Here is a 115,343-nt window from a genome sequence, read left to right as displayed (position 1 = left end):
ATTTATAAAAATTTACGCACTAAACAACGCAGATATACAATAAGCTCATCGTTAAACCATGGGTTTTTCTGTAACCAAGAAGTATTTCGCCATGACGGATGAGGCAACGGCATAACATTATAGCCTCGAGGTTGAGGAATGGAAAGAATATTTCTCCAATCACCAACAGTTGCAGAAACGGTTTTATGTTTTAATTCTGTAATGTGCCACTTTTGCGCATAACTGCCAATAGCAAGAACAAGCTTTATTTGAGGCATTGCCTGAAATATCTTTTCATGCCATATTTCTCGACATTCACGTCTTGGTGGTAAATCAGCTTTATTTTTGTCATAACCTGGAAAACAAAATCCCATAGGAACAATAGCAAAGAGAGATTTATTATAAAATTCTTCTTTCGTGACACCCAGCCAATTACGCAATTTTTCACCAGAGCGATCATTAAAAGGGATAGACGTTTCATGGACACGCAACCCTGGTGCTTGGCCTGCAATTGCAATCGAAGCAGTATCGGATAAATAAACGACAGGGTTTGGTTCATGAGGAAGAGGAGGAAAATAATGGGGTTGTTGGACGCAAACACGACAGGAATAGATCTCTTTTTCAAGTTTGATAATTGGGCTACATTGTTTCATTAGTAAATAAAATTAAAAAATATTTTTTTATTCTGTGCGAGGATTTGCTTTGCGCCATTCTTTTGGTCGTTGAAAACTTGATGCCCATATTCCTTTCTTTTTCTTTCTAGCTTCTTGCTCTTCTTTGGGGTATTCATAATAATTTACAGCCCAACCATTATGTACAAGTGTTGCGTTGATATTGCTAACTTGTTTTGTTTTACATGTTGCAAGAATACGGCGATATTTATCTGTTTTTTTCCAGTGACATGTAACAGTTTGATTTTTTAATAGTTTTTCTAAATATTTCTTTGCTTCAAGCCCACAAGGGTAGCGTGCTTCTTTTTTTCCACAAAATTGGTGGAGTTCAGGAGCATCAATTCCAGCTAGTCGAATCTTAATTGAAGAAATCATAATGGTATCGCCATCAATGATTAATGCATTTCCTTCAACAGTGTTTTGAGAAGAAAATTTTTCTTTTTGAGGCAACAGCTGAGTTTTCTTAAAATAAGTTGACATAATGATAAGAATGCTAGCAGCGACAAAAATACTGAAACCGATTACTTTTAGATTAAAGCTTCTTAGATTAAAATGAGAAAAAGATTTTTTCATGAAATAAAGAAACTGCTAACATTATTATAACTCTATTTTAGTATTGTTTATAATTCACCCGAGAAACTTTATTCATATGACGAAACAATGTCTCGTTTTAATGACAAAATTTTCGTTAGATATCACAATAATCAAATACTCATGCAGAATATATGTAAGCAACTTAAATAATAATTCAACTTATCCAAATCCGTACAAAAACAAATTTTAAAGTAAACTTTTTAAACTTAAGGAAATAAAAAATAGCCCTCAAAAAATAACTTTGAAGAGCAATACTCCCACATTTCTTTTGGAGTATAAAATCTATCAATTCAATGATAATTTTATTTATTTAATTTTTGTTTCTTTAAATTCAACGTGCTTTTTTACAACTGGATCATATTTACGCTTGCTCATTTTATCTGTCATTGTACGGCTGTTTTTCTTTGTTACATAGAAAAAACCAGTATCTGCAGTTGATAAAAGCTTGATCTTAATGGTTGCTGCTTTAGCCATAATGTAAGTACCCTATTTATACTGAAAAAATATTATTGCTGTCAAAACTTATTTCCGACATCATCAGATTTTCCCGCAACACTACGGATGTTCTCAAAAAAGTCAAGAGCGGATTAATTTTCTCATAAGTTGGACAAACACCAAAATGACATATAAACCGAAAAAAACAGCCATGGCTATTGAAAAACCAAAGGGTTTAAAGATATCCATGGATTTTCCGATAAAGGTCGGTCCGATGAGCATACCAATTCCATAACAAAAAATAAAAGCAGAATTAGCAGCAGCAAGCTCTTGCCCCTTGAGACGGGCTCCTAAATGTGCAAGACTAATTGTATAAAGGCTCGCTGATACACCACCCAGAAAAAACAAATCAAGCATCAGAATCCATGGATATTGAAGAATCCATGGTACTATAAAAGTTCCTATAAAACCTAAAATAGCGCAACTCATCAGCGGGTAGCGTCGATCTTTGGCGTAGTCGCTTATAATGCTGATAGGAATTAAGAGGAAAATATTCCCAAGTGCAAGGGTTGCCATAAAATGTGCTGCTTCATTCTCATTATAACCAATGGATAAACTAAAGGGTATTATAAGAGTTAATACGCCCATTTGAATGGCTCCGTAAACAAGGACCGCCATCATTGCACTTGGAACGTGAAAAAGATAACGAAAAAATGGCATATATTGATTTTTTTGAAATTCTGGACTTAATTTCCAAGCGGTAAGAATTGGTATAGTAGCAAGTATAATAAGGCTATATCCAACAGCAAAAGGAATAAATCCTTGTGTTCCCACTTTTGCTAGCAGCGTTAGACCTATTATAAACCCTAATCCTAAGACAATAGCATAAATAGAAAGGATCAAACCGCGTTTTTTTGGGGGAGCATAACTGTTGATCCAAAACTCTGACAGGATAAACATAACTGTCATGCTGAAATGTAATATAAACTTTAAAATAAACCAAACCCATATGGGATCAAAAAAATAGAATCCTAAAAAACTTAAAGATCCTATCGCCATCATAAGCAATATTGTTTGAGCGATTCCTAAGTATAAGGCAATTCGAGACGTAAAAATAGCTGCAATAATTGTGGCGATTCCACCAACTGTTCCACTATAGCCGATTGTACTGTTGGAAAGTCCTTTCTCTGCCATAAGAAGAGAGACAAGTTGTGTTCCCATTGCCAATGCTGTTCCAACAGTGCCAATGGTTGCAATAGCGGCAATAATTGCACGCAAAGAATTATTTTGAGAGTCAAAAGGTTTTTTTTTCATGAGAATGGCTTAAGGTACTCTTGTTTATTTAAACAATGAAAAGATGAGCTGAAATGAAAGGGAGCCAAAACTATCCTTTGCAGTTTCTCTCATTTTCTAAGTATAAAAAACTGCAAGATTTTTATATGGTTATTATAGACTTAACAATAAAATTTATCCTCTTGTATACTAAAGAAATAAGATTGTATATATAAATATTATATAATATAAGTCATTTCTTAAATTGAATTTATTATTCATATATATTCAATGGAGGGCAAGAAGATTAATTTTTTCTTTTCCCATAAAAAGTATACTTTTGTTTTTTTAATTTGTTTTTATGGTAGGATGTCGGTGAAAATTTTATTGGACGAGGTTTTGTTAACAGTTCAAAGCATAAAGCGCCAGCAAAAGGTTGTACCGTTATAAGTTTTACTTCTACAACATCACTGAGCTGATAGCCTTTATGGCTACGCTGTCCTACAAGAACATGTTGTGCTTCATCAAAATGATAATAATCATTTTTAAGTGTAGAAATATGGACAAAACCATCTGTATTGAGTTTATCAAGTGAGATAAAAAGACCTGCTTTTGTAACTCCGGAAATGCGGCCTGTAAAAATACGACCGATTTTATTCGTTAAATAGTGAGCAACAAGCCGATCAATCGTTTCTCTTTCAGCCATCATTGCACGGCGTTCGTATAAAGAAACTTGCGTAGCAATTTCTGCAAGATTTTGTTCTTGTGTATCTGTTAATTGATCATTTCCTAATTTGAGAGCTTTAATGAGTGCTCGATGAATAATGAGATCAGCATAACGACGGATTGGTGATGTAAAATGTGTATAGTTCTGCAAATTTAAACCAAAATGGCCACTATTTTTAGGGTTGTACTCTGCTTGTGATTGTGAACGCAAAATAACTTGATTGACTAGTTCTTGTTGTTGAGTATGAGCGACCTTTTCTAAAATTCTATTAAGGCGCGCTGAGGTAAGTTCGCTTCCGCGGGAGAGTGGTATCCCCAAACTTTGAAGAAAGCTCCGAAGTATTTCTTGCTTAGCAAGAGAAGGTTTTTCATGAATACGATAAATGAGCGGCTGGTGATGTTGTTTTAATGTTTCAGAAGCTGCAATATTAGCTTGTATCATAAACTCTTCAATTAAACGATGCGCTTCTAGTTGTGGTTCACTCACAACATCTTTTATGCATCCATTTTGATCAAGAATAATCTTTTTTTCTGCAATTTCTAATTCTAGTGGTTGGCGACGATTTCGCGCAGCTTTAAGGCATGCATAGGCTTCCCATAAGGGGTGCAAAATGCTCTCAAAAAGAGGGGTTATTTTTTCATTTATATTACCTTCAATTGCCAATTGTACTTCTTGATAAGAAAGTTTGGCTCTTACACGAATCATAGTACGATGAAAACTATGTTTTCGTTTATTACCGTTTGCATCAAAAATCATACGAACGGCTAAAGCTGGTCTTTCTTTTCCTTCACGCAGAGAACATAAATCATGAGAAAGGCGTTCAGGTAACATTGGCACAACGGTATCGGGAAAATAAACAGAATTTCCACGTTTCAATGCTTCTTTATCTAAAGCACTTCCTGTTTTGATATAATAAGAAACATCTGCAATGGCTACAATAATAATCCAACCATCATTATTTGCTGGATCCTTATCCTTGGTTGCATAAACTGCATCATCATGGTCTTTTGCATCTGGTGGATCAATTGTAATAAAGGGTAATTGTCGCCAATCTTCACGATTATCCATATTGGCAGCTTTGATATGTTTGGCTTGCTCAAGAACACTTTCAGGAAAAATATAAGGAATTCCTTTCGAAAGAAGCGCTATCATTGAGAGTGTTTTCTCACTCTTAATGTGCCCTAAAACATTCTTTATTTTTGCGCTCTTTAATCCGTAACCAGTATTTTTTTTTATTTCGACTTCAACGAGATCACCAATTTGAATCTTCATTTCTGGAGACATTTCAACAATGAGTTCATTGGTTTTGCGGTCTATAGGATCAAGGCGCCATTGATTATTTTCCAATTTTCGTACAATAGCAAATGCGCTTTTGGGAGATACATCAATTTTACGAATAATTCGTCCCGTATAAGGATGGCTTGAGCTTTCAGAATTTTTATTTCGAAAAACTTTTACAAGAATATGATCTCCAACACCAATATTACTTCCTGTTATGTGATGAAAAGAGTGTATTTCAATATTGGGCTTTGGAGAATCTCCCCATTCAAGAGGTTGTGCAATAAAACCTCCATCTTTATCACGTCCGCTAATTTTTACTAAAGAAACAGGGGGTAATTTTCCTTTGTTTATTGCTCTTTTGTGGTGTTTAGATATGAGATTTTGATCCTTTAACTCACGTAACATATCTCTAAGCCAGATACGAGAATCGCCTTTTAAGTTAAAAGCTTTAGCGATTTCTCGTTTACTTGAGTGGTTAGGATTCTCAATTATAAAGGAAAGGATTGCTTCCTTATTGGGAAAAGTTTTCCCCTTGAATGAAGAGAGATATTTGATGTTTTTTTCACCTTTAGCCAAAATTTATGTCTCTTTTATTTTTGCTTTTGTTTTAGAAGAAGCTCTTTTTGAAGTTGTTTTTTTACTCGATGCTTTAGCCGATATAAGTTCTAGTGCCTCTGGAAGTGTTACACTAATGGGATCTTTATCTTTTGGCAATGTTGCATTAATTTTACCCCAATTGACATAAGGACCATAACGCCCGTTGCGCACGGTAATGGTTCCTCCTTCGGGATGCTCTCCTAATGTTGCCAATGCTTCAGGTGTTGTTCTGCTTTGCCTGGTTTTGTTTTCTTGTTGTTCTGCTAATACTGTAACAGCACGATTGATACCAATATCAAAAACTTCATCTGTATGAAGAAGGCGCGCAGATTTTCCATTATGGCTAAGATAGGGACCATATCGTCCAATCGTAGCCGTGATTGTTTTTCCGGTTTCAGGATGAATGCCAATTTCACGGGGAAGGGATAGTAAAGCCAAGGCTTTATCAAGGGTTACATTTTCTGCCTGCCATTCTTTTGGTAATCCTGCACGCTTAACTTCTTTGCTTTCACCAAGTTGAATATAGGGACCAAACCGGCCATTACGAAGAGAGATCTCTTTTCCTGTTTCAGGGTCAATACCAAGTATAACAGGTTCATCATTGCGTACAGCTTCATTCTCTTCTCCAGTATCTGTACCAAGTTGGTGTGTGTATTTACATTCGGGATAATTGGAACAGCCAACAAAAGCACCATAACGCCCAAGTTTTAATGATAATTGACCATTTTTACAAAGAGGACAGGAACGCACATCACTTCCATCTTCGCGTTCAGGAAAGGCGAGAGGTGCTAATGTTACATTTAAAGCATCAAGAACATTGGTTATACGGAGTTCTTGGATATTGCTAATAGATGCATTAAATCCATCCCAAAAATCTCGCAATACGTCTTTCCAAGAAAGTTTGCCGTCAGAGATAAGATCCAGCTTTTCTTCAAGATCTGCTGTGAAACCATATTCTACATAGCGATTAAAAAAATTTTCAAGAAAGGCCGTAACAATACGTCCCTTGGCATCGGGAATAAGCTTTCGTTTATCAATGACAATATATCCACGGTCACACAATGTCGCCAATGTGGATGCATAAGTTGAAGGACGACCAATTCCTAACTCCTCAAGCTTTTTAATTAATGAAGCTTCAGAATAACGAGAAGGGGGTTCTGTGGTATGTTGTACAGATTCAACTTTTTCTTTTGTAAGTGCTTCACCAGTGTTTATTTGTGGTAAACGTGTTGTTTCATTTTCTTCATTATTTTCTTCGTCTCGTTGATCCGTGTAGACGGAAATAAAGCCATCAAAGCGAATAACAGATCCTGTTGCCCGTAGATTTGCACAGTTTTCTCCTGTCTGTGCTTCAATTTCAACAGTTGTACGTTCAATTTCAGCAGAGCGCATTTGGCTGGCAATGGCACGCTTCCATATCAGATCATAGAGCTTTGCTTGATCGCTATCGAGAAAATTACGGACTTGACTAGGATTGCGTTGAAAATCTGTTGGGCGGATCGCTTCATGTGCTTCCTGTGCATTTTTTGCCTTTGTTGAATAAAAACGTGGCTTTTCAGGAATATAGTCTTTTCCGAAAGTTTCATGAATAACTTTTCGTGCTGAATCAATAGCCTCTGGTGCTATCTGCACACCATCGGTACGCATATAAGTAATAAGCCCTGCCGTTTCACCATTAATTTCAATGCCTTCATAAAGCTTTTGGGCAATTTGCATAGTGCGAGAAGCTGAAAAACCTAGTTTTGAAGAAGCTGCTTGTTGTAGTGTAGAGGTTGTAAATGGAGGAAAAGGATTTCTCTTTGTAGGTTTTGCTTCAACACTGAGTGTATGATATTGAGCTTTCTCCAGCATAAAGCGAATTTGGTCTGCTTGTTCTTGAGATTGAATATCAAGCTTGCCTATTTTTCTTTGATTAAACATTGTCAATCTTGCTTGGAAACTATCATTTCGGATGGTTTTTAACTGTGTTGTAATGGACCAATAATCTTCTTTGATAAAATGTTCTATTTCTGATTCACGATCACAAATAATACGCAAAGCAACCGATTGAACCCGTCCTGCTGAACGCGCACCAGGGAGTTTACGCCATAAAACAGGTGAAAGTGTAAAACCAACGAGATAATCAAGAGCGCGACGTGCAAGATAAGCATCTACAAGTGATGTATCAATATCACGTGGATTGTTCATAGCATCAAGCACAGACTTTTTGGTGATGGCATTGAAGACAACTCTTTTAATAGGTTTATCTTTTAAAACTTTTTTTTGACGGAGAACATCCAGAATATGCCATGAAATAGCTTCCCCTTCACGATCAGGGTCTGTTGCTAATATAAGGCTATCGGCTTCTTTAACGGCTTTTGCTATTTCATTTAAACGTTTAGCGGCAGCAGAATCTATATCCCATTTCATAGAAAAATCTTGATCCGGTAAAACAGAACCATCTTTTGCAGGCAAATCACGAACATGTCCAAATGATGCGACAACTTTGTATTGAGACCCAAGATATTTATTAATTGTTTTTGCTTTTGCTGGAGATTCAACGATAACGATATTCATAATTTTACCCAAATATTGAAATAAAAATTTTTTTATAAACGCCTTTTACGCGAATAGCTAATGCCAATTGCTTAAGAGCACATAAAAAAATATTAGCCATATAAAAAACATGAATATTGTACAACTTATGATTGTCATTATTAGAGTACACCCTATATAGAATTACACGATTTATTTTCCACTGTTATTACAAAAACATACGGCGAAATACTAAGATAACGTCTATTGAGAGGTAGGAGGGGAAATGCTCAAGGATAGAGGATTATGTTTATAAATCATTTAAAAGTTATCCAATATATTACAGACATGTCAAAGCAAATGAATCAGATGGCACGTCAGGCGCACAGTCCGCTTTTAGCATTGCTTTTGGATATGGTTGCCAAAGAAGGGCAAAGCATTATTAATAGTGCTGAAGCTCTTGGGGAAGATCAAGATTCGACAATGACACACAACCACCAGAGTGTCGAATAAGCTTTCCAGCAAGGTCGAGTTCTACCAACAAGAGGTAGAGAGCTGGGAGTGAAACACCTGAGTGGATACTGAGTGTGTCTAAATCGATTGGCGTTGTTGAAAGAGCGGAGAGAACTGCTGCACGTGCTGCATCATCATCTGCTAAAGAGAGATCGCTGTTTTTTTCATCTGCTAAATTAAAATTCTCCTTTTCAAGTTGTAAGGAGGATGGTTCCTCAAAAAAATTGAGTTGCGAATTTGGAAGCGGTGAAATTAATGGCGTAAGTGTTTCTATAATATCAGAAGGATGTGTGGTGAGTAGAGCACCGTCTTTGATAAGATTGTTTGTACCAACAGATCTTGGATCAAGTGGAGAACCGGGAATGGCAAAAATTAGCCGTCCCATTTCAGCTGCTTGACGTGCGGTAATTAAGGACCCTGAGCGCAGGGCTGCCTCTACAACCAAGAGACCAAGTGATAGAGCTGCAATAATACGGTTTCTTCTTGGAAAATCGATAGCACGCGGCTTCCAAGAAATGGGCATTTCGCTGATGATGGCTCCACCGTTGGCAATAATATCTTCATGCAACTTTTTATTTTCAGGAGGATAGATATGATCAATTCCTCCCGCCATGACTGCAACAGTTCCTGTTTTTAAACTTGCTTGATGCGCAACGCTATCAATTCCACGAGCGAGCCCAGAAATTGTTACAAAGTCTGCTTCTCCGAGAAAACGCGCAAATTGAGCTGTAAGCTTTTTTCCCGCAGCTGAAGCATTTCGAGAACCTATAATTCCAATAGAAGTTTTTTGAAAAATTGAAACATTACCTTTGATAGCAATAAGCGGCGGAGGGGCTTCTGTAACCTTAAGAAATGCTGGATAATCTGGTTCTCCCATACCGATAAACCGGACACCTAATCTTTCAGCTTCTTGCATTTCTTTTTCTGCATCTTCTAAGCTTGCTATTTTAATAGATACAGAACCACCACCTTTTCTACTAAGCTCTGGCAGTGCTGCCAGAGCATTTTCTGCTGTTTTATAATGATCAATGAGATTGCGAAAACTAACAGCTCCAATATTTTCACTGCGCAATAACCGTAACCAGCTTAGACGTTGATGATCAGTAAGCAGGATTCCTTTATTTATCTCCGTGTTGCGTACCAATCTTACTTTCTTCCCCAATTAATAATCTACCGATATTTGCAGAATGTTTTATAAACACAAATACGCTCATCACAATCAGCATACAATAGAAATAAGAAGCGGAAAAATAAAAAACAAATATCGGTGTGATCGTAACAGCAATAAGCGCAGATAATGAAGAATAACGCATGAGGAGAAAAATCGCACTCCATACAATAATAAAAATAATTGCTGCAGGCCAATAGATTCCTAAGCAGACTCCTAGATAGGTAGCAACACCTTTGCCACCTTTAAATTTAAGCCATACGGGGAAAAGATGTCCTAAGAAAACAAAAAAGCCTGCTAGAGAAACAAGGATACTATTGTCTAGCGGATCACTAAAAAACTTTATAACGAAAACAACGATAGTTCCTTTCAACATATCACAAAGAAGTGTTAGAGCAGCAAGCTTTTTATTTCCTGTTCGTAAAACATTTGTTGCTCCAATATTGCCTGAACCGATTGTTCTTATATCACCAATTTTGAACAATTTCGTAAAAAGAAGCCCAAATGGAATCGAGCCAATGAGATAAGATATGAGGAAAATAAACCATGGAGTGGATTGAAAAAATATTTCTGCTTCATTCATTAAGAATCTCATTAAATTTGTTGATCAAGTTTAAAAACGTTTTTCCCTTTCACAAAGGTCTGGAGCACGCGTCCTTGAAAACGTGCATTCTCAAAAGGGGTATTTTTTGAACGTGAATAGAGCTTCTCTTTCGAAACAACCCATGGTTCTTCAAGATCAACCACAATAAGGTCTGCATGAGCCCCTTTTTTGAGTGTTCCTGCATTGAGTCCAAAGAGCTTTGCAGGCGCCGTTGACAAAAGTTCCGTTATCCGTAGAAGGGATAGGCTCTCATTATGATAAAGACGTAAGGCTGCGCTCAATAAGGTCTCCATACCAATAGCGCCAATTGCTGCGTCATTAAATGGTAAATGTTTTGTGTCGATACTCTGAGGATCATGAGAAGAGACAATAACATCTATAATCCCATCCTTTATTGCTTCAATCATTGCTACACGGTCTTCTTCTGTACGCAATGGGGGCATTAAGCGAAAAGAAGTGCGATATTGTCCAATGTCATTTTCATTGAAAGATAAATGATTAATAGATACACCCGCTGAAATTTTCTCACTGCGTTTTTTACCTAAACGAAGTGCATCAGCAGAGAGTGCTGTCGATATTTGAGCGGCATGATAGCGTGTTTGCGTTAATGCTGCTAAACGTAGATCTCTTTCAAGTGGGATAACTTCTGCTTCGCGAGGGATGCCAGAAAGACCAAGCCAACTGGCAAGCAGTCCTTCATTCATCACACCTTGCCCTGTAAGATCTTTATCTTGCGTTTCATGCATCAATGGAACATCAAAATCACGTGCATAAGTCATTGCACGCCGTATAACAGATGAATTTTGAAGTGTTTTTTTTCCTTCACTAAAGGCAACGGCTCCAGCATCTTTGAGCAAACCAAATTCGGTTATTTCTTGTCCGTTGAAACCTTGTGTGATTGAAGCAACGGGATAAATATTGACCAATGACATTTCCTGTGCTGTATGCGTAATAAATTTAACGAGTGCTACATTATCAATAACTGGATGCGTGTTTGGCATCATAAGAAAGGAAGTAATACCACCTGCTGCGGCCGCGTAACTTGCTGATGTAATTGTTTCACAATGTTCATTCCCTAATTCTCCAACAAAAACGCGCGCATCAACAAGTCCAGGGAGAATTGCTTTGTTTTGTGCGTTAATAACTTCTGCTTCTTCAGGAAACCCCTGATTCAGAGCTTCTTTTCCAGCGGCTATAATTCGTCCATTTTCAACAATAACTGTACCAATTTCATCGATTGCGCGCGAAGGATCAATAATACGAGCATTTTGAAAAACAATTGGTTTTATCATTTTTTTTCTCCACTGATCTTTGCGCGTGAATCTAATAAAGCCTCCATGACAGCCATACGCACTGCAATTCCCATTTCTACTTGTGTATGAATCATACTTTGTGGTCCATCTGCTATGTCGGATGCAATCTCTACACCACGGTTTAATGGGCCAGGATGCAGAATAATAGAATCATTTTTGGCATAGGCTAAATTTTCTTTATGTAAGCCAAAATAATGGAAATATTCACGCGTAGAAGGAATAAAAGAGCCTGTCATCCGTTCATGCTGTAAGCGCAACATCATGATAACGTCAGCATTTTTAAGACCTTCTTTCATCGTGTTAAAAACCTCAACACTCATATGAGCGATTTCTGCGGGTAAGAGTGTTGAGGGAGCAACAGCACGAACACGAGCACCCAAAGCATTGAGACACAGGATATTGGAACGGGCAACACGTGAGTGTAAGATATCTCCGCAAATCGCAACAGTTAATCCTTCAATACGACCTTTTGCCCTTTTAATGGTTAGAGCATCTAATAAAGCTTGGGTTGGATGTTCATGAGCACCATCACCTGCATTAATAACACAACAATCAACTTTTTGCGCTAATAAAGCTGCCGCTCCTGCACTGTTATGGCGAAAAACCAGTATATCTGGCTTCATCGCATTGAGAGTTGTAGCAGTATCAAGTAATGTTTCTCCCTTTTTTACAGATGAGTTGCCGATCGCAAGACTCATCACGAGTGCACCTAGCCTTTTACCCGCTAATTCAAAAGAAGATTGTGTTCGCGTAGAGGCTTCAAAAAAGAGATTAATTTGAGTCCGTCCATGCAAAGTAGATTTTATTTTATCAATTTTGTTAGAAAGGATAATATTTGCTTCTGCACGATCAAGCAATGTATTAAGATCTTGTACACTCAGATCTTTAATAGCTAAAAGATGTTGATGAGGGAAAAGTGGGAAAAAATTATCTTGCATCATAGCATTCTTCTTTATCTCTCTCTAAACAGGTTAAACAAGCATTTGTTTGAATATGATAAATGTTTCTTAACTCTAAAAAGACAAATAGTCTATGATATGAATGATTTGAATGTAGGAATATACCTATGAGTGCTGTATCTGCGCAAAATACTCGTCGAAAAAATACATTTCTTAGCGATACGCTTATGTTTCGTATTGCTTCTACTTTGCCTAAGTTTTTGTTAGCAAGTTTTGAAGAAATAGGGGATTTTGCCGCGAGTCGAGAAGCATGGAAACTTTCTTGCTTAGCGAATCATTATAAGCCTTTATTATGCTATAATGATGAATGGGGGCAACCAACGGAAAAATTAGAGATCCATTCTTCCTATCAAGCTCTTCAACAATATTCTAGACAAGCAGGTTTGGTTACCTCACTTTGGGAAAATGCGAGCTCAGAAAATGGAGTACGCTATCAAGCGCGTGCGATTCGTTTAGCTTTATCTGCTGGTTTAGAAACAGGACATTTGAATGAAGTTATCATAACGAGTGCAGCTATTGCTGTTTTAATTAGTGATATTGAGCTCTTCAAAAGATGGCAAAATGTACTTTTATCACGCCAATATGATTCCTCATCAAAGCCTATTCATCATAAAAAGGCTGCTTCTCTAACTTGTGCATTTGACGATATTGAAAAATACGCTTTCAATTTTCCAAGTGTTAAGAAAATTTCTTTCGATGAAAGTATGGAACGTGATCTATATCGTTTAAATGTTGTAAAAACCAACGTTATTAATCCTACCGCTGACGGATATCTTGTTAGTGCAGATTTAGATGGTCATTTAAGTTGTTTTTTTATTCCACGCATACAAGAAAATGGCGCATTAAATGGATCTATATCGATTCGTCATTTAATTCAGCGATCTGGAGAACTTTTAACACCAGAGGGGGTTGTCGACTTCCAAGGCAGTTATGGCTGGCTTTTGGGAAATGCTGGAGAAGGGCTTAAAGTTATTAAAGATATCGAGACGATGATGCGTTTCGATCAATCTGTCATATCGGCAGGTGTTTTACGAGCGGCTCTTCAATTTGGTATGGATTTTTTCCGGAAAAAAATGCCCAATCAGCCGTTACCTCCACTGACAGAACGTATTTTTGCAGATATTGCATTAGATATAGCTGCCTCACAAGCATTGGTTTTGCGTTTAGCGAGAGCATTTGACAATGCAGCAAATGACCGTTCTGAAGCGGCTTTTGCCCGCATTATGACACCTATTATTGCTTATCATGTAAGTCAATTGGTTGTGCCTATTGTTGGTGAAATTATTGCACAACTTGGTATTGAAAGTTTTATAGAGAATAATCCATTATCACAAATGTTGCATAATGGGCCTGCGCGAATTGTGAGAAATAGTTCTGCTAATCAATTGGTAAAGGATGCCATTCTTATTGCTGAAAAAGCACCGGGATTGTTTCAGAAATTGTTGGAAAAAATTGCTCTTGATATTGGACCAGCGGGACCCCGAGCAATTGAAATTATTAAGTCAGCAGGTGATATGGCATCAGCAAATGAAGGTGCAGGAAGATTTTTTGTTGAACAAGTAGCTTATGCAGCAGCAGCAGCAGCATTACGTTCTACAGACATAGAACATGTTGCGAATGCCTATATGGAAAGCCGCCTTGGGGGACAATGGAGATCTTCTTACGGGATGCTCATTGCACGATATAATGCAGGGCATTTGCTCAATGTTCTCTATCCTTCCATATGATGAAAGTTTTGAATTCTATTGAGAGCACCTTGCAATATAAAAGCGGCGGCTGCCGAATCAATACGGCTTGCTCTTTTAGCGCGCGATACATTCATTTCTAAAAGAGACCGTTCCGCAGCAATTGTTGATAAACGTTCGTCCCAAAAAACAAATGGAATTTTTGTATAAGCTTTCATATTGCTCACAAAAGCTCTGGTTGCTTGAACACGAGAGCCACTGCTTCCATTCATGTTAAGAGGTAAGCCAATGATAATAACGCCTACATTTTCACGGTCAAAAATTTTAATAAGTGTGTAAGCATCTTCTGTAAATTTTTTTCGCTGTAGTACAGGACGCGGATTTGAGACAGTCAGCCCCATATCAGAAATCGCAATTCCGATAGTTTTTGTCCCTAAATCTAAGCCTGCTATTGTTTGTCTAGGCAAAAGATGTTTTATAACTTCATCTATATTAATAACAGTCATAAAGGTATAATACGTTTTTTAATGTTTCAGATCTATAGTTATATTCTTTATTCATGTTATCTAATATTCTTGCACTTACAAGTGCAGCCTTGTATAGCCAGAATAAAGATCAAATAAATAAACAAAAAAGCAGAAAGGCGTAAAGAGTATGTCTGTTGATCAAGAGACAGTCAAGCGGATAGCACATTTAGCAAGGATTGCCCTCCACGATGATGAGATAGAACCTGTGACAAAAAAATTCAATGCTATTTTAGGTTTTGTAGAGCAATTGAATGAAGTTGATGTCAGTGGAGTTGAGCCATTAACATCTGTGATGCCGATGACTCTACGAATGCGTGAAGATAGTGTTACAGATGGCGATAAAGCAGCAGATATTGTAGCCAATGCCCCTGTTACAGAAGAAAATTTTTTTCTTGTCTCAAAAATTGTTGAGTAACTTTTTATATTTTTGAAATTTGAGAACCAATATGACTGATTTAACAACTCTCACAATTGCGCAAGCTCGTGATGCTCTAACAAAGAAAAATCTCAAAGCAACAGAATTAACGGAAGCTTATTTACAAGCAATAGAGTTGGCGAATCCAACTTTGAATGCTTATGTAACAATAACAGCAGAACAGGCAATGAAAATGGCTGCTGAATCAGACAGTCGCTTAGCGAAAGGGCAGGGAGGGCTTTTGGAAGGAATTCCCTTGGGGATTAAAGATCTTTTTGCAACCTATGGTGTTCATACTCAAGCCTGTTCAAATATCCTTGATGGTTTTAAACCGCACTATGAATCAACTGTCACGGCTAATTTATGGCAAGATGGTGCTGTGATGTTAGGAAAACTTAATATGGATGAGTTTGCTATGGGCTCATCCAACGAAACATCATATTATGGTCCCGTTATTAGTCCATGGAGAAAAAAAGGCTCAAATGAAAAACTCGTACCCGGTGGTTCTTCGGGGGGATCCGCAGCCGCTGTTGCTGCACAAATTTGTGCTGGTGCAACTGCAACCGATACAGGTGGCTCAATACGTCAACCAGCAGCTTTTACTGGAACTGTGGGAATAAAGCCAACTTATGGACGTTGTTCGCGATGGGGCGTTGTCGCGTTTGCTTCATCTCTTGATCAAGCTGGACCTGTTGCTAGAGATGTTCGTGATTGTGCTATCTTACTCAGATCAATGGCCTCTTTTGATGAAAAAGATTCTACTTCCGTCAATTTACCAGTTCCTGATTATGAAAGTTATCTTGGTCAATCAATCAAAGGAATGAAAATCGGTATTCCAAAAGAATATCATGTGGATGGAATGTCTCCAGAAATTATTGAGCTTTGGCAAAAAGGAATAAATTGGTTAAAAGAAGCAGGTGCTGAGATTAAAGATATTTCTTTGCCCCATACAAAATATGCTCTACCTTCTTATTACATTATAGCTCCTGCAGAAGCCTCTTCTAATTTAGCGCGTTATGATGGTGTGCGTTTTGGTTTGCGCATGCCTGGGAAAGACATCATTGAGATGTATGAAAATACGCGTTCTGTTGGTTTTGGTGATGAAGTCAAACGGCGCATTTTGGTTGGGACTTATGTTCTTTCATCAGGTTATTATGATGCCTGTTATTTAAGAGCTCAAAAAGTAAGAACACTCGTAAAACGTGATTTTGATCAATGTTTTGCTTCAGGCATTGATGCTATTTTGACACCAGCAACACCAACATCTGCTTTTGGTATTGCTGATGAAAAAATAAAAAATGATGCTGTAGCAATGTATCTTAATGATATTTTTACTGTACCAGTTAATATGGCTGGATTACCAGGAATTTCTGTTCCTGCTGGTCTGTCATCAAATGGTTTACCTCTAGGATTGCAATTGATTGGTAAACCTTTTTCTGAAGAAGTCATTTTTCAGATAGCGCACATTATTGAACAAGAAGCAGGAATATTCAGTGCAGAAAAATGGTGGATGTAATAGTCAAAATTCACAAAGGAGCATTTCTCATCCTTAATGAGAAATGCTCTTTTAAATGGTGGAGGGATGAGCTCTATTTCCTTAATTCGTAGTCTTACCCACCAAGATAGGCTTCTTTAACACGCGAATCAGAGAGCATAGTTTTTCCTTCACCGTGAAATAAAATATGTCCTACCTCTAAAATATAAGCATAGTCAGCTATGGAAAGTGCAGCAAATGCATTTTGTTCAATAAGAAGAACAGTTTTCCCCATATCATTAATTTTTCGAATAATCGAAAAAATTTCTCGAACGAGAAGTGGTGCTAACCCCAACGAGGGTTCATCTAATATGACCATATCAGGATTGCTCATGAGTGCACGGCCCACAGCAACCATCTGTTGTTCACCACCTGACATTGTTCCTCCCAACTGTTTTGCTCTTTCACGTAGGCGTGGAAAAAGGTCAAATATCCATTCAATATCACGGGAAATTCCCTGCTTATCGTGACGAATATAAGCGCCTAGATGAAGATTCTCTAAAACAGTGAGATGGGGCATGATACGTCGTCCTTCAGGGCTTAGAGCAATCCCTAATCGCAAAATCTCTTCTGGTGATTTTTTAATAATAGATTTGCCATTATAGGTAATTTCTCCATAAACAGAGCGATTAAGCCCTGTAATAGAACGTACAATACTGCTTTTTCCTGCACCATTGGCTCCAATTAAAGTGACAATACTGCCCCGCTTTATGGACATAGAAAGATTTTGGACAGCTTTAATGGCGCCATAATGAACGTAAAGATTTTTTATTTTAAGAATATCCATAAACATCTCCGCCAAGATAAGCTTCAATAACTTTAGGGTTATTACGAATTTCATCTGGTGTACCACTGGCAATGCAACAGCCATATTCCATAACCAAAATATGTTGGCAAAGCCCCATAACCACTTTCATATCGTGCTCAATAAGAAGAATTGTAAGATCAAAGTCTTTTTGCACTTTTGCTATGAATTTTCTAAGATCTTCACTTTCTTGTGGATTCATGCCAGCAACAGGTTCATCAAGAAGAAGCAATTTGGGCTTTGTGGCTAACGCACGTGCAATTTCTAGACGTCGTTGCACACCATAAGGTAAAGCTGTTGCCGATTGATTGGCAAGATGATCAAGTTGTAGCTGTTCAAGGAGCTCCAAGGAATTTTTATAAACTTCCTTCTTTTCTTTTATTGCTTTTGAAAAAAAGAGAGCTGAAGAAAACCAAGGATATTTTTGTCGAACATGCGCTCCTACCATAACATTCTGCAAAACCGTTAACCCTGAGAAAAGACGAATATTTTGAAATGTTCTGGCAATATGGCTTCTACAGATAATATAAGGAGACGCTCCAGAAATTTTTTTCTCATCAAAAAGAATGATGCCGCTTGTAGGAGCATAAAATCCAGAAATCATATTGAAAACTGTTGTTTTTCCAGCACCATTTGGACCAATTAATCCAGTAATACTTCCTCGTTTAATTGCCATATTAACATTATTTACAGCAACTAATCCGCCAAAACGCATTACAATATTATTGAGTGAAAGGATATTGTCGCTCATAGCTTTCCCTCAGTATTAGAAAGCTTTTTGCGTGTCAAAAAGCTATAAATTCCATTCCATGAAAATTCTCGTTGTCCCATTAACCCTTTTCTCCAAAACAAGATAATTACCAGCAATAAAAGAGAAAAAACAACCATACGAAGCCCTGGGGTTTCTGGAATATGTATAAAACCTAAGTCAAATGGACTTTCAATAATACGAAGCCATTCAAGCATGACTGTAATAATAATGCTGCCAATAATGCTCCCTGTAATTGAACCGAGACCACCAGCAACAACAATCATTAAAATATTAAAAGTCAGAAGAAAATTAAACATTTTTGGATCAATGGTTGAAATAAGAGCCGCCATTAATGCGCCACCTATACCTGCAAAAAATGCTCCAACAGTAAAGGAAAAACTACGGTAGAAAAAAGCATTAATTCCCATAGTTTTCGCAGCTATTTCATCATCACGGATAGCACGTAATACGTTACCAGTATTGCTTTGCAGTAAGAGGACAATAAAGAGAACTGTAAATGCTAGCCAACCATAGTTCCACCATAATGTTGCATTTTGAGGTATTCCTTTGATTCCCAAAGAGCCATTTGTGAGCGATGTTGCGTTCGTAATGACAATGCGAATAATTTCCGCAAAACCTAATGTTGCAATTCCAAGATAATCGCCACCAAGACGCAATATTGGTAAAGCAATTAATAAACCTACAACAGCAGCACACAAACCACTTACGACAACAGCGATAAAAAAAGGTAACTGCAAATGATATAATGGTTCAGCAATAGGCTCAAGAATCCACATCATTTCTTTTTGTTCAGGGGAAAGAAGTAAAATTGCGCAAACATAAGCACCAATAGCCATAAATCCAGCATGTCCAAGAGAAAACATACCTGTGAAACCGTAAATCAAATTAAGCGAAATTGCCAATATCGCATTAATAGCAATCAGATTGATGATACGAAGCGTATAGTCATTAAAATGGCTATCAGCATAAAATAAAAAACCTATGAGAACTAAAACACTTATACACGATAAAACAGTTGTCGCTGACTTTGCCATTAGATTTTCTCCTGATTTCTTTTACCCATTAATCCTGTGGGCAATATCAATAGAATCAGAATCAATAAAATGAAAGCGAAGGCATCTCGATATCCAGATAGCGCGGGGAAAAATGCGATAATCATAATTTCAATAAACCCTAATAATAATCCTCCCAACATTGCACCTGGTATCGAACCAATACCTCCGATAACAGCAGCGATAAATGCTTTGAGACCAGGAAGAACACCCATATAAGGCTGAATTTGAGGATAACGTAAAGACCACATAATGCCAGCTATGGCGGCAAGAGCTGAGCCTATTCCAAATGTAAACGCAATAACTTTATTGACAGACACACCCATCAAACGTGTTGTTTCAATATCATGGGAGATTGCGCGCATAGCAAGACCCGGTTTTGTTTTATGGATAATCCATAACAGTAATAAAATAAGAATTAATGACACAAAGGGAACGATCAGAGACATGGGAGCAATTCTGATGATACCATCTGCTCCTGATCCTAGATGCCATAAAAATGGTGTTACAAGAAAGTCTGGCTGTTGTACACCTTTCGGAACACCACTAAAGAGTACAGTAGCAAGATTTTCAATAAAAAAAGAAACACCAATTGCACCGATAAGTGCCGAAATACGCGGAGCATGGCGTAGAGGTTTATAAGCAAATTGATCAACAGCAACACCCACAGCACTTGTAATAAAAATGGAAAAACAAAGAGCTAAAACCCAAATCGGTGTAAAGTCTTGCGGGGAAATTTTAAAATAATAAACAAATCCTAGCGCAAGAATTAAAAAAGCAGCAATCCAATAAATTGGAGGACGCCTTTTAAAGCCTATAAAGACCGAATAATAAACAAGAGCAGCAAGGAACAAAAGAAGAAAAGCTGCCCAAGCAGGCATAAAGCCAATTGTGGAAAAGAAAACAAAATATGCTCCCAGCATAAAGATATCACCGTGAGCAAAATTAATGAGTCTCAGTATACCGTAGACCATGGTGTAGCCAATAGCAATAAGCCCATAAAGAGATCCCAATGCCAGTGCATTAAAAAAGTACTGGATGAACATTTCAGTGCTCATCTCTCATCCTTCCACATTTGTTAATTTACATAGGACAATAAGAAATTTCTAAATTTGGTTGAGAAAAAAATCCTCAACCAATTCTTGCATTTTAGTAAGTAAAACTTTTTAATTAAAAAGCAGGTTTAACTTCTTCTAAATAAACACGTTTTCCATCCTGTATTTTAATGATACCAATAGGAATTTTAGGGTTATGATTTTCATCCATTGACATATCCCCAAAGGGGGTAGGAAAATCTTTTAATTGGCTAAGTGCGATAGTAATTTTTTCACGATCAGTGCTACCAGCATTTTCAATAGCCTTCATGAACATCATATAACTCGTGTATCCCAAAACAGAATTGATATTTGGCTCTTTGTCTGGGTAAGCTTTTTTCCATTCTTTTGTGAATTCTTGCGCAGCTACTGACATATTTGGCATATCCTCACTATAGGGAAGTGTCGTATGTAAGAAACCTTCTGCAGCTTTTCCTGCAATCGTAATGGTTTCTGGATTATCCATAGCATCTCCACCCATAATTTGAAACTTAGCCCCTAATTCTCGTGCTTGTTTCATGATGATAGCACCTTCAGAAAAGTAAGATGGAATGAATAAGATATCAGGTTTCTGGGCGATAATTTGCGTGAGAACAGCTGAAAAGTCCTGATCTCCAGAATTATAATTTAAATTTGAGATAACTTCACCACCTAATTTTTTGAAAGCACGCGTAAAATAACTTGCAAGACCAATAGCATAATCGCTTGAAATATCTTTAAGGATAGCAGCCTTTTTTGCGTGTAAAGTTTGGCTTACATAAGTTGCGATTCCTACTCCTTGATAGGAATCAATAAAGCAAGCACGAAAGTAATATTTTTTACCCTGTGTAACAAGGGGACTTGTTGAGGACGTTGCAATGGTTGGAGTCTTTGCCTTTTCAGATATTTCACCACCTGCTAACGAGAGCGAAGAACCATAGCTACCAATGATTCCACTCACTTTTTCACTTGCTGTTAAACGCATAACAGCATTAGCCGCTTCTACTTTATCAGACTTATTATCAATAATAACAAGTTCTACTTTACGTCCTAAAATTTCTGGAACTTTTTTATGGGCTAATTCTATACCTCTAATTTCAAGCTGACCTCCAAATGCATTTTGACCACTTAATGGAAGATAAACACCAATCTTAATAGGTTCACTCGCATAAACATTTGCTGTAAATGCCATAAATGCTGCGATTATCGTAAGGATTTTCTTCAATTGCATTGCGCATTTTCCTTAATTGAATTGTCGTTTTTTCACCTTATATTGAACTTCTTCATCATGCAAGTTACACATTAATCAAAATATCATTATGTAAAAAAACTTTTATATGATCTCTTTTGTAGGGCACTTCTTGTAAGGTATGTAAAGTGTACAATCAAATAGTTTTATAAATATTCACGTTGATATTCTCTGACATTAACATAGAAGATACGACAATGTGGGGAAATCTTATCTTGGGGCTTGCGTGTTGATACAAGAGCAATGTTTACTTAAACCTAGAGAATCAATATCGTACAATTTATAAGCTACAGGATCACGTTATTATGACGAGTAAGGATGCATTAAAGGATTGTTCCCCATCTGAGGATAGTATAGGTGCTTGTGGGGAGATTATCGAAATCAGTGGTGTCATTAAGTGGTTTGATGGTAGTAAGGGGTATGGATTTATTGTACCTGATTTACCTCATTTTCCAGATATATTATTGCATGTTACGGTAATGCGAAGGGATGGTTTTCAAACAGCTTTGGAGGGAGCTAAAGTCATTTGTGCTGTGGAAAAAACTGAACGAGGATTAAAGTGCGTTCAGGTGAAATCCATAGATTGTTCTTCAGCAATCCATCCATCAGAAGTTCCAGCCCGTACCCATGTTGTTGTTACTCCAGAAAGTGGACTAGAACGAGCAATTGTTAAATGGTTTAATCGTGACAAAGGATACGGTTTTCTTAGCCGTGGGCAAGGAACGGAAGATATTTTTATTCATATGGAAACATTGCGCCGTTTTGGTTTAGCAGAGCTTCGTTCGGGTCAAGTTGTTCTTGTACGTTTTGGTAAAGGAGAAAAAGGTTTAATGACAGCAGAGATTTATCCGGATATAGGCATTCCTTTAGCTACGCATTAAATTTCACGAGTGAAATCAGTGTGTTTTCTATATTTTTAAAGGTGATTGTTTCATAAATTGCTATAGAAGTAGATTTTTAAAGAAAATATAGCTCTCGTGAATCCATAAACCAAATGAAGAAAATTGTGCATATTACGTTGAAAGAAACTAGAAAATAACAAGGAAGTAATTCTCTTGTTTTTTGACTTTTAAACTCTGGTACTTTTTATTTTATAAACAAAATTTAAAATTTTTCTCTGGTGGAGACAAGAATGTTAAAGCCTTTTAAAAAGGGGTATATTGTTTTATTGGTGATGCTTTTGATGTTAGATATGCGTGTTGTTGTAGCAAAGGAGCCCATAGAGATTCCTGTGCATCCGATTCCTTTAGAAATACATACAAAGCAAGGTCCGGTTTTTTATAAGGTAGAGATTGCTTTTACGCCATCTCAAGCAGCAGCTGGTTTAATGTATCGAACTGATTTTCCACGCGATCGTGCAATGCTCTTTAAGCAGCAAAAAAGTTATCCATCGAGAGATGAGCAGAAAATTTTTATGTGGATGGCAAATACGCCTTTACCTTTAGATATGATTTTCTTAAACTCTGAGGGAATTATTGTATCGATTATTGAAAATACTTCTCCATTTTCAACAAATACCATTTCATCAGAAGTTCCTGCAGCTTTTGCACTTGAAATTAATGCTGGTGAAGTTTCTGAAAAACAGATACAAAAAGGACAACGTGTTATTCATCCTGTACTTTGTGGAAAGTGCAATAAAAAATGACCGCTGAAGATATTCGTTTTTTTGAATATAATGGTTTGCGATTTGCTTATCGAGAAGAAGGGCAGGGCGCGCCTATTTTGTTGATCCATGGTTTTGGATCTTCTGCACGGGTGAATTGGTATGCAACGGGTTGGTTTCGTATTCTCACTGAAGCAGGATATCGTGTTATTGCTCTTGATAATCGCGGTCACGGAGATTCAGTTAAAAGTTATGATCCTATCTTTTATACACCTCAAGCTATGGCTGGCGACGCAGTAAAGTTACTGCAGCATTTAGAGTTATCTAAAGCCCATGTTATGGGATATTCTATGGGGGCTCGTATTAGTGCTTTCATGGCTCTTTTGCATCCAACATATGTACACAGTATTATTTTTGGTGGTTTAGGTATTGGTATGGTGACGGGAGCAGGAAATTGGGAGCCCGTTGCTGAGGCCCTTTTAGCAGAAGATATTTCCACTATTACCAATACGCGCGGTTTAATGTTCCGTAAATTTGCAGATCAAACGAAAAGCGATAGGCGTGCTCTTGCTGCTTGTATCATTACATCAAAACAGGAGTTAACGGCGTCTGAAGTTTACAAAATCAAACAACCAGCACTTGTTGCCGTTGGTTCATTAGATGAAATTGGCGGTGATGCAGAGCCATTGGCAGCCTTGTTGCCTTGTGGTGAAGCTTTATCAATTCCTGATCGAGATCATATGCTTGCTGTAGGCGATAAAGTTTATAAAAAAGGCGTTATCGATTTTCTTTCTCGTTATCCTATAAAATAAGAACTCTTCATAGCTTTTAGAATTTACAGAAATACCCAATATTTTTATTTCGTATAAATTGAAAAAAGCTTATTAAAAAATCTTTCTGTTATGACGTAAGTTTTTATAAAAAATGAAAAGAAAAATAAACTCTTATTAGCTTATTTTGTATATTTTCCAGAGAGGTAATTATTCTAAGATTAGATAATTATACTTTAAAGGTTATTAAAAAGAATTATTTTCGAATGATGTAATAAATATTTTTTGCTAAAAAATGTAGTTTTAAATAAAAAAATATTTTTATTTGTATTTTTTATAAAATAAACAAAATTATAAATTATTGATCAATTTATTCTTACGAATATGCATTTTAAATACAGATGCTAAAATTGGAGATAAAGTAAAATTATTAAAAATATACAGTTTTTTTTGCCATTTTTTAATCTATACGGGTATATTTAATAATGATAGACTCCTTTTGTAAACGTTCTTTATGAATGTATAAAGAACGTTGTGAATATATGTAATATTAAGTAAATATTCAGATTATGCTTTTTTACTGACTTTACAGAATCATAAGAGTGTCTTATTTGCACGACACGCAATTATTTTAATCGTTTCAAAAAAACAGGAGAGCATAGTGAATGCTGATGAAATAAAAAAACTTGATAATTATTTTAAAAATATATTCCAAAACTCAGCATTGCAAGTCAGAGCACGGCCTAAAAAGAGTGATTCTTGTGAGGTTTATATAGGAGATGAGTTTTTAGGCATTATCTATCGAGATGAAGATGAAGATGAGCTCTCCTATAATTTCTCAATGGCTATATTAGATATTGATTTAGAAAATTGATTCGTTATTCATAGTTGAATGAAGTCTTTTTTATCCCATAAGATTTATATAAGTTTTAACGCTTTAAAACTCGTATGGTTATTTCGTGCAATAATAAGATGGTCATGGATAATAATGCCTAATGCATTTGCTGCATCTTTTAATCTATATGTCATTGTTATATCTGCATTAGAGGGGGTGGAATCGCCAGAAGGGTGATTGTGGACTAAGATAAGTCCTGATGCGGATAACTCTAAAGCTCGAGAAATAACTTCACGAGGATAAACAGGGGTATGATCAATGGTTCCAGTTTGTTGCACCTCATCAGCAAGTAAGCCGTTTTTCTTATCAAGAAACAAAATACGAAACTGTTCACGTGTTTCGTGAGCCATAACAGCTTTACAATACGCTAACACTTTATCCCATGATGAAAAAATATCGCGCTTAAACAATTGCGCACGAGCAAGACGTCCAGCAACATCTGAAATAATTTTTAAATCAACTGCAGTGGCGGGACCACATCCTGGAATTTCTTGAAGTCGGTGAATATCCGCTCCCAACACATCAGCTAATGAACCAAAACGCGCTATCAAATTTTTAGCTATGGGTTTTGTGTTTGCACGGGGTATTGTGCGAAAAAGCAATAATTCAAGATATTCATAATCTTCAATTGCATTTCCTTTTGACTTTAAATAGCGCTTCCGAAGACGTTCACGATGGCCTTGATAATGTTTATGAAGCTGTGCGTTTTTTTGAGGCTCTTCACTTTTTCTTTCTGATACTGGGGTGAGTGGAGAACTCGATGTTAATGCAAAGTGATTACTTTGAGTATCTTCCTTTTGATTTAATTTTTTAGCCATAACATCTCTACATTGCGTTAGGTATGGGAATTTGGAATATAAAAAATATTTTTAGGAGATTGTGTAAATATTTCATACCCTTCATTTGTAACACCAATTGTATGTTCATATTGTGCTGTCAGAGAGCGGTCACGGGTAACAGCAGTCCAACCGTCAGATAAAATCTTAACTTGTGGTTTACCAAGGTTAATCATAGGCTCAATTGTAAACATCATACCTTGTTTTAATTCAACTCCTTCTCCAGGATTTCCATAATGGAGAATATTGGGAGCATCATGAAAAAGCTGGCCGATACCATGTCCGCAAAAATCTCTCACAATTGAACAGCGTTCAGATTCTGCATACTGTTGAATGGCTGCCCCAATATCACCTGTCGTTGCTCCAGGCTTAACGACAGCGATTCCTTGCATAAGACTTTTATAGGTTATTTTTAGCAAGCGTTCTGCGGCACGCCTAATTTTTCCAACAGGATACATTCGGCTTGAATCCCCATGCCAACCATCAAGGATAAAGGTTACATCAACATTTACAATATCACCTTCTTGCAAAGGTCTTTTATTGGGAATGCCATGGCAGACAACGTGATTGATAGATGTACAGCATGAATGGCTGTATCCATGATAATTTAGATCAGCAGGAAGTGCTCCTCGCTTAGCTCCAAAAATAAATACAAAATCATCTATTTCTTGCGTAGTAACGCCCGGCTTAATAATATCTGTAAGCGCATCAAGGCATTCTGCAGCAATACGACCAACTTCACGCATTTTAGCAAAAGCATAATCATCGAAAATGCGGATTTTTCCATTAAATTTTAAAGGGATTTTATTATATTCGATATACTCAGTCATTGTTTCTTCTATTTTCTATTTTTACTCTCTGAATCGGAAAAATGCTTTCTACACTTACATGACACTTTACAGCATAACATTCTACTCCTGATTTTAATGCTAAATCAAACTTACGTCCATAGAGTGGATCAAGATCATGACAAATTGTAAAAGCTGAGCAATCTTCTCGTTGAATAATATAAAGCATAGCAGCTCGTTTTCCTTGTTGTACAACTCCTATGAGCTCATCAAGGTGACGTGCACCACGTTTTGTTTCGCTATCAGGAAATTCTGCTAATCCTTTCTGACGAATAAAATGAACATTTTTGACTTCTAGGTAACAATCAGGAAGAATGTCATCACGTAAAAGAAAGTCAATTCGTGATTGTGTCCCATAGCGTTGTTCTTTTAAAATTGTTTTATATCCATTTAATTCTGGTAGTAATCCGTTTTGAATTGCTTCTAACGCAAGTTTATTGGGTAAAGAAGTATTAATACCAACCAAAGTATTATCGGCTTCAATAATTTCTAATTGATAGGCATATTTTCGTTTGATGTTGTTATGATAAGAAAGCCAAATATTGGTGTTGAAAGCTGTTAATCCAAGCATTGATCCTGTATTAGGTACAGACACGGTGAGGACATGCTGATCATCTTGTTGAACATCCGCAAGGAAACGTTTATAACGACGGATAAGCTTTGCAGGAAAAAGTTTGGGAATAAAGTGCATATCCCTTTTTTAGGATTTATGATTTCATAATTCAACTGAGATTATGATTTATAGGGGCTGTTCCCTATTAAAAAAGATAAAATTGATGTAAAAAACGCTACGATATCTTATATAAATTGTTATAAATTCCATCGTTCACTTTAATGGCTTTTAAAATTTATTATTAGGTTTAGAAACTATTATCTTTGAATGAAAAGATAGATTATCTATAAGTTATTATTAAACAGCATTAGAGTATTGTGAAAAAGGTTTCGTAAAAATAGTGGAGAGGGAGATAGTTTAAGTGAAACTAGGTAAAATTGATGGCAGGAACGAATAGGAATCGTGAAAATTTAACAAATGGTCCCATTATTATTTTAGTTGAACCGCAGCTTCCTGAAAACATTGGTATGGTCGCAAGGGCAATGGCAAATTTTGGGCTTTCTAAGCTTCGATTAGTCAATCCTCGAGAGATGTTTCCAAATGAAAAAGCTAGAGCTGCTGCGAGTAAAGCTGATCATGTCATTAACAATGCTGTGATTTTTAACACATTGCGTGATTCAATTGCAGATTTACACTATGTTTTTGCCACAACAGCACGTGAAAGATGTGGATTTAAAACTGTAAAAAGTGCTGTCGAAGCAGCAAGCGTATTACGTCAGCGTGAAAGTATCGGACATAAGACTGGGATTGTCTTTGGAAGAGAGAGATGGGGACTAGAAAATGATGAAATCAGCCTTGTTGATGAAATTATTACTTTTCCAGTTAATCCTGCTTTTGCGTCACTTAATATTGCGCAAGCGGTTCTTTTAATGTCTTACGAATGGATGAAAGCTGGTTTAGAGAATGTCAGCGATACGGCATTTCGTGCAGCAGAGATGGAACCTGCAAATAAAACAATATTCCATGGTTTTTTATCTCAGTTAGAAGAGGCTTTGAATATCCGTGGGTATTTTAGACCACCAGAACGTAAAGAAGTAATGCTTGCAAATTTGCGCTCTGTTTTTACGCGCGCTAACTTTAGTGAACCTGAGGTTCGTTTATTGCGAGGCATTATATCTTCTTTGGATCATTTTTCGCCACAATATCCACGGGGGAGTAGAGCACCGGAAGAGCGTGATCGTAAAAAAATTAAAAATAAGTGTGAAAATTAATGGATGAACGACCTGTTCTTTTTTTTGATAGCGGTATTGGTGGTTTAACAGTGTTCAGGGAAGCGCGTATTCTTATCCCTGACATGCAATTTATCTATGTTGCTGATGATGCAGGATTTCCTTATGGAAATTGGAAAGAAAATATTTTGAAAGAGCGTATTTTGAAGATTTTTACAAATCTTTTAACACGTTACAATCCAGCTTTATGTGTGATTGCTTGCAACACTGTTTCTACACTGATGATAGCAGATTTACGACAGAATTTTCCTCATGTCCCTTTTGTAGGAACGGTTCCTGCAATTAAATCAGCTGCTGAACAAACAAAATCTGGTTTTATTTCCGTATTAGCGACTCCTGGAACAGTTAAACGTGCTTATACAAATGAATTAATTAACTCTTTTGCTGGACAGTGTCATGTTCAGCTTGTGGGAAGTAAAAAGCTGGCTGGACTTGCTGAAGATTATTTACGGGGAAAATCTATCGATTCAGAAGAGTTAAGAAAAGAAATCCTGCCATGTTTTGTGGAAAAAAATGGACAATATACGGATGTTATTGTTTTAGCCTGCACACATTATCCTTTTTTGATTAATTTCTTTCGTGAACATGCTTTATGGTCCGTTGAGTGGATTGATCCGGCGAAAGCGATCGCCAAACATATCAGATCTTTATTACCATTGTCGGGAAAGATACACCATCAATATATAAAGAAATATCAAGATTTTGCGTTGTTGACATCGAAAAATATCACTTCTTTAACGGAGAATTTGTTTAAAGGATTTGGCTTAAAACTCATGAAAGGAGTTGACTTTGGGTTACGAGACCAATAATGGTGATCTAGCTATTTTTTCAAGAAAATAGCATTAATTGACGTGTCCCGTGGATAACTTTGCATATTGATATGTTAAGGTGTTCTGTCAGTCTTTAGTATTTAAAGGCAGAGGAGGGCGCGTTTCCTTGGGGTCTTAAGATCTCGTGTTTTATTTTATAAGGAAATGCGATGAGTAAACGCGAAACAACAAAGTATAAAATTGACCGTCGTATGGGAGAAAATATTTGGGGGCGTCCAAAATCTCCTGTCAATCGTCGTGATTATGGTCCAGGTCAGCATGGACAGCGTCGTAAAGGAAAACTTTCTGACTATGGGGTTCAGTTGCGCGCTAAACAGAAATTGAAAGGGTTTTATGGAGATATTTCAGAAAAACAATTTCATAAAACCTATGAAGAAGCAGCTCGTCGACGGGGCGATACTGGTGAAAATCTTATCGGTCTGTTAGAATCACGTTTGGATGCTGTTGTTTATCGTGCAAAATTCGTACCTACGATTTTTGCTTCTCGCCAATTTATCAATCACGGTCATGTTAATGTCAATGGGCGGCGCACAAACATTCAATCTTATCGTTGTAAACCAGGTGATGTTATTGAGGTTCGGGAAAAATCGAAACAACTTGTTTTAGTGTTAGAATCAGTGCAATTGGCAGAACGTGATGTCCCTGATTATATTGAAGCAGATCATAAACAGATGAAAGCAACCTTTACACGTATTCCTGCTTTTGCAGATGTTCCTTATGCTGTGCAAATGGAACCTAATCTGGTTGTTGAATTTTATTCTCGATAATTTTTCTGTAAGAGAAATTGTTTCTCTCTTCTATTATGATAACTTCAAAATATTGTGTTATTCTTACAGTATTTGAAGTTAATAAGTTCTTTTTGTAAATGGTTCTATATTAAGTTTATTGCTATGTTTTATAGTCATAAATTTGTATAGTTCCATTTCTTTTTTGTGTATCTAATTTATAAATTCAAAAAACATAAATGTAAGCTTGCTTTAATATTTGTTTTTATCTTTGCAAAACGAGCCGTTTATTGTGCAGGATATGGTATTATGAATGATGTTTCAGTTGAATATCAGGCAATAGAAGAAAACAAAGGGAGAGATGATCCTTTAATAAGCGAAGCAGATAATTGTCATCCAATGTTTCGTGTTGCTCCTTCAAGCGTAGAATTTAATAAATTGCGCAAACGACTTTTACGTCATATGCGACAAGCTTTGGATGATTTTTCTATGCTCTCTACAGGGAAAAAATGGCTTGTTGCTTTATCGGGTGGAAAAGACTCTTATGGTTTATTAGCGCTTCTTTTAGACTTAAAGTGGCGAGGTCTTTTATCCGTTGAAATTCTAGCCTGTAATCTTGATCAAGGGCAACCAGGATTTCCTAAGCATATTCTTCCAGACTTTTTAAGTTCTTATAAAATTCCATATCGTATTGAATATCAGGATACTTATTCCATTGTTACAGATAAATTGGCAGAGTCGCAGACATATTGTTCACTTTGTTCTCGATTACGACGTGGTAATCTCTATCGTATTGCACGTGAAGAGGGATGTTCTGCATTAGTTTTAGGTCATCATCGTGATGATGTTTTAGAAACATTTTTTATGAATTTGTTTCACGGTGGCCGATTAGCTGCCATGCCTGGAAAACTTAAAAATGATGAAGGAGATCTTTTTGTGTTACGTCCTCTTGTTTATGCTGCTGAGGAAGATATGGAAAAATTTTCTCAAGAAATGCAATTTCCAATTATTCCTTGTAATCTTTGCGGTAGTCAAGATGGATTACAACGTAATGCAATGAAAGAAATGCTGAAAAATATAGAAAGACAAATGCCAGGACGTAAAGATACGATGATTCGCGCTTTAACAAATGTACGCCCAAGTCATTTGCTTGATAAGAAATTCTTTGATTTTAAAACGTGTTAATAAAAATTAGATATTTTAAAAATAAGTTTAAAGAGTTTAAGATAAGATACTTATTTATAATGATAATTTATTTTTTTTCATTTAAATATCGTCAGATTGTTTTGTTTCAAATTCTCTTATATTGCAACCATAAAAAACATCCGTTTGCATATCACAAAGGAAATTCTTGTGTGCATAAAACACTCTTGAAAAAAGTTTCCTTTCACTAACCAATGACTGTCGTAATATGAAAAATGGGAAAATAGTACGGTTGTCGATTTGCTCTTTTGTTAATTAAAAATGGTGAGCCTTGTGTGGATTTTATTCTTTTTCGCCGCCGTCACCGCCATTTAAAGCTCATTTAAGGCATTAAATTAAGAGAATATATAACTGCTTGGTATTTTGGGAGTGTATAGCAAACATTCAGAGTAAGGATTGCTCGTAAATTCTCATGAAGTAAGTCACATGATCGGTTCTTGTTATGAAAAGTCGCTTTTTTATAAACCAATGCTGATAGAAATCTTCATCATTGAGGACAGGGAAGGAGTTAAATTTTTAAACTGCTATACCATAAAGGTCATAGGCATCCGATTGTTCGATTTTAACGGTGACAAATTCACCAACACGCAGTGGGCGTCGTGATGATATATGGACAACACCATCTATTTCTGGAGCATCGTACTGACTACGTCCTTTGGCAACTTTTCCTTGACTTTCATCGATAAGCACTCGGAGTCTTTTTCCAATTTTTTTCTTTAAAAGATGTGTAGAAATTTGTTGTTGTTTTGCCATAAAACGATGCCAGCGGTTTTCTTTCACCTCTTCAGGAATATTTTCTAATCCCAAATCATTTGCGGCAGCTCCTTTTACTTCTTCATATTTAAAGCACCCCGCGCGTTCAATTTTTGCTTCTTCTAGCCATTCTAGAAGTATATTAAAATCTTCATTCGTTTCACCAGGAAAACCAACGATAAATGTTGATCGCAAAGTAAGATCTGGACATATTTTCCGCCATTTTTCAATTCTACGGTTTGTTTTTTCCATAAGTGCGGGACGCTTCATGTGACGCAAAACAGTTGGTGATGCATGCTGAAAAGGTATATCCAGATAAGGAAGAATTTTTTTTGCAGCCATAAGTTCGATAACTTCATCAACATGGGGATAAGGATAAACGTAATGCATACGTACCCAAATACCCATATCGCCTAGTTCGCGACAAAGATCAAAGAATTTAGTTTTGATTGTACGATCTTTCCAAGAATTTTCGAGATATTTAAGATCAACACCATAAGCACTCGTATCCTGTGAAATAACCAAAAGTTCTTTTACACCCGCTTGCACGAGTTTTTCAGCTTCACGAAGAACATCGCTGATGGGACGTGAAGTGAGATCACCACGCAAAGTAGGGATGATACAAAAACTACACCGATTAGAGCATCCTTCAGAAATCTTTAAGTAGGCGTAATGGCGAGGTGTTAAACGAATACCTTGGGGAGGAACTAAATCAAGAAAAGGATCATGAACAGGAGGAATTGCTGTATGAACAGCTTCTATAACGCTTTCATAAGCTTGCGGTTTTGTAATAGCCAATACATTAGGATATGTTTGGCGAATAGCATCAGGATCAGCACCAAGACACCCTGTTACAATAACTTTTCCATTTTTTTTAAGAGCTTCATCAATATTGGCTAATGATTCTCTCCTTGCCGAGTCAAGAAAACCACAGGTATTCACAATAACGACATCAGCTCCTTGATGTTGACGTGAAATCTCATACCCTTCAGAGCGAAGGCGTGTAATAATTCGCTCAGAATCTACGAGTGCTTTTGGGCATCCGAGGGAGACAAAACTAATACGAGGTGCTACCATGATGATCCTACAATTACTATGAATGATTGAGTTACGCTTTTATTAATTTAAAAATAATGTTCTTTATTTTTATACCTATGCAATACAATCTGTTACAAAGTTATTTGATTTTTTTCTACAAAATTTTATGTGTTTGTATGCATGCATATAATTTTGTCTTATTATATCGTAAAATTCCGTTATTGAGGATGATGATATAAGACAGCTTCCTTCAAAGCATTTAAGTTCTTTTCAAAGTACGTGGTGAATATTTTAAAACTTACTTGTCAAGCCTTGCATTAAGTGAAGAACATGGAGGGAAAGGAAAGTGAAACCCGCTCGATAAGGATCTGGATTGTTTATAAACCGAATTGGGGGCATCCTTTGGCTGTGGAGAAGAAGTCAATTGCGTGTGGCACAATAAAAAAATACTCAATAGCTTCTTATTGCGATATATATCGCGTACTATAAGGTTTATTTTTTAATATTTGCGAATAAGTCCGGTAAGTTTGCCTTGTATTTCTACACGCTCAGATTCGTATGTCCGTACTTCATAATGAGGATTTGCAGCTTCTAATGCAATAGAAGCTCCTTTGCGTCGATAACGTTTTAATGTGGCTTCTTTTTTATCAATAAACGCAACAATAATTTCACCTGTTATTGCTGTATTTTGACGTTTCACAATGATCGTATCTTTATCAAGGATACCAGCCTCCATCATAGAATCATCTTTAACTTCTAATGCGTAGTGCTCACCTGTATTAACCATATCGAGTGGAAGAGAAAGGCTGTTTATTTGTTGCAGTATAGCAGAGGCGGGTACGCTCGCAGAAATACGTCCCATAATAGGAATGGTGATATTTTTTTTTTCTTCTTCATCAAAGGGACTCAAGCTTTTTGATATTTCCCTTTTCTTTCTTTCTATCATACTGGGAGAAATTTTACGTGCTAAAGAAAGGTTAAATGTTATTTTCTCAGGAAGTCGAATCACCTCCACAGCACGAGCACGATTGGGCAAGCGACGTATAAAACCTCGTTGTTCTAAGGCTATAATGAGCTTATGAATACCAGACTTTGAAGAAAGTTCTAATGCATTTTTCATTTCTTCAAAAGAAGGAGGAACACCAGTTTCTTTTATATGGTTATGAATAAACAAGAGTAGCTCATACTGTTTACATGTTAGCATTCAACATTCCAATCAAAATAATAAAAATTAGTAAAGTAAAAATACATGTATATATAACACTTTTACAATTTTTTATCGCCAAATCAAAATTATTTTCTTTGTTTTGATCTTATCGTTTAATAAATCAATATGTTTATTTATAGATATATTTAAATTATTATTTATATACTGTATATCTACATTAATATTAAATAATGTATAAATATACTTTATAGTTCTGACTGAATTATCCAACACTAAATTTTGTGACTAGTATTATCCTTTTCTTCTAAAAATATATCTACGTATTTTGTAATTTTTGATATAAAAAAGTTAATTAGAAGGCATTCTATATATTCAAAACACTTAAAATAATTTTGCATACTGCATATTATTTCTGCTTTTTTATTCTTAGTAAAATTATCTACAGCTCTAATAGTGAGCATAATTTATAGTCATTCGGGATATTTTCAATGAGACTAAATTTTTTCTTCATATCTACTTGATTCTATAGGATAAATTGGCTTTCATTATATATTCATTATACATGAATAAAAATCATACTCTCAAAGCCATTGTTGCTCATTGTTCCATTTTCAAGTCTAACGTGTCAACCGCTATATACTATTTTCATGAACCCTAATGTTGCGATAATTTTTGGTTATTGAAAGGAGGCATAAAAGGTATTTTCATTTCTTTTTTATAGTTTTATTCTCTCGCTTATATCGGTCAAGAAAATGCTTTTTATTGTTTCAATATAAAAAAGATTTGAAATGAGAAAAACTTACAGTATTTGAGAATTTTCACTCAAGTAAAAAAATAATAAATTATTATAAATCAATATATTATCTTATAAAGCTGTATTCATATTTGAAAATTGAACACTAAAATATAAAGATATAAAAATAATATTATAATAAAAGGTATTTTTTCTTCTCTACCCATTATGCTCAACAACCCATGTGAGGGGAAGGAGGTATTTCTCATAATTTTAACGCTTCGAATCTATGCAATATTTTGCAGTGAAATTTTTCCTTTATTGAAACTTCAAAAAGAAGATTAAAGAGTACTTATACAATGATGAAGTAAAGGGGCGAAAACGGAAAATTATTGATAACTGAAGAAAATAATAATATTTTTTTCCAAAAGGTGTTGACCAAATGGAAAGTCAACCGTATGTTCCCTTCACTTTCTGCAAACTAGATAGTATGCAAACTAGATAGCTTGTGTGAGAGCGCGTAGCTCAGCTGGTAGAGCAACTGACTTTTAATCAGTAGGTCCAGGGTTCGAATCCCTGCGCGCTCACCAAATTTAAGTAATATCAATAGGCTATAAAAAATTTAAGAATCTTTTTTGTTTTGATTCTTTTTGAAGTTTTTATCGATTCTATAGTCTGTCATTTTCTATCAGCTGTTTTTGGAATAGAGCGGTGCTATGCTGTCTCCATTTTCAACAAACTTACGGATAGGGTTGTACCTGCGTTGGCAGCACATGCGGTTTCTAATTTTCTCAATCCATAGGTGGTTTTTAATACCCACTGCATTACATGATTCGCAAAACAGTTGCTAAAATCACCACTTATTCACACTTATATTATGAAATGAATTTTCTATAAGATGTTGATTTGTTTAAATTTTAATCTTTTTAACATCTACTATAGTACATTTATTTTGTATGAAAACCATAAAAAGGTTAACAATACGTTAATTTCTTGATAGAAGGGGCCAATTCAAGAGTGGTATATGCGCGAGGGGAATCATTTAAAAACGTAAATTCTTCCGTTGCGTACAAAAAGCGTGACGTGGTTTTTACAAGTAGTACTTAACAGAAATAAGTGGACTGAATAGATGCCTTCAAATAGAAAAAAGAAAATTACTTTTATGATTAAACCAACACTTCAATTGTTTTCTATGATCGTCATTTCTCAGTCACTGGTATCTTGTTGCGCAAGCCAAACTATGAATTTTTCAATAAAAGATTCCTATCATAATAAACCAATTAACGTAAACACTTCTGTACTACCTCAACAAGTATCCAATAAGAAGAATCAATCGGAAGAAAAAAAGCGTGGACGAGCGATTGTTGGTAAACCTTATCAAATAAAAGGAAAGTGGTATTATCCTCAAAGTGATCCAACTTATAAACGTGTTGGCGAAGCATCATGGTATGGTTCAGATTTTCATGGACGTTTAACTGCCAACGGTGAAATTTATGACATGAATCTTTTGACTGCTGCTCATCCTACAATGCCTTTACCTAGCTATGCTCGTGTTACTAATTTGAAAAATGGGTCTTCAATCGTTGTTAGAGTGAATGATCGCGGACCTTTTATGAAAGACAGAATCATTGATTTATCAAGGCAAGCTGCGGCAATATTGGGGTATGTAGATAGGGGGGTCGCAGATGTTAAAGTAGAATATATTGCTGAAGCACCTGTTGGCTATTATGATGCTGCATATTTAATGTCCTCTTATACTCTTGGAAATGCTGCCCCATATTCATTAGCGTCGGAAAATGTTGCGAAAAAAAGAGAAACTGTTTTGTTAAAAGAGCAGCGCAATACAAGGAACAAAAAAGAATTAGCTAAAGCAGCTGCTGTTGAACAAGAACAACGTAATAAAACTGTTGCAGTTAAATTGCCAGAAATTGGTCCTATCATGGTTGATAAGCCGATACCATTCGATCAAGTTGCTTCTATAAATAAGCTAAACAAAAAAACAAAGGTTAATTGGCTACAACTGTTTTAAGAAAAAATGCATTGATTTTTTATCTATATAATTTTCTAGTAAAAAAGGTAAGAAATTACGGATTTAGTGTAGGATTTTTATCTTAAAGCGCTTTGTCCTTTTCAAAAAGCGTGGTTGGGTTCTATTATTATAAATTCAGTACGGCCTTTCCACTCCATTGCTGGTCTATTCGTCGTTATTATGATATTGCTTGCTTAATAAAGCGTGTACTTTTCTTGCTGTAATAGCTTTTGCTAGACGAAGGTAAATTATTGTGTCAGTCTGTTTGTGTAATCTCTAAAACAACTTGTACAATCGATTTGAGAGGAATAAAAAGCTTAACAAGTAAAAAAATATTTTCTTTTGATTCGGCCTTGCATCTTTCTAAAGTATCTACGGTAATATCTTATGAAAAGATTATGCATTATCTCATGCTTTTGTTTATCATGTTCTTTAATGGAGTAAGTTCCCTCACGAAAAACAGAGCGTCTCAAACAAAATACACTTACATTGCCAATTCATGGACTTATTTAAAAGAGACATACTTTAACATGCTACAAGCCTATTTTGCGACAGCGCCTGTGAATGGTATAACTGTTAACGCCTTTAGACATCAGCATCTTTACACTTATGAAGATATAAATCGACACCATCATACACTTTGCAAATCCCCAATGTTTTATGCGATAATTCTTAACACTTGAGAGGTTTATAAGAAGTATTTTTACTCTCTTTTTTAATAACTTTATCCATATACGAACCCTACTTATGACGCGTAAGTAAGCGATTGTATTGAATTAAATATGAGAGGAAATATAACGAAAAAATCTTACAGTATTTTTAATCAGATCCACGTTAAAATATTATAATTTATCATAAAAAATCAATGTACTATCAATATAAAACAATAAATAAAAAAATCTTTTTGTCTCTCACACTTTAAAAGATTAAAATGAATCTACGTGGAAGATAAAAAGTGCAGCATATTACTTTTGTTAACGCTGAATAAAAATAAAATCTTTTCTTGAGTTGTCAATAATTCCTTAATTTGCGGAAATAAAAAAGTTTTTTCCTATATAAGATTCTTTATGTTGATCTTTGGGATGGGAGGAGCAGCTATGTATACAGCATTAAGGATCTTATTGATATTATGGGGAGTATTGGCATTTGATACGTGGGGGAGAGCACAAGATTTTCAAACTCCCGCATCACAACTGTTATTACTCGATGATGATACAGAGACAATACTTTATGAAAAACAAAGTGATATTCCTTTTTTTCCTGCTTCATTAGTAAAATTGATGACAGCAGAAGTTGTATTTCATCAATTAAAAAAAGGATTATTAAAAAGTACGCAGAAATTCAAGGTCAGTGAAAATGCTTGGCGCAAAGGTGGAGCACCTTCCGGTACAACCACTATGTTTGCAAAGATAAAGACAGAAATCAGTGTTTCTGATCTTTTACGTGGTTTAATTATTGTGAATGGAAATGATGCTGCTATTATTCTTGCTGAAGGAATATCAGGACATGAAGATCATTTTGTAAAACTGATGAATCAGCGCGCAAAAATAATCGGATTATCTCAGAGTCATTTTGTTAATGCTACAGGGCTACCCGAAGAGGGACAATTTGTAACTGTGCGTGATATGATTATATTAGCACGTCATATTGTTCAGGAATATCCGGATTATTATGCACTTTATTGTGAGCCTCATTTTACATGGAATAATATTTTTCAACGTAATAAAAATCCTCTTATTTCTAAGGAAATTGGTGTAGAAGGATTTGGTTTTGGCTACAGTGAAAAAGAAGGTTTTTCAATGGTTGCCACCATTTCTAAAAATCATCGACGGCTTTTTTTAGCAATCAATGGTTTGCAAGATGGTAAAAAATATACAAAAGAAATAGAACGCATTCTTCAATGGGGGATGACGGCATTTGATCTCAAAACAATTTTCACAAAAGAAGAAACGGTTGGTCGTGCTTCTGTTTACGGTGGTAAGAAAAATTTTGTTCCACTCATTGTTAAAACACCAATAAGTTTTATGCTTTCGAATGAAAAAAAAGTAAATGTTAAAGCAAAAATTAAATATCATGGTCCATTGAAAGCCCCCATCGTTTCTGGGCAATCAGTTGGTGTTATTCAAATTTTAGAAGATAAAAAGGTTCTTCTGGAAAAACTAGTTTTTGCCGGAATGAATATTCAGGAAGGAAGTTTCTTTGCAAAAGTAAAAAATGCATTCTATGAAATAACAATTGGATGGTTACGGAAATATTTGTAGTTACGCGCTAATAAGGTTAAGGTCATACGTGTCAGGTTATTTTATTACATTCGAAGGAGGGGAGGGGGTAGGAAAAACGGTGCAGATTTCTTTACTTGCTGAGTCTCTCTCTCACCAAGGTTATGATGTTGTTACAACACGAGAACCAGGAGGAACGCCAGGAGCAGAAGCAATCCGGCATATTTTGTTGTCGGGGCAGGCGCAACAGTATGGACCGTTGATTGAAGCTGTTTTGTTTACAGCTGCACGCGCTGACCATTTTCATGAAGTTATTGCACCTTCTTTGCAAAAAGGTAAAATCGTTTTATGTGACCGCTTTATTGATTCTACACGCGTTTATCAAGGACTCAATAATAGAGTCAGTTCTTCTCTTCTTTCTGTTTTAGAGTGTATTGCGCTCAATGGTATTTTGCCTCATTTAACATTTTTATTAGATATGCCAGCAATGTGTGGTATGAAGCGTGCAAATTTACGAAGAAAAAAAACAGAAGAAATTGATTATTTTGAAAAAGATCAGTTGGAAATTCAAGAACAAAGACGTCAGGCTTTTCTTCAATTGGCCAAACAAGAACCCCATAGATTTCGAGTCATTGATGCCACTGGCTCAGTGGAAGCTATTGCTCATCAAATAAAAAATATTTGTCATCAGGTATTGTTGGATCAGCTTTCATGAGTAATTTAAATACCTTACGCCAATATGATGATATTGATACAATTTTATCACCATCCCAGAACAATGTTATCTTTGGTCATGAGGATGTGCGTCATTTTTTGACACAAATGCTTAAAGAAGAGCGTTTGCATCATGCATTATTATTTGAAGGAGAATACGGGATTGGAAAGGCTACATTAGCCTTTCATCTTGCTTGGAACATTTTAAGTTTTCAACAGAGTTCTTTCTTGAAACCCGATCCTTATTCTACCCCATGGCGCCAAATTACACAAGGAAGTCACCCTGGTCTTTTGTATATTTCACGTCGATTTGATGTGAAAACACAAAAGTTTAAAACAGGAATACTCGTTGATGATATCCGTGATATTATGCATTTTTTAAGTCGAACATCGCAAGATAATGGATGGCGTATTGTTATTATTGATTCTGCAGATGATATGAATAGAAATGCAGCAAATGCAATTCTCAAAATACTTGAAGAACCACCTACAAAAACGTTATTTGTTATTATCGCACATTCTTCAGGAAAATTGCTTCCAACAATCCATTCACGGTGTCAAAAAATTTCTTTTCGTCCGTTGAATAACGATGAAATGAAAAAAGTTATTATACATATTTTCGCCGATCAGGATTTACCTGATGAAAAAACAATTGAAATGATTATTAAAAAATCTAAAGGAAGTCCTCGAAAAGCCGCTTTACTTATTTGCCATGGCGGTCTTGAAGTTATTAAAACAATTGATGCTCTCCTAGAGAAACCTGTTTGTAACGCAACAATTGTACATACTCTTGCACAAACATTTTCATCTGCTTCTTCTACATTCCAATTTCAACAATTTTGTGATGAAATTCTTAATAAAATTCAAAAAAAAGCTATCATGCTCGTTGAAAAGGGAGACTTATTTCTCTCAAAAAAATATGCGGAAAAATGGCAGGAGATTCATCAAGAAATAGAGGAAATACAACTGTTTAATCTCGATAAAAAGCAGTTTGTTATTAACTTACTTTTTAAAGTTCATAAGATCATTCATGAGAATTAGTTTTTCCGTGACAATGCGATGAACAAGCGTTATGTCATTATATCTTCTATTTATAGCGTTTTACAACGAGTATGACATGCGTGACACATATTACATAACAACTCCCATTTTTTATCCTAATGGTGCTCCACATATTGGACATGCTTATAGTGCCATTGCAAGCGATGTTTTAGCCCGCTTTCAACGGTTAAATGGAAAAAATGTATTTTTTCTTTCTGGTACAGATGAGCATGGTCTCAAGATGCAACAAACCGCAGCTGCATTAGGCATGACACCTCAGCAACTTGCAGATCGTAATAGTGCGGTGTTTCAAAAAATGCTTGCAGTATTAAATTGTTCTAACGATGATTTTATCCGTACGACAGAAGAACGCCATTATCAAGCTTGTCAAGAAATTTGGAAAAAGATGGAAGCAAATGGCGATATTTATCTCGGTCGTTATACGGGGTGGTATTCGGTTCGCCAAGAAGCCTATTATGAAGAAAAAGATACGGAAATTGGAGCAGACAACATCCGTCGTGAGAAAGAATTAGGCTCTCCAGTTGAATGGAATGAAGAAGAAAGTTATTTTTTTAGACTTTCTCATTATGAAAAGGCTCTTCTTGAATATTATGAAAAACATCCTGATTTTATTGCTCCATTTGAGCGGCGTAATGAAATTATAAGTTTTATCAAATCAGGTTTAAAAGATATCTCTATTTCACGCGCAAGTTTTAACTGGGGAATTGCTGTTCCTGAGAATCCAAAGCACGTGATGTATGTCTGGGTTGATGCGCTTACAAATTATCTATCAGCAATAGGTTTTTTCAATGAAAATTCAAAAAAACGTGATTTTTGGCCTGCAAATACGCATATTATTGGTAAGGATATTATTCGTTTTCATGCAGTCTATTGGCCGGCATTTTTAATGTCTGCTGGAATTGAATTGCCTAAAAATATTTTTGCACATGGTTTTTTACTTAATCGTGGTGCAAAAATGTCAAAATCTATTGGAAATGTCGTTGATCCTTTTGAAATGGTTGATCATTACGGTCTTGATCAGGTCCGTTATTTCCTTCTCCGTGAAGTGCCATTCGGACAAGATGGTAGTTATAGTCATGAAAGCCTTGTGAACCGTATTAATGCTGATCTTGCTAACGATCTTGGTAATTTAGCACAGCGCTGTTTGTCTATGATTGCCAAAAATTGTAATGCACAAGTCCCGAAACCAGCTTCATTTTTAGCTCAAGATAAACAGCTTTTAGAACAATCTCTTCAAGTACTTGAAACTGTACACCAAGCTATGTCTTCTTATAGTATGCATTTAGCACTTTCAGCTATTTTTTCAATTGTAGCAGATGCCAATCGCTATTTTGCCAACGAACAACCTTGGAGTTTACGTAAAAACGATCGAGAACGATTTTCTACAGTTCTTTATATAACTGTAGAAATCTTGCGGAGAATAGGAATTATGCTTTTGCCTTTCATACCCCAATCAGCAGCGAAACTTCTTGATAGCCTTGCGGTTGCTGAAGATGATCGGTTATTGTATCATATAAGTCATTCAAAAATTCAAGAAGGGCTTGATCTTCCACCACCAGAACCAATTTTTCCTCGTTATATCTTGAAGAAAGAAGATACTCATCATGTTGATTGATACACATTGTCATCTTGATTTTGAAGACTTTTCACAAGATTTGGATAATGTTATCCAACGGGCTTTAGATGCTGACGTTAAACGTATGATAACAATTTCAACCCATGTTCATAAGTTAGATAAACTGTTAGCCATTGCGCAAAGCTATGATCAAGTCTTTTGTTCCGTTGGAACACACCCCAATCACGCGCATGAAGAACAAAATATTACAGCGGAAGAGCTTATACAGCTCTCGAATCACCCTAAAATTGTTGCGTTTGGGGAAGGGGGCCTTGATTATCATTATGATTACTCTACACCAGAAGAGCAAAAGAAAGTTTTTCAAGAACATATCATTGCTTCTCGAGAAACACAGATTCCTCTTGTTATACATTCACGCAATGCCGATATCGATATGGAGAAAATATTACGTGAACAGACAAAAGAAGGAGCTTTTCCCTTTATCCTCCATTGTTATTCGTCTGGAATGCAACTTGCTCGTGCTGGAATTGAACTTGGTGGTTATATTTCTTTTTCGGGTATTCTTACTTTTAAAAACGCACTTGAAATCCGTGAAATAGCAAAAATTGTGCCCCATGAGCATTTGTTAGTGGAAACAGATGCTCCATTTTTAGCACCTAGTCCCCATCGGGGCAAAACAAATGAACCATCTTTTGTATGTTATACAGCAGCTGTTTTGGCTGAAACAATTGGCTTAAGCATTGAAGAAACAGCTCAAATAACAACGCGTAATGCTTTTCGTTTATTTAGCAAAATGAAATAAGGCAAAAGATATGTGTGATCAATACCGATTTACAATATTAGGTTGTGGTCCTTCTCCAGGAGTGCCAAGACCTAATGGTGATTGGGGAACATGTGATCCGAATAACCCTAAAAATAAACGCTACAGAAGTTCTTTATTAGTTGAACGTATTAAACCTTCAGGAGGCAAAACAACGATCGTTATTGATACAGGTCCAGATTTTCGCTCACAAATGATCGATGCGCGTGTAAGCCATCTTGATGCTGCTCTTTACACGCATTCTCATGCAGACCATATCCACGGTATTGATGATTTACGCAGCTATGCACTTGCACAAAAATGTTTAATAGATATCTATGCCGACAGATTTACACTAGAACATCTCAAAAGTGCTTTCGGATATTGTTTTCAAACTCCAAAAGATTCATCTTATTCTCCCATTTTAAAAGAGCATCTTATCAATGAAGATAGCCAATTTATTATTCAGGGGCAGGGCGGAGAAATAAGCGTCAATACACATTTACAACACCACGGAAACATTCATTCCTTAGGTTTTCGGATTGGGAATGTTGCCTATTGTACGGATGTTAGTGAATTTCCTGAAAAAACTTTATCCAAATTAATGGATTTGGATGTTCTCATCATTGAAGCTCTTCAATTTAAATCCCATCCGAGTCATTTTTCTGTTGATCAAGCATTACAGTGGATAGAATATTTAAAGCCGAAACAAGCAATACTCACACATATGGACAGATCGCTGGATTACAATAAGGTTATAAATTACGTTCCATCCTATGTAAAACCTGCATATCAAGGTCTTACTTTCGAAACAACTGCATAAGCTTATTCATACAATATTTTACGTTAAATAAAGTTTTTTGAACATTATCCTTTATTTTGTTTTATTTTTGACATAAATGTTACTTTTTTATGTTTAAAATGAGGTTTTTATGTATAAGAATTTTAAGCGGGGTGTATGTATTGCCGTTTTAGCAGTTTCCTTGACAGCATGTGGGGGGCGTTTAGAAAAAAATATTGCAACGACAACATTACATGATGGATCAATGAGTTGCACCGATATTCAACGGGAGTTTTTTGCTAATAAACGACAGATTAATGATACAATTAGAGAGCGTTCTACAGCAAGAAATAAAAATGTAGCTTTAGCAGCGGCAGGTGTTGTATTTTTACCTGCTCTATTTTTTATGGATCCTAAATCCAGTGAAAGCAATGAAATTTCGGCTTTAAATAATCGTAATGCTGTTTTGAGTGATCTTGCACGTATGAAACGTTGTAAAATAGTACAGTAATTTTTCTTATTTATCATATGTAATTTCATTTTTTGGTCTTTAAGGAATATACCTTAAAGACCAAATCGAAATTAATGGATTTGGATGTTCTCATCATTGAAGCTCTACTCACACATAATTACAATGTGGTCGTAAATTACGTCCCATCCTATGTAAAACCTGCATATCAAGGTCTTACTTTTTAAACAGATGCGTGAACTTATTAACGAAATATATTTTTGTTGATAGTATATTTGTTAAAATTTTAATCTTACTTTTGCTCTATTTAAATCTCATTAAAAACATTTTGTGTTAAAAGTGAGGTTTTTATGTATAAAGAAAATTTTAAATGGGGTGTATGTATTGTCGTTTTAGCGTTTTTTTTGACAGCATGTGGGGGGCGTTTAGAAAAAAATATTCCAGTTACCACATTACATGATGGAACAATGAGTTGTTCTGATATTCAACGGGAATTTTTTGCTAATAAGCGCCAAATCGATGCTACAATTAGAGAGCGTTATAAAGCAAGAAATAAAAATGCGGCTTTAGCAGCAACAAGTCTTGTATTTCTTCCTGCTTTGTTTTTTATAGATCCTAAATCCAGTGAAAGTAATGAAATTTCAGCTTTAAATAACCGTAATGCTGTTTTGAGTGATCTTGCACGTACGAAACGTTGTCAAATAGCACAATAATTTTTCTTAGTTTTATTATACGTAATTTCATTATCACTATCACTATTTTTGGTCTTTAAGGAATGTACTTTAAAGACCAAATTTTATTTTAAAAGTAAATTGTATGATATAAATATGATGATGTTTTAAAGGAGGGTTTTCTTTTTGGATAAAGGATTTATCTTCTGCATCATATTATCGCATAATATATATTATGGAACTTTATGGAAAAGTATAGCTAGCATCAGCGTTTTGAGGAACGAAGCTTTAAAATGAGCTACTTAAGTTAACTAAGATCGAAAATCGAGCCTGTTATTCTGGCTCGAAAATTTTAATCACAATGTTTTTTTATTTTTTACTCTTTTAAAAAAAATAATTACAATTTGTAGTACTATAAAAGCTAAAAACAATATTCCATGAAATAATGGTACAAATGGCTGATAAATAAAATCGGAATAATATATTGTTATTGCTTCAATCAACGCTGCAATACACCACACAATGATACCCCATAGTGAATACATCCAAAGTCCAACTAAGGCAATAGGATAGAGAATAGCCAATATAGCTGATGCAAATTGCCACTGCCAAGGCATAAGATCAAAACGCCATAGAATACCTGGAAAAACCCCAACAAGGCGTATCCAATAACAAATACCTAGAACTAAGCAAATAAATGCCAAAAACCGTAAGTAACAGTTATAGATTAAATTGATTTTTGAAATCTGTTTGTGAGAATTATTTTTCACAATAATAACTCTTGTTCAACAGGTTGGAAGTAAGAATCTACCATTTCATCTGTCACATTTGAAAGTTTATCTGGTTGCCATTGAGGTCTTTTATCCTTATCGATTAACATAGCACGTATACCTTCATAAAAATCATGTGAATGAATCATATGATACGCTATGCGGTTTTCAATTTTCATACAATCTTCCAACGTTTGAGATGAACTTTGTTTCATTTGTTTCCAGATAACTTTTAAACTTGTCGGAGAACGTGACTGCAAAATATCATAACATTCTTTAGCAAATAAAACATCTTCATTGCTTTTTTTATGTAGCAACTCGAGACATTCTTCTAAGGTATGGGCACTAAAACAAGTGTTAATAATACAACGTATTTCATGACTTGTTTCATAGTCTTTTGTAATTGCTCGCTCGTTTAAAGCTAAAGTAGGATCTCCTTGCTCAATAACAGCTTTTCTAATCATATCGAATTCAGTTTCAGCAACGGCGTGTGTTGCTAATCCTAAATTTAAGCAATCTCCCCACTTTATACGTGCGCCCGTTAATGCAAGATAGATACCAAAATGATTGGGAAGAGATGGTAAGAAAAAACTTGCACCTACATCTGGGAAAAATCCAATCGCACCTTCTGGCATAGCAAAAACTGTATTTTCTGTAACAATTCGATGCGAGCCATAGAGAGAAATACCTACCCCTCCTCCCATCCAAATACCGTTTAAGAAAGAAATGTAGGGCTTTGAAAAATGTTTGATATAAGCATTTAAACTATATTCATTTCTAAAGTATTGACAAGCAGCAGCACTTTTCCCCATATGATAGATTTCTACAACATCTCCACCAGCACAAAAAGCACGCCCTTCCCCTTCAATTAAGACACAAGAAACATTATCATCTGTTTCCCATGTTCTGAGAGCTTTTTTTAAAGCTGAAACCATTCGTTGATTAAGAGCGTTTAATGCTGAAGGACGTGTGAGCTTTATAATACCAGCACGCCCTTCTTTCGTAAAAGAAATATCATCATCTGCTCCAAAATTAATTTGCATCTCACACCCTTCTTAAAACAATTATTTCATTGTTTTTTTATACTTTTTGCCCCAAGTTTAGGAAATATTTGCATGATTGCGCCAATACAATATATATAAATTCCTGTTACCGAAATTCCTATTTTAACCCAATAGGGAGCCTCTAGTTGATAAAAGAAGGCAGAAACACCAAAAAAACACCATAAGAGAAAAATGGGAAAATTAATTCTACGTAAACGAAGGACTCTTACTGGATGAATAAAATAAATTGGCAAAAAAGATATAATCGCCGATAAAACAATAATGATAAAAGTAATCCACTCTCCTGGTCTGACGACAAAAAGCGTAAAAATCATCATATTCCAAACAACAGGAAATCCTTTAAAAAAGTTTTCTTTGGTTTTCATACTAGTATCTGCATAATAAATAGCAGATGAAATAACAATAATTGCACTCAATGAAAATGATAACCCTACCCCCATGAAACCACTTTGATAGAGTGCAAAGGCAGGAATTAAGACATAAGTCACGTAATCAATAATATTATCTAACAGCTCTCCAGACCATGTTGGAAGAACGTACTTAACATCAAGTTTGCGTGCAATTGGTCCATCTATACCATCAACGAGAAGAGCAAACCCAAGCCAACAGAACATAGCTGTCCATTCTTTTTGAGAGGCTGATATAAGAGAAAGAAACGCTAAAAATGATCCCGAAGCTGTTAGTAAATGAACGGAAAAGGCCTTTGCTTGTGGCATTGTTACTTTTTTATGGCGTAATAATTTAGCATTTGTTTTGATTTTCTTTGTTAATTTACGTTTCAAGGTTTTCTTATCCTCGTTTTTAAAGTCTTCAACCATCTATCAATACGCCATTTTTTAACGATGATATAACTCAGCATTTAAAAAAATCATAAAAAGGTTACTTTTTTATATCGCATTATTTATTACATACTATAATAATAGAAGAGCTTCATATAATAAAAAGAGAGAGATCATTTGGAAATGTTAAAATATTTTCTCAATGAATAAAGGTTCAAATCGTTGTGATATTTGAAAAGGAAGAGCATAAAGATATTGCTGTTATTGGTGCAGGTCCTGTCGGAATGTTAGCCGCGCTGAGTCTTGCACAGAAGGGGCTTTCTGTTTTTCTTGTTGGGCCCCCTGCTCATACAGATGAGTTACGGACAACGGCTCTTATGATGCCTGCAATACGCATGCTTCAAAAACTCAATATTTGGGATAATCTTCAAAAACATGCAGCTGCTTTATCGTCCATGAGAATTATAGATATAACTTCTAGAATTGTGCATGCTCCTACGGTGCATTTTTCTTCTACTGAAATTGGCGAAAAAGCTTTTGGCTATAATATACCTAATGTAAAATTGAACAGTGCTTTAGTCGACGCTGTTACACATACGCCCAATATTACAAGATTTGTTTCTGCAGCCAAATCTGTTCATCACACAAAAAACCATGTATGCATTATTCTTGCTGATCATAGAATTATTCAAGCACCACTTGTTGTTGCAGCTGATGGACGTCACTCTCTTACACGTGCCGCAGCAGGGATAAGTGTCAAACAGTGGAATTATCCCCAAAAAGCACTTGTTCTCAACTTTTCTCATGAGTTTTCTCATCAAAATACATCAACTGAATTTCATACAGAACACGGTCCATTTACACAGGTTCCACTACCAGGACGAAGATCTAGTCTTGTATGGGTTGTTCATCCTTCCCGCGCTGAGGAATTATTAAATATAGAACCAAAAACAATTGCAAAAATGATCGAAAACCAAATGCAATCAATGCTTGGAAAGCTAAGCTTAGAAACATCAATTCAAGCATGGCCGCTTTTCGGACTTCTTTCTCATCATTTTGCTGCTAATCGAACAATTTTAGTGGGTGAAGCCGCTCATGTTTTTCCCCCTATTGGGGCACAGGGATTGAATTTAGGATTCCGTGATGTCCAAACTTTAATTGATATTTTACCCAATAAAATATCCAATTCTAACTCTGAAATGATTGTTGCACATTATAACAAATGCCGCAAACCAGATATATTAATCCGAAGTGGAGCTGTTCATACACTGAACTCTGCTCTACTTTCTCATATGTTGCCTGTTCATATCATACGAAGCATTGGGCTTGGTTTGTTGCATAGTTTCCCACCATTACGTAATTTATTTATGCGCGAAGGAATGTATCCTGGTTATGGATTCAAGGAAATTATGCAAATATTTCCAACAAAATCATCAAAACAGCTCTACTAAGCAATAATGAATAATAACGTAAGATAAAAAATAATAAATTGTATTTTGAATCATATCTATTACTGATGTAAAAAATGTTTTTGTTCTTTCTAAGAAGTAACAAATTATATTAAAATAATTAATTATATTTATTGATTTATTTATAATAATAAAATGTTTAATTAATATAACTGTAAATTATTTTTTATTAAAAATTATTATATTATTTAGTATGTTGATATGAAATAAGAGAAAACTGAATTATAGACTACAAATTAAATTATAAAGATATCTTGCTAAATCATAGCTGTTAAATTTAGAACTATAAATAAAATGAAAAATAATACCGTTTTGAAAAATTTATTTCATTAAATTAATTTTAATAAGAAAATAAATAAAAACAGTTTTATTTAATCAATATATTTTCAAAAATTTTTATTGTTAAGTATAATATTAAAAATAAAATCATCTTTGGAACCTGTTAGTAACACAGAGGTTAATGAAGTGTTGTTTCAACAAATGGTAACAAGATGACACTAAATAATTTTTTGAAATTAAGTACTTTTTTTATAATGATTGCATGTGTCTCGTTGATAGTCACGACTTCAATAAGTGAAGTTTTTCACCTTCCTTATTGTCAAACCTTTACCTATAGCTCTACTCAAAAGGTCACTAAAATAGGTCAGAACTCATTTACTGCTTCACAAGTTAAAAATTGTCTTATGCAAAATGGTTTTGAGAATATTAAACGATTGCGCTTAGATGACAATGGTATCTGGCGTGCTTTAGTAAAATTTAAAAAGTCCCATTTTTTCGTATCCGTTGACTATTCAGGAACAGTTAGCATTCAAAATGAAAGAAAAGAATATGATTGATTTAAAAACTTACAGCAACGTTTCTTTTCACAGCTGTAAGAAAAAAAAATTAAAAAAGTACTGCCATTCTATTAAAGAATTTTCTTTCATTGGCGGTTTAAATGGTAGCATATCAGGAGCTATCGCGGCAACTCTTGCAGCTTATGGTTATATTGCTCTTCCAGGATTTGGTCCAGTTATCGCAATGGGTATAGGAGTAGCACTTTCTTCCGGAATAATAATAGGAGCACTGATAGGATCAGGAATGGGAGGGAGTGTCGGTATATGCTGTATTTTATTGGGAAATTTATATGAATCATAATAATTTTTTCTCTTATAAATTTCATAATGAATAGAAATTTCTCGTCATTTTTTCTATGAAAAACAATTAAATCATCAACAAATTATATGTTCTTTTTTTGATGAAACGATCATCATATTATAAATGAAATAATAGCTAACTTACTAAAATTCCTTATTTAATTTCTTATTATACCTCAAAAAGTAGATTTTTTAAAAGCATCTCTTGAAGAAATGTAAGTGAGATATAATTATCCATCCATAAAAGCTGTATTTTTTATAGATCAAAAAATAAAAGTTATGTTCAGAAATATATATAAACACACTTTAATTTATTTGCTCTTTCTAATAACAGAATATTTCTATGTAAATTATTTTTCTTAAAGTTAAATTTAAGACATTTATATAATATATCATTAATATAGATTGTTATTTATAGACAACAATATATTAAAATATAAGTATAAAGGTATTTTATGAAAAAAATATTATTATCATTATTGTTTTTTATGGCATTTTTAATTCATAAAAATTCTGCATTAGCACTATCAAAACAAGTAAATATTTATAAATTAGAATATAACAATTCCAAAAAGGCTATTGGTAGCATTAAAATTGAAGAAACCACATACGGTTTGATTTTCATCCCTAATTTATCTACTTTATCAGAAGGAATGCATGGTTTTCATGTACATGTAAATCCTTCATGTGATACAAAAGATGGCATAATTGGTGGAAGCGCAGGTGGACATTATGATCCGGAACATACCGGAAAACATTTAGGACCTTATAATGTCAATGGTCATCTTGGTGATTTACCAGCACTTTATGTTGATAAGCAGGGATATGCCATAATGAGCGTTCTTGCTCCACGATTAAAAAAAATCTCTGAAATTAAAGGGCGCTCTTTAGTCATTCATTTAGGGGCTGATAATCAATCAGATAAACCATTACCGCTTGGCGGAGGTGGTGCACGTTTAGCGTGCGGTATTATTGAAAAATAAAGAGAGTATTGTGGCAGACTGCGACAGTACACACTTCCTTTACCATAAGGTGTGAAAGAAATTTATTTTTTAAATCTATTTCAAGAAATTGAGTAAACTATGTGAATATTTTATAAAATTAATGTTTTTTTGACTGTTTACTTCGGATAACAAAAAGCTTAGTAATCATCAAAACGAACAGCAATGGAAATTAAAGAAATAGTAGTGTAAATTCTCCGTAAGAAGACTTCAATATGAGGAAGTAATATTTTCTATGCTTGATGTAAACAAAGCAAAAAAGTCGAATTTCACCCTCTATAATAGCAAATTTATAATAAATTATAATCATTAAGTCTAGTATCTAATAGAATCACGCTCAATGCACAAAATAGAACAGGCTTAAAACAGAATTTTTACTCTTCCCTACTCAACCCTACTCATGAGGTACGTGAGAAAAATTTTAATTGATACAATATCAATATGAGATGGTTTGAAAGGATTGAATACTAGGATATTCATTCCCCTCATTTAAGTTTAAAGACTAATTATCATTAGTAAATCAACATATTATACCAATATAATAAGACAAATAAAATAGTTAGAGTAATTTTCATCATTCTGAAAAAAGGCTTTTAAACAATAGAGTCTTTTTAAAAATACCCCTCATAGATACATATGATCCCAATCTAGAGGACGCATCTCACCAGTTTGATAAAATTGACGAATGAGCTTAATATAATCAAGAAAATCTTTGTTTTCCTTCACTAATCTATTAGCAGTATCCCAATCAATATCACTACGTTCTTTGGCAGGAATTAAGATCTCACTCTCGGAAGAGTTTTCCTTATTAAGTCTTATAAATCCAATTCCATGCAAACTTGAAAGCATCCGAAGCTCTTTTAATGTATCAACTCCTTCAATTTCACTAGCAACTAAATAACTCAAATTAGCCCATGAAGAATTACTAACTGTTTGAAAAAATGCTTTTCGTAAATTTGAACGATTGATGAGAATTTTTACTTCAAAAGACCAAAGCTTTGTCTTTTTATCAAAATATTGCAAAACACAGTCTTTGATTTCACGATTCCATTCCTTGCTTAAATCTTGCATCCCTACGAGATCTGGATAAAGCCATTTATTTCCGCCTGCACCATGTTTATTACGAGAACATTTCTCATTAATGCGCTTGCTATAAACTGCAAGCTCTGACCATAAAAATTTAGATAATAATGGATAAAGATCATGCTCTTTAACAGAGCCATCTTCTGTTCTACTCTTTGCATTGTCCTCTATTGCATCAATTTCAGCATTATCTGTTTGTTCAGTAAAATAATATTGTCTCGGTCGTCCTTCAGTGGTTTTAATTTCTGAATAACGCTTTTGTAACTGAGGGCGTTTTTCCCCTATTTCAGCAACAATTTGCTGAATAAGAGCCGCATCACTATTAAGGGGAGTGATTATTGCCGTTGAATTCTTTTGTTTTTGACGGCATTTTTCTGGGTAATTTTCAAATATCCATTGAGCAATTTCTCGAGCTGTAAACTTTTTTGTCGGGTTTTTCTTTAAAAAATTAAAAACAGTGTTTGTTAAATTTAAAGTCATATGAAAAACTCCCCCTTTTATCCTCTGGGTATTTCATTATATTCAGGCGTTTTAAATGAAAGAACAATAAACTGTTTAAGTTTTTTAAAAAAAGAACATTTATCAATTACTCAATAAAATTAAAATATTTTTTTTAATTTATGACTATAACTCAAAGATCTTTTTACATAACGAAAATAAGATTGTACTTTTATAAAAAAGTATAAATGTGCTACAAATCCCCATACAAAAGCATAATCTTGTATAACTTTGCTATACATTTTTCCTTTTATTTTAACGTCGTTAGAAAAAAGTTAAAAATAATTATTCAAACATTTGATTGAATCTCACATCCGTCAATTAAAAAAACTTATGTGTTTTATTTTTGAAGCAAAAAGTTATGAGCTCTCAAGTATAGATTCTGAAATGGTAAACTCTGCACACAAACCTTCAAAACTACTATTTGCTTTAATAGCATCATGGGGAATAAGAGCATAATACCATTTTTTATCGCCATAAGTCGCCGCATAGCGCGTTGCATGACAACACCATTGAACTGCAGCTTCTCTCTTTTTTAAAACAATAGGATTTTGCATTTCAGAGGCTTTTTTAGGCTCACAAAGATATTTGGCATCCTTCGTTTCTACAACAAAGTCTGGTTCATAGATTGATCCTTTATCATATTCTATTCTGAAAAAACCTCGAGCGGGTTTCATCCATTTCAATACTTTTGCATCATCCTCTAATATTTGGGCAAATCGTAATTCCCCTTCTACTGAATCAAACTTTTGTAAAGGATAACAGCATTTTCTAAAGCCGCTGAATACAAGTTTTTTAATATCGCTTTTAATGGCAGGAATATTACGAAAATCAAGAGGAGACGTCCCTTGCGGCAACACATAATGGATAGGTTGTAAAATTGTAAAACCTCGTGTAACTTTAACCGCATAATCTTTTTGCGTTTCCCATTGATGTTCTCTTAATTGCGCAACAATAAAACTAGTAAGCTTGTGCTGATAGTGAATTAATACGTTCTCAACAGCTGTATCATTGGGTAAATAAGATCGGAAATGTTCTACTATCTGACTAGCTAATTTTCGTAATAAGAGCGTATGGTTATCATAATCGACAAAGTCATTATCAATCAAACCACGAATGATGTAGTTTTCAAGATAAGGCTCTTTGACATATTCATTCTTAGATGTGAGAAAAATGCTTTTATGGGTACGCAATTCTCGAATTAAAAGTTCTTTACTAACAGGTTGAAAATTTAAGTTTTCTAAATTTTCCAAATCAAAATCATAAAAACCATAAGTAACATCACGCGAAGGAATGAGTATAATATTTGGAATATCTATTATCAGTTCTGTTAATTGTTTTGTCAGAATTGTCACCACTTTTGATACAAGAGACTTTTGTGATGAAGGCTTAATATTCATAACTTTATTAGCAATTTTTTCTTGTATCTGTGCAGAACAAAGCATTTGAGAACTTGGCAATTTATCATTCTCTTTGATAAGATCCCACGCGATCGCTGCAATATCTTGCTCTTCAGGTGTTAATGTAGGGGAATCTGTATGACGTAATATGATACCTTGTAAATCAGAAGATGCTCCATTTATATCGGAATTACGTATTACCATCGTTTGCATCAATAAAGCTTCTACTTGACTTGGAACTGTCACTATATCGGTCTTTTCAAAGGGGATATTCCCTCCTGTTCCAATCTCAATATGCTTTTTTATAATTGAGTTTGGATCGTTTGCACGATCAATAATATCTTGAAAACGATCATGCGCAATAATTGTTAAACGATCAATAGCTTCCACGCCTGTTCTATACCCATAAGGCAAACGCAATCCACGCCCAATTGTTTGCTCTGTTAAAATTTCTGAAGCCGATGCACGCAACGGTACAATAGTATAGAGATTCGTAACATCCCACCCCTCCTTTAATTTATTAACGTGAATAACAATTTCTGTTGAGTCATGAGAATCTTCAATTGCAATCAGCTTTTGAATATTTTGATCTTCTTCTATATTCGACTGTTTTGTATGAATCTCTATAACTTTTCCCTTATAAGCTCCTGCAAAAAAATCATCTGATTCCAATAAATCACGCAATTTCTGTGCATGATTTGTATCTTGAGCGACAACTAAAATAAAAGGCTTAACGAACTTTTTGTTATAATCTTTTGCATAGACAATTAAATCAGCTTTCACGTTTTCATGGGCATGAATTGCATCTTGTAATTTGATATGTTCTAATTGTTCAGATGTATAATTTTGAGGTTGAAAATCTTTACGTGTAGCAACAGCAGGCTCTTTTACAAAACCATCTCTCATAGCCTCTGCAAGTGAATAACTATAGACAACATTTTTAAAATCTACGGGTTTTGCACCTATTGTTTTTGGTGTCGCTGTAAGCTCTATTCCTAAAACAGGTTTTAACTCATTAATTGCTGCCGCACCAGCAGAAGCTCGATAACGATGTGCTTCATCCATTAACAAAACTAAATCAGGAAGATTTGCGAGATAATCAAAATAACTTTCACCAATCGTTTCTTGTAAGCGTTTAATTCGCGGAATACTAGATTTTAGTGCGCCTTTTTTATTATCCGTTGTATTAATTTTAGAAATATTAAAAATATTGATAAAGGCCGTATCTCCATTCTCAAACAAACGCTTTTGTCCTTGAATATGGTGTTCATCAACGCGAATACCTTTACCACTTTCATAATCTTCACCTGTAATAATAACGGGTCTATTGGCAATAAATTCACTCATTCCACTGAAAACATACTTCGGACTTTGGGGACTAAAATCCTGTTTTAACTTTTCATAAATAGTCAAATTTGGCGCTAAAACAAAAAAATGGCGACTACGACCTGTTAAATAAAGATAGCTGATAAAAGCCCCCATAAGTCGCGTTTTCCCAACACCCGTTGCTAAAGCAAAACAAAAAGAGGGAAAGTTTCGTTCAAAATCTTGTACAGAAGGATAAAGATTTTTTATCACTTCTAACTCTGCAACCAAATCAGCATTTTTAGAAAGCTCTATATTTTCTAAGATTTTTACCAAAATATTTAAAGATTCACGTTGAGGATCACGCAACGATAAGCGAGCAGAAATCCTTTTTTCAACAGTGTTCATGAAAAACTCCGCTTTTTATATATTATTCAAATAGATCTAATTCTGCTTGCGCAATATCTTTATTTTTGCTGTTTTCTTTTACCACAATTACTGGTTCAAGATTAGCTACATTTAAACTGTAATCGTCCCTTCCCCATTCGCATTTTTCTAATATTGCACGGGGGATTTTAGTGAGTGTCAGATTTTCAAAGGATGCTGATTTTGTATCAAAGGCTGTACCACAAATCAGCAACGTGCGATGAGAGCCTACCTCTTCACTCATTATACGGAGTTGTTCATGGGTCATAGCGCTTGTTGTGACATAAATATAATCTGTTTCGGTTGAATACCCTTGCATCCAATAATGATTTTCATTAGGTGCATAGGTAAATCCCATATGTTTGCACATTGCTTCTGAAAGCATCGCAGCATTATATTCGCGACTAATAATCCATTGTCCCCATGGATCTTTTTGCAACAGAGAAGGTGCAAGGCGATAATAACGGAATCCACCGCCACCTTGCCAATTGACACTTTTGGAAATTCCCCCTTGATCAGTTCCATCAATGACTTGTTTTAAACGAGGGATAATGTGGGTGTGACAATGCTCACCAAGTTCAATCATAATCCACTTCCTTCCCATTTTATGGGCAACAGCACCGGTTGTGCCAGAACCAGCAAAAGAATCCAGTACAAGATCACCGGGATTAGTGGCAAGTTGAATAATGCGTTCCATTAAACGTTCCGGTTTAGGAGTTGTAAAGACACTATCAGAATTGAAGACTTTGGCTTCTTTTTTTGCATCTTGATTATGGCCAACTTCCTGATAAGGCCAAATGGTCATTGAAACCATACCATTTTTTACCTCTGATAAAAAACGTTTCATAGAAGGAACATTACTTCCTGTTGGACCAAACCAAACACGATTATCTTCTAATAGCTTAGCAAATTTTTGTTTACTAACGCGCCAACTCGTTCCAGCAGGAGGCATCACACTGCGCCCAGAAGGCGTAACAATTTCATAAACATCTTTTAAATTCATAGTCTTAACTGAAAGATTATCTGATTTCCAAGGACCGCGAGGATCATTATCAGGATTTTTATAGCGCGCATCCATATCGCTTGAACGAGGAAGCAATTGTGGGCGCCAAATCGTTTTATCTTTAGCATAAACCATTATAAAATCATGATTATCAGAAAGCCATTTTGTATCATTTTGTGGAGCATATTTCTTTTGCCAAATAATATTGTTGATGAAATTTTGGCGACCAAAAATTTCATCCATCATCACTTTAAGATAGGCTTGTTCATCATCATCAATTGATATCCAGATACTTCCATCATCCGCCAGTAAATGATGTAACAATTCTAGTCTGTCTCTCATAAGGCTGAGCCATATGGAATGCTCTAAACCATCTTCATAATGTTCAAAGGCATTGCCTGTATTATAAGGCGGATCGATATAGATACATTTTACCTTCCCCATATATTCTTGTTCAAGCGCTTTGAGTGCGAGCAAATTGTCACCAAAAATAAGTTTATTATCAAAAATATCTTGGGATGATATTCGATGCGAAGCGTGATAAGATTTTTCAAGATCTTCTAATAAGATACGAGGCTCTAGTTTTGGGCGTTTTTCTTTTCCAATCCAAGTGAGTTCTAGTTTTTGTTTATTATAACTCATGCGATCGTCCTTAAATTCAAATGCTTGTGAAAAGTAAACAGCTTATTCATGAATGGCTAAATTAGAGTCTCTTAACAATACTTTTAGTACCATCCGACAGCAATTTGAGCTTCTTCTGACATACAATCAGGTGTCCATGGTGGATCAAAAGTCATAGTGACTTCAACATACGAAACCCCTTCAACTGCATTGACTGCATTTTCTACCCACCCCGGCATTTCACCAGCAACAGGGCATCCCGGTGCTGTAAGAGTCATTTCAATTTTTACTGAACGATCATCTTCAATATCAATACGATAAATCAGTCCTAGCTCATAAATATCAGCAGGAATCTCTGGGTCATAAACTGTTTTGAGAGCAGCAATAATATCATTTGTCATACGATCAATTTCGTCTGCTGGAATTGCTGATATGTAAGATTTTTTATTTTCGCTTACAGTTTCAACGGATTCTGTAGAATGACGCTCTTCAATTGATTCAGCCATTAAAAAATGTCCTTGTTTCTTGCAATGCTTCTACTAATTGATCTATATCCTCTTGAGTGTTATACATGGCTAACGATGCGCGGCAAATAGATGTTAGACCAAAGCGCTGTAATAAAGGCTGTGCACAATGAGTTCCCGCACGTATCGCAACCCCTTTTCTATCAATAAACATAGCGATATCATGGGCGTGAATCCCTTCAATTGTAAATGATATAATAGCTCCTTTATTGGGAGAATGACCATAAATACGCAATGACTCAACCATTTTAAGTTTTTCCTGCGCATAAGCTAAAAGGGACCTCTCATGGGCATGAATCGTGCTACGACCTTTCTCTTGTATATAATCAATAGCCGCAGTTAATCCAATAGCTTCAACGATAGGAGGAGTGCCTGCTTCAAAACGGTAAGGAGGAGCATTATAAAAAACCTTATCGGTTGTTACCTCCTCGATCATTTCCCCTCCCCCTTGAAAAGGACGCATTTCTTCTAATCTATCTTCTTTACCATACAAAACACCAATACCAGTGGGTCCATAAAGCTTATGACCTGTAAAGACATACCAATCACAATCGAGATCTTGCACATCAACGGTTAAATGTACTGCTCCTTGAGAACCATCAACAAGAACCGGAATAGAATTTTGATGTGCTAGTTTAATAATCTCTTTAACAGGAGGCACCGTTCCTAATATATTGGACATATGCGTTATAGCAACAAGCCGCGTTTTTTCGCTTAAAGCCTTTTGGAAATCTTCAATGTGCAGAACACCATTTTCATCGACAGGAACAAAAATAAGTTTTACACCTTTTTGTTCACGGAGAAAATGCCAAGGAATAATATTTGAATGATGTTCCATGATCGTTAGAACAATCTCATCACCTTCTTTGAGTTTTGGCATCGCCCAACCATAAGCAACAGTATTAATAGCTTCTGTTGCATTTTTCGTAAAAACAATTTCTTCAGCTTTTTGAGCATTTAGAAAAACACGAACGGTTTCACGAGAATTTTCATAGGATTGTGTTGCTATATTGGCTAAAAAATACATTCCCCTATGCACATTAGCATAACTATAGTGATAATAATTATTCATTGCATTGAGTACTGACATTGGTTTTTGGGCAGAAGCACTACTATCAAGATATGCTAATCGCTTTCCATAAACTTGATGGTGCAAAATAGGAAAATCACGCCGAATTTCTTCGACATTATAAGTAAATGTTTGTACGTTATTTTCCATTTTTTCTACCTTAAACATTTTTTTCAAGCCATTTACTAATGATATTATCCAAAACGATTTGAATATTATCTTGCTTGATGTCATCAATGAGCTCAGAGATAAATCCTTTAATCAAAAGTGCACGCGCCGTTTTAAATGGGATACCACGTGTCATAAGATAAAAAAGATAATCATGATTAATATTAGCAACTGTTGCACCATGACCACATGCAACATCATCAGCAAAAATCTCCAGTTCAGGCTTTGCATTAAATTCTGCATCATCTGAAAGAATAAGGCTATTACAAGCCATGCGTGCATCTGTTTTTTGCGCTTTTTGAGAAACACGTATTATTCCTTGGAAAACACCAACAGCTTTATCTGTAACCACATTGCGTATAATTTCGGTTGATGTTGATTTTTCTTCCACGTGACGAACAGTCATTGTAAGATCACTATGTGTTTGTCCTGATAATAAATTTATGACGCGTAATTGAAAATCAGATTCTTCTCCCTGTAATTCAATATCGATTTCTTGGCGATTTAATTGACTCCCTATATTAATGACATAAAGTGATAACTTCGCTCTTTGATCAAGGACAGCACAAAATCGACCAAATTGTGTAGAATTAAAATCACGATTGCGAATGAGAATCCACGTAACATCACTATCAGCAGCAACATTTAATGAAAATATTGAACTGACAAAGGTATCTTTATCATTGCCAACCTGATGTTCAATAAACATAACTTGACTATTTTTATCAACTTTTATATCCGAAAAAATATGAGATTGTCCCCCCATTTGTATATTTTGTAATTCAATGGGGATATTTAACTTTGTATTTTCAGGGATGTGAAAAAGCCAACCATCTGTAACAAAAGCTGTATTTAACTGTCCAATAAAATCTTCATCAGAAATGTTTTGATTTATCTGTACAGAATTATCTTCTAATGCGTCTGAAAGGCGTTTTACTGCAATGTTGTCTACCTTTGACTCTATCGATGTTTTTCCATTGTTTATGGAGAAAACAGCACTTTCTGAAAGCAATGCATCAACCAATTGATTGTCTTGAACTTTTGAAAAATTGCTAATAGACTTCAGTAAGGTACGCAGATTGGTATAATGCCAACTTTCGATTTTACGGGAAGGAAGCCGTGTCGTTTGAAACTGCTCAATAGTTTTCTTGCGGATTTCCTGTACAGCTTTATCACCAGGTAAGTGGTTTACATACTGATTGAAATTACTGAGTATATTTTCTTCAACCGCTAACAAGTTTTGCTGTGCATTCATATTTAATAACCTCAAACCGCTTCCCTAATAAGATCAGCATACCCATTTTGCTCTAAATAAAGCGCTAAGGATTTATCACCGCTTTTGATAATTTGTCCTTTATAAAGAACATGTACCGTATCAGGAATAATATAATTAAGCAGCCGTTGATAATGGGTAATCACCAAAAATGAACGTTTTGAATCCCGAAGTTTATTAACACCATCTGCAACAATTTTTAGTGCATCAATATCTAAGCCAGAATCCGTTTCATCTAAAATGCAAAGTGTAGGTTCAAGAAGTGCCATTTGTAAAATTTCAGCGCGTTTTTTTTCTCCACCTGAAAAACCTACATTTAATGGACGCTTTAGCATATCCATATCTATTTCAAGTTTGACTGAAACTTCTTTAACACATTTTATAAATTCAGGAATTTTAAGTTCTTCGTCACCTCGCGCTTTGCGTTGAGAATTCATCGCAACTTTTAAAAATTCCATTGTTGCTACCCCTGGTATTTCCATTGGATATTGAAATGCAAGAAAAACACCATATGCAGCACGTTCTGCTGGATCCATTTCTAAAAGTGATTGTCCATTATAGAGAATATCTCCTTCTGTTATTTCATAATCATCACGACCAGCAAGCAAATAAGATAAAGTTGATTTTCCGGCTCCATTTTGTCCCATGATAGCGGCAACTTCTCCATCTTGAACTGTCAAGTTTAAACCACGAATAATTTCTGTATCGGTTTCAGCAATACGGGCGTGCAAATTTTTGATCTCTAACATAATTTAATCCTGTTTTGGCTGTTTTTCAGATATCAATGCGTATTATTTTACCTTAGCATCCATCTACTTTTGTAATTACCATAGAGGTCATTTTTAGCATTATGTGCTACCGTTACAGCCTTTTTACATAAAGTCTTCTATTTATTTAATTAAATAAAATTATCCAACACTACCTTCAAGGCTAATACTAATAAGCTTTTGTGCTTCGACAGCAAATTCCATGGGAAGTTTTTGAATGACCTCTTTTACAAAACCATTTACAATTAATGCGATAGCTTCTTCTTCGGGAATTCCTCTTTGCATAACATAAAAAAGTTGGTCATCAGAAATTTTTGATGTTGTGGCTTCATGTTCAAACTGAGCTGTTGCATTTTTTGCTTCAATATAAGGAACTGTATGCGCACCACAATCATTCCCGATTAACAAACTATCACATTGCGTAAAGTTACGCGCATTTTGTGCTTTTCGATGCGCTGTGACTTGTCCTCGATACGTGTTATTTGAAAAACCTGCAGAAATACCTTTGGAAATAATGCGACTGGAAGTATTTTTTCCCAAATGAATCATTTTTGTACCGGAATCAATTTGTTGATAACCGTTTGCAACGGCAATAGAATAAAATTCTCCACGCGCATTATTACCACGGAGTAAGCAGGATGGATATTTCCAAGTAATCGCAGAACCAGTCTCAACTTGTGTCCATGAAATTTTAGAGCTATCACCTCGACAATCTCCACGCTTCGTCACAAAATTATAAATACCGCCCTTTCCATCTTTATCGCCAGGATACCAGTTTTGTACTGTAGAATATTTAATCTCTGCATTTTCAAGGGCAATAAGCTCAACAACAGCAGCATGAAGTTGGTTTTCATCACGTTGGGGTGCTGTACACCCTTCAAGATAAGAAACATAGGAATCTTCAGCGGCGATAATCAATGTTCGTTCAAATTGGCCAGTGTTGCGTTCATTAATCCTAAAATAAGTTGAAAGCTCCATAGGACAACGAACCCCTTTAGGAATATAAACAAATGAACCATCTGTAAAGACAGCTGCATTTAAGGCCGCATAATAATTATCACTTATAGGTACAACTGTTCCTAAATATTCTTTAATAAGCTCAGAATGTTCAATAATCGCCTCTGAAATAGAACAAAAAATCACACCAGCACGTGCCAGCTCTTTTTTGAATGTTGTTACAACAGAAACAGAATCAAAGACTGCATCAACAGCCACCTGCCCCGATACAGACATACTGTCATCAAAAGTGGAGGGATCAGACTGTTTTCTTACTCCTGCCAAAATCTCTTGTTCTTTAAGGGGAATGCCAAGTTTTTCGTACGTTGCTAATAACTCAGGATCCACTTCATCCAAAGATTTTGGTCCTGTATGATTTTTTGGAGCAGCATAATAATAAAGCTCCTGAAAATCAATTTTAGGATATTCAAGACGCGCCCAATGAGGCTCTTGCATTGTCAGCCAACGGCGGTAAGCTTTTAAGCGCCATGTTAGCATCCATTCAGGCTCATTTTTTTTAGCGGAAATAAATTTGATAATATCCTCATTTAAGCCTTTTGGAGCTTTATCGGTTTCAATATTGGTTTCAAAACCATATTTATATTGGTCAACATCTATTTCACGTACTTGGCGTATCGTTTCTTGTACTGCCGGCATAAATTTTCTCCATTTTTTGGCGTCAAAAACCGGTAACTAAAGTCTTGTTTTTTACAAGATTAAAGTAAGCAAGTTATCTCCTAGGCTATAGGTAAAGTGCAAAAATTTCAATCAAACTTATTTTATTTTTAAAATAATTCTAATTTTTATAACTTTCTGATGATAAATCTTCCCCTTTTTTCCTGCTTATAATTTGAGAAAAAAACGACAGAAAATCATCGATATCTTCAGAAGTTGTGCCACGTCCTAGCGAAATGCGAATGGCACCATTTGGAACATGATACCCCATTGCCTCCAACACTTTGCTTTGTTTTACTTTTCCCGAAGAACAGGCAGAGCCGGATGATAAAGAAAACCCTTCTAAATCAAAAGCAATTTGCATCGTTTCAGCTTTTATATTTTTCACGGTAAAGTAAGTTGTATTTGGCAAACGTTGAACTCTTTTGCCAAAAATCTCAACATTTTTACTTATTTTTTGTAGTCCAGCTTCTAATTTATTGCGTAAATATATTAACTGTTTTATTTCCTCCTGTGTGAAGCAATCAGTCATTGCTGCCCCAAAAGCAGCAATAAGGGGCAATGCTTCTGTTCCTCCACGGAGACCTTTTTCTTGTCCTCCCCCAATAATAAGAGGGTGTGGCATGAGAAGATTACCACATGAAACAAAAGCACCGATTCCTTTAGGACCGCCAACTTTATGTGCAGACAGTATAAAAAAGTCTCCTCCTAGCTGATGAATATCCACAAAATTTTTATCTACATATTGTGTCAAATCAACTATAAGAGTGCCTCCTAAATCCCGAACAATAGCGGCGATTTCTGTTAACGGTTGAATAACACCCGTTTCACTATTTGCAGCTTGAATAGCAACAAGAGGTAAACCTTTTGTTTTATCGTGAACCGTTAAGAGTGATGTTAATTTATCTTGTTGTATGAGCCCATCTTGATCAACATCAATGACGCTTATCAATTCTTTAGAAAAACGTCCTCCCTCTGCAACAGAGGGATGTTCAGTCGCTCCAAGGTAAAGATGAGAAAATTTAACTTTTGCTTTCCCCATATTGTAAAAAGGTGTTAACAAAGTCATTGCGGCTTCACTCGCACCAGAGGTAAATACCACGTGATCTGGATCTGTTTTAAGATTTTCAGCGATTTGCCGACGGGCCTTTTGCAACAAAGTTTTAGCGGCACGCCCTTCCTTATGAACCGATGATGGATTACCAAATATCTCTAAAGATTCCAGTAACGCTATCCTTGCCACTTTTTTGAGTGGTGTTGTTGCGTTATGATCAAAATATCGGCGTTTTATAACCATTTTACATCGCAATCATTAATCTTATGAATTGATTAAAAAAATAGCGCAATTTTCTTGAAAAGTGCACTAAAAAAAGAATATCTAATAATTATTTAAGAGATTCTATGGTAAAAGTCGACCAGGGTCAAAGAGAGCCTTTTATTGCATTAAGGAGCATTTTATGCCAGAAATTATTTTTAACGGTCCTGCGGGTCGGCTCGAAGGGCGTTATCAACCTTCACAACAAAAAAATGCACCCATTGCGATCATCTTGCATCCTCATCCCCAATTTGGTGGAACTATGAATCATAAAATTGTCTATGACCTTTTTTATATGTTCCAACAACGTGGCTTTACAACTTTACGTTTTAACTTTCGTGGTATTGGTCGTAGTCAGGGTGAATTTGATTATGGAATAGGAGAACTTTCAGATGCTGCTGCTGCTCTCGATTGGGTTCAAACACAACATCCAGACTCTAAAAATTGTTGGGTAGCAGGATACTCATTTGGAGCATGGATTGGTATGCAGCTTTTAATGCGCCGACCGGAAATTGAGGGATTTATCTCAGTTGCCCCTCAGCCTAATGTTTATGACTTTTCATTTCTTGCACCTTGTCCCTCTTCTGGACTTATCATTCATGGCGGTATCGATAAAGTTGCCCCTCCAAAAGATGTTCAAATACTTGTCGATAAATTAAAAACACAAAAAGGTATCATCATTACACAAGAAATATTGGAAGAAGCTAATCACTTTTTCAGTGGATGTCATGAAGAACTTATTGAACGATGTGCCCACTATTTGGATAACCATATCTCCAATGAACTTCTCGCTCCTCCTCCTGAAATACTTTCACTAACTTAGGAACATACGATAGATTTATAAAAAATTAGCAAAAATCGTCTCTGATCATAACAAAGTAATTTTTTTAGTCTGCATTTAAAACTTTTCTAAATTTTATTTCAGGATAGAAATGAGAATAACAGAATACCTTTTTTCTCTTACTAAGAAGTCTCTTTTTTAGCGTATAAAGATAATAATACCTGTATTATTATCTTTATACTACCAATATGTCTCTTTCTCTTGTGAGGTGTGCGTCAGTTATGATAGATAACGCATTAATAATTCGTTATATAATCGCCTATTATATAAAATAATGCACTCTTAAATTAGGAAATTAAATCTGTGTTTGCCTTTAAATCTGATTTTTTACACATTATGAGCGAACGTGGTTTTATCCACCAAATTTCAGATGAAAAAGGCTTAGATGATCTTTTTTCAAAAGAAACTGTAAGCGCTTATACTGGATTTGATCCAACAGCATCGAGTTTACATGCTGGAAGTCTTCTTCAGATTATGATGCTTTATTGGTTACAAAAAACGGGTCATCGCCCCATTGCTTTAATGGGTGGAGGAACCGGATTGATTGGTGATCCTTCTTTCAAAGACGAAGCACGACGCCTTCTGACACAAGATGATATTGCTGCAAATATTGATGGGATTAAAAAGGTATTTGCTAACTATTTGACATTCGGTGACCGAGAAACCGATGCTTGTATTGTGAATAATGCTGAATGGTTATGCAATTTAAACTACTTAGAATTTTTGCGTGATGTAGGAAAGCATTTTTCTGTCAACCGTATGTTGTCATTTGATTCTGTCAGACTCAGACTTGAGCGTGAGCACTCTTTGTCATTCTTAGAGTTTAATTATATGATTCTGCAAGCTTATGACTTTGTTGAACTTTATAAACGTTATGGGTTGCGTATGCAAATGGGGGGCTCTGATCAGTGGGGCAACATTATTAACGGAATCGAATTAGGACATCGTTTAGGAACACCGCAATTATATGCGTTAACATCACCATTGCTGACAACCTCTTCCGGTGCCAAAATGGGTAAATCATTGAATGGGGCTGTATGGCTAAATGCGGATAAACTTTCACCTTATCAATTTTGGCAATACTGGCGCAATACAGAAGATGCTGATGTAACACGATTTCTAAAGCTCTATACTCCATTGCCGATGGATGAGATTCTTAAACTTTCTCTATTACAAGGAACTGAAATTAACGAAGCAAAAAAAATTCTTGCAACAGAAATTACAGCAATGTTGCATGGACGTGTTCTTGCTGATGCAGCAGCAGAAACGGCTCGCAAGACGTTTGAAGAAAAAACTCTGGGAGAAAATCTTCCAACTGTTGAAATTAATGCCTCAGAATTAAAAAAAGGTGTTGGATTGCTCACTCTTTTAGTACAAGCAGGACTCGCTAGATCTAATAGTGAGGCACGCCGACACGTTCAAGGTGGAGGTGTCCGTGTAAATGATCAAATTATTGAGGATGAAACACATCTTATTATTGAAGGGGATGTCAGTGCAGAAGGAACCATTAAACTTTCTTTTGGTAAGAAAAAACATGTTGTGATGAAACCAGTATAATCTTTTGCTGTTTTGTTTATGTTGTTCACGTCGAGCTTGTTCTTTCAATTCAATCGTTGTGATAGGGCAAATTTTGTTAGGGAAATAAAAGTCTCTTCAAAACGATAAAATTCTAGAGAGTTGAATAGTTCTTTTCTTCTGTGTACTCTGATATTTTATACCTGTTACACAAAAAAGAAAGATGAAAACAATGACAAGACCAATGAAAGGTGCTCTTGCTCCTGATTTTACTTTGCCGCGCGATGGAGGAGAGACAGTGTGTCTTTCTGACTTTAAAGGAAAGCCTGTTGTTTTATATTTTTATCCAAAAGATGACACCAGTGGTTGCACAAGTGAAGCACTTGATTTCACAAAATTAAAGATGAAATTTGATGAAATCGGTGTTTCTGTTATTGGAATCTCTCCAGATAATGTAAAAAAACATGATAAATTTAAAATAAAACATGAACTTGATGTCATCTTGGTTTCTGATGAAGAAAAAACGACCCTCGAAGCTTATGGTGTTTGGGTTGAGAAAAGCATGTATGGACGCAAATATATGGGAGTTGAACGGAGCACTTTTTTAATTGATGCAAATGGAATAATAGCAGAAGAATGGCGCAAAGTAAGCGTATCTGGGCATGCTGAAAATGTTTTAGCTACTGCAACACTTTTATATCATAATGGTAACTTGTAAATTGAGTGTTTGATTTACCTTCAAAAGCAAAAGTTATTCTCCCTAATTGATTTTAGTTTTTCAACGGATTCAATTTTTACAATATATTGATTTATAAGGATAATGAATTGTTTTACATTTATATTAGTCCCCCGAATATCGCAAAATTTTCTGATTTCAGATTCTTCCTATCACTTGCAATATCATAAGCAGAATTAGCGTGTGAGAAAAAGTTGAAGAAAGGAACAAGAAAATCCCCCTTTAAACCTTTAAAGTATCAAAGGCTATATAACATCACAGCATCCATGAAACGAACAGCTTAAGAAAAAATCTACATGGCTTGAAGGAAGGATATATAATTAACGAATATCCTCAATTTCTTTGTCTTGTCCATAAATACGCCGTGCGAGTGCTGCCTCTATAAATGCATCTAAATTACCATTAAGTACGGATTGTGGATCCGTATTTTCAATTCCTGTACGCAAATCTTTGACAAGCTGATAGGGTTGAAGAACATAAGATCTAATTTGATGCCCCCATCCAATTTCTGTTTTAGAAGATTCAGCAGCATTGGTTTCTTCTTCTCTTTTTTTAAGCTCTTCTTCATAAAGCCGTGCACGCAACATCGACCAAGCCGTAGCGCGATTTTTATGTTGAGAACGCTCTGTTTGACATTGAACAACAATACCCGTTTTTATATGTGTGATGCGAACAGCAGAATCTGTCGTGTTAACATGTTGTCCTCCTGCTCCAGATGCACGATATGTATCAATACGCACATCTGCCTCTGAAACATCAACTTCAATATTGTCATCAATAACTGGATAAACCCAAATGCTCGCAAAAGAGGTATGGCGCTTTGCATTCGAATCAAATGGAGAAATCCGCACTAAGCGATGAACACCTGATTCTGTTTTTAACATTCCATAAGCATTATGCCCTTTTACAAGAATAGTCGCTGACTTTATTCCTGCCTCTTCTCCATCATGAATTTCTAAAATCTCAACCTTCATTTCATGCTGTTCAGCCCATCGCATATACATACGTAAGAGCATAGAAGCCCAATCTTGGCTTTCTGTTCCCCCTGCTCCAGCATGAACTTCTAAATAGGTATCATTCGGATCTGCCTCTCCTGAAAGAAGTACGTCAATTTGCCTTTTATCTATCTCATTTTTAAGATTACGTATTGATCTTTCTGCATCAGCGATAATTTCCACATCACTTTCTTCTTCGCCCATCGCAATAAGCTCAATGCATTCTTCAAGTGTTTTTGTAAATGATAAAAGACCATTGATTGAATTATCAAGACGTTGACGCTCACGCATCATATCCTGTGCTCGTTGTGCATCATCCCATAATGATGGATCTTCCGCTTTTTGATTAAGATATTCAAGACGCTTTAGTGATTGATCCCAGTCAAAGATGCCCCCTTAGCAATTGTATTGCTTTCTGGATTTCATCAACTAATGTTTCTATTTCTGCTCGCATAATTTAACACCGTATTTTTAAAAACTCTTTTTGTTTGTATCTCTTAGCATTTTATACAAATTTAATAGCTGCTATCAGAAAATGGTACAGTTCTATCACTCTATTTATAGAACCGACATTGTAAAAAAGAGATAAAAACCATGACTCATGGCAAAAGGAGATTTTGTCGATTAATACAGCCCACCTGTCCCACTTTCAAGTGCTTTGTTGACTTGTGGAGAAGTCGTTACTGCAGGAACACCTTCTTGAAAAGAATTTGTACTCCCAATAACTTGATATATATCAGCAGGCCCAGTCCCTGGTTTAAATGCTTCTATAATGACATCTTGATCTCCTCTTTCGGCAAGCATTCCTGTTTTCCGATTAATTGGCATTAAAATCATACCTTTTGGCATCTTAAAGGGAACATCTGGCTTCCCTTTAAGAGCATCTGCCATAAAATCACCAAAAATAGGTGCAGCTAATGAACTTCCTGTTCCATTATATCCTAACGGAGCTGGTTGATCATAACCGACAAAAATACCAACGACAATGTCAGGAGTAAATCCCATAAACCAGACATCCTTAGAGTCATTGGTTGTTCCTGTTTTAGCAGCAATATGTCGATTAAGATAACGTAAACGTGCCGCAGTACCACGCTGAACAACCCCTTCCATCATCGATGTAATTTGATAAGCCGTCATAGGGTCAAGAACTTGATCTCGCTCATCAATCAATGTGGGTTCACTTTGATTATTCCATGAATTCGTATTACAATTTTCGCAAATACGATCATCATGACGATAAATTGTCTTCCCATAACGATCTTGAATTCTGTCTATCAGAGAAGGTTTAATAGAGCGTCCGCCATTGGCAATAACGGAATAAGCTGTAACCATTCGTAATACTGTTGTTTCGCCAGCCCCTAAAGCCATGGGAAGATAAGGCTGCAATTTATCTACGATCCCAAAGCGTTCTGCATATTCAGCGACAAGAGGCATTCCCATATCATTGGCAAGCCGTATTGTCATAAGATTACGAGAACGCTCAATACCATAACGCAACGTTGAAGGTCCTGCAAAGGTACCCCCATAATTTTTGGGTTGCCAAACTTCACCATTATATTGACGAACTTCAATGGGGCCATCTAAAACAACGGATGCTGGTGTATATCCGTTATCAAGAGCTGCTGCATAAACAAAAGGCTTAAAAGCAGACCCCGGTTGGCGATAAGCTTGGGTTGCACGATTGAATTCAGATGCTGCAAAAGAAAATCCTCCCACCATAGCAAGAACGCGCCCTGTATGAGGTTCCATAGCAACAATTGCACCTTCAACCTTTGGAATTTGTTGTAAACGATAAGTGTTGTTTGTATTGGATAGTTTTTCAACAAAAATGACATCCCCAACTTGCAGAACATGAGATAAGCTCTGAACAGTTTTTCGATAACCATTCTCTTTTACAACATGGAGTGCCCATTTTGAATCAGCTTCAGATAAAACAGCAATTTCCCGTTTTTTTGATAATATACCTGAAGCTTCGCGCTGTGGCTGTAAACCAATCTCTACTTTGTTGGGATTAGTAGAAAGAACAACAGCTAAACGCCATTCAGGAACATCACTTAGCCCTGTGATATCTGCAAGTTCTGTCCCCCAATCACCTTTCTCATCAATATGCGCATAAGCTCCACGCCATCCTTGCGCATGATCAAATCTAATTAATCCATCGTGCAAAGCACGTCGCGCAATAAGTTGTAAATGCGGATCAAGCGTTGTACGAATGGAAAGCCCACCTTCATAAAGTGTTTTAGCCCCATAGCGATGTATTAAACGACGCCGTACTTCTTCAGTAAAATAATCAGCCGCAAAAACATAGCTATCACTCCCACGTATTGTCGCTCCTAAAGGTTTAGCTTTCGCTTTTTCACCTTGTTCACGCGTTACATATCCATTTGCAATCATCCGGTCTATAACCCAATTACGCCGATCAATAGCACGTTGTGTATTCTTAAATGGATCATAATTTGCTGGTCCTTTTGGAAGAGCAGCCAAATAAGCACATTGTTCTAGCGTCAGGTCATTGACGGATTTATTGAAATAGGTCAATGAAGCAGCAGCTATGCCATAAGTGCCACGACCCAGATAAATTTCATTGAGATAAAGTTCGAGAATATGATCTTTTGAATAAGTTTTCTCAATACGCATTGCTAAAATAGCTTCCTTAAATTTACGTTCTAACGTTGTTTCTGAACTTAAAAGGAAGTTTTTAGCGACTTGTTGCGTTATAGTTGATGCCCCCTCTGGACGTCTTCCAGAACCAATATTACGAATATTATTGATCAAAGCTCGAGAAAGTCCTTCAGGATCTAAACCAAAATGATGATAAAAGTTTTTGTCTTCAGCTGAAATGAAAGCATTTATAACAAGCTTTGGTATTGATTGAATCGGTAAATAGAGGCGATGTTTTGTTGCAAACTCTGCCATAAGACGGCCATCAGAAGCATGGACACGGGTCATTACCGGCGGCTCATAAAGTGAAAGAACTCCATAATCAGGGAGTGCATTTGCTTGACCACTGGTCATAACACCCCACGTTATTGCACCATAAAGTCCAATAGCAATAAAAAAACGAAGAAGATATCTTAAAAAAATCATCATAAAAACGGCTATCGCTTTCTTAAGAATTAATTAAAGAAAAAATACGTTACTTCAAACACACCAAGTGGATATCACCACAAGATTGAGATCAAGAGAAATTGTTTTCTATCTTTTATTTATACCAGGGTACACTAGAAGCCCATATTGATACTCTATTTTCTCATAAATTTAAAGAGGCTGTATCATTTTCTGCCTATAATCAGCAAATTGACGAATAGAATGAGCAATAGAGGCTGCCATTTGTTTTCTCCAATGAGGATCATTTAATAACTTTTCATCCTCTTTATTGGATAAATAACCTATCTCTATCAAGACTGAGGGTATATCTGAAGCTCTTAAAACTTGAAAATTAGCATACCGATGTGGGTTATTAATCAAGTTAATATGATTCTTTGATAAACTTGAAATAACACTATTTGCAAAATTAACCGAAAATGTATGTGTTTCACGTCGTGTAAGATCCATCAAAATATCTGTAACTTCGAGCGTTTCATCTGCAGGCAAACCATCAAGCAAATCAACTTTATTTTCATTTTCAGCTAAAGATTTTGCAATGGCATCAGAGGCTTTATCTGATATGGTATACACTGTGGCACCGCGAAGAGAATGTAGATCAATTGTATCTGCGTGAATAGATATAAAAAGATCAGCATCAAACTCTTGCGCTTTTTTAACTCTTTCACTTAGTCTTAAAAAAATATTGGAATCTCGTGTTAAAGCAACGGTAATATGAGAATCCTTTTGTAATTCGTCTCGCAATGCACGCGCAAAGTCTAAAGTCACATCTTTTTCTAAAATTCCAGTAACACCCCGTGCACCGCCATCAATACCACCATGACCAGGATCAAGAACAACACGGAAATTATATGCTGGCATTAACTGTGTTTTTGTATCAAAATTGCTTCTTTGCTGTTTTTTTAATATCTCATCAAATTTTTCTTGTGTACTTTTACGAATATCAATCAGCAACTGCCATAAACCATTATTTAATTTTTTTACGACATTTTTTTCAACCACAAAAGCCGTTTTACTTGTCAAAATAATGCGTGAAGTCTGTATGTCAGAGAAAGCATAACGCACATCTGAAAGCATAACGGATAATGTATTCCGTTTCTTTAAAGGCGTATTTTGCATCGAAAAGTCAATTGTAGGTAAATTGATAACCAAACGTGCGGGCCTGTCAAAAATCTGTAAACGAACATTTGGTTTTGAATTAAAAACCGCAATAATACGCGTATGAATACTATCACCAATGGTTCGAAAATTAATAAGTCTCAGAGGATCTGCGGCTTGAACACTAGTTTGGAGTAGCAAAAAAGATAATAAAAAGTATGTGACGAGCACAATAACATCCCCATAAGCTGTTTTCAGCTTTTTGGTAAAAAAAACTCTTATCATAAGCAAAATACTCTACATTACCTTTGTAATAATTTATCTTGGTTACATAAAACGATACACCAATTTATTATCTATTTTTCAATAAAAGCTAAATAAACACCTCAAAACGAAATTAAGGTCATAAAGATATTATAATTATACATGATTTACATTGTTACTTGCCAAACGCATGATATCAACATAAAAGAATATTTATGCTTCCTAGCTGATAATAGTCATCTAAATTATCTGTAACTCATATTAAGTTGTCTTTAGAAGTTTTTTGTCTATTATGCGTTGAGACTTTTTTATGGATGAAAAATTTCTATGTTGTAACATTAGGATTGCATTACTTAAGATTCGTTGGTTCGGATATCCGAACTGTTTTAAAGATTATTTTACCGGAGACTTTTAAGAAAATATGAGTCATAAAAAACAGATGGAAATAATGATGAGAAATGGTGTAAATGCAGTCATGCCTTTGCACGTGGTGTTTCGTCCTGTTTTTCTGGTACCTCCCTTTTATGGCAGACAGCCTTTTATGTTTACGAATAGTTATGGCATTCGTTTGAATAAAATTGTGCATGTCGCCTTCAGGATATTAACTTATGTCAAACAAAATGCTTATAGATGCCTCCCATCCGGAGGAAACACGTGTTGTTGTTGTTCACGGCAACAAAATTGAAGAACTTGATTTTGAATCAGAACATAGAAAACAGCTCAAGGGGAATATTTATCTCGCACGTATTACGCGTGTAGAACCGTCTCTCCAAGCGGCTTTTGTTGAATATGGTGGAAACCGACATGGTTTTTTAACATTTTCTGAAATTCATCCTGATTATTATCAAATTCCTATTGCTGATCGCCTTGCTCTTCTTGAAGAAGAAGAAAAAGAAGCTGTAGGAGAAAATTCTGTAGATACCTTTACGGAAGAAGCAACTAAAAATAAAAAACGCTCCAGAAGAACAAAAAAAAGTGAAAAAAACAATGTTATAGCAGCCGATATTGAAAATGATATCACATCTGAAGCGATAATAATTGATAATACAGAAGAAGCATTAAATGCCAATATCTCTTATGATGAGATTGAAATGGTCGGTGCTGAGGACATCCGTGAAGAGCTCCCGATTTATCAAAGAAAACAAGGGCGCCAGTATAAAATTCAAGAAGTCATTAAACGACGTCAAATTTTGTTGGTACAAGTTATCAAAGAAGAGCGTGGTAATAAAGGTGCTGCCCTTACAACATATCTATCTCTAGCTGGTCGTTACTCTGTTCTAATGCCCAACACAGCACGTGGTGGTGGTATTTCACGAAAAATTACGAACGTACAAGACCGTAAGCGTCTTAAAGAAATCGTAAAAGAATTAGCCGTTCCAAAAGGTATGGGCGTTATCTTACGAACCGCTGGTGCCAATAGAACAAAAGCTGAAATTAAACGTGATTATGAATATCTTATGCGGTTATGGGATACTATTCGCACTTTGACACTCGAGTCAACGGCACCATGCCTTGTCCATGAAGAAAGCAATCTCATCAAGCGTTCTATACGAGATCTTTATAATAAGAACATTAGTGAAATTCTTGTCTCTGGAGACCAAGGATATCGTGAAGCGAAAGACTTTATGCGTATGCTCATGCCAAGTCATGCAAAAGTTGTGCAACCTTACCGTGATCCTACGCCCATTTTTGCAAGAAATAATATTGAAATTCAACTTGATAAAATGTTGCAACCACAGGTTTCTTTAAAATCTGGTGGTTATCTTGTTATTAATCAAACAGAAGCACTTGTTGCTATTGACGTAAATTCTGGCCGCTCTACGAAAGAATTCTCTGTCGAAAAGACAGCCTTACAAACTAACCTTGAAGCTGCTGAAGAAGTAGCGCGTCAATTACGCTTGCGTGACCTTGCTGGTTTAATTGTGATTGATTTTATTGATATGCTTGAAGAACGCAATGTGAAGCTGGTCGAAAAAAAATTAAAAGATTGTTTAAAAAACGATCGTGCTCGTATTCAAGTAGGTCATATTTCACACTTCGGCCTTTTAGAAATGAGTCGTCAACGTATTCGCATATCGGTTTTAGAAAGTACGACACAGCCCTGCCCACATTGCGCAGGAACAGGAAATATACGTTCTGAATCATCAATTGCGTTACATGTCATGCGCTCAATTGAAGAATATCTTCTTCATAATTCGCAACATAATATTATCGTGCGCACCCCCGTAGCAACAGCGCTTTATGTATTAAATCATAAACGCAATATTCTTGTTAATTTAGAAGCTCGCTTTAAACTTAATATTAGTATTGAAGCAGATGATAGTATTGGAACGCAACATCTTGTTATTTCTAAAGGCTCAATAGCAGAGAGCATTTCTCGATCTTCATTGGAAGATGCCAATGAGCAAGAAATTGAAGATTCTGTTTTCATAAAGAGTGAATCTATTGAAAATCCTTCTCCCATTGAAACAAACCAAAAGCGTAGGCGCAAAAATCGTCACGGTGAAATTACTGATCATTCTCTCTCCAACGTTCATAAAAAAGAAGATACTTTGAATGATGATTCTTATCGTCGAGGACGTCGTCGAGGACGTCGTGGTGGTCGACGCAATCAAGATAATAATTTTCATCAGATTCGCGTTCCTTATGCAGAACCAGTGGGAGATTTTGCTAAGCAAGCTTTAGCAGAAATTAAAGCAGCGCATCGCAAACGTCGTGTTTCACCTGCTAAATCTTTTGAACTTGAAGAAACAAAAAATAATACACAAGCTCTAGATATACAACAACAGAGTGAATCTGAAAAAAATGATACAAGTATTAAACCTAAAAAACGTTCTTCAAAAGTAGTACAAAATCAACTTTCTTTAGAGAATGATCAAAATATTGCAGAACAAAAATCTCTTGAAGAAAAACCTACAACCAGTCCGGTGCGTAAAACTAAAACAAAAAAAGCAGACAAAGTTATTCATGAGGTAGAAAATAAAGCTCTTGAAAAGAGTAAAAAATCAACACGTGGAACACGTAAAAAATCATCTTCTAAAGAGACAACGCAAATACAAAAAATATTAGAGCAAGAAACTGTAATCGAGATGGAGAAAGTTATCGAAACCTCTCCTTCCCAAATTGAAGAAACAATTAATCAACCCGTTGTTATTTCATCAACGCCTAATGATTCTTCCAAAACTGAACGTATTGGTTGGTGGAAACGCAGAATTCTTTCGAAAAATTAAGGATTAAAAAAAACCGCCACAGAAAACTGTGGCGGTTCAAATAAACAATTATAGAAAACGTTTTGACCAACTTTTATGGTGTGGTTTTATTACTTTTGTTTCGCTTTTTCTTGCTCAGCCCGCATACGCTCTTCAATTTCTTTTTGCTTTGATTGAATAGCTTGCTGCAGCTTTATTTGTTCTTGTTGGAAATCTTTTTCCTCCATACCAGGACCGGTATAGGCTGCTGTAAACCCATTAAGAGAAAATTCAATAGGATTAGCTGAACCACGGAAATTAACTGTGGTTACAACCATTTTTGTACCACTTTTCATAGCTGCTATAAGCTTATCATCTAAGACATCATTAGCAATACAACTTGGTCCATTACAAATAATATAAGGAATTTTTTTAGAGAACTCGTCACCAATTTTAATGTGAACACCTTCTGGCAAAAAACGACCTGTAGGTACTTGAATACCTATACGTTTCTCATTTTGCTTCCCTTTTATTTCAACAAGATTAAAAGCCGTTAAAGGTTGTCCCGTATTCGATAATACAGTATTCATTGTATTACAAATATCAACATCATGCTGCTTACTGCAAACTTTGTACCAACCTTGTGATAAAGTTTGCGCATTTGCAGAAATACCAGCTATAAGAAAAAGGGCAGCGGCTCCAACTAATACTGAAACAGCAGAATAAACATTTTTATGCGACATGATTAAGTTAATCCTTTCAACGCGCTCTTAAGTAACTTCAAAAAAATATTAAATATAATTCCAACTTAATTTATTAAATTATAATGAAATAACAATTAATTTTACTATTTTTACTTCAATATAAAAAAATTACTTCAATATAAAAAAAAAAGTCAAATTTAGAGAAAAAATACGACGAGCCATTCTAATTTTTATACACTCATATCATTTCCCCTCTTCATCACATTGGTATTTGATGCAATCTATCCATAAAACACCTCTGTGCATTTAAACTAAGATTACACAAACGAATCAATATTGCAATATTAATTAAAATAAACTCTGATACTACTCTAAAAAATTTACTAATTAAAATTTTTACATTTATTACTCTTCATGTTAAGCTTATAGAACCTTAGCAACAGGTGTTGTAATGCATGAAGCTCCAAAATATCAGATAAATTTTACTGTTTTCCTTATGTGCCTCGTGTGATACACAAAAACAAAATCATCTACGATATTATTGAAACATTTAATGAATTAAAACCACTGATTGTCTAAAATTTCTGCATAATTGTAAGAGAGCTTTTTGCTAATGAACAATTTTCTGCCCTTGTTTACAAAATAATGGTGATACGCTTTTGTAATAAAAATTTTATATTCCATAGCGTTTAACTAAACAGTTTAGTTTAAAAATACGCTACTAAAGAAGTGCTTTTTTCTTAATTAAACAACACATTTTCTTAGGGAGAAAATCTATAACTGCTGAAAATATTTTATTTATAATAAACTTTCTTAAAATATAATAACATATTAATTTATAATAATAATTTATCTTTTTTCTATTTCTATATTGTATGAAAGATCCTAATAGCGCAAACCTCTCTTATATTGAATCAATAAAATTTATCCACTTGTACATCACAAGCGGAGTTAGTTTTATAGATAAAACTACTGAACAAAGGACCCCCCCTATGAATCATCTCACGTGCCCAAAGCCATAATAAATTTATGCTCATATATTATACATCTATTATTGCATCTCTGTACAAATATCATCTCTCAGCTTTATAACGTGAATAAAAAATGTAGCTTTTATCAATTTATTTTAAGTTATTTCTTAAATAAAGAATCTACTAAAATGATAAATTCTTTTCATCTTTCACAATATCAAAGATATAAATCGTTAATGATTTAAGTTTTAAGAAAAAAATGAATTAAAAATATCATTTTGTTTCTCTATATAACACAACTTAGAACTATAAAATATTTCTCTTATCGTATTAATGAAACAAGATTTATGATATGAGATGTATCGTCATTAAAATAATTAAACAGATAAAAATAAAAAACTACAAGCACAAAAAATTATGCATAAAAAGAAAACATAAAAAAGATATATGATTTTATTATTTAATAATATATTAAATCTTATATGATAAGAACAATAGATAATATCTTATGTGCATAAAATTACTTTATTATAAATAATAATTAAAAACAAAAAATTAAAATATATTTTAACTATTATTTAGTATATAATATTAATTTCTCTGTATTTATATGAGTAAATTTTTAATTGAATAATTCTTCAACATGAAAACGTATACGATCTATAATATTCTTTTTCTTGTTTGGAAGCATTATATTATGTACTTCTTTAATGGTATTACAAAGCTTAGGTGCACTTTTTACAAACCAATTATCTTCTGTAAGACTATTTTTTATATCGTCAAATATTTGTTTTTCATAACTATAAGAGCCATCTGTTAATAATTCTTTAATATCCCTGACTAAACTAGGACTTATTGAATTATTTGCGCCTTTAGCCCAACTAAAATCTTTATCTTTCCAATCAAAATCTTTGCGCAAAATAGCACCTATATCACTTTGCAATATATCCGCTAACGTATTGCAAGCAATAATAAATATGAGATAATTTTTCATTATCTCATCATCACCTCCACTTTTCTCATTCATTCCCCATTCATTAAACGTTTGAGTTTTTTTTAAATAATCTTTTGCTTTAATCAACTTTTCTTCAGACTCCCCTACTTCATACTCTCTCGCTATATGTATTCTAGAGATAATTTTTTGTTTTTTTTCAGCTAGATCCTGTAATTTCGAACCAAGATTATAATATTCATCCTTCAGAGTTTTCAGTTTTTTATATAACTTATTCCGTTCCTGTAAACGCTCATAGTATTCTGCTTTAGAAATATTTTTTTTCCAAATATCCAAATGAGATATACTTTCTTCAATAAATTGTATGCTCTCTTTAATATTCTTTCTTTTGTTTTTTAAATGTTGGTATTGTTCATCAGAAGATAACTCAGCATAAGCGTTTTTTACGCCATATATTAAAGTGAGTAACAAAAAAACGATAGTTAGACACTTTTGTAATGAAGAAAGCATGCTATCTTTACCTAAATTCTTTCTAAAAAATTTACAGGAGCTTATTAGCTTATTATATTGAAAGTGCTATTTAATGCGGTTAAACCGTCTAATCTATTTCCTTCATTGTATCAATACGTATATAATAAAAACAAAATAAATATATAATGGCTCTTTATTATAAACTTAAATTTTATTCAGAATGATTTTATAAAAATGAGTAACAGTTCTGAAACAATAAAGAAATTTTTTAAACAGAATGTTATTCTGCCATTTCGACAAGCTGTGTCATAATATTCGCTGCTCCAACAAGCCTTTCATCCGCTGAGGACCAATCACGAATAAGAGCAATACTTTGGTCTGGTCGAATTTTTGCCATTGAACCTTGTTTTCCCACCCACTGAACAAGAGCAACACTATTTGCGAAATAGTTATTACGAAACTGTATGACAATCCCCTTTGGTCCAACATCTAATTTCTCTACATGTGCTTTTCGACACAATGTTTTAATATGAAAGACTTTAAGAAGATGTTGAACCTCAAGGGGCAAAGGACCAAAGCGATCAATTAACTCCGCTGCAAATTCATCAATTTGTTCTAAACCATCAAGTTCTGTTAAACGACGATAAAGTCCCATACGTAATGATAAGTCAGGCACGAAACTTTCTGGTATCATCACTGTTGTACCAAGGGAAATTTGAGGTGACCATTGCTTATCTTCATTTAGCTCTCCATCTTTTAATTCAGCAACAGCTTCTTCAAGCATTTTTTGATAGAGTTCAAATCCAACTTCTTTGATATGCCCCGATTGCTCTTCACCTAAAAAATTGCCTGAACCGCGGATATCCATGTCATGGCTTGCCAATTGAAAACCGGCCCCTAAGGTGTCAAGAGATTGTAACACTTTAAGACGGCGATCAGCAGCAGTTGTTAAAACTTTACCAGCAGGAAATGTAAAGAGAGCATACGCACGTTGTTTTGAACGTCCTACCCTACCACGTAACTGATAAAGGGCAGAAAGACCAAACATCTCAGCACGATGCACAATTAGGGTATTGGCTGTTGGAATATCAAGACCTGATTCAATAATGGTTGTTGAGAGCAGCACATCATATTGTCCATCATAAAATGCATTCATGATATCATCAAGTTGTCCAGCCGGCATTTGTCCATGAGCCACAACGAATTTCAGTTCTGGCACATGTGTTTTGAGATATTCTTCTACAAAAGCCAGATCAGAAATACGAGGACAAACATAGAAACTTTGTCCACCACGATAATATTCTCGAAGCAGGGTCTCTCGTATAACAAGTGCATCAAAGGGTGAAATAAAAGTACGAACCGCCATTCTATCAATGGGGGGGGTTGTTATCAATGAAAGTTCACGTACACCCGATAAAGCTAACCCTAAAGTGCGTGGTATGGGAGTTGCTGAAAGTGTGAGAACATGAATATCACTTTTAAGCTCTTTTAAACGCTCTTTGTGTTTGACACCAAAATGCTGTTCCTCATCAATGATAAGAAGACCTAACCGTAAAAAATTAACTGCACCACTTAATAATGCATGGGTTCCAATGACAATATCGATTGTACCATCTGAAACACCTTTTTTTACTCGTGCAAGTTCTTTCGCTTTTACAAGCCTCGAAGCATGTCCAATTTTAACCGGTAATCCTTGAAAACGCGAAATAAATGTTTTGTAATGTTGACGTGAAAGCAAAGTTGTCGGTACAACAACAGCAACCTGATATCCATTTAATGCTGCAACAAAAGCACTTCGAATGGCTACTTCAGTTTTTCCAAAACCAACATCACCGCATATCAAGCGATCCATCGGCTTGCCTGAGGCTAGATCGTCCAAAACAGCATCAATTGCATTCATTTGATCTTCCGTTTCTTCATAGGGAAAGCAAGCAACAAACTCATCAAATGGTCCAATTGGTGGAAGTAAAGCAGGCGCAGCACGAGTCATACGCTCTGCAGCTATACGGATTAATTGCCCTGCCATTTCCAATAAATGTTTTTTAAGCCGAGCTTTACGTGCTTGCCAAGCAACACCTCCTAATTTATCTAAAGTTACCTCTGTTCCTTCTGAGCCATAACGTGAGAGAAGCTCAATATTTTCAACAGGTAAAAAGAGTAAATCACCTCCAGCATATCTAATTTCAAGGCAGTCTCGTAAAATTCCAGTGGTTCTGATGGTTTTAAGACCAACAAATTGGCCAATACCGTGGTCGATATGCACAATAATATCACCAGAATTTAAAGCAGAAATTTCAGAAATAAAATTTGTATTATTCTTACGCCGCTTTGGCGATCTTATAAAACGATCGCCAAGGATATCTTGCTCTGCTATAATAGCCAAATCTTCAGCCACAAAACCATGTTCTATCATGATAACAGCTGCTAATATGCGATCCCGAGGTGTTGCTTTGACAGTTTGCAAAGATTTTGCAACATCTATTTTTTTCAATCCATGCTCATCGAGAACTTGTAACAAACGATTGAGAGATCCTTCACTCCAACACGCTAAAAGCACTTTTTTACCAGCAGTGCGTAAAGATGCGATATGATCAATAACACTTGAAAAAACATTTTTTTCCTGCGCATTACGCTCTTTTACAAAATCATATCCTTGTTTAACATTGGTGTGAATAACAGTTTGTTCCAAACTTTGTGGAACATTAAAAGGAGAAAAATCAATACGCTGTGAAGATTGTTGCGCACCTTCCAAAACACGCTCTGGCGTTAAATAAAAAAGACTAGGATCTATTGGATGATAAGAAGTAGAATTTTTTTCATCACTTTCGCGCTCTTTGCGCGCATTATAATAGTCTTCAATAAGACGATAGCGCTCAATGAAGACTTCTTCTATGAGATGCTCAAAAACTATCGGTAAGTTGCCACAATGATCAAAAAAGCTATCAAGGTTTTCATAAAAAAATGGAAGCCAATGTTCCATACCGGCAAAACGCCGACCTTGAGAAATTGCTTCATAAAGCATGTTATTTTTTTGTGATACACCAAATGTACGGGTATAATTGCTTTTAAAACGACTGATGCGTTCTGGTGTAAGAACAACCTCACTCATTGCCTGTAATAAAAGTTCAGTTTTTTGGCCTGTTGTCCTTTGACTTTCTGGATCAAATACGCGGATACTTTCTAGGGTATCTCCAAAAAAATCAAGGCGTAAAGGTTCAACATCCATCGGAGAAAAGATATCAAGTATTCCTCCTCTTACAGCAAACTCACCAACATCACGGACAACCGTAACGCGTTCAAAACCATTGGTTTCTAGAAATTGAATAAGATTTCCCATGTTATTGCGCTGGCCAACACGTGCGTGAATAAGCTGAGCTTCTATCATTTCACGAGGAGGCAACTTTTGCATAATTGCATTTGCTGTTGTTAATATAATTGCAGAATATGGATCTTTTCGTAAATTTGCTATGTGTGCCAATGTTGATAGTCGACGTGCCATAACAGCAATTCCTGGTGATACGCGATCATAAGGCAAACAATCCCATGCAGGAAATTGAAGTACGGGTAAATTGGGTTCAATAAAATTTAAAACTTGTTGTAAATGCGCAATTTTTGTTCCGTCACGGACAACATAGATGAGCGGTTTACCTTGTGCAATTTCTGAACTTAATTTAGCAAGCGCAAAGGCTTCAAATCCATCAGTAACGCCATCTAAAATCATACGAACAGAATTATTTTTGGGAATAACAATTTTTTTTAATATAGGCATCGGGATTAATAACTTAAGCAAGTACGATAATTGGCAATATCACGGAAAAGTGGACTATCAACTTCAGAGGGGGGCAAAATTTCTCCAGTAATCCATGTGAGTAAATCACGATCATCAAAAGACATAATATACTCAAGCTCAGAGAGCGTTCTATCATTCATCCCAGTAATATGAGCATCGACATAATGTCCAAAAATGAGATCCATTTCACGAATACCGCGATGCCATGCACGAAAAATCAATCGACGACGACGAGCATCTAATTGATTTTTGTCAACGACAAAAACTGTCATAAAAAATCTCCTTGAATAAAGTAATATAAACTATTCAATTAGTCGTATAAAATTTTTACCTTGCTTTAAGGAAGTTCTATAATCTTTTGTTCTTTAAGTGTAATTCGACGATGCATTTGCTTAGCCAAAGCGTAATTATGTGTTGCAATAAGAGCAGAAAGACCAGACTGACGAACAAGGATAGATAAAGCTTGAAAGACATAAGCTGAAGTTACTGGATCAAGATTTCCTGTAGGTTCATCAGCCAAAAGAACCGAAGGGCCATTTGCTACTGCACGTGCAATAGCAACACGTTGTTGTTCTCCTCCCGATAACTCTGAGGGACGATGGTTCGCACGATGAGAAACACGCAGATACGTCAATAATTTGCGCGCACGATCTTCTGCTATAGATTTTTTTAATCCTGCTATCATTTGGGGTATCATGACATTTTCTAACGCCGTAAACTCTGGAAGTAAATGATGAAATTGATAAACAAAACCAATATCATTTCGTCTTATAGCTGTTCGCTCACTATCAGAGCGCTTTGCACAAGAAACACCCCGTAACATCACATCACCAGCTGTTGGTTTTTCTAATAATCCAGCAATATGAAGAAGTGTTGATTTTCCAGCACCAGATGGTGCAACAAGTGCGACAAGCTCTCCACGATTAAGAATAAAATTCGCTTTATCTAAAACAATGAGTGGCTTATGACTCTCGAAAAAGTGTCTTTCAATCTCTACAAGCTCTAAAATAGCTGTCATTATTCATACCTCAAAGCTTGTACGGGATCTAGCTTAGCAGCACGCCATGCCGGAATGAGAGCAGCAAGAAACGACAAGAATAAAGCCATCATAGCAACCAAGATGGTCTGTTTCCACTCAATTTGTGCAGGCAATTTTGTTAAAAAATAAAGTTGAGGATTAAAAACGTCGACATTAAATAACCAAGATATAAAATCTTGGATATGATTAATATTCGCGGTCGCGATAACACCTAAAACTAAACCCAATATAGTTCCAATAAAACCAATCATCATTCCTGTAATGATAAATATACGCAAAATCGCACTCTGTTGAGCCCCCATCGTGCGTAAAATTGCAATATCATGACTTTTATCTTTTACAAGCATAATCAGCCCTGAAATAATATTTAAAGCAGCAACAAGAACGATCAGAGAAAGAATGAAAAACATAACATTTCGTTCAATCTGTAAGGCTGAAAAAAAAGCCTGATTGCGTGTACGCCAATCAATTAAATAGACCTGTTGTTCAACTACTTTTTCTACAACAGGTTTTATTTGATCAACAGCATCAGGATCATTTAGAAATAATTCCAAAGACTGAACCTTATCTCCCAAATTAAAAAACATTTGTGCTTCATGGAGAGGCATAAAGATAAATATTGAATCATATTCAGACATACCAACTTCAAAAATAGCAACGACTTTATAAGCTTTCACACGTGGGGTAACGCCAAAAGGAGTCTCATCACCATCTGGAGTAATAATACGAATATCTCTTCCAACTGTCAGTCCTAATTTTTCTGCTAAGCCACTTCCAATTGCAACACCTTCTTCTTGATCAAACCGAGAAATCGACCCTAATTTAATGTTTTGAGAGACTGTTTTAAGCTTTTCTAGATCTTGTTTGCGCATACCACGAACTAACGCGCCAGAGCCACCTTGAACTTCACCTTGAACAAGCGCTTGACCTTCAATAACAGGTAAAGCAAACTTCACACCATTTGTAGTTTCTAAAGAAGAAATAAGAGTCTTATAATCAGAAAAACCAGAATCAACTGTTTGAATAATAAGATGCCCATTCATACCAAGAATACGATTGAGAAGTTCTGTACGAAAGCCATTCATCACCGCCATAACAACAACCAGAGCAAATACGCCCAACATAATCCCAATAAGAGAAATAATTGAAATAACAGATGCAACGACATGTTTTTTATTGGGAATCATATAACGAAAAGCGATCATCCACTCATAAGATGAAAAGCATTTGTTTTTCAGCCTCTTCATAATATTTCCTATTAAATTATAGAAAGTTGGCTGAGCACATCTTCAACCTTTAGAGATTTTTTTATTCCTGTTTTTCGATCTTTAATTTCAACTTCATTTTGTGCAATGCTGTTAGGACCAACAATGATTTGCGTTGGCAAACCAATCAAATCCATTGTTGCAAATTTTGATCCAGGGCGTTCATTTCTATCATCTAATAACGGATCAAAACCAACCTTCTTTAATCCCTGATAGAGAAACTCACATGCCTGTGTGCATTTTTCATCATCGGGCTTCATATTGATAATCCCAAAATCAAACGGTGCCATAGACTTTGGCCAAATAATACCATTTTCATCATGAGAAGCCTCAATAGCGGCAGCAACAAGACGCGAAGGCCCAATACCATAAGATCCCATAGAGACCACATGCTCTTTTCCATCTTGTCCCATAACTTTTGCTCCCATTGGAGCAGAATATTTAGTACCAAAGTGGAAAATATGCCCTACTTCAATACCACGCGCTGAAAGACGATTATGATCAGAAACTTTAGCCCACTCTTCTTCATTATGCATTTCTTCCGTTGCTGCATAAAAAGATGTCCATTGCTTAACAATATCATCTAAAACAGCTTTATCACTAAAATCGATTGAACTATCAGGAACGGTAAGTTCAAGAAATTGTTTATCACAGAAGATAGCACTCTCTCCTGTTTCAGCCAAAATGATAAATTCATGACTGAGTTCCCCCCCTATTGGACCTGTATCTGCACGCATAGGAATTGCTTTTAAGCCAAGGCGAGAAAAAGTGCGTAAATAAGCAACAAACATACGATTATAAGATGTTTCAGAGCCTTCATAATCAAGATCAAAAGAATAAGCATCTTTCATTAAAAATTCTCGTGCTCGCATCACACCAAAACGTGGACGAATTTCATCACGAAATTTCCATTGAATATGATATAAATTAAGCGGAAGATCTTTATAAGAACGAACATAAGAGCGAAAAATATCTGTTACCATCTCTTCATTGGTTGGACCATAAAGTAAATCACGCTTTTGACGATCTTTAATGCGGAGCATTTCCAAACCATAATCATCATAACGACCGCTTTCACGCCAAAGATCAGCAGACTGAATTGTAGGCATCAATATTTCTATTGCACCCGCACGTTCTTGCTCTTCACGAATAATTTTACAAACTTTATCAAGCACTTTTTTTCCCAAAGGAAGCCAAGAATAAATCCCTGATGTTTGTTGTCGAATCATTCCAGCGCGCAACATGAAGCGATGAGAAACAATTTCTGCTTCTTTAGGATTCTCTTTTAAAAGTGGAAGGAAATATTGAGAAAGACGCATTGAAATAATTAACTCCTAATCAGATCTATCATATCGGAACAATTTATCACACCCTCTATTCATCTATAGCCGCATTCTGAATACTTGCAAATATAACGATCTTATCATTTAAAAATTTATTGTGCTTTATTCTCTATTTTTCTTATTTAGCAATAAAATAAAAATGCTCTTCTCTTTTTAAATAACGTAATAGGAAAGTTCTTTTATTTTGACCGATGTAAAAAAACTGTACAGATAGGTTTTTTTTGCCAAATTTCATGAACAGCCGCTCTTACTGCACGTCGTGTTGCCTCTCGAATAAGTTCATTATTTTTCTGTTTCATGCGTGGGATATTATAAACTGTATTTTCTACGATATCTAAAAGAATATCTTTTAAACTTTCCCCCTTTCCATTACTTTCAGGTAACCCGAATGTTGTTAGACCTATATCCCCTAATAATTCATGCTTACTATTTATATGGAGAGAAATAGTAACATGACCAGCATAACTTAGTTTGCGGCGTTCACGAATCCCTAATTCATCTTCATCTCCAATTAGGCAACCATCCTTATAGATGCGGCCAACAGGAACTTGATCAATAACTTCTACAGGCTCTGGTGCAAGACGTAACATATGGCCATTTCTGATATCCATAACAGTTTTAATACCCGCTTGACGTGCTAAAGTTGCCTGAGCCTTAAGATGCATTGCTTCCCCATGTACAGGGACAAGTATTTGTGGCTTTATCCAATCATACATCTGTAAAAGTTCTGAACGACGGGGATGACCTGAAACATGAACAAGTGCATCTTCATTCGTAATAATTTTAATACCCAAATCAATGAAACGATTTTGTACCTCAATAATCGCTTTTTCGTTTCCTGGAATACTTCGTGATGAATAAATAACGGTATCACCAGTGGAAAGTGCAATATTTTTCATTCCATCACGTGACAGTTTAGCCAAAGCAGCACATGGCTCACCTTGGCTCCCTGTGACAATTAAAACAAGATCTTTTCGCGAGATGTAGCCATAATCATCTTCCGTTACAAATGGTGCTAAACCATTCATATAACCAAGCTCTTGTGCAACCATAATACTTCGCTTAAGGGAACGCCCAATGACAAGCACCTTACGTCCAGCAGCTTCAGCTGCAAGAGCAATAGAACGTATCCGACCAATATTAGAAGAAAAAGTTGCTATCGCAACGCGCCCTTCAGCTTTAGAAATAATCTCTGAAAGACTGGCTTGAACTTGCTGTTCTGAAGGAGATATACCATCCCGACATGCATTTGTAGAATCACAAAGTAATGCTAAAATACCTTTTTTGCCTAAAGCACGAAATCTTTTTTCATCAGTTACAGCCCCGAGTGAAGGGGTATGATCAATTTTCCAATCACCAGTATGAATCACAGTCCCCAAAGAAGTTGTAATTGCTAAAGATACAGATTCTGGTATTGAATGGTTAACGGCTATAGCCTCTACAGCAAAGGAACCTACCTGAAAACAATCACCAGCTTGAAAAATATTGAGTAAAATTTTTTGAGATTCAAAATCTAATTGTTTTTTAGTTTCCAATAATCCTGCCGTAAAAGGCGTACAGTAAATCGGCACTTGTAACTTTGGACATAAATCAAGAACGGCCCCATAATGATCTTCATGTGCATGTGTTAAAACAAGACCCCGTATATTGTGTTTTTCACTTTCTAGGAAACGAATATCAGGCAAAACAAGATCGACACCTGGTAATTCAGAACCAGCAAAACTAACCCCCATATCAACCAGCAGCCATTCACGAAGACTTTGGGGACCAAATCCGTAAGCAGCTAAATTCATCCCTATCTCACCTACACCTCCCAGAGGTAAAAAAACAAATTCACATCTATTGGCTGCAACCATAAACATCTCCCAAATCATTAAGGTATCTGATGGTAAAATAATTTTTCAATAACGACCTGCATTAATAGAATCAGCGGAACCAAAATGAACATCTCCAGCTGTTATAATGGCTGTCTGACCGTCTTTTTGCTTTATGATGCAGTTAAAATCACTATCAAGACCATCAAAAATACCCTCAATGACTTTTTCATCATTCACCACTTTGACATGTTTTCCAAGGTGAGCGGAATATAAAAGCCATTTTTTTCGGATTATTTCACATCCTTTTGGTTGTTTCCAAAGAAGGTAATTTTTAGAAAAACACTCCGTCAAAACCGTAAATAATTGTTCTGCATCAATACGCAACCCGATATTCTTTAAGCTTGAAGTGGAATAAGGTGCATCTTCATAATTATATTTCACATTTATTCCAATACCAATAACCAAGGCATATTGTTGTGATGACAATTTTAAAATCTCAAGCAAAACTCCAGAGCTTTTTTCTCCTCTGAGCAAAATATCGTTTGGCCATTTTAAGCTCACAATATTGTTTGTCTGCTTTTCCTCTTTTATCAATTGTTTTATTGCCTCTGCCACACTTACTCCAGCAACAAAACCAAGTTGAGCCGCAGTTTGATGAACAATATCATCAATTAATAAAAGACTAGAATAAAGGTTCCCTTTTGGACTAGACCAAGTCCTCCCTCTTCTTGCTCTTCCCTGTGATTGTTCTTGTGCAACAATCCAAAGATTACCTTGATGACCAGTTTGCGCTTTTCGTTGCGCAATAAGATTTGTTGAATCAACACTATCGTACGCTTCAACAGTGTATCCCTGTTTTTGTGCAAAATCTGATAAAGTATAAACCATATTCATTAAAACAATGCTGTTGCTGCTTTTTCTGCTAGCTCAGCGAACCAAACTCCAAAAAGCGCGTAAAATAAAATAAAGAATACAGAAAGACCAAGACAAAATTGAAGCTCTTTCGATAAAGCAACAAAATGCGCTTTTGCATCATCAAACCACATAATTTTAATGACTCGCAAATAGTAAAAAGCCCCAACTACAGACGCTATCATCCCAACGACAGCAAGTGGCGTAAGTCCAGCGTGGACAGCAGCAGAAAATGTATACCACTTTCCAAAAAAACCAGCCATAGGAGGTATGCTTGCTAAAGAAAAAAGCTGTATTGTCATCACAACAGCCATAAACGGATTCGTCTTTGCTAACCCTGAAAGATCATAAATATTTTCAACATTTCCATTCTGAGAGCGCATTCCAAGAATAAAGGCAAATGAACCAAGCGTCATTCCAAGATAAATAGTCATATAAAGGATAACGCTTTTTATCCCAAGCATATCTCCAGCAGATAAACCAACAAGTGCATAACCCATATGACTGATCGACGAATAAGCCATTAAGCGCTTAATATTATTCTGACCGATTGCAGCAAAAGCACCCAGTATCATTGATGTAATCGCCATGAACACCAAAATTTGTTGCCATGCAGGCATCACGTTATCAACACGCCCTAGGGGAATAAAGGTCACCACAATAATACGGATGATTAAAGCCATTGCAGCAACTTTAGGGGCACCAGCAAAAAATGCTGTAATCGGTGTGGGCGCTCCTTCATAAACATCAGGTGTCCACATATGAAACGGAACAGCAGAAATTTTGAAAGCCAAACCAGCTAAAATAAAGACAATTCCAAAAATGACCCCCAATTGTACATTTTTGCCCTTTAAAGCAAGAGCAATTTCGTGAAAACCAATTTGACCGGTAAAACCATAAAGCAAAGAAATACCATAAAGAAGCAACCCTGAAGATAATGCTCCTAAAACAAAGTATTTTATACCGGCTTCAGAAGATTTTACATTATTACGATTAATCGCTGCTAAAACATATAAAGCTAAAGATTGCAGCTCTAACCCCATATAAAGCGACAGCATATTACCCGCTGAAATCATAAACATCATTCCAAGGGTTGCTAAAAGAACAAGTACTGGAAACTCAAATATATTAAACTTTTGTGCATTGGCAAAACCAACAGACATGATAAGAGAAAAGAGTGCACCAATAAGCATTAAAATTTTCATATAACGACTAAAGGAATCGATAACGAGCGCATTGGTTTGAAATGAACCATTTTTCGGAAAAACTATAAGAATAATAATGGTTGCCACAAGAAGTGCCATAGCTAAACCTGTCACTGTTAAAGAAGCACGTGTATTGGAATAAACACCAATCATAAGCAGCACGACAGCTCCTAATGCAATTAAAAGCTCTGGAAGAATTAAGACTAATTGCGCTATTATTTCAGTTTGCATGTGCATTCTTCCCTTATCTAGTGCAGTTTATTGATGAGGGTTTCTACGGAAAACGCCGTTGCCTTAAGAATAGGCGTTGGATAGATACCAAAGAATATTGTAAGAATAACCATTGGATAAAGGAGGAATTTTTCTCTTAAAGAAAGATCTATTAATACTTTTAAATTCTCTTTATCCAAGGAACCAAAAACCACACGCCGATAAAGATAAAGGGCATAGGCTGCCGATAAGATAACACCTGTTGTTGCTAAAACAACAACCAATTTATTTACTTGAAAAACACCTATTAAGGTTAAAAATTCACCCAAAAATCCTGAGCTTCCAGGCAAACCAACATTTGCCATAGTGAAAATTAAGAAAACAACAGCATATTTAGGCATATTATTCACTAAACCACCAAACGCTGAAATTTCACGTGTATGCAAGCGATCATAGATAACCCCAACACAAAGAAACAATGCTGCTGAAACAATTCCATGGGATAACATCTGATAAATAGCCCCTTGTATCCCCTGTTCATTCGCAGCAAAAATACCCATTGTCACATACCCCATATGCGCTATTGAAGAATAAGCAATAAGTTTTTTGATGTCACTTTGAACAAGTGCAACCAGTGATGTATAAATAATAGCGATAAGCGATAATGTGAAAACAAAAGGCGCAAAATCTGCTGAAGCGATAGGAAACATAGGTAAAGAAAAACGAAGAAAACCATACCCACCTAATTTAAGTAAGACACCAGCTAAAATAACAGAACCCGCTGTCGGTGCTTCTACGTGAGCATCAGGGAGCCATGTATGAACTGGCCACATTGGCATTTTAACTGCGAAAGAAGCAAAAAATGCAAGCCATAGCCATATTTGCATATGAGCAGGAAACTGATAATTGAGTAAAGTTGGTATATCAAGTGTCCCAGCCTCCCAATACATAACCATAAGAGCAACCAGCATAAGCACTGAACCAAGTAAAGTATATAAGAAAAACTTTATACTTGCATAAACACGACGTGCTCCTCCCCATACACCTATAATGATAAACATTGGAATGAGGCTGCCTTCAAAAAAAACATAGAATAGCATTGCATCAAGAGCACAAAAAACACCAATAATCGCAACTTCTAGAAGAAGAAACGCAATCATATAGGCTTTTAATCTCTCTTTAACATTCTCCCAACTTGCTAAAATACAGAAAGGCAAAAGAAAAGCCGAGAGAACAACAAAAAGAATAGAAATACCATCGACCCCCATATGATAGCTAATACCACCCCCTAACCAACTGGATTTTTCAACCATTTGAAAATTTTGGTTGCTAGAATCAAATCCTATCCAAATAATTAAAGAAATAATAAAAACAAATAGAGTCGTAAAAAATGCGACATTACGTATATTATGGCGTGCTACTTCACTATCATCTTTGATAAACAAAATCAGAAGAACACCAACAAGCGGCAAAAATGTAACCGTAGAAAGAATAGGCCAATCGGTCATTAGTTTACGCCCCCGATCATCATCCATGTAATGAGCAATGCAACGCCGATAAGCATTGCAAATGCATAGTGGTAAAGATAGCCTGTTTGCATTCGAACAACTCTATTTGTAATATCAACAACACGCGCTGCAATACCATTGGGACCTAGACCATCAATAATCTTACCGTCTCCCACTTTCCAAAGAAAAGAACCAATTCTAAAGGTAGGACGAACAAATAAAAAGTTATATAATTGATCGAAATACCACTTTTGGTAAAGAAAGTGATACACTCCTGGCATAATACGCGCCATTTTCTTGGGAAGAGAGGGAGCCACAATATAAAATAAATAAGCCAACATAAACCCAAGAATCATTGCTATAAAAGGCGACCATTTTACCCAATTAAAAACATGGTGAGCATCATGAAGAATATGATTATGGCTGCTTGTAAACAATGCTCCCTTCCAAAAAGCATTATACAAGTCACCAAAAAAGTAAGGTTGGAAAACGACACCAGAAAATATTGCTCCAATAGATAAAAGAAAGAGTGGAATCAACATAACTGGAGGCGATTCATGAACATGATGCATCACATCAACTGTTGCCCGTGGTTTACCATGGAATGTCATAAAGATAAGTCGCCATGAATAGAAACTTGTTAAAAAGGCAGCAAAAACAAGAAGATAAAAAGCATATCCTGAAGCAATATTATGAGATGCAAAAGCAGACTCTATAATCGCATCTTTTGAGAAAAAACCTGCAGTCCCGAAAAGTGTTCCTGGAATTCCAACTCCGGTCAAGGCAATGGTCCCGACCATCATCATCCAATAGGTGACCTTTATATGTTTGCGTAACCCACCCATTTTTCGCATATCTTGTTCATCAGATACAGCATGAATCACAGAACCTGCACCAAGAAACAATAAGGCTTTAAAAAAAGCATGCGTAAAAAGATGAAAGACAGCAGCGCCATAAGCTCCAACACCTAATGCCACAAACATATAACCAAGTTGAGAGCATGTAGAATAAGCAATAACACGCTTAATATCATTCTGTACCAATCCCACAGTTGCTGCAAAAAACGCTGTTGTTGCACCAACAATAATAATCACGGTCAAAGCAGTTGAAGAAAGTTCAAAAATTGGCGACATACGCGCAATCATAAAAACACCAGCCGTTACCATTGTAGCGGCATGAATAAGCGCTGATACAGGGGTTGGCCCTTCCATTGCATCAGGCAGCCAAGTATGTAAAAGAAATTGTGCGGATTTTCCCATCGCACCAATAAATAATAAAAGACATGTAATGGTAATTGCCGTCTGCCCATCAAATTGCCAATCTAAAAATGTCATATTTTGTATAAAGCTCTTGTCGGCAGCTTTTGCAAAAATAGAGGCAAAATCAACCGATTGGAACAAAACAAAAATACTAAAGATTCCTAAGAGAAAACCAAAGTCTCCAACACGGTTAACTACAAAAGCTTTCATTGCGGCCTTATTAGCAGAATCGCGCTGAAACCAAAAACCAATGAGTAAATAAGAAGCAAGTCCGACACCTTCCCATCCAAAAAACATCTGAATCAAATTATTGGATGTGACCAACATAAGCATCATAAATGTAAACAAAGAAAGATAAGAAAAAAAACGAGACCTTGAAGGGTCATGGTGCATATAACCAATTGAATAAATATGCACTAATGCCGAAACACTATTCACAACAATAAGCATGACAGCTGTTAATGCATCAACATGTAAAGCCCAATTAAAGCTTAAGTCACCAACAGTCATCCAATGTAATACCAATACATCAATCGCTGGAATATGACCAAGTGCAGTACTGAAAAATGCTATCCACGATAATATGGCAACAACAACCATAAAGCTACATGTTATCAATTCACTCGCACGATCTCCTATCGTTTTTCCACCTAGTGCAGCAATTAAAAAACCCAAAAGCGGAAGAAAGACAATCGTATAATACATCACTGGTTAGCCTTTCATTACATTAACATCTTCAACCGCAATGGAACCACGATTACGGAAAAAAACGACCAGAATTGCTAAACCAATGGCAGCTTCAGCAGCTGCTACGGTTAAGACAAATAAAGCGAATACCTGACCAACGAGATCATGAAGAAATGCTGAAAATGCAACAAAATTGAGATTAACTGAAAGCAATATAAGCTCAATGGACATCAAGATAATAATCACATTTTTTCTGTTGAGAAAAATTCCAGCAATACCAATTGTAAACATCAAAGCAGAAACAGTGAGATAATGTGTAATATCAATATACATCTGCATAGCCCCCCTTACATACCTTTGCCTGATTCAACTTGTTTGATTTCAATGGCACTTTCTACCGTTCTAGAAACTTGCTCCGCAATAGATTGCCGCTTTACTCCTAATTTATGACGAAGTGTTAAAACAATAGCTCCAATCATTGCAACCAATAAAATCATTCCAGCAATTTGAAAATAGAAAACATAATCCGTATAGAGAATATCACCTAATGCTTGTGTATTTGTTCGCTGCGCTAAATCTGGCATTGGTTGCGTAACATGCGTTCTCAAGACTGGAGAAAAATAGCTACTCATAAAAACAACAATCAATTCTACAGCGATAATAACACCAATAAGAGCTCCAATAGGAGCATACCGAAGAGTTCCACTCTTTAACTCAGCAAAATCAACGTCAAGCATCATAACGACAAATAAAAATAAAACAGCGACAGCTCCAACATACACAACAAGCAGAATAAGCCCTAAAAACTCTGCTCCTGCAAGTAAAAACAAAGCTGCTGCATTAAAAAATGCGAGGATTAAAAACAAAACAGAATGCACTGGATTGCGTGCTGTAATAACAATAACTGCACTTGTTAGCATAATAAAAGCAAACAAATAGAAAAATGCCGCCGCTAGATCTGTTAGCATAGGCTTCTCCTTAATTATTCAAACAATTGGTATAAACTTCATACCAGATTACAATTTATCGGAAAAATATCCGACACCTCATTTAACGATACACTTAACGATAAGGCGCATCCATCAATATATTTCGAGCAATTTCTCGCTCCCAGCGATCTCCATTCAATAAAAGTTTTTCTTTATCATAATAAAGTTCTTCACGTGTTTCCGTCGCAAACTCAAAATTTGGACCTTCGACAATAGCCTCAACCGGACAGGCTTCTTGACAAAAACCACAGTAGATACATTTAACCATGTCTATATCATAACGGACAGTTCTACGTGTACCATCATTGCGCCGTGGCCCAGCTTCAATTGTAATCGCTTGAGCAGGACAAATCGCTTCACATAATTTACAAGCAATACACCGTTCTTCACCATTTGGATAGCGACGCAATGCATGCTCACCACGAAAACGCTGAGATACAAAACCTTTTTCATAAGGATAATTAATCGTGGGTTTTGGTGAAAAAAATTGACGCATAGCTAAGAAAAAAGCACTCACAAATTCCAATAGAAGAAGTGACTTTGCCGCCTGAATAAAACCTGACATCGTAAAATCTCCTCTTAAACGAAATCCGTAAACTTTAAAAAAGCAGCAGTTATCACAACCATTGCTAGTGAGAGAGGAAGAAAAACCTTCCAACCAAGCCGCATGAGCTGATCATAGCGATAACGTGGAACAAATGCTTTAACCATAGCAAACCAAAAAAATACAAAACAGACTTTTAAAACAAACCAAATGATACCAGGAACCCAATTAAGCCACCAAACATCTAAGGGAGGCAGCCAACCGCCTAAAAATAGAATGGTTGTTAATGCGCACATTAAAACAATCGCAACATATTCACCTAGAAAGAAGAGCATGTAAGGCGTTGAAGAATATTCTACCATATGACCAGCAACAAGTTCAGATTCTGCTTCCACCAAATCGAATGGAGGACGGTTTGTCTCTGCAAGCGCAGAAATAAAAAATATAATAAACATTGGAAAAAGGACCAACCAATTCCAATCGAGAAAACTGTTAAAAGGAAGACCAAGAGTTGTACCAAGCCCGTGCGTTTGTTTAAAAACAATTGTTGTGAGATCTAACGAACCACTTATTAAAATGACAGTCACAAGCACAAAACCAATGGAAACTTCATAAGAAACCATTTGTGCCGCCGAACGAAGAGCTCCTAAGAAAGGATATTTTGAATTTGATGCCCATCCCCCCATAATAACACCATAAACTTCAAGAGATGAAATGGCTAAAATATAAAGCAAGCCAACATTAATCTTTGCAATCTCCCAACCCTCATTGACAGGAATAACAGCCCAAGTTGATAAAGCAAGTGTCGCTGAAACAAAAGGAGCCAAAAGAAAAACACCCTTATTTGCACCTGCAGGGATAATAGGCTCCTTAACAACAAATTTAATTAAATCTGCAAAAGACTGTAACAAACCCCACGGTCCAACAACGTTTGGTCCACGACGCAATTGTACCGCTGCCCAAATTTTTCTATCTGCATAAAGAAGATAAGCAACTAAGACCAAAAGAACGACCAAAAGAAGAAGTGTTTTTCCGATTATAATGAGTAATGGCAACAGCCAAGTCATAAAGAAATCATACATCATTATTCCTTTTCCTTTGCCCTTACTTTACTGTTTGTGTAGCACGGTTTTTTGCAAGAGATGAACATTCAGCCATAACAGCAGAAGCACGTGCTATCGGATTTGTTAAATAAAAATCTTTAACCATAGAAGTAAATGCTTGACTCTCGAGAGAAACCATTTTTGAACCAAGCGCCTTAAGACCACTTATATCAGAAGGCACTATATCATCAACAGCACAAAGGTGTGGATAATCATTAAACAAGCATTGCCTTAATTGAGAAAGAGAATCAAAAGGGAGCTTTTGTCCTAAAATATCCGATAAAGCACGCAAAATAGCCCAATCTTCTTTTGCTTCACCTGGAGCAAAACCAGCCCGATTTGTCATTTGAACACGTCCTTCTGTATTCACATAAAGCCCTGATTTTTCAGTGTAAGCAGATGCAGGCAAAATAACGTCAGCAGCATGTGCACCATTATCACCATGGCTCCCAATATAAACTGTAAAAGCTTTTGTATTGGCTAATTCTACTTCATCAGCACCAAGCAAAAATAGAACTTCACAGGTTTTAAGTATATTTGCAACCCCAAGCTTAGAAGTAAAGCCTATGTCCAACCCTCCAACAATCGATGCTGCATTATGAAGAACCCCAAACCCATTCCATGTCTCACTAAGAGCACCTATATTATCAGCTAATTTAGCAAGACTTTTTAAAACAGATAAACCTTCACTTCCTGAAACCGCTCCCTCTCCGATAAGAATAAGGGGCCTCTTCGCTTCTTTTAAGACATTAAAAAAAACATCCTCTCCACGAATAAGTGTCGTTAATGTATCACTCCCAGATCCAAGGTAAGAATAAGGATAACGTAAATCGACTTTCTCTCCAATTAATGCAATAGGAAAATTGCCCATCCGTTGGCGCTTTAAAATACGCGCATTTAAAACAGCTGCTTCATGACGTGGATTAGATCCCACAATAAGCAGTGCATCAGCCTGTTCAATACCTACAATTGTAGGATTAAAAATATAACTCGAGCGCCCAAACTCTGGCGATAAAGCCCCCCCTCTTTGACGACAATCAAAAAGCGTTGAGCCCAAAGAACTCAATAATGCTTTAAGGGCATACATTTCTTCAACAGAAGCAAGATCCCCCGCAATGGCTCCAATTTTTTCTGGAAAAATTTTAGAGATTACCATTTTAATTTTTGCAAAAGCTTCTGTCCAACTGACAGGTTGAAGCTTTCCATCTTTGCGTACATATGGCTTATCAAGCCGCTGAGTCCGTAATCCATCCCAAATAAAACGCGTTTTATCAGAGATCCATTCCTCATTTACATCTTCATTCGTACGCGGCATAATCCGCATAACTTCACGGCCGCGGCTATCAATACGGATAGCACTACCAAGCGCATCCATCACATCAATCGATTCCGTTTTTACCAATTCCCACGGACGGGCATGAAACGCATAAGGTTTTGAAGTTAGAGCTCCCACTGGACAAAGATCAATAACATTTCCCTGTAATTCAGATGTCATAGCTTTTTCAAGATACGTCGTAATTTCAGCATCTTCACCACGACCGATCAAACCAAGCTCAGAAATACCTGCAACTTCCGTTGTAAAACGAACACACCGTGTACAATGAATACACCGTGTCATAACAGTTTTGACAAGAGGTCCAATATATTTATCTTCTACAGCACGTTTATTTTCTGTATAACGAGAACAATCTCGTCCATAAAGCATTGCTTGATCTTGAAGATCACACTCTCCCCCTTGATCACACACTGGACAATCCAAAGGATGATTAATGAGAAGAAATTCCATAACACCTTCACGTGCTTTTTTTACCATCGGTGTATTGGTAAAAATCTCAGGTGCCTCACCGTTAGGCCCTAATCGTAAATCACGAACCCCCATAGCACAAGAAGCCTGAGGTTTTGGTGGACCACCCTTAACCTCAACTAAACACATACGACAATTTCCAGCAATTGACAAAGATTCATGAAAACAAAAACGTGGAATTTCTGCCCCAGCCGCCTCAGCAGCCTGAAGCAACGTGTAGTAATCAGGAACTTCAATCTCTTTGCCATCAACTTTGATATTTATCATCACCCATCCAACCTGCGGATAACCCACTTAAAATTTGCATTCGGTTGCTCTTAAAACAAAATCCTTTATTAAACCGCTTCTAAAGCAATATTTTTGCTTTGGACTACATTTCGCGTGTATTCATCAATTCTACGCTCGATTTCCGGACGAAAATTACGTATTAACCCCTGTACAGGCCATGCGGCAGCATCACCAAGCGCACAAATAGTGTGTCCTTCAACCTGTTTAGACACTTCAAACAAAAGATCAATCTCGCGTTTTTGCGCTCTTCCCTCAACCATACGCCCTAAAAGACGCATCATCCATCCCGTCCCCTCACGACACGGTGTACACTGACCACAACTCTCGTGCTTGAAAAAAGCAGCTATACGCCAAATTGCCTTGATAATATCGGTTGATTTATCCATAACAATCATTCCCCCTGTGCCAAAAGAAGACCCGACATCTCGCATCCCATCAAAATCCATGATCGCATCGATCATATCCTCACCACGAACGACTGGACAAGAAGCCCCCCCTGGAATAACTGCTAAAAGATTATTCCATCCACCACGAACACCACCCGTATGTTTTTCAATTAATTCACGGAATGAAACACCAAGAGCGTCTTCAAATGTACAAGGTGCATTAACATGCCCTGAAACCATAAATAATTTCGTTCCAACATTATTTGCTCGTCCGATTGATGAAAACCACGAAGCACCCCGCCGCAAAATCGTTGGAACAACGGCAATAGACTCTACATTATTTACTGTTGTTGGACAGCCATAAATCCCCATATTGGCAGGAAATGGTGGTTTAAGCCGAGGTTGTCCCTTTTTTCCCTCAAGACTTTCAAGAAGAGCTGTTTCTTCACCACAAATATAAGCACCCGCTCCATGATGAATAACAATATCACAAGCATGCCCATATTTCGTTTTTTTGCCAAGTAAACCCGCATCATAGCATTCATCAACGGCAGCTTGAAGCGCTTCACGTTCACGAATATATTCACCACGAATATAAATAAAAGCAACATTGGCTCCCATAGCAAAAGTAGCGATTGCACATCCTTCAATCAAAGTGTGGGGGTCATGACGTAAAATATCACGGTCTTTACAAGTTCCTGGTTCAGATTCATCGGCATTGACAACCAAATAATGAGGACGCCCATCATTCTGCTTTGGCATAAAGGACCACTTCATTCCAGTAGGAAAACCAGCACCACCACGACCGCGTAAACCCGATGCCTTCACTTCATCAATGATCCAATCACGACCTTTGTCAATCATTTCTTTCAGACCATTCCAATGCCCACGCAACATCGCAGCCTTTAATGATTTGTCTTTTAAACCATAAATATTGGTGAAGATACGATCTTTATCAGCTAGCATACCCCACCTTTTTTTCTATTACCCATAGCATTTTCCGCTTTTCCTCAAATGCAATTTTTAAATATCTTTTCAAGATTTCTTACTTTTCGTTAAATGTTGCCATCATGGGTAGAATAATAAAATATTTTCTCAAGAAAAATACTTAATTATGTTCCCCATTCTTTCCTTATCCTTTTTTGGTGAAGACTTGAGAGATCTTTTTTTCTTTCTCATCATCAATAAGAGAAGTTAAACCACTAATCGGTTCCGACGATTTACGACTATTTTGCGGACCAACCGCTATCTCAGAACCCTTACCTGCTTCAAATGCATCAATAATTTCTTCAAGGCGTTCAGCTGTAAGATCTTCATAAGTATCTTTAAAAATCATAACCATCGGAGCATTCACACAAGCACCAAGACACTCTACCTCTTCCCATGATAAGGTTCCATTCTGATTGGTCGCAAAAGGTTCATGATGAATTTTTTTCTGACAAACTTTAATCAATTCGTCAGAACCACGTAACATACAAGGCGTTGTACCACAAACTTGAATATGCGCTTTTGTTCCAACAGGCTTAAGCTGAAACTGAGTATAAAAAGTAGCAACTTCTAAGACACGGATATAAGCCATGGAAAGAATCTGAGCAATATGCTCAATCGCTGCACGTGTCACCCAACCATCTTGCTCTTGAGCACGCATTAATAATGGAATTACAGCAGACTGCTCACGCCCTGCAGGATATTTTTTTATGGTATTTTTTACCCATATCTGATTTTCTTTTGTAAAAGAAAACTCAGCGGGCTGATAAACATCATCTGCAAGACGGCGTACGGACATTAGCGATCAACCTCCCCAAAAACAATATCAATCGAACCCAAAATAGCTGTAGCATCTGCTAACATATGACCTCTGGTTAAAAAATCCATAGCTTGGAGATGAGCAAACCCAGGAGCACGCAACTTGACACGATAAGGCTTATTGGTTCCATCAGAAACAAGATAAACACCAAACTCACCCTTCGGAGCTTCCACAGCAACATATACTTCTCCAGGAGGTGTATGAAAACCTTCCGTATAGAGTTTAAAGTGATGAATCAGTGCTTCCATCGAGCTTTTCATTTCACTCCGCGTCGGTGGTACAATTTTGCGATCCAAGCTCGAAACCGGTCCATTTTTTTCAGTACTCAGTAAACGTTCCACACATTGGCGCATAATTTTCGCTGATTGACGCATTTCTTCCATACGAATAAGATAGCGATCATAACAATCGCTATTTTTACCTATAGGAATATCGAATTCCATTTCATCGTAACATTCATAAGGCTGACTTTTACGCAAATCCCATGGAACACCAGCTCCACGAATCATAACCCCAGAAAAACCGCGTACCCAAGCTTCATCAATACTTACAACGCCAATATCCACATTACGCTGCTTAAAAATCCGATTTGGGGTCACAAGCGCATCAAGTTTTCCGAGAGAAACAAGAAATGGATCAATAAAATCACCAATATCTTCAACTAAAGATTCTGGTAAATCTTGATGCACGCCACCAGGACGAAAATAATTTGCATGAAGACGAGCACCACAGGCACGCTCATAAAAAATCATCAATCTTTCACGTTGCTCAAATCCCCAAAGCGGTGGTGTTAAAGCACCAACATCCATTGCCTGTGTCGTTACATTAAGCAAATGATTAAGAATACGCCCAATTTCAGAAAACAAAACACGTATTAATTGCCCTCTTTTAGGAACTTTTATATCTAATAACTTTTCAATAGCAAGAACAAAAGCATGTTCCTGATTCATAGGAGCAACATAATCCAAACGATCTAGATAAGGACCAGCTTGAAGATAAGTCTTTGTTTCCATTAATTTTTCAGTACCGCGATGCAACAACCCAATATGTGGATCTACACGCTCAACAACTTCACCGTCCAGCTCCAGAACCATGCGCAAAACCCCATGCGCAGCAGGATGCTGCGGACCAAAATTGATATTAAAGTTTCGAACATTGACCTCAGCCACAATCAACCCCTTGCTTTTTAAAAAACTTCATATCAAATATCAAAAAAATCTATCACGCTAAAAAATATTTAATTATTTAAGAAATACAGTACCCTAATATAATGCCTTATCAAAACCAATATTATTTTTTTTCATCTGCTTTCCCATCACATGGCAAAGTATACTGTCCTCCTTCCCAAGGAGAAAGAAAATCAAAATTACGCATTTCTTGGCGCAAAACAACAGGCTCATAAATCACCCTCTTTGCTTCATTATCATAACGGCATTCAACAAATCCTGTCACAGGAAAGTCTTTGCGTAAAGGATATCCTTCAAACCCATAATCTGTTAAAATCCGTCTCAAATCCGGATGTCCTGAAAATAAAATCCCATACATATCATACGTTTCACGTTCATACCACTCTGCGCCAGGATAAACCGTACAAGCTGAAGCAACAGGAGTATTTTCATCTGTACGAACTTTTACACGTAAGCGTAAATTCTCACGAGGAGATAACAATTGGTAAGAAACATCAAAGCGCTTATCGCGAGAAGGATAATCCACACCACTAATGTCTGTAAGATTAATAAATTGACAGCGAGAATCATCACGAACAAACATTAAGACATCGATAATTGCATCAAGACGTGCCACAATGGTCAATTCACCAAAAGCAAGAACAGTCTCTTCAAGCTTATTTTTTAATTTGTTTTCCAAATAAGCAGCAAGCTCAACCAATGTTTCATCCACCATGACAAGAAAACTCTCTATCGCTCTATGGATCCGGTACGACGGATTTTTTTCTGTAGCAACAATATGCCGTATAATAATGCCTCTGCTGTAGGTGGACACCCTGGGACATATATATCGACAGGCACGATACGATCACATCCCCGCACTACTGAATAGGAATAATGATAATATCCCCCACCGTTTGCACATGATCCCATAGAAATCACATAACGTGGCTCTGGCATCTGATCGTACACTTTTCTTAAAGCAGGAGCCATCTTATTTGTCAGAGTACCTGCCACCACCATCACATCTGACTGGCGGGGTGAAGCTCGTGGTGCATATCCAAAACGCTCATTATCATAATGAGGCATTGAGCATTGCATCATTTCGATAGCACAACAAGCCAAACCAAAACTCATCCACATTAAAGAACCGGTACGTGCCCAAGTAATCAAAGCATCTGCCGAGGTAACTAAAAAACCCTTATCTGATAATTCAGCATTGATATCACGAAAAAACTTATTGTCAGATCCTATCAGCCCACCAGTATTTGGATCAATGATTCCTTTTGGTTTTGGAGCCTCAATCGTTGAATTATTAGATCTTAATTCCATTCAAGGGCTCCTTTTTTCCATTCATATATAAATCCAATAGTCAAAATCGCTAAAAACACAATCATCGACCAAAAGCCAAACATACCTATTGATTCGAATGAAACAGCCCAAGGAAAAAGAAATGCAACTTCAAGATCAAAAATAATAAATAAAATTGATACCAAATAGAAACGAATATCAAACTTCATGCGTGCATCACTAAATGAATTAAACCCACATTCATAAGCCGATAATTTTTCAGGATCGGGGGAACGATATGCTACAATGTAAGGTGTAATCAACAAAACTCCAGCAATAACCGCTGACACAATAATGAAAATCAAGACTGGCAAATAAGAGCTCAATAAATAAGCCATAACCCTCTTCCATCGTAACGAAATGCCTGAGTTTAACACAATGATTCAATATTGCGAGACCAAACAGACAAATTTAACAATCGCTCTATTAACTCTATTCATACTGCTTCTAAGGCATACAGAGCGATACTTTTCTTATCGGCATAGGTAACGCAGAGCAAAGAAAGACGCAAGCCCTATTCTTATAAACCATATAAAAAGAAAGAAAAAACATATCTATTCCCAATCAAACACTCCACCACATTACTCATAGCATATGGATATTTTAAAAAGGAAATTTCATAAGGAATCACGAAATGGCGCGAGTGACGGGGCTCGAACCCGCGACCTCCGGCGTGACAGGCCAGCACTCTAACCAACTGAGCTACACCCGCGCATTTTTTTTCGAACCAATTTAATTTGGTACAAGCGGTCGTGTAAGGGGTTCATGCGTTCATGTCAAGAAGGATTATGCATTTTTAAAAAAAATTATCAAATCCCATCTTTATTCTTGCGTTTAGAAAAATTCTTCCTTAAATAGTCTCCATTCAATTGCTGATCATTGCATTGGGCGATTAGCTCAGCTGGTAGAGCGCCTCGTTTACACCGAGGATGTCGGGAGTTCGAGTCTCTCATCGCCCACCATATAGCTTTATATTCCTATTAAGTTTTTGGAATTCATATCTTTTTTACTGCGAGGGATGCCTTAATAAAGTTAAGGGAATAGGATTTTTCAACCTATCTCTATAGGACGCCTCTTTTTTTGCAAACTTTCTCAAGAACGTCTTTTAATTCTGCTAAGTTTTGTTGTGAAAAATTCTCTAAATTTCTAACAAACTCACCAACAGCTTCATGCCTCAACGGATCAGAAGTCTTGATTGTAAAACTTTTGCGACAAACATAAGCTTCTTTTCTTAAGAGTAAAGCCTTCTCTTGATCTAAATCATAGAGTTCAATTATCTTTTCCTACAGTCCTACAGGAACAGATTTTTTGCCAATTTCTACAGAAGATAAAAATGATACAGATATGTCTAATTTCTTAGCCATATCTATAGAGGCGTTCTGAGCGAACAATACGAAGTTTGCGTAAAGTTTTACCAAAGGGGGTAACATTTGAAAAATCCTTTAGAAAGAATAAGTATTTTATTCTGATTCTAATAAAGTTTTTCAAATTTTGGTTAGTCTTTATTTTTAGTGTGTGGAGATCTTGTCCAATACCTCTATACAAAAACCGTTATCAAGCATATACAATATCTCTTATGGTGAGAAATTATTAACTTTTCATCAGGAATAGTGTGTTTAATATCATTATAAAATTTAAATATTACAACGAGATATATAAATAAAATATATTGGTGTACTTATGCTTGTCAATCTTAATGCTATAATCCGCGATCTTTCTTCAGAAACGAATATCGTTACAGTTCTTAAGGAATGTATCGTTAACTCTATACAAGCTCATGCAACAAAAATTGATATTTTATTCCAACTTTATGGCAAAGCAGATTTGTGGGAGAATCAACCAATTTTTTCTATAAGTGTTTTTGATAATGGAGATGGATTTACAAAAGAGAATATCAAATCTTTCTCTACTTATAAAAGTGATTATAAAATTCAAGAAGGATGTAAAGGGGTTGGACGTATTACTTACTTGAAAATATTCGAAGAAGTTAAAATCATTAGTTTTAGCAAAGATGAACATCATGCTCAAATTTCACTGAATTTCACTCCACAGTTTACACAAGATTCTTTTAAAAAAGAAAATGGCGAAAAAGATAAATGGTGGAATACACATTTATCTTTTGAAGGGCCTTATAAACAAAATGTGTTAGATATAAACTTAGTTCATAATGAAATTTACTATCATCTTCTTCCTTTACTTTTTTTAAAGAAAGATGAAAATATCCAAATTAACTTTTATGTACATAATGTAGAAAATTTAGAAGATGTAAATAACTTAAGGGATGTAAAAAATTTAGAAGATGTAGAAAGCTTAGAGAAAAGAACAATCAATACGCAAGGCTTTAGAAACTGTTATAAACATCTGTTTCAAACGTTTAAACAGTATTTAGAAAGGCTTTCATAAGTTTCTTTTAAACATAACTTTTTTGCAAATTAATCGCTCTATATTTGTGCTCTGTACTTTTAAATGGTAACTTTTAAAACGTTTTTTAGTACCATATCTAAGGTAAAATAGTATTTTACTGCTGTGGTATTAGCGGCCTCCATTTTTTTGTGGAAGCGAATAATTCCGTTCTTAAAAACTAGTCTGCAATCTATTCATTAAAAGGCTTTTCATTTCATATGATATAAAATACCTCTTTATCATTTTTTTAACTTTTAGTAAGCGTTTTAAAAGTGATCTTATCCTTAATCCTTTTATGCAATCTTTATAAATTAAACCTATAAGCTTATGACAGTTTCAAACGATTATTCCTTTTTAAGGTTTCGCTCAAAAAAGAGCAAAACTCATACCATTCTTTAAACGTATAATCGATAATTCCAAACGACTAAATTTTTAAACAATGTGATTTGTGCTGTGATAAAAACGTGTCATAAAATTTATAAACTGTTATAAATGATATCTGCTTTTCATTTCATTTGAATGCACACATGCGTTATAACATTTACATCATGATTTGCTTTTTATGGTCTATTCATACATGGCAATCTTATATAAAAAATGATCAAATGAATCATGCATAAAAGTGTGGATTCTTAAGTGGATTCATATAAAATAATTTCACACAACCTATTGACTTTATTTCATTTTTTAGTATTATATCTTATATGACCGACTAAGTGCGAAAGTGTTCTCTTATGATGAGGGAGGCTGTTATGGGATTTGACGTTTGCAAGCCAACAAATAAAGCGCCATTAAACCCTGCCACACCGATAATCCCTAGGAAAATATAAGAAATAAAATTTTGCGATAAAACATGCCACCGCAAGCCTTCTTTGAAAATCATAATTAAAAATATGGCGATTACGGCAATGAGAAACCGCTCAAAAGAAGCTGTCCATGGAGAAACAGTCGTTAAAGCTATCTTAGTGGCTTGGAAATTGGAACCCCAAAAAAAGGTTCCTACGAGGGTTAAGACAAGAGCTATTCTGGGCGTGATTTTCATTGGATAGATCCTTATACTTGATACCAAAGTGGAGCATCGAGACGTATAGAAGAAATTTGTGCGGTAGTATAGAAGAAATTTGTGCGGTATTAGATGAGGAAAGAATAAAGTTGACCGCGGAAGCAATGTCATCTGGGTGAAGCATTTTGGCAAGATTCTCTGGAGGTATCTCTGGGAATCCTTTAAAATTGCGACGAAAATCCGTATTAACTTTATCAACTTGGATTGAACAAACACGAATATTTTGTGGCATTCCCCATAAGCGCACCCCACCAGTATAGCCCTCTACAGCAAATTTAGAAGAAGAATATGAAATTAAAGAAGGATTGTATTCTACACCCCATATGGATGAAATATTTATAATATCGGTGCGAATTTCCTTTTTTAGATAGGGTAAAGTAGCAGCTGTTATATAGAACATTCCTTTAATATTCACATCAAATGTTTCAGCACATTCTTGAGCATCAATTGTTTCTGGATCGCCACTATAACAAATGCCAGCTACATTAACTAAGACATCAAGCCACCAAATTCTGAGATAACCTTATGGACAGAAGAGTCAATGGCTTCTTTATCGCGGATATCAACAATCAATTTACATAAGCTTGCCGTATCGATGGAGGTTGGTAGTTCTATGTCAATGATGTCTGCACTTGCTACCTTATGACCATTTTTCAATAAGTTTAGAACAATTGCTTTACCGATGCCGCGAGCGCCTCCTGTGACTAAAATACGTTTCTGTTGTTGTGAGTAAATTCCGGTCGTGTTTTTTATCATTTCGTTTAGCATTTTCTATACCTGAAGTTGTAATCATTAATATTCAGCTAGTTTATTTTTAGCCATGCATTATGTATTACTGTATTATGTTTAATGTATTGAGTATTATTAAATTGTTTAAATAATAAGATAGCCTTAAAGTTTATTGTGATTAGGTTGAATAACTAAAGAACTGATATTTCATGTAAAGACGTCTCATTAAAAGGAAATACCTTTTTAGAGGAGAATGCTAGAGTTTGTGATTCTTTAGGTAGATTTAAACAGCGCCAACCATGCTTGTGAGCATACGCCTCAAGCAAAGGATCGCCAATAACAGCGACAGGATGACCTACAAGCTTCAGCATATGCTCATCGGAAATATCATCACCGTAGGCCCAGCAGTTCTTAAGGTCACCACCATGTTTTTCAATAAAATCCTGAATCGCAAGCGCTTTTCCAACGGCGATCATTTGCGGAGGGACGAAACGGCCATTATATTTTTGCCCATCATGCAATAGTTTTGTGGCCAAGATGTAAGGTACACCTAGATGTTCTGCAATGGGGGCTAGAATTTCTATAAAAGAGCCGGATACTAAGACCGGCTCAATTTTTTGGCTATGATGGGATTTTAGTTCTGTTACTACTTCTTGGATTAAGAAAGTAGGATTAATCAACGCGCGCTTTGCCCAAGTTTCTGCACATCTTGTTACTTCTGCTACAGCACGTCCGGCAAAAAATTCATAAAAGCGACGGTTTATTACGCTGCGCGGACTCTGGTTATCATGGTGTGCACGTAAAATAGCAGTAGTATCTGCATATTCCTCTTGGTGAGCGTTGGTTGAAAAACCTAGCCAAGATTTATACCAGAAATCGTGGAAAGCGAGCATACTCTTGCTCCGAATAAGGGTGCCATCTACATCGAAGAATGCATACGCAAGGCTCATTATTAATTTCTCCCTTCAAAAAAAATTAAATACTTTATAATGTTGTTTGTTCTTTATAAGCATGGATATGATTTATTCGTAATATTAATCCTTTGTTGTGAATTCCCAGAAACCTGTTTTTTTGAGCTTTAGCTGCGCGTGGACATCCCCTCCTAAGCCATACCATCCGATCGCACCGCCTCGATTCATTTGATAACTCATCCAAAGCAAGACGATATTTACTATTCGATTAGCAGAGGGATCGTTCACAGATGGAAACGGATTGGTAATATTGCTTGATAAAAGGCATGCCCATCAGCATCTGCCAGTAGTATATTGGGAAGACCAAGTGGGCCGGGTCGTGTAGGTGCATGGGGATTCAGATCATGTTGCCGTAGTGCCATAATTGTGTAAAGACTGTTAGGAATTAACCCCAAAAATGCAAAACGAAAATGTCCTGTTCGTTGGTCGTTAGGGACGGAAACTTCCATGGATCCTTTCGCTTTACACCATTGTTCAAGGGTTATCGGCGCAGTAATCTTTCTACCATCTTGGTTTCGAGCGTCTGGTATTGGTACTTCATGGAAGCCATAGCTTGGCAGATAAATATTTTTCGCATTGGGGCATTGCGCTGGTGCAAATATTACTGGATAATTATTGCATGGTAATGGTAAGGGCAGAGTATGTAATACAAGAGAGGCATCACTACTAGAAAGAGGATCTGAAAGTTCTTTTATGATATCGTAGGGAGCATTCTTGCCGAACTCAGGAGTTACAGTAGAGGTTGATACCAAAGCTCTTCCCCACTCTGAGGTAAGTTCTCCATGGGAGTTCATGCGATTGATTTGTCCAATAACAATAAAATTTCCCTTTTCATCCATTACTTCGCTCGGGGGATAAGTCGGTCCTTGTGTAGTCAAACTTAGTTCGTACATTATTGTTTTCATAGATAATGCCTCTACGCAAGATAAACATTTTCAAGGTTCTCAGCTTTCCGCGAGACAGAGTCCCTACCTGTTTGCTTGTTAAGAAATTTAATCGCTTGTTTGTGTTCATTCTTCTTTAGTTTTTCTGCATGATAAGCAGTAAACTGAAAGGAAAGAGTAGCGGCGCTCGTGTCGCCTTGGTTAACTGATATAGTTATATCGAAGTGAAGGCGAGATAATCTGGATATATCGCTAGAGTTAATTCGATAGTTAAAAACAACGTCAAGAGGGAATACAAACCCTGTAAAATTGGCAGCTAGGCTATTTAACACGAAGTAATACGGCTCCGTCCAGTTATCTCCGATAAAATATTCCTCAGTAACTGCTAAAAACATTTGACGAGCTGCTTCAATCAACACCATACCTTGTATATGTTGTCCAGTTTGATGATCATTCATTAGTTCTGACCGTTCATCCAATATTAAGTGAGATTCAAAATTATGCTCATCTAAACGTTTCGGGTGAGAGATAATCGCATTTCTGATGTAGTGCTTATGACTTTGCAGGCGGCTAACGCGAAGTGGACGCTGTAGTAGAGGAGAAATATCAATCCCGTGGGCTGCGAGTGGATATAGTCCTTGGTCATAAAGAGCTTGAGCTTGAACTTCTGTTAACCCTTGACCGCTAACAAGTTGACTATTACTAGGTAAATTGGCAAAGGAATTTGTACGTATCATCTCTAAAATTTCCCAAAAAGTCTTAACGTTTTCATGTATACTAAATTCATGAAATTTATTGCCAACTATAAAAATTTTCTTATTAGATGTATTTTTCATTGTGCTCCCTGCCTCAAAATTATAACTAATTTTAACTCTCTTTTTATATCTCTTTGATTTATTTGAAATAAAAACATACTCTTCATAAAATTATTATATGGCTTTAAAAATCGGTAACTACGTTATTGATCAAATATAAGCAAAAATTTACCAAAATAATTACATTACTTAAAACATACATGGCTTTTCGGTAATATTATAGAAGAGTAAGCGCTCATTTTTAGCAATCACTACCCTCCACTCAAACCAAAAGCTGCAGCTTAGTTTTACAGCTGTCGCCGTAGTTCGTTGTTAATTAATAAAGCGTTTGTAAATTTTTGTATAAAGTCCACCTTCTCCACCCGTGATAAAATTGTCTCCGGCCTTTTTAATTATCTCTTGATAGCGCGGAGAAGAAAAAAGGCTCTTATAGATCTCAGGATCAACAGAAAAACCGGAGAGAAACATAACACCCGGCTCTGTACTAATGATGGAATGATAAGCAATAAACTCTTCAACCTCAGATGCCTTGCGTACTACGTCAAAAATGGTTTTGTCTCGCCATTGGCGGTAGGAGGTAAAACGGCTTGGAGGAACCTCAATATGACGCAGCTGCAGATACGGTGTGCTAGGCAAAGACTGCTTGAGCACTTTTACCGATTCAACATAGGTCAAAAGTTGACGACGAAAGTCGTTCACAAGATCTTCTCCCAATAATTTTAATTCAAGCTCCCATATTCCCGGCAAGCTCTCAATCTGTTTTAATGAGGGCAAGGCTCTCAACTGCAGAACAGTCCTATTATCAAGAGATACAAACACCGTAGCCTGCTGCTCAGATTTTTCTGCTGTGATCTGCCTCCATTTCTTAGCTACTGTAAGAGTTTGGTTTTCTTTAGGATATATTTCTGTAATTAAAAGATACGGTGTAGACATTAAATTCTTCTTGAAATTAAGAAAAAAATTAAATTCGTAAGTATCACGCTTTTGATAATAATGATGTTGCTGGCAAATAAATTTCTCTATGTCTCCTTGCGTGAGGCAAAAACTTCTTTAGCAATTTCAACGACATTAATCGCTGCAGGAAAGCCTACATAAGGAGCAATGTGAATTGCTAATTCAATCACCTGTTCGGGCGTGCCAGCTACATTAAGCAGACCCTGTATATGCAGCTTCAGCTGTGGAATCGCAGTTCCTAACGCTGCCACCGTTATAATTTCCCGTTCAAAGAAGTTGAGGATAGGCCGTGTGTAGATATCACCAAACCCAAACTCAACAACAAAACGAGCTAAGTCTGGAGCAATGCTACCCAGTGTCTTAATAATCATTTGTCCATCGGGGCCATCAATATGTTCTAGTGCCTTCAGTCCAGATTCGTAGCGATCCTCGCATACTAATGGCGAGCCGCAACTAGATATGAAGTCTAGTTCTTTTCATCAAAGACCTCTTTTGCAGCAAAAACACTATTTAAGGCTGCTGGAAACCCTGCATAAAGTGCCAACTGTATCATTACTTCAATCAGCTCAGCAGGACTACACCCAATATTAAGAGCACTGGTAAGGTGGAATTTGAGTTGCCGTCTTGCATTACCGAGAGTTGCAAAGATGGCAACGGTGGCAAGCTGCCGAATACGGCTTGTTAAGTGAGGTCGCTCATAAATTTCTCCATACACAAAAGAGATGATGAATTTTGCGAGATCAGGGGCAACATCGGCCATTTCTTCAAGAATTGAAGGGGTCTCGAACAATTCCATAGAGCGTAAACGCTCCACGCCCAATTCATAAGCATTTTTCTTATAATTTACAAATGTTTGTTCTTGCATATAATGGCCCCCTCCCCACGGAGCCTTAGTTGGATAAGGCTTTTACTTAAAATGCAATACCTTATCTCCTCTTGCGGATTTGCATTGCATGAATTGTTATCGTGCTTTAATATTCTAGTCAATCATTTTTGTAAATTTATTTTATATTATTTTTCATTTTTTACATTATAGGCAATCCTTATGAAGCTATAGCAGATAGTAAGGGATTTTTCTATGGCATTAATATTACGTTGATGCAGCAGGCACGTGTAGCCTTTCCAGACGTTGTACTTAAGACTGAGCTAAAATTAGCAAATTAAACCCTTCTTATGCGTATTTGCGCAAGAGAACTGAGGTGTAACTTGTTGAGCGTAGAAACACCATGCATGATTATGTGCGCATTGAGCTATAGGACTTAGTTGTATTTAGTATTTTGCGGCTTGAATTTACCGAGGAAAGTGCGAAGCGTTAAATTTATAACAGATGCTACTGACTTACCTCTAATCTAGTAAAGTTCTATCATGACAAAGCCATTTGTTGGGTGTACGGAAGAGCTTTGTTTTTAACTCAAGTTAGAGGTATGTAATAGCAGATGAGTGCAGTACTCCTTTGCTGCAAAGTCCTCCAATCGGTTTAGCTAAAAATATTATGCCGCAATTAGGTGCCCAATATAGCTTGATCATGTCTATAAATTTTGGTTTAATACCTTTAGCACTGGAGAACTTTAGTAAAATTAATGCTGTGTGCCTCTATCAAGTTGTAAAATATATTATGCTTTAAGATCTCGGTAAAAATTTTCATGAGAGCCAAGTGCTAACAAGGTCAAAGTAATCGTGTGATCTTCATAGCTGTAAGCAAGCAGCGTCAATTGCTTGGCCATTTTAAATTTATAGACAAAAACACCAGAAAGATCACCTGTTTTGGCTTGACCAATGGTGGGCGTTTTCATAATGACGCGAACAGCTTGGTCTAGATCTTGTTTTTGGTTGGCATGCAGTTTTTTGACAGTTTTTTTAAATGAATGGGTTTGTAAAACTTGCATAGATTCAGCCAAATTCGAATGCTGTTACATCGCCATCTGCATTTTCTTGTTGTCCAAGTAAGATTGCTTGAATAAATTGAAAGGAGAGATCTGGATTTTCTTCGGCTATTTTGCCCATACGCGACCAATATTCAATTTGCTTAGGAACCGAGCGGCTATAAACAGACGCGTAACGCTTAGCCTCATTAATGAGATCATCAGACAGTTTAACAGTTGTAGCCATGACTATACTCCTACCTTACAATAAGGTGGTAATATAGTTCAAAAGGTGTTAAAAAGCAACCTTTGAAACACAATAACCTTAGCAGATCTCTAACACAATTCCTTCTCTCACAGCCATCTTTCTTAATATCTGAAAGAAGAGAAAATAAAAGATAAATTTAGAACTAAATGATCGAGAATAAGCTCTAAAAAGGTTCGGGATAGGCAGAAAATAAGTTAAAAGAATCAACGGAATCAAAATTCCCGAACTTCTATATAATCTATTGATTTTATATAAATATAGCATTCCTACCCCCTCCGTCACAGCACTTTTGTCGTGCTATAAATTATTGATTCTATATGTCTTGTATGTAGCTTGTCAGCAGGTTTTGCAGAATTTGTCAGCAGGTTTTGCAGCAATTCATTTTTAAAATTCACGTCTTTTTTAAAAAATTAAAGGGGTTTTCAAAGGGTCTTCAAAGACCTTTCAAAGATCATTTAAAGACCCTTTAAGGCAGCTTTTTCTCCTTTTCTAAAAGTCGCAATTTGAGATGATGAGCTCTTGAGCTGGAATTGGATTATTTGAACTGCATGTATAAGATATGGTGACCTCTTTTATCTTAAATGGGCTAAAGCTTTTGCGAATCTCCGGCACATCATTGAGTGACAGAAGAAACTTTCCCTTTAATTGTGCAAGCAGTGTGGACATCCTCTGATAATCCTCTCGCTTAAACAAATCCTTGCCATAGTAATCCTCAACACCCCAATAAGGCGGATCAAGGTAAAACAAGATGTTGGGACGATCATAGCGCCTAATAAACTCAAACCAATCTAAATGTTCAATGGTCACACCTGCTAAACGACGGTAAATAAGCTTTAAGGAGGCTTCAAGTTTGAGACTATTAAACCGTGCACCACAGTGTGGATCAACTCCAAACGTCTGTTTTGCCACTTTGCCACCAAAACTCAACCGCTGCAGATATAAAAACCGCAATGCCCGCTCTAAATCTGTCAGGGTCTTGGGATCTTGGGTGCGTAACCGTTCAAACGCCTCACGGCTACTCACCTGGAACTCCAACAGATCCATGAAAGGGTAATAATGGCGTTGCATCACCCGAAAAAAATTCACCACATCACCTGAACGATCATTGATCACTTCATATAAAGGAACTAATTTTCTCCTTAAAGATACAACGTATTGATTTATAATGATAATTCACTGTTTTGTATGTTGAATGAGAGTCCCGAATATCGTAAGATTCTCTCATTTCAAGTCTGTGTATGTTGAATCAATTAAAACTATACCCTTGCACGTCACAAGTGGGATGAATGTGTGGATAAAATTTGTATAAGAAAGGATTTTAAAATGGTTCTTATGAATCGTCTTAATGCAAGGGCTGTCGCAACATTGGGAGCTGGCAAATATAATGATGGTGCCGGCTTGCTTCTCCATAAGCGTAAAGATGGTGGTGCTCAATGG

The 115,343-nt window shown here is 36.0% G+C and carries 98 protein-coding genes, 3 tRNA genes and 5 pseudogenes; 34 read left to right on the top strand and 72 right to left on the bottom strand.

Going from position 1 to position 115,343, the window contains the following annotated elements:
* Positions 1–2: 2 nt before the first annotated feature.
* The 6 genes from ACFINR_RS04255 to topA all read right to left on the bottom strand — a co-directional run bounded on the left by ACFINR_RS04255 (position 3) and on the right by topA (position 8,112).
* A complete protein-coding gene (locus ACFINR_RS04255) occupies positions 3–632 on the bottom strand; it encodes a uracil-DNA glycosylase family protein (RefSeq protein WP_375613408.1) in 630 nt (209 codons plus the stop codon).
* A 27-nt stretch (positions 633–659) separates the two neighbouring features.
* Positions 660–1,223, bottom strand: a complete 564-nt coding sequence (locus ACFINR_RS04250; protein WP_375613409.1) for a thermonuclease family protein — start codon at positions 1,221–1,223, stop codon at positions 660–662.
* 327 nt (positions 1,224–1,550) lie between these two features.
* On the bottom strand, positions 1,551–1,718 hold the full coding sequence (rpmG, locus tag ACFINR_RS04245) for a 50S ribosomal protein L33 (protein ID WP_004864083.1): 168 nt from the start codon (positions 1,716–1,718) through the stop codon (positions 1,551–1,553).
* A 102-nt stretch (positions 1,719–1,820) separates the two neighbouring features.
* A complete protein-coding gene (locus ACFINR_RS04240) occupies positions 1,821–2,993 on the bottom strand; it encodes an MFS transporter (RefSeq protein WP_375652648.1) in 1,173 nt (390 codons plus the stop codon).
* 265 nt (positions 2,994–3,258) lie between these two features.
* The gene (gene rnr / locus ACFINR_RS04235) at positions 3,259–5,535 is read right to left on the bottom strand and encodes a ribonuclease R (protein ID WP_375652646.1); all 2,277 of its coding nucleotides are present in this window, start codon (positions 5,533–5,535) and stop codon (positions 3,259–3,261) included.
* Positions 5,536–5,538: 3 nt separating this feature from the next.
* Complete coding sequence (topA, locus tag ACFINR_RS04230) at positions 5,539–8,112, bottom strand: type I DNA topoisomerase (protein WP_375652644.1); 2,574 nt, start codon at positions 8,110–8,112, stop codon at positions 5,539–5,541.
* Between the two features lie 264 nt (positions 8,113–8,376).
* On the opposite strand from topA, the gene ACFINR_RS04225 reads away from it, so the two are divergent.
* Entirely contained in the window at positions 8,377–8,583 is a 207-nt protein-coding gene (locus ACFINR_RS04225) for a hypothetical protein (protein WP_005773510.1), read from the top strand.
* On the opposite strand, the gene dprA is transcribed toward ACFINR_RS04225, so the two are convergent.
* From dprA to ACFINR_RS04205, 4 genes are read right to left on the bottom strand one after another with little or no spacing between them, the layout of a single operon-like run.
* Positions 8,513–9,745, bottom strand: a complete 1,233-nt coding sequence (gene dprA, locus ACFINR_RS04220; protein ID WP_375632214.1) for a DNA-processing protein DprA — start codon at positions 9,743–9,745, stop codon at positions 8,513–8,515. The genes ACFINR_RS04225 and dprA overlap by 71 nt on opposite strands.
* Positions 9,702–10,334: a glycerol-3-phosphate 1-O-acyltransferase PlsY gene (plsY, locus tag ACFINR_RS04215; RefSeq protein ID WP_375613412.1), complete on the bottom strand. Its 633-nt coding sequence runs from the start codon at positions 10,332–10,334 to the stop codon at positions 9,702–9,704. The genes dprA and plsY overlap by 44 nt, the downstream gene beginning before the upstream one ends.
* Before the next feature lie 11 nt (positions 10,335–10,345).
* Positions 10,346–11,647, bottom strand: coding sequence for a dihydroorotase (locus ACFINR_RS04210; RefSeq protein WP_375632215.1), 1,302 nt, complete (start codon positions 11,645–11,647; stop codon positions 10,346–10,348).
* Positions 11,644–12,609 carry an aspartate carbamoyltransferase catalytic subunit gene (locus ACFINR_RS04205; protein ID WP_375652641.1) on the bottom strand — a complete coding sequence of 322 codons (966 nt, stop codon included), beginning with the start codon at positions 12,607–12,609 and terminating at the stop codon, positions 11,644–11,646. Before ACFINR_RS04205 ends, ACFINR_RS04210 begins: the two co-directional genes overlap by 4 nt.
* 125 nt (positions 12,610–12,734) lie before the next feature.
* Here ACFINR_RS04205 and ACFINR_RS04200 point away from each other — a divergent pair, with 125 nt between their 5' ends.
* Entirely contained in the window at positions 12,735–14,354 is a 1,620-nt protein-coding gene (locus tag ACFINR_RS04200) for an acyl-CoA dehydrogenase family protein (protein WP_375652638.1), read from the top strand.
* Here ACFINR_RS04200 and ruvX read toward each other — a convergent pair.
* The gene (gene ruvX / locus ACFINR_RS04195) at positions 14,339–14,818 is read right to left on the bottom strand and encodes a Holliday junction resolvase RuvX (protein ID WP_375611932.1); all 480 of its coding nucleotides are present in this window, start codon (positions 14,816–14,818) and stop codon (positions 14,339–14,341) included. The two genes, ACFINR_RS04200 and ruvX, sit on opposite strands and share 16 nt — an antisense overlap.
* 148 nt (positions 14,819–14,966) lie before the next feature.
* Between ruvX and gatC the strand changes: the two genes are divergently transcribed.
* Positions 14,967–15,254, top strand: coding sequence for an Asp-tRNA(Asn)/Glu-tRNA(Gln) amidotransferase subunit GatC (gene gatC / locus ACFINR_RS04190; RefSeq protein WP_375606898.1), 288 nt, complete (start codon positions 14,967–14,969; stop codon positions 15,252–15,254).
* Positions 15,255–15,285: 31 nt separating this feature from the next.
* Positions 15,286–16,770 carry an Asp-tRNA(Asn)/Glu-tRNA(Gln) amidotransferase subunit GatA gene (gene gatA, locus ACFINR_RS04185; protein WP_375611931.1) on the top strand — a complete coding sequence of 495 codons (1,485 nt, stop codon included), beginning with the start codon at positions 15,286–15,288 and terminating at the stop codon, positions 16,768–16,770.
* Between the two features lie 94 nt (positions 16,771–16,864).
* On the opposite strand, the gene ACFINR_RS04180 is transcribed toward gatA, so the two are convergent.
* The 5 genes from ACFINR_RS04180 to ACFINR_RS04160 form a co-directional block, all read right to left on the bottom strand.
* Positions 16,865–17,575, bottom strand: coding sequence for an ABC transporter ATP-binding protein (locus ACFINR_RS04180; RefSeq protein WP_273791026.1), 711 nt, complete (start codon positions 17,573–17,575; stop codon positions 16,865–16,867).
* Positions 17,562–18,344 carry an ABC transporter ATP-binding protein gene (locus ACFINR_RS04175; protein ID WP_375652635.1) on the bottom strand — a complete coding sequence of 261 codons (783 nt, stop codon included), beginning with the start codon at positions 18,342–18,344 and terminating at the stop codon, positions 17,562–17,564. The genes ACFINR_RS04180 and ACFINR_RS04175 overlap by 14 nt, the downstream gene beginning before the upstream one ends.
* Positions 18,341–19,399 carry a branched-chain amino acid ABC transporter permease gene (locus tag ACFINR_RS04170; RefSeq protein WP_375613416.1) on the bottom strand — a complete coding sequence of 353 codons (1,059 nt, stop codon included), beginning with the start codon at positions 19,397–19,399 and terminating at the stop codon, positions 18,341–18,343. Before ACFINR_RS04170 ends, ACFINR_RS04175 begins: the two co-directional genes overlap by 4 nt.
* Positions 19,399–20,475 (bottom strand): branched-chain amino acid ABC transporter permease, encoded by a 1,077-nt coding sequence (locus tag ACFINR_RS04165; RefSeq protein WP_375611928.1) that lies wholly within the window; start codon positions 20,473–20,475, stop codon positions 19,399–19,401. The genes ACFINR_RS04170 and ACFINR_RS04165 overlap by 1 nt, the downstream gene beginning before the upstream one ends.
* Before the next feature lie 112 nt (positions 20,476–20,587).
* Complete coding sequence (locus tag ACFINR_RS04160) at positions 20,588–21,721, bottom strand: ABC transporter substrate-binding protein (RefSeq protein ID WP_273791030.1); 1,134 nt, start codon at positions 21,719–21,721, stop codon at positions 20,588–20,590.
* Between the two features lie 323 nt (positions 21,722–22,044).
* Between ACFINR_RS04160 and ACFINR_RS04155 the strand changes: the two genes are divergently transcribed.
* The 4 genes from ACFINR_RS04155 (at position 22,045) to ACFINR_RS04140 (ending at position 24,986) form a co-directional block, all read left to right on the top strand.
* The gene (locus tag ACFINR_RS04155) at positions 22,045–22,620 is read left to right on the top strand and encodes a cold-shock protein (protein WP_273791031.1); all 576 of its coding nucleotides are present in this window, start codon (positions 22,045–22,047) and stop codon (positions 22,618–22,620) included.
* A 251-nt stretch (positions 22,621–22,871) separates the two neighbouring features.
* Positions 22,872–23,384 (top strand): DUF192 domain-containing protein, encoded by a 513-nt coding sequence (locus ACFINR_RS04150; protein WP_375652631.1) that lies wholly within the window; start codon positions 22,872–22,874, stop codon positions 23,382–23,384.
* Positions 23,381–24,154, top strand: a complete 774-nt coding sequence (locus tag ACFINR_RS04145; RefSeq protein WP_375652628.1) for an alpha/beta fold hydrolase — start codon at positions 23,381–23,383, stop codon at positions 24,152–24,154. The genes ACFINR_RS04150 and ACFINR_RS04145 overlap by 4 nt, the downstream gene beginning before the upstream one ends.
* A gap of 619 nt (positions 24,155–24,773) precedes the next feature.
* Complete coding sequence (locus ACFINR_RS04140) at positions 24,774–24,986, top strand: DUF3126 family protein (RefSeq protein WP_375638411.1); 213 nt, start codon at positions 24,774–24,776, stop codon at positions 24,984–24,986.
* A 44-nt stretch (positions 24,987–25,030) separates the two neighbouring features.
* On the opposite strand, the gene radC is transcribed toward ACFINR_RS04140, so the two are convergent.
* From radC to sfsA, 3 genes are read right to left on the bottom strand one after another with little or no spacing between them, the layout of a single operon-like run.
* Positions 25,031–25,825, bottom strand: coding sequence for a DNA repair protein RadC (radC, locus tag ACFINR_RS04135; protein ID WP_375613419.1), 795 nt, complete (start codon positions 25,823–25,825; stop codon positions 25,031–25,033).
* A 17-nt stretch (positions 25,826–25,842) separates the two neighbouring features.
* The gene (map, locus tag ACFINR_RS04130; RefSeq protein ID WP_375652624.1) at positions 25,843–26,673 is read right to left on the bottom strand and encodes a type I methionyl aminopeptidase; all 831 of its coding nucleotides are present in this window, start codon (positions 26,671–26,673) and stop codon (positions 25,843–25,845) included.
* Positions 26,666–27,382: a DNA/RNA nuclease SfsA gene (gene sfsA, locus ACFINR_RS04125; protein ID WP_375652620.1), complete on the bottom strand. Its 717-nt coding sequence runs from the start codon at positions 27,380–27,382 to the stop codon at positions 26,666–26,668. Before sfsA ends, map begins: the two co-directional genes overlap by 8 nt.
* 302 nt (positions 27,383–27,684) lie before the next feature.
* Here sfsA and ACFINR_RS04120 point away from each other — a divergent pair, with 302 nt between their 5' ends.
* The 4 genes from ACFINR_RS04120 (at position 27,685) to ttcA (ending at position 31,273) form a co-directional block, all read left to right on the top strand.
* The gene (locus tag ACFINR_RS04120; RefSeq protein ID WP_375632222.1) at positions 27,685–28,515 is read left to right on the top strand and encodes an RNA methyltransferase; all 831 of its coding nucleotides are present in this window, start codon (positions 27,685–27,687) and stop codon (positions 28,513–28,515) included.
* The gene (gene murI, locus ACFINR_RS04115) at positions 28,515–29,342 is read left to right on the top strand and encodes a glutamate racemase (RefSeq protein WP_375611921.1); all 828 of its coding nucleotides are present in this window, start codon (positions 28,515–28,517) and stop codon (positions 29,340–29,342) included. The genes ACFINR_RS04120 and murI overlap by 1 nt, the downstream gene beginning before the upstream one ends.
* Before the next feature lie 170 nt (positions 29,343–29,512).
* Positions 29,513–30,130: a 30S ribosomal protein S4 gene (gene rpsD, locus ACFINR_RS04110; protein ID WP_273722651.1), complete on the top strand. Its 618-nt coding sequence runs from the start codon at positions 29,513–29,515 to the stop codon at positions 30,128–30,130.
* A 267-nt stretch (positions 30,131–30,397) separates the two neighbouring features.
* Positions 30,398–31,273, top strand: coding sequence for a tRNA 2-thiocytidine(32) synthetase TtcA (gene ttcA, locus ACFINR_RS04105; RefSeq protein ID WP_375634106.1), 876 nt, complete (start codon positions 30,398–30,400; stop codon positions 31,271–31,273).
* A 534-nt stretch (positions 31,274–31,807) separates the two neighbouring features.
* Here ttcA and rimO read toward each other — a convergent pair.
* Both rimO and lexA read right to left on the bottom strand, forming a co-directional pair.
* Positions 31,808–33,121: a 30S ribosomal protein S12 methylthiotransferase RimO gene (rimO, locus tag ACFINR_RS04100; protein ID WP_375629851.1), complete on the bottom strand. Its 1,314-nt coding sequence runs from the start codon at positions 33,119–33,121 to the stop codon at positions 31,808–31,810.
* A gap of 460 nt (positions 33,122–33,581) precedes the next feature.
* On the bottom strand, positions 33,582–34,286 hold the full coding sequence (gene lexA / locus ACFINR_RS04095) for a transcriptional repressor LexA (protein ID WP_375634102.1): 705 nt from the start codon (positions 34,284–34,286) through the stop codon (positions 33,582–33,584).
* Between the two features lie 1,211 nt (positions 34,287–35,497).
* On the opposite strand from lexA, the gene ACFINR_RS04090 reads away from it, so the two are divergent.
* The 11 genes and pseudogenes from ACFINR_RS04090 to ACFINR_RS04040 all read left to right on the top strand — a co-directional run bounded on the left by ACFINR_RS04090 (position 35,498) and on the right by ACFINR_RS04040 (position 45,345).
* Positions 35,498–35,573, top strand: a tRNA-Lys gene (locus ACFINR_RS04090).
* A gap of 539 nt (positions 35,574–36,112) precedes the next feature.
* On the top strand, positions 36,113–37,012 hold the full coding sequence (locus ACFINR_RS04085; protein WP_375652617.1) for a septal ring lytic transglycosylase RlpA family protein: 900 nt from the start codon (positions 36,113–36,115) through the stop codon (positions 37,010–37,012).
* A gap of 1,097 nt (positions 37,013–38,109) precedes the next feature.
* Positions 38,110–39,273: a D-alanyl-D-alanine carboxypeptidase family protein gene (locus tag ACFINR_RS04080; protein ID WP_375632224.1), complete on the top strand. Its 1,164-nt coding sequence runs from the start codon at positions 38,110–38,112 to the stop codon at positions 39,271–39,273.
* A 28-nt stretch (positions 39,274–39,301) separates the two neighbouring features.
* A complete protein-coding gene (tmk, locus tag ACFINR_RS04075; protein ID WP_375632225.1) occupies positions 39,302–39,946 on the top strand; it encodes a dTMP kinase in 645 nt (214 codons plus the stop codon).
* The gene (locus ACFINR_RS04070) at positions 39,943–40,986 is read left to right on the top strand and encodes a DNA polymerase III subunit delta' (protein WP_375632226.1); all 1,044 of its coding nucleotides are present in this window, start codon (positions 39,943–39,945) and stop codon (positions 40,984–40,986) included. The genes tmk and ACFINR_RS04070 overlap by 4 nt, the downstream gene beginning before the upstream one ends.
* A 76-nt stretch (positions 40,987–41,062) precedes the next feature.
* On the top strand, positions 41,063–42,622 hold the full coding sequence (gene metG, locus ACFINR_RS04065; protein ID WP_375629838.1) for a methionine--tRNA ligase: 1,560 nt from the start codon (positions 41,063–41,065) through the stop codon (positions 42,620–42,622).
* Complete coding sequence (locus tag ACFINR_RS04060) at positions 42,612–43,385, top strand: TatD family hydrolase (RefSeq protein ID WP_375652615.1); 774 nt, start codon at positions 42,612–42,614, stop codon at positions 43,383–43,385. The genes metG and ACFINR_RS04060 overlap by 11 nt, the downstream gene beginning before the upstream one ends.
* Positions 43,386–43,395: 10 nt before the next feature.
* Positions 43,396–44,205 carry an MBL fold metallo-hydrolase gene (locus tag ACFINR_RS04055; protein WP_375632228.1) on the top strand — a complete coding sequence of 270 codons (810 nt, stop codon included), beginning with the start codon at positions 43,396–43,398 and terminating at the stop codon, positions 44,203–44,205.
* Between the two features lie 109 nt (positions 44,206–44,314).
* Positions 44,315–44,674: a hypothetical protein gene (locus ACFINR_RS04050; RefSeq protein WP_375606871.1), complete on the top strand. Its 360-nt coding sequence runs from the start codon at positions 44,315–44,317 to the stop codon at positions 44,672–44,674.
* A gap of 56 nt (positions 44,675–44,730) precedes the next feature.
* Positions 44,731–44,859: pseudogene (locus tag ACFINR_RS04045) on the top strand (MBL fold metallo-hydrolase); the annotation flags it as partial.
* Positions 44,860–44,982: 123 nt separating this feature from the next.
* Complete coding sequence (locus ACFINR_RS04040) at positions 44,983–45,345, top strand: hypothetical protein (protein WP_375618144.1); 363 nt, start codon at positions 44,983–44,985, stop codon at positions 45,343–45,345.
* A gap of 314 nt (positions 45,346–45,659) precedes the next feature.
* On the opposite strand, the gene ACFINR_RS04035 is transcribed toward ACFINR_RS04040, so the two are convergent.
* Genes ACFINR_RS04035 through pcsA form a run of 3 tightly spaced genes read right to left on the bottom strand, consistent with a single transcriptional unit; the run spans position 45,660 to position 47,955 of the window.
* A complete protein-coding gene (locus ACFINR_RS04035; protein WP_375613429.1) occupies positions 45,660–46,073 on the bottom strand; it encodes a DUF6163 family protein in 414 nt (137 codons plus the stop codon).
* Positions 46,070–47,116: an enoyl-CoA hydratase/isomerase family protein gene (locus tag ACFINR_RS04030; protein WP_375621253.1), complete on the bottom strand. Its 1,047-nt coding sequence runs from the start codon at positions 47,114–47,116 to the stop codon at positions 46,070–46,072. The genes ACFINR_RS04035 and ACFINR_RS04030 overlap by 4 nt, the downstream gene beginning before the upstream one ends.
* 26 nt (positions 47,117–47,142) lie before the next feature.
* Complete coding sequence (gene pcsA, locus ACFINR_RS04025; RefSeq protein ID WP_375652613.1) at positions 47,143–47,955, bottom strand: phosphatidylcholine synthase; 813 nt, start codon at positions 47,953–47,955, stop codon at positions 47,143–47,145.
* Positions 47,956–48,140: 185 nt separating this feature from the next.
* Between pcsA and ACFINR_RS04020 the strand changes: the two genes are divergently transcribed.
* The 4 genes from ACFINR_RS04020 to sodC all read left to right on the top strand — a co-directional run bounded on the left by ACFINR_RS04020 (position 48,141) and on the right by sodC (position 51,504).
* Complete coding sequence (locus tag ACFINR_RS04020) at positions 48,141–49,367, top strand: UbiH/UbiF family hydroxylase (protein ID WP_375652610.1); 1,227 nt, start codon at positions 48,141–48,143, stop codon at positions 49,365–49,367.
* A gap of 509 nt (positions 49,368–49,876) precedes the next feature.
* The gene (locus ACFINR_RS04015) at positions 49,877–50,221 is read left to right on the top strand and encodes a hypothetical protein (protein ID WP_375611907.1); all 345 of its coding nucleotides are present in this window, start codon (positions 49,877–49,879) and stop codon (positions 50,219–50,221) included.
* Positions 50,199–50,522, top strand: coding sequence for a hypothetical protein (locus ACFINR_RS04010; RefSeq protein WP_375628109.1), 324 nt, complete (start codon positions 50,199–50,201; stop codon positions 50,520–50,522). Before ACFINR_RS04015 ends, ACFINR_RS04010 begins: the two co-directional genes overlap by 23 nt.
* A gap of 454 nt (positions 50,523–50,976) precedes the next feature.
* Positions 50,977–51,504, top strand: coding sequence for a superoxide dismutase [Cu-Zn] SodC (gene sodC, locus ACFINR_RS04005; protein ID WP_375632234.1), 528 nt, complete (start codon positions 50,977–50,979; stop codon positions 51,502–51,504).
* A gap of 642 nt (positions 51,505–52,146) precedes the next feature.
* Here the strand turns inward: sodC and ACFINR_RS04000 are convergent.
* The 9 genes from ACFINR_RS04000 to ACFINR_RS03960 form a co-directional block, all read right to left on the bottom strand.
* Complete coding sequence (locus tag ACFINR_RS04000; RefSeq protein WP_375652606.1) at positions 52,147–53,085, bottom strand: COG2958 family protein; 939 nt, start codon at positions 53,083–53,085, stop codon at positions 52,147–52,149.
* 377 nt (positions 53,086–53,462) lie between these two features.
* On the bottom strand, positions 53,463–56,216 hold the full coding sequence (locus ACFINR_RS03995) for a DEAD/DEAH box helicase (protein ID WP_375652602.1): 2,754 nt from the start codon (positions 56,214–56,216) through the stop codon (positions 53,463–53,465).
* Positions 56,217–56,238: 22 nt separating this feature from the next.
* Positions 56,239–57,879, bottom strand: a complete 1,641-nt coding sequence (locus tag ACFINR_RS03990) for a site-specific DNA-methyltransferase (RefSeq protein ID WP_375632237.1) — start codon at positions 57,877–57,879, stop codon at positions 56,239–56,241.
* Positions 57,880–57,962: 83 nt separating this feature from the next.
* Entirely contained in the window at positions 57,963–58,364 is a 402-nt protein-coding gene (locus ACFINR_RS03985; protein ID WP_375632238.1) for an SUF system Fe-S cluster assembly protein, read from the bottom strand.
* Positions 58,357–59,601: a cysteine desulfurase gene (locus ACFINR_RS03980; protein WP_375618154.1), complete on the bottom strand. Its 1,245-nt coding sequence runs from the start codon at positions 59,599–59,601 to the stop codon at positions 58,357–58,359. Before ACFINR_RS03980 ends, ACFINR_RS03985 begins: the two co-directional genes overlap by 8 nt.
* Before the next feature lie 10 nt (positions 59,602–59,611).
* Complete coding sequence (gene sufD, locus ACFINR_RS03975; protein ID WP_375632239.1) at positions 59,612–60,874, bottom strand: Fe-S cluster assembly protein SufD; 1,263 nt, start codon at positions 60,872–60,874, stop codon at positions 59,612–59,614.
* A gap of 11 nt (positions 60,875–60,885) precedes the next feature.
* Positions 60,886–61,641: a Fe-S cluster assembly ATPase SufC gene (gene sufC, locus ACFINR_RS03970; RefSeq protein ID WP_375652598.1), complete on the bottom strand. Its 756-nt coding sequence runs from the start codon at positions 61,639–61,641 to the stop codon at positions 60,886–60,888.
* A gap of 159 nt (positions 61,642–61,800) precedes the next feature.
* Positions 61,801–63,312 (bottom strand): Fe-S cluster assembly protein SufB, encoded by a 1,512-nt coding sequence (sufB, locus tag ACFINR_RS03965; RefSeq protein ID WP_375613439.1) that lies wholly within the window; start codon positions 63,310–63,312, stop codon positions 61,801–61,803.
* Between the two features lie 139 nt (positions 63,313–63,451).
* Positions 63,452–64,627 carry a cysteine desulfurase family protein gene (locus ACFINR_RS03960; RefSeq protein WP_375629814.1) on the bottom strand — a complete coding sequence of 392 codons (1,176 nt, stop codon included), beginning with the start codon at positions 64,625–64,627 and terminating at the stop codon, positions 63,452–63,454.
* Positions 64,628–64,787: 160 nt separating this feature from the next.
* Here ACFINR_RS03960 and ACFINR_RS03955 point away from each other — a divergent pair, with 160 nt between their 5' ends.
* From ACFINR_RS03955 to ACFINR_RS03945, 3 genes are all read left to right on the top strand, one after another.
* A complete protein-coding gene (locus tag ACFINR_RS03955) occupies positions 64,788–65,468 on the top strand; it encodes an alpha/beta hydrolase (protein ID WP_375632240.1) in 681 nt (226 codons plus the stop codon).
* A gap of 321 nt (positions 65,469–65,789) precedes the next feature.
* Positions 65,790–67,043, top strand: a complete 1,254-nt coding sequence (gene tyrS / locus ACFINR_RS03950; RefSeq protein ID WP_375613442.1) for a tyrosine--tRNA ligase — start codon at positions 65,790–65,792, stop codon at positions 67,041–67,043.
* Between the two features lie 190 nt (positions 67,044–67,233).
* Positions 67,234–67,719: a peroxiredoxin gene (locus tag ACFINR_RS03945; protein WP_375628092.1), complete on the top strand. Its 486-nt coding sequence runs from the start codon at positions 67,234–67,236 to the stop codon at positions 67,717–67,719.
* A gap of 338 nt (positions 67,720–68,057) precedes the next feature.
* Here the strand turns inward: ACFINR_RS03945 and prfB are convergent.
* The 3 genes from prfB to ACFINR_RS03930 all read right to left on the bottom strand — a co-directional run bounded on the left by prfB (position 68,058) and on the right by ACFINR_RS03930 (position 73,220).
* Positions 68,058–69,186 (bottom strand): peptide chain release factor 2 gene (prfB, locus tag ACFINR_RS03940; protein ID WP_375652594.1). Its coding sequence is split into 2 segments (ribosomal slippage): positions 68,058–69,116 and positions 69,118–69,186, totalling 1,128 coding nucleotides; the frame shifts between segments, so codons are not numbered across the junction.
* A 170-nt stretch (positions 69,187–69,356) separates the two neighbouring features.
* Positions 69,357–71,822, bottom strand: a complete 2,466-nt coding sequence (locus ACFINR_RS03935; protein WP_375652590.1) for a penicillin-binding protein 1A — start codon at positions 71,820–71,822, stop codon at positions 69,357–69,359.
* A gap of 168 nt (positions 71,823–71,990) precedes the next feature.
* Positions 71,991–73,220 carry an N-acetylmuramoyl-L-alanine amidase gene (locus ACFINR_RS03930; RefSeq protein WP_375628086.1) on the bottom strand — a complete coding sequence of 410 codons (1,230 nt, stop codon included), beginning with the start codon at positions 73,218–73,220 and terminating at the stop codon, positions 71,991–71,993.
* A gap of 587 nt (positions 73,221–73,807) precedes the next feature.
* Between ACFINR_RS03930 and ACFINR_RS03925 the strand changes: the two genes are divergently transcribed.
* Positions 73,808–76,429, top strand: a complete 2,622-nt coding sequence (locus ACFINR_RS03925; RefSeq protein WP_375652587.1) for a ribonuclease E/G — start codon at positions 73,808–73,810, stop codon at positions 76,427–76,429.
* 89 nt (positions 76,430–76,518) lie between these two features.
* On the opposite strand, the gene ACFINR_RS03920 is transcribed toward ACFINR_RS03925, so the two are convergent.
* The 24 genes and pseudogenes from ACFINR_RS03920 to ACFINR_RS03805 form a co-directional block, all read right to left on the bottom strand.
* The gene (locus ACFINR_RS03920; RefSeq protein ID WP_273791265.1) at positions 76,519–77,130 is read right to left on the bottom strand and encodes an invasion associated locus B family protein; all 612 of its coding nucleotides are present in this window, start codon (positions 77,128–77,130) and stop codon (positions 76,519–76,521) included.
* Positions 77,131–78,684: 1,554 nt separating this feature from the next.
* The gene (locus ACFINR_RS03915) at positions 78,685–79,524 is read right to left on the bottom strand and encodes a hypothetical protein (protein WP_375652585.1); all 840 of its coding nucleotides are present in this window, start codon (positions 79,522–79,524) and stop codon (positions 78,685–78,687) included.
* A gap of 241 nt (positions 79,525–79,765) precedes the next feature.
* Positions 79,766–83,254 (bottom strand): transcription-repair coupling factor, encoded by a 3,489-nt coding sequence (gene mfd / locus ACFINR_RS03910; protein WP_375652582.1) that lies wholly within the window; start codon positions 83,252–83,254, stop codon positions 79,766–79,768.
* A gap of 5 nt (positions 83,255–83,259) precedes the next feature.
* On the bottom strand, positions 83,260–83,547 hold the full coding sequence (locus ACFINR_RS03905; protein ID WP_273791268.1) for a succinate dehydrogenase assembly factor 2: 288 nt from the start codon (positions 83,545–83,547) through the stop codon (positions 83,260–83,262).
* Between the two features lie 65 nt (positions 83,548–83,612).
* The gene (locus ACFINR_RS03900; RefSeq protein WP_273791269.1) at positions 83,613–84,293 is read right to left on the bottom strand and encodes an ABC transporter ATP-binding protein; all 681 of its coding nucleotides are present in this window, start codon (positions 84,291–84,293) and stop codon (positions 83,613–83,615) included.
* Positions 84,293–85,561, bottom strand: coding sequence for a lipoprotein-releasing ABC transporter permease subunit (locus ACFINR_RS03895; RefSeq protein WP_375621230.1), 1,269 nt, complete (start codon positions 85,559–85,561; stop codon positions 84,293–84,295). Before ACFINR_RS03895 ends, ACFINR_RS03900 begins: the two co-directional genes overlap by 1 nt.
* Before the next feature lie 11 nt (positions 85,562–85,572).
* Positions 85,573–86,898, bottom strand: a complete 1,326-nt coding sequence (proS, locus tag ACFINR_RS03890; protein ID WP_375632246.1) for a proline--tRNA ligase — start codon at positions 86,896–86,898, stop codon at positions 85,573–85,575.
* A gap of 203 nt (positions 86,899–87,101) precedes the next feature.
* On the bottom strand, positions 87,102–88,778 hold the full coding sequence (locus ACFINR_RS03885) for a ribonuclease J (protein ID WP_375652579.1): 1,677 nt from the start codon (positions 88,776–88,778) through the stop codon (positions 87,102–87,104).
* Positions 88,779–88,823: 45 nt separating this feature from the next.
* Positions 88,824–89,633, bottom strand: a complete 810-nt coding sequence (locus ACFINR_RS03880; protein WP_375632248.1) for a biotin--[acetyl-CoA-carboxylase] ligase — start codon at positions 89,631–89,633, stop codon at positions 88,824–88,826.
* Entirely contained in the window at positions 89,633–91,087 is a 1,455-nt protein-coding gene (gene nuoN, locus ACFINR_RS03875) for an NADH-quinone oxidoreductase subunit NuoN (protein WP_375638390.1), read from the bottom strand. The genes ACFINR_RS03880 and nuoN overlap by 1 nt, the downstream gene beginning before the upstream one ends.
* Before the next feature lie 17 nt (positions 91,088–91,104).
* Positions 91,105–92,574 (bottom strand): NADH-quinone oxidoreductase subunit M, encoded by a 1,470-nt coding sequence (locus ACFINR_RS03870; protein WP_273791287.1) that lies wholly within the window; start codon positions 92,572–92,574, stop codon positions 91,105–91,107.
* Positions 92,574–94,538, bottom strand: coding sequence for an NADH-quinone oxidoreductase subunit L (nuoL, locus tag ACFINR_RS03865; RefSeq protein WP_375613453.1), 1,965 nt, complete (start codon positions 94,536–94,538; stop codon positions 92,574–92,576). Before nuoL ends, ACFINR_RS03870 begins: the two co-directional genes overlap by 1 nt.
* Positions 94,539–94,544: 6 nt before the next feature.
* Complete coding sequence (gene nuoK, locus ACFINR_RS03860) at positions 94,545–94,853, bottom strand: NADH-quinone oxidoreductase subunit NuoK (protein ID WP_273791275.1); 309 nt, start codon at positions 94,851–94,853, stop codon at positions 94,545–94,547.
* A gap of 14 nt (positions 94,854–94,867) precedes the next feature.
* Complete coding sequence (locus ACFINR_RS03855) at positions 94,868–95,488, bottom strand: NADH-quinone oxidoreductase subunit J (protein ID WP_375611880.1); 621 nt, start codon at positions 95,486–95,488, stop codon at positions 94,868–94,870.
* A gap of 94 nt (positions 95,489–95,582) precedes the next feature.
* Entirely contained in the window at positions 95,583–96,074 is a 492-nt protein-coding gene (gene nuoI / locus ACFINR_RS03850) for an NADH-quinone oxidoreductase subunit NuoI (protein ID WP_273723184.1), read from the bottom strand.
* Positions 96,075–96,088: 14 nt separating this feature from the next.
* Positions 96,089–97,135, bottom strand: coding sequence for an NADH-quinone oxidoreductase subunit NuoH (gene nuoH, locus ACFINR_RS03845; protein ID WP_375632259.1), 1,047 nt, complete (start codon positions 97,133–97,135; stop codon positions 96,089–96,091).
* Positions 97,136–97,157: 22 nt separating this feature from the next.
* Positions 97,158–99,227 (bottom strand): NADH-quinone oxidoreductase subunit NuoG, encoded by a 2,070-nt coding sequence (nuoG, locus tag ACFINR_RS03840; RefSeq protein WP_375613455.1) that lies wholly within the window; start codon positions 99,225–99,227, stop codon positions 97,158–97,160.
* Between the two features lie 68 nt (positions 99,228–99,295).
* Positions 99,296–100,600 (bottom strand): NADH-quinone oxidoreductase subunit NuoF, encoded by a 1,305-nt coding sequence (nuoF, locus tag ACFINR_RS03835; RefSeq protein ID WP_375613456.1) that lies wholly within the window; start codon positions 100,598–100,600, stop codon positions 99,296–99,298.
* A 129-nt stretch (positions 100,601–100,729) separates the two neighbouring features.
* A pseudogene (gene nuoE / locus ACFINR_RS03830) lies at positions 100,730–101,420 on the bottom strand (NADH-quinone oxidoreductase subunit NuoE).
* A complete protein-coding gene (locus ACFINR_RS03825; RefSeq protein WP_375652575.1) occupies positions 101,420–102,610 on the bottom strand; it encodes an NADH-quinone oxidoreductase subunit D in 1,191 nt (396 codons plus the stop codon). The pseudogene nuoE and the gene ACFINR_RS03825 overlap by 1 nt, the downstream one beginning before the upstream one ends.
* A 121-nt stretch (positions 102,611–102,731) precedes the next feature.
* A complete protein-coding gene (locus tag ACFINR_RS03820; protein ID WP_375613458.1) occupies positions 102,732–103,343 on the bottom strand; it encodes an NADH-quinone oxidoreductase subunit C in 612 nt (203 codons plus the stop codon).
* Between the two features lie 14 nt (positions 103,344–103,357).
* Positions 103,358–103,939, bottom strand: coding sequence for a NuoB/complex I 20 kDa subunit family protein (locus tag ACFINR_RS03815; protein WP_375638388.1), 582 nt, complete (start codon positions 103,937–103,939; stop codon positions 103,358–103,360).
* Positions 103,930–104,295 (bottom strand): NADH-quinone oxidoreductase subunit A, encoded by a 366-nt coding sequence (locus ACFINR_RS03810; RefSeq protein ID WP_005773599.1) that lies wholly within the window; start codon positions 104,293–104,295, stop codon positions 103,930–103,932. Before ACFINR_RS03810 ends, ACFINR_RS03815 begins: the two co-directional genes overlap by 10 nt.
* A 297-nt stretch (positions 104,296–104,592) precedes the next feature.
* A tRNA-Asp gene (locus ACFINR_RS03805) sits at positions 104,593–104,669 on the bottom strand.
* A gap of 174 nt (positions 104,670–104,843) precedes the next feature.
* Between ACFINR_RS03805 and ACFINR_RS03800 the strand changes: the two genes are divergently transcribed.
* Positions 104,844–104,919, top strand: a tRNA-Val gene (locus ACFINR_RS03800).
* Between the two features lie 99 nt (positions 104,920–105,018).
* Here ACFINR_RS03800 and ACFINR_RS03795 read toward each other — a convergent pair.
* Positions 105,019–105,421: pseudogene (locus ACFINR_RS03795) on the bottom strand (helix-turn-helix domain-containing protein).
* Positions 105,422–105,637: 216 nt separating this feature from the next.
* Between ACFINR_RS03795 and ACFINR_RS03790 the strand changes: the two are divergent.
* Positions 105,638–106,360, top strand: coding sequence for an ATP-binding protein (locus tag ACFINR_RS03790; protein ID WP_375652571.1), 723 nt, complete (start codon positions 105,638–105,640; stop codon positions 106,358–106,360).
* A 712-nt stretch (positions 106,361–107,072) separates the two neighbouring features.
* Here the strand turns inward: ACFINR_RS03790 and ACFINR_RS03785 are convergent.
* The 11 genes and pseudogenes from ACFINR_RS03785 to ACFINR_RS03735 all read right to left on the bottom strand — a co-directional run bounded on the left by ACFINR_RS03785 (position 107,073) and on the right by ACFINR_RS03735 (position 115,079).
* Positions 107,073–107,402, bottom strand: coding sequence for an EamA family transporter (locus ACFINR_RS03785; protein WP_375652568.1), 330 nt, complete (start codon positions 107,400–107,402; stop codon positions 107,073–107,075).
* A pseudogene (locus tag ACFINR_RS03780) lies at positions 107,323–108,179 on the bottom strand (SDR family oxidoreductase). The gene ACFINR_RS03785 and the pseudogene ACFINR_RS03780 overlap by 80 nt, the downstream one beginning before the upstream one ends.
* 164 nt (positions 108,180–108,343) lie before the next feature.
* On the bottom strand, positions 108,344–109,102 hold the full coding sequence (locus ACFINR_RS03775) for an HAD family hydrolase (protein WP_375652565.1): 759 nt from the start codon (positions 109,100–109,102) through the stop codon (positions 108,344–108,346).
* 245 nt (positions 109,103–109,347) lie between these two features.
* A complete protein-coding gene (locus tag ACFINR_RS03770) occupies positions 109,348–110,028 on the bottom strand; it encodes a hypothetical protein (protein ID WP_375652561.1) in 681 nt (226 codons plus the stop codon).
* A gap of 11 nt (positions 110,029–110,039) precedes the next feature.
* Complete coding sequence (locus tag ACFINR_RS03765) at positions 110,040–110,843, bottom strand: AfsA-related hotdog domain-containing protein (protein WP_375652559.1); 804 nt, start codon at positions 110,841–110,843, stop codon at positions 110,040–110,042.
* 291 nt (positions 110,844–111,134) lie between these two features.
* On the bottom strand, positions 111,135–111,755 hold the full coding sequence (locus ACFINR_RS03760; RefSeq protein ID WP_273758245.1) for a hypothetical protein: 621 nt from the start codon (positions 111,753–111,755) through the stop codon (positions 111,135–111,137).
* A gap of 86 nt (positions 111,756–111,841) precedes the next feature.
* A complete protein-coding gene (locus tag ACFINR_RS03755; protein WP_375652557.1) occupies positions 111,842–112,147 on the bottom strand; it encodes a carboxymuconolactone decarboxylase family protein in 306 nt (101 codons plus the stop codon).
* 95 nt (positions 112,148–112,242) lie between these two features.
* Positions 112,243–112,641: a carboxymuconolactone decarboxylase family protein gene (locus ACFINR_RS03750; RefSeq protein WP_375652555.1), complete on the bottom strand. Its 399-nt coding sequence runs from the start codon at positions 112,639–112,641 to the stop codon at positions 112,243–112,245.
* 748 nt (positions 112,642–113,389) lie between these two features.
* Complete coding sequence (locus ACFINR_RS03745; RefSeq protein WP_246054788.1) at positions 113,390–113,674, bottom strand: type II toxin-antitoxin system RelE/ParE family toxin; 285 nt, start codon at positions 113,672–113,674, stop codon at positions 113,390–113,392.
* Positions 113,667–113,885 (bottom strand): TA system antitoxin ParD family protein, encoded by a 219-nt coding sequence (locus ACFINR_RS03740; protein ID WP_005773872.1) that lies wholly within the window; start codon positions 113,883–113,885, stop codon positions 113,667–113,669. The genes ACFINR_RS03745 and ACFINR_RS03740 overlap by 8 nt, the downstream gene beginning before the upstream one ends.
* Positions 113,886–114,395: 510 nt before the next feature.
* Complete coding sequence (locus ACFINR_RS03735; protein ID WP_375652671.1) at positions 114,396–115,079, bottom strand: DNA adenine methylase; 684 nt, start codon at positions 115,077–115,079, stop codon at positions 114,396–114,398.
* A gap of 150 nt (positions 115,080–115,229) precedes the next feature.
* On the opposite strand from ACFINR_RS03735, the pseudogene ACFINR_RS03730 reads away from it, so the two are divergent.
* Positions 115,230–115,343 (top strand): annotated as a pseudogene (locus ACFINR_RS03730) (integrase); the annotation flags it as partial.

Origin of the sequence: Bartonella sp. AP19HLJMH, assembly GCF_042196245.1 — a bacterium.
Classification (GTDB): domain Bacteria; phylum Pseudomonadota; class Alphaproteobacteria; order Rhizobiales; family Rhizobiaceae; genus Bartonella.
Note: the sequence above shows the minus strand (reverse complement) of the source record. Positions and strands in the feature narration are given on the sequence as shown.

What these genes read in the sequence shown, in the direction of transcription:
- rpsD (WP_273722651.1), top strand. Translation starts at nt 29,513, where the DNA reads ATGAGTAAACGCGAAACAACAAAGTATAAAATTGACCGTCGTATGGGA.
- sufC (WP_375652598.1), bottom strand. Translation starts at nt 61,641, where the DNA reads ATGTTAGAGATCAAAAATTTGCACGCCCGTATTGCTGAAACCGATACA.
- gatC (WP_375606898.1), top strand. Translation starts at nt 14,967, where the DNA reads ATGTCTGTTGATCAAGAGACAGTCAAGCGGATAGCACATTTAGCAAGG.
- mfd (WP_375652582.1), bottom strand. Translation starts at nt 83,254, where the DNA reads ATGCCTATATTAAAAAAAATTGTTATTCCCAAAAATAATTCTGTTCGT.
- ACFINR_RS04175 (WP_375652635.1), bottom strand. Translation starts at nt 18,344, where the DNA reads ATGAGCGACAATATCCTTTCACTCAATAATATTGTAATGCGTTTTGGC.
- ACFINR_RS03880 (WP_375632248.1), bottom strand. Translation starts at nt 89,633, where the DNA reads ATGAATATGGTTTATACTTTATCAGATTTTGCACAAAAACAGGGATAC.
- ACFINR_RS03980 (WP_375618154.1), bottom strand. Translation starts at nt 59,601, where the DNA reads ATGGAAAATAACGTACAAACATTTACTTATAATGTCGAAGAAATTCGG.
- ACFINR_RS03815 (WP_375638388.1), bottom strand. Translation starts at nt 103,939, where the DNA reads ATGGAATTAAGATCTAATAATTCAACGATTGAGGCTCCAAAACCAAAA.
- ACFINR_RS03820 (WP_375613458.1), bottom strand. Translation starts at nt 103,343, where the DNA reads ATGGTGGATGAAACATTGGTTGAGCTTGCTGCTTATTTGGAAAACAAA.
- nuoI (WP_273723184.1), bottom strand. Translation starts at nt 96,074, where the DNA reads ATGTCAGGTTTTATTCAGGCGGCAAAGTCACTTCTTCTATTGGAATTT.
- map (WP_375652624.1), bottom strand. Translation starts at nt 26,673, where the DNA reads ATGACTGAGTATATCGAATATAATAAAATCCCTTTAAAATTTAATGGA.
- ACFINR_RS04255 (WP_375613408.1), bottom strand. Translation starts at nt 632, where the DNA reads ATGAAACAATGTAGCCCAATTATCAAACTTGAAAAAGAGATCTATTCC.
- ttcA (WP_375634106.1), top strand. Translation starts at nt 30,398, where the DNA reads ATGAATGATGTTTCAGTTGAATATCAGGCAATAGAAGAAAACAAAGGG.
- ACFINR_RS03935 (WP_375652590.1), bottom strand. Translation starts at nt 71,822, where the DNA reads ATGATGATTTTTTTAAGATATCTTCTTCGTTTTTTTATTGCTATTGGA.
- ACFINR_RS03955 (WP_375632240.1), top strand. Translation starts at nt 64,788, where the DNA reads ATGCCAGAAATTATTTTTAACGGTCCTGCGGGTCGGCTCGAAGGGCGT.
- ACFINR_RS03810 (WP_005773599.1), bottom strand. Translation starts at nt 104,295, where the DNA reads ATGGCTTATTTATTGAGCTCTTATTTGCCAGTCTTGATTTTCATTATT.
- ACFINR_RS03920 (WP_273791265.1), bottom strand. Translation starts at nt 77,130, where the DNA reads ATGTCGCATAAAAATGTTTATTCTGCTGTTTCAGTATTAGTTGGAGCC.
- nuoN (WP_375638390.1), bottom strand. Translation starts at nt 91,087, where the DNA reads ATGCAAACTGAAATAATAGCGCAATTAGTCTTAATTCTTCCAGAGCTT.
- ACFINR_RS03740 (WP_005773872.1), bottom strand. Translation starts at nt 113,885, where the DNA reads ATGGCTACAACTGTTAAACTGTCTGATGATCTCATTAATGAGGCTAAG.
- ACFINR_RS03765 (WP_375652559.1), bottom strand. Translation starts at nt 110,843, where the DNA reads ATGAAAAATACATCTAATAAGAAAATTTTTATAGTTGGCAATAAATTT.
- sufB (WP_375613439.1), bottom strand. Translation starts at nt 63,312, where the DNA reads ATGCCGGCAGTACAAGAAACGATACGCCAAGTACGTGAAATAGATGTT.
- ACFINR_RS03770 (WP_375652561.1), bottom strand. Translation starts at nt 110,028, where the DNA reads ATGAAAACAATAATGTACGAACTAAGTTTGACTACACAAGGACCGACT.
- gatA (WP_375611931.1), top strand. Translation starts at nt 15,286, where the DNA reads ATGACTGATTTAACAACTCTCACAATTGCGCAAGCTCGTGATGCTCTA.
- ACFINR_RS04050 (WP_375606871.1), top strand. Translation starts at nt 44,315, where the DNA reads ATGTATAAGAATTTTAAGCGGGGTGTATGTATTGCCGTTTTAGCAGTT.
- ACFINR_RS04145 (WP_375652628.1), top strand. Translation starts at nt 23,381, where the DNA reads ATGACCGCTGAAGATATTCGTTTTTTTGAATATAATGGTTTGCGATTT.
- ACFINR_RS03930 (WP_375628086.1), bottom strand. Translation starts at nt 73,220, where the DNA reads ATGATAAGAGTTTTTTTTACCAAAAAGCTGAAAACAGCTTATGGGGAT.
- ACFINR_RS04040 (WP_375618144.1), top strand. Translation starts at nt 44,983, where the DNA reads ATGTATAAAGAAAATTTTAAATGGGGTGTATGTATTGTCGTTTTAGCG.
- ACFINR_RS03915 (WP_375652585.1), bottom strand. Translation starts at nt 79,524, where the DNA reads ATGCTTTCTTCATTACAAAAGTGTCTAACTATCGTTTTTTTGTTACTC.
- ACFINR_RS04210 (WP_375632215.1), bottom strand. Translation starts at nt 11,647, where the DNA reads ATGATAAAACCAATTGTTTTTCAAAATGCTCGTATTATTGATCCTTCG.
- ACFINR_RS03895 (WP_375621230.1), bottom strand. Translation starts at nt 85,561, where the DNA reads ATGAAGAGGCTGAAAAACAAATGCTTTTCATCTTATGAGTGGATGATC.
- ACFINR_RS04205 (WP_375652641.1), bottom strand. Translation starts at nt 12,609, where the DNA reads ATGATGCAAGATAATTTTTTCCCACTTTTCCCTCATCAACATCTTTTA.
- ACFINR_RS04060 (WP_375652615.1), top strand. Translation starts at nt 42,612, where the DNA reads ATGTTGATTGATACACATTGTCATCTTGATTTTGAAGACTTTTCACAA.
- nuoH (WP_375632259.1), bottom strand. Translation starts at nt 97,135, where the DNA reads ATGTATGATTTCTTTATGACTTGGCTGTTGCCATTACTCATTATAATC.
- ACFINR_RS04240 (WP_375652648.1), bottom strand. Translation starts at nt 2,993, where the DNA reads ATGAAAAAAAAACCTTTTGACTCTCAAAATAATTCTTTGCGTGCAATT.
- ACFINR_RS03760 (WP_273758245.1), bottom strand. Translation starts at nt 111,755, where the DNA reads ATGTCTACACCGTATCTTTTAATTACAGAAATATATCCTAAAGAAAAC.
- rpmG (WP_004864083.1), bottom strand. Translation starts at nt 1,718, where the DNA reads ATGGCTAAAGCAGCAACCATTAAGATCAAGCTTTTATCAACTGCAGAT.
- ACFINR_RS03775 (WP_375652565.1), bottom strand. Translation starts at nt 109,102, where the DNA reads ATGAGCCTTGCGTATGCATTCTTCGATGTAGATGGCACCCTTATTCGG.
- nuoG (WP_375613455.1), bottom strand. Translation starts at nt 99,227, where the DNA reads ATGATAAATATCAAAGTTGATGGCAAAGAGATTGAAGTTCCTGATTAC.
- ACFINR_RS04225 (WP_005773510.1), top strand. Translation starts at nt 8,377, where the DNA reads ATGTTTATAAATCATTTAAAAGTTATCCAATATATTACAGACATGTCA.
- murI (WP_375611921.1), top strand. Translation starts at nt 28,515, where the DNA reads ATGGATGAACGACCTGTTCTTTTTTTTGATAGCGGTATTGGTGGTTTA.
- nuoL (WP_375613453.1), bottom strand. Translation starts at nt 94,538, where the DNA reads ATGTATTATACGATTGTCTTTCTTCCGCTTTTGGGTTTTTTAATTGCT.
- ACFINR_RS04015 (WP_375611907.1), top strand. Translation starts at nt 49,877, where the DNA reads ATGACACTAAATAATTTTTTGAAATTAAGTACTTTTTTTATAATGATT.
- topA (WP_375652644.1), bottom strand. Translation starts at nt 8,112, where the DNA reads ATGAATATCGTTATCGTTGAATCTCCAGCAAAAGCAAAAACAATTAAT.
- ACFINR_RS03990 (WP_375632237.1), bottom strand. Translation starts at nt 57,879, where the DNA reads ATGAGTTATAATAAACAAAAACTAGAACTCACTTGGATTGGAAAAGAA.
- ACFINR_RS03755 (WP_375652557.1), bottom strand. Translation starts at nt 112,147, where the DNA reads ATGATTATTAAGACACTGGGTAGCATTGCTCCAGACTTAGCTCGTTTT.
- ACFINR_RS04080 (WP_375632224.1), top strand. Translation starts at nt 38,110, where the DNA reads ATGTATACAGCATTAAGGATCTTATTGATATTATGGGGAGTATTGGCA.
- nuoF (WP_375613456.1), bottom strand. Translation starts at nt 100,600, where the DNA reads ATGCTAGCTGATAAAGATCGTATCTTCACCAATATTTATGGTTTAAAA.
- ACFINR_RS03945 (WP_375628092.1), top strand. Translation starts at nt 67,234, where the DNA reads ATGACAAGACCAATGAAAGGTGCTCTTGCTCCTGATTTTACTTTGCCG.
- lexA (WP_375634102.1), bottom strand. Translation starts at nt 34,286, where the DNA reads ATGCTAACATGTAAACAGTATGAGCTACTCTTGTTTATTCATAACCAT.
- rimO (WP_375629851.1), bottom strand. Translation starts at nt 33,121, where the DNA reads ATGGTAGCACCTCGTATTAGTTTTGTCTCCCTCGGATGCCCAAAAGCA.
- ACFINR_RS04160 (WP_273791030.1), bottom strand. Translation starts at nt 21,721, where the DNA reads ATGCAATTGAAGAAAATCCTTACGATAATCGCAGCATTTATGGCATTT.
- ACFINR_RS03785 (WP_375652568.1), bottom strand. Translation starts at nt 107,402, where the DNA reads ATGAAAATCACGCCCAGAATAGCTCTTGTCTTAACCCTCGTAGGAACC.
- metG (WP_375629838.1), top strand. Translation starts at nt 41,063, where the DNA reads ATGCGTGACACATATTACATAACAACTCCCATTTTTTATCCTAATGGT.
- ACFINR_RS04085 (WP_375652617.1), top strand. Translation starts at nt 36,113, where the DNA reads ATGCCTTCAAATAGAAAAAAGAAAATTACTTTTATGATTAAACCAACA.
- proS (WP_375632246.1), bottom strand. Translation starts at nt 86,898, where the DNA reads ATGCGTCTTTCTCAATATTTCCTTCCACTTTTAAAAGAGAATCCTAAA.
- ACFINR_RS03855 (WP_375611880.1), bottom strand. Translation starts at nt 95,488, where the DNA reads ATGCTAACAGATCTAGCGGCGGCATTTTTCTATTTGTTTGCTTTTATT.
- ruvX (WP_375611932.1), bottom strand. Translation starts at nt 14,818, where the DNA reads ATGACTGTTATTAATATAGATGAAGTTATAAAACATCTTTTGCCTAGA.
- ACFINR_RS04150 (WP_375652631.1), top strand. Translation starts at nt 22,872, where the DNA reads ATGTTAAAGCCTTTTAAAAAGGGGTATATTGTTTTATTGGTGATGCTT.
- ACFINR_RS04000 (WP_375652606.1), bottom strand. Translation starts at nt 53,085, where the DNA reads ATGACTTTAAATTTAACAAACACTGTTTTTAATTTTTTAAAGAAAAAC.
- sodC (WP_375632234.1), top strand. Translation starts at nt 50,977, where the DNA reads ATGAAAAAAATATTATTATCATTATTGTTTTTTATGGCATTTTTAATT.
- ACFINR_RS04010 (WP_375628109.1), top strand. Translation starts at nt 50,199, where the DNA reads ATGAAAGAAAAGAATATGATTGATTTAAAAACTTACAGCAACGTTTCT.
- ACFINR_RS03900 (WP_273791269.1), bottom strand. Translation starts at nt 84,293, where the DNA reads ATGACAGCTATTTTAGAGCTTGTAGAGATTGAAAGACACTTTTTCGAG.
- ACFINR_RS04165 (WP_375611928.1), bottom strand. Translation starts at nt 20,475, where the DNA reads ATGAGCACTGAAATGTTCATCCAGTACTTTTTTAATGCACTGGCATTG.
- ACFINR_RS03960 (WP_375629814.1), bottom strand. Translation starts at nt 64,627, where the DNA reads ATGGTTATAAAACGCCGATATTTTGATCATAACGCAACAACACCACTC.
- ACFINR_RS03905 (WP_273791268.1), bottom strand. Translation starts at nt 83,547, where the DNA reads ATGACAGTTTTTGTCGTTGACAAAAATCAATTAGATGCTCGTCGTCGT.
- ACFINR_RS03750 (WP_375652555.1), bottom strand. Translation starts at nt 112,641, where the DNA reads ATGCAAGAACAAACATTTGTAAATTATAAGAAAAATGCTTATGAATTG.
- ACFINR_RS04170 (WP_375613416.1), bottom strand. Translation starts at nt 19,399, where the DNA reads ATGGCAAAGTCAGCGACAACTGTTTTATCGTGTATAAGTGTTTTAGTT.
- ACFINR_RS03870 (WP_273791287.1), bottom strand. Translation starts at nt 92,574, where the DNA reads ATGACCGATTGGCCTATTCTTTCTACGGTTACATTTTTGCCGCTTGTT.
- plsY (WP_375613412.1), bottom strand. Translation starts at nt 10,334, where the DNA reads ATGAATGAAGCAGAAATATTTTTTCAATCCACTCCATGGTTTATTTTC.
- ACFINR_RS03925 (WP_375652587.1), top strand. Translation starts at nt 73,808, where the DNA reads ATGTCAAACAAAATGCTTATAGATGCCTCCCATCCGGAGGAAACACGT.
- ACFINR_RS03995 (WP_375652602.1), bottom strand. Translation starts at nt 56,216, where the DNA reads ATGAACACTGTTGAAAAAAGGATTTCTGCTCGCTTATCGTTGCGTGAT.
- ACFINR_RS03985 (WP_375632238.1), bottom strand. Translation starts at nt 58,364, where the DNA reads ATGGCTGAATCAATTGAAGAGCGTCATTCTACAGAATCCGTTGAAACT.
- ACFINR_RS04155 (WP_273791031.1), top strand. Translation starts at nt 22,045, where the DNA reads ATGACGAGTAAGGATGCATTAAAGGATTGTTCCCCATCTGAGGATAGT.
- ACFINR_RS03885 (WP_375652579.1), bottom strand. Translation starts at nt 88,778, where the DNA reads ATGGTTGCAGCCAATAGATGTGAATTTGTTTTTTTACCTCTGGGAGGT.
- pcsA (WP_375652613.1), bottom strand. Translation starts at nt 47,955, where the DNA reads ATGGTTGAAGACTTTAAAAACGAGGATAAGAAAACCTTGAAACGTAAA.
- radC (WP_375613419.1), bottom strand. Translation starts at nt 25,825, where the DNA reads ATGGCTAAAAAATTAAATCAAAAGGAAGATACTCAAAGTAATCACTTT.
- ACFINR_RS04180 (WP_273791026.1), bottom strand. Translation starts at nt 17,575, where the DNA reads ATGGATATTCTTAAAATAAAAAATCTTTACGTTCATTATGGCGCCATT.
- ACFINR_RS04070 (WP_375632226.1), top strand. Translation starts at nt 39,943, where the DNA reads ATGAGTAATTTAAATACCTTACGCCAATATGATGATATTGATACAATT.
- ACFINR_RS04030 (WP_375621253.1), bottom strand. Translation starts at nt 47,116, where the DNA reads ATGCAAATTAATTTTGGAGCAGATGATGATATTTCTTTTACGAAAGAA.
- ACFINR_RS03790 (WP_375652571.1), top strand. Translation starts at nt 105,638, where the DNA reads ATGCTTGTCAATCTTAATGCTATAATCCGCGATCTTTCTTCAGAAACG.
- ACFINR_RS04200 (WP_375652638.1), top strand. Translation starts at nt 12,735, where the DNA reads ATGAGTGCTGTATCTGCGCAAAATACTCGTCGAAAAAATACATTTCTT.
- sfsA (WP_375652620.1), bottom strand. Translation starts at nt 27,382, where the DNA reads ATGCACTTTATTCCCAAACTTTTTCCTGCAAAGCTTATCCGTCGTTAT.
- ACFINR_RS04120 (WP_375632222.1), top strand. Translation starts at nt 27,685, where the DNA reads ATGGCAGGAACGAATAGGAATCGTGAAAATTTAACAAATGGTCCCATT.
- sufD (WP_375632239.1), bottom strand. Translation starts at nt 60,874, where the DNA reads ATGAATGCACAGCAAAACTTGTTAGCGGTTGAAGAAAATATACTCAGT.
- ACFINR_RS04055 (WP_375632228.1), top strand. Translation starts at nt 43,396, where the DNA reads ATGTGTGATCAATACCGATTTACAATATTAGGTTGTGGTCCTTCTCCA.
- nuoK (WP_273791275.1), bottom strand. Translation starts at nt 94,853, where the DNA reads ATGTATATTGATATTACACATTATCTCACTGTTTCTGCTTTGATGTTT.
- ACFINR_RS04250 (WP_375613409.1), bottom strand. Translation starts at nt 1,223, where the DNA reads ATGAAAAAATCTTTTTCTCATTTTAATCTAAGAAGCTTTAATCTAAAA.